This window comes from Brevundimonas diminuta (genome assembly GCF_050310045.1).
Classification (GTDB): Bacteria; Pseudomonadota; Alphaproteobacteria; order Caulobacterales; family Caulobacteraceae; genus Brevundimonas; species Brevundimonas diminuta_F.
Genome location: NZ_CP190005.1, coordinates 1817201 through 1924034, shown reverse-complemented (window position 1 = coordinate 1924034; position 106834 = coordinate 1817201). Strand labels below are relative to the sequence as shown.

Sequence of the window (106834 nt, the reverse complement as noted above, 5' to 3'; positions counted from 1 at the left end):
CATCGGCAAGAGCACGACCGTCATCGTCAATCTGTTCGGCTCGAAGGCCGGATTGATCGAGGCCGTCAGCGAGGTCGCGCTGGCGCAGGACGAGGCGTTTCATCGTGATTTCTTCGCTCGTCTGGATCATCTGCCGCCGGGACGCGACGCGCTGATCGGCGTGATCCTGTCCTATCTGAAGGTCAGAAGCTCGTCGCAGGCGCACGGCGCGCGCGTGATCGAGGCGCTGATCCTGACGCATGATCCGTCGGAGGCTCGCCGCGATTTCATCCTGCGCTGGGATCAGATCAGGTTGCGGGCCTGGCGGGAGTTTCTGGAACGCTTTGCGGGCCGTCACGGCGTATCGGGCGACTTCACCCCCTTTCTGGGCGGCTTCCTGCTGATGGAGCAGTATTACGCCGTCGCCCTGTCTGATCGGAGCGACTACGGCGCTATTCTGGTCGAGACTGTCGGAGCCATGGTCGATCGCGCGATGGACCATCCCGACGGGCCTGCCGTCGCGACGGACTGGTTCACCCACCGGTTGATCATCCCTCATGAGCCGGCTGAAGGGCTGGACCCTGACTCGATGAAGCTGCGGTTGTTGAACATCGCCGCGGACCAGATACTGGGGCAGGGGGTCAATGGGGTGACGAACAGGTCCGTCAGTCTGGAGGCGGGAACGTCCACCTCGACCATCGCCCATCACTGGGGCGATATGGGGCAGTTCCTGATGGACGCCGTGTGGCACAGCGTCTTTCGCGAAATGCCGCCCTATCTGGATCATCGTCGCCTGGGGCGGACGGGGCCTCCGACCGATGTGGCGGGGTGGGCGGAACTGATCGCCCCGACCCTGGCGCCCGCAGACGGCTTCTATGTCAAATACGCCCGGCTGATCGCCCAGATCTGCCTGAAGGCCAGGCTGGAGCCGGGCTTTCAGGACCTGGCCATGATCCTGCGCGGGCCAGAGGGCGGGGGCACCTATACGAACCGCGCCGATGTCTGGCCTGAGACGTTCGACCTGACCCGACTGGCGGCCTCGCGCTTCGCCATATGGATCAAGGGGCAGGCCCTGATCGTCAGCGCGACTCAGCAGCCCTATGGCGTCCAGCAGCTTCAGGACGCCGCACGCGCCCTGGTCCATACGCGATAAAAGACAAGAGAACACACGTTTTAGGCGACTTCGTCTGATTTGACGAAAACACTTAAAATAAGCGTCATCAAAGCATAACGCGCAGCCGTTACGTCAAAAATCCAGTCGAACAGACGTTTTTCGGCGCAGAGATTTCACTCGATTTCCAGTCTTGGGAATCCGCGCGATTTCGCCTGCCCGCCGGCCAGGCGCCTTTCGATGATGGGTTTCAACGCTTCGGCGCGCGTCGGGGGACGACTGCGCGGCTGTCCAGGGAATGGGTTCATGCCACGTCTATTCATCGGCGCATCGCTCGCCGTGCTTGCTTTCGCTGCGGCCCTGCCGGTCGCCGCGCAATCCACGTCGGAACAGACCGCTTCGGTCGACGACGTCATCGTCACGGCCCAGCGCCGCGAGGAGTCATCTCAGAAGGTCGGTCTGGCGCTGACCGTCATCTCGGGTCAGGATCTGGACAACCGCAACATCCAGAACGTCAACGATCTGGAGAACACGGTCCCCAGTCTGGAAGTCGACAGCCAGTTGGGCGGCGGCCAGCCCCAGTTCCGCATCCGCGGCGTCGGCCTGACCGACTATGCGGCCAACAACACCTCGACCGTCGGCATTTACGTCGACGAGGTGGCCTATCCTTACGGCGTCATGACGCAGGGCCTGCTGTACGACATCGCGCGCATCGAGGTGCTGCGCGGTCCGCAGGGCACCCTGTATGGGCGCAACACGACCGGCGGCGCAGTCAGCGTCATCACCAATGCGCCGACGGACACGGTGCAGGCGGGCTTCTCGGCCAGCTACGGCAGCTATAATGCGGCCAAACTGGAGGGCTATCTGTCCGGCCCGCTGGCGGAAAACCTGACGGCGCGCCTGTCGCTGGCCGCAGAGTCGGGCGGCGCCTGGCAGTATCACCGCGACACCGGCGAAAGTCTGGGCGACAAGGACACCAAGGCGGCGCGTCTGCGCGTCAACTGGCGCCCGAGCGAACGGACCGACCTGGATCTGAACCTGCACTACAGCCGTGATGAATCCGACGGCCGGGGCCTGCGCCTGATCGTGACGCCCTTCACCTCGGGCGGGGGCAAGGTCTATCCTGTCGATACGTCTCATCGGATTACGGGCTGGGGCATTTCGCCTTACTTCGCCCAACTGATCGGCGCCTCGCCGAACGCCAAGCCCTTCCGCGACAACGAAGGCAAGGGCGCCAGCCTGCGCCTGAACCATGATCTGGGCTGGGCCGATCTGACCGCCGTCGCCGCCTATGAAACGTTCGACCGGAACGAGTTCAACGACTGGGACGCCACGGCGTCGAACGAGGCGGGGACCTTCTTCTTCAACGACATCGAGACGACGTCGCAGGAAGTGCGGCTGGCGTCGCATCCGGTCGGCCGCGCCCAGTGGCTGGTCGGCCTGTATCACGCCAATGAAAGCATCGACGGCGGCTTCTACTCCGACTTTTCCGAAGCCAGGAACCTGGGCTTCTGGATGAGCACAACCTATGGCCAGAAGGTCGAGACCACGGGCGTCTTCGCCAATCTGGACTATCAGCTGACCGATCGCCTGACGCTGGTCGGGGGCGTGCGCTACGAAGACGAGATGCGCGAACTCAACAACTTCAAGACCGAAACCCTGGCCCCGACTGCGGCGGTTCGCGCCACGGCGGACAAGTCCCAGAGCATGGGCGAGTGGACCGGCAAGCTGGGCGTTGAATACACCTTCAGCGACGACATCCTGACCTACGCCAACGTCTCGCGCGGGGTGAAGTCGGGCGGTTTCACCACCTACAACAGCGGCCTGGCCGAACAACTGGACCCCTTCAAATTCGAAGAACTGATCGCCTATGAGGCCGGGGTGAAGTCCAGCTTCTTCGACCGCAAGCTGCAGTTGAACGCGGCCGCCTTCTATTACGATTATCGCGACCAGCAGCTTCAGGGCGTGCTCTACACCCAGACGGGCCGCGTCGGCCGGATGATCAACATCCCCAAGTCGCACATTCAGGGCGCGGAACTGGAGCTGCGCTGGCGTCCGACCCCTAACCTGACCATCACCCAGTCTTTGGCCTATAAATACGGCGAGTATGACGAGTTCTACTTCGTCGACGCGACCGCGACCGAGGCGGCCAAGGATCCGGTGACCGGTGAATACAACACCATCATCTACAGTGATCGCTCGGGCGAACGCCTGCCGTTTCCCAAGTGGGACTATAAGGGCTCCATCGCCTATGACTGGCAGATCGCCAACTGGGGCGTGCAGGCTGAAACCAACTATGCCTATCGCGACGAGAAGTTCAGCACCTCGTCCAACTCGGTCATCGACGACTACTGGCTGGTGAACGCCAACCTGACCTTCCGTCCGGCGGACGCCCGATACGCCTTCGGCGTCTATGTGAACAACCTGACGAATTCCTATTCGGAAGAATCGCGCAACGCCTTCATCTCGGCGCGCACCGGCTCGCCTAACCCGCCCCGCACCTGGGGCGTGCGTCTGAACTACGTCTACTGATCCTGCCCCAAGGCTCCGGTCGCATGACCGGAGCCTTTTCGCCTTTGTCCTGAGGTCGACATGTCGATGATCCGCAACATGACCGGCGCCCTGATCGCCGCCCTGACGCTTGCCGTCACGCCTGCGCTGGCGCAATCGCAAGACCGGCAGTTCACGATCGCGGTCATTCCCGATACCCAGAACTACGTCGACTTCACCCATCAGCGCGCCGAGGGCTTCGCTTTCGATGCGCGCGAGATGATGACCCAGCAGATGCGCTTCATCGCCGATAACGCCGCCTCGCGGGGCGGAAGCATCGTCTTCGCCACGGGCGTCGGGGATGTCTGGCAGCATCCGACCCTGGCCATTGATCCCGCGCACGCCGCGCGCGGTTTCAGCCCGCGTCCGGCCCCGCCGGGGGTAAGCCTCGATCGCTATGCGCAGGGCGTGCGCGAGGTCGAGATTCCGTCGGCTGTCGAAGCCTATCGTCTGCTGGACGGCGTGCTGCCTTTCTCGGTCGTTTCCGGCAATCATGACTATGATGCGCAGTGGTGGGAGGCGTCATGGCCTCAGGACCTGAGCGCGCCTCAGGGCGACCTGCGCCGTCTGGGCATGATCCACGTCGGCGGCCTGAAGGAATGGACGCGCGCCTTCGGCTCGGAATCCTTCTTCTTCAAGGACCGGCCCTGGTATGTCGGCGCCCATGAGCAAGGCGCCGACAGCGCTCAGATATTTGAAGCCGGGGGCTATCGTTTCCTGCACATCGGCCTGCAGTTCGCGCCTTCCGACAACAGTCTGAAATGGGCCGAGACGATCATCCACGCCCATCCCGGCCTGCCGACCATCATCACCACCCACGACTTTCTGGATAAACACGGCGAGCGCATGCCGCATCCCGTCGTCAATCAGGCGGTCGTCGACCCCTATGACAACAATCCGCAGGCCGTCTGGGACAAGCTGGTCTTCAGAAACCCGCAGATATTCATGGTCCTGAGCGGCCACCACAACGGCCAGTCCTATCGCGTGGACGCCAATCGTGAGGGCGGCGCCGTCTATCAGATTTTGTCCGACTATCAGGACCGCAATCAGGCGGCGATCGATGCCGGCGTCGACCCGGCCAAAGCCCCGGCGCTGGGCGACGGCTGGATGCGGCTGATGGCGTTCGACATGAGCGGTCAGACGCCCCGTATCCGCGTCCGGACCTATTCGACCTTCTACCACCGCTACGCCTCGGACGAACCGAACTACGCCCGCTGGTACAAGACCAATGAGCAGCCCGGTCTGAGCGACGAGGAATTCCTGAACCGCGACGAGTTCACCATATCACTGGACGATTTCCGCGACCGCTTCGGTGCAGGTGAGCAGAAGCGGTAATGGAGCAGGCAGTGTTGCTCTAGGCTGAGGACTCATAACCAGAAGAGGACGGTTGCGGCGAGGGCTATGGCAGAGGGGAAGACGGTCGGGCAGCGATCATAGCGCGTAGCGACCCCTCGCCAGTCTTTCAGGCGTCCAAATATGATTTCGATCCGGTTTCGCCGCTTGTCGTAGCGGATGGGCTCAGTGCGGGATTTGCGGCCAAGGATGCAGGGCGTGATGCCCTTGGCCTGCAAGGCGTCCTGAACCAGTCCGTATCATAGCCCCGCTCACCGAGCAGCCACTGCGTCCGGGCAAGGCTGTTCAGCAGTGCGGCGGCGCCGTTGTCGGCACTGACCTGACCCGCTGTCATGAACAGGCTGATCGGTCGTTCGTTGGCATCGGTCACGGCGTGGAGTTTGAGGTTCACCCCGCCTTTGGTGCGTCCGATCAGCCGCCCGTGGCCCCCTTTTTTACCCGCAGGCTCGACGCCGTGAGGTGCGCCTTGGGGTAGGTCGCGTCGATCATGACGGTGCGGCGCCCCGACCACATCCGCGGATCAGAGATCGGCGCCCCCGGTCAGAACATCAGCCAGGCCCAGGTCGAGGCCTCCCGCCGGATGCAGTGGGTCCGCGACCGCCTCCCGCCGCGCGACTTCCGCCTGCTGGAGCACCTGCTTGTCAACGGCTCGGCTCACAAGGGCTCAGTGGCGCAAGACGGTGGAGGTGATCACCGGGGAGCGCAGGGACGAGGCTCAGACGGCAGCGGTCAGGTTGACGGCGGACAACGTGCGTGATGTGCGCCAGGCGATGCCTCGGAGCGACATCAGACGTGCGGTTTGATGGCCGCCCGCCGTTGGCTTGCAGCGCCGGTCGAGCATTGATGACGGGCGGCAAACGCCTCCAACGTCATTGACCGCAGATCGTCTTCTCGCGCAGCCCACCATGCATCTCAGTTAAAGCGCAGATCCAGCTGAGCGCGCAGACGTTTGACGGTGATGCGGCCGACCGGCAGGTTAACGTCTCTGGAGCGCTCGGTGCGGATGAGATAGTCCGCAACACCAGCTGTCAAAATAGCGGTTAGACCGTGTGGGCCTGCCTGATCAGGCCAGCCTATCGCCAGGTCAAAGCCGTGCGGCGTGGGGCGATACTCTCTGACCAGCCAGTAGACCCCGTTGATATCGGTGAGGCGGTCGATCGCAAGATCAACGCGTGGTAGCCGCGGCCGATTCCGCTGTCTCATGTTCTTATCGCATCGATCCAGGCCCATGCGACAATACGCTCTAGATCACCCAGCAGTTTGGCGACACGGGGCGGAGCCTCGGCGAGGTCAGCTGTCAGTTTGGCGGCGATCCAGGGCGCAGGCGGCGCACTTAGGCCAGGCGGCGGATCAAGCAGGCGCCACAGGGAGGCGGACGCCTTGGACGTTAGGGCCACCCCATGACTGCGACGGGTAGGCCGTCATGCTCAAATATAGCCGTCATCGCGGACCTGTTATGGCGCGGGATGCACAAGGTTAGCGGCTCCGGGCCGGGTATGGCCCCGCGGTCGCCCTCCATCGCCGTCCGAACGACTGGCGACAGGATGTCGAGCACCTCATCAGCGACCTCGTCTCGATAGGATCGGCGCGTACACCCCAACTCGCCTTGCTTTCTCTGCCTCGGCGCGGGCCTCCGAGAGCTTGACGGTCAGCGCAGATCCAAGCCCCATCTCGCGCCGCTTGGCGCCCCGGTAGTAGATGTACACCCATCGCTTGGAGCCGGTCTGATCGATGCGCAAGTAGAAGCTGTTCCCGTCTGCAAACAGACCAGGGTCATTCATACCGCCTATCTGACAGGCGTTAAGCCTATTGATCGCTCTCGCCATGCTCGCTCCAGAACAGACAGAGAACATGCGGCAGTGGCAGGATCGGTCGCCACCCTAAGTTCCGCCCTGAAACCGGACACGCGCGCCAAACTCAAGCGGCGACGGGGCCGGGGCTGGAAACCTTGCGCTACCGGGCTTTCGGTGAGCAAGCTGGAATTTCATGAAACAGGTGTGTGGCGGAGAGGGGGGGATTCGAACCCCCGGTACGCTTCCACGTACGCCGCATTTCGAGTGCGGTACATTCAACCACTCTGCCACCTCTCCGCAGGCCGAAAGTCCCTAATGGGGCTGAGCGAGCGGCTTCTCTAATCAAAGGCTGCGATGGCTGCAAGCCATCAGGGCGAAGAAATTTGAACGGCTGATCAACGCTGTCCGGGAAGAGACAGGCCGAAGGCGGCGCCGTCGCCCGGTTCGGGCCGGATGTGGCGGAACAGTTCGGCCGGGCGGCCGCCGGTGTCGCTGGTGAAAACGCCCGTGGGCTGGACCAGGCCGGTGCGTTCGACGCCGCGGCGGAAGTTCTGTTTGTGCAGCGACAGGCCCGCGACGGCCTCGGCCGCCGCCTGCAGCGTCGACAGGGTGAAGGTGTCTGGCGTCAGGTCGAAAAGGACCGGCCGGTACTTCAGCTTGCTGCGCAGACGGGCGACGCCGGTGGCCAGGATGCGGCGGTGGTCGGAGGCCATGGGCAGATCGCCGAGCGCGGGCGGCGGGGCGCGGCCGTTGTCGCGGGCGGATTCTTCGACCAGGCCCGCTTCATAGAGCAGTTCATAGCGGTCCAGCACGCGTTCCTCGTTCCAGCGGGCGCCGGGCGTTAGGGCGAACAGGGCGTCGATGCGGCCCTTGCGTACGACGTCATCCGCGGCCCAGGCGCACAGGTCGGGGATCAGGCGCTCCATGACGGGGGGGCGGCCTCGGCGCCAGTCCTCCCAGGGGAAGATGTGGAATATGGGCGTCCAGGCGGCGTCGCGGCCAGAAGCGCCGAAACTGGGGTCGTCGGGCGCGTCCGCGGTCAGGGCGAGATAGCCGACCGAGATGTCGCGCGCGCGATCCGGCGCAGGCGTGGCGCGCGGCGCAGCGCGGCCCAGGTCGCCGAAGGTGTAGAGTTGCTCCACAAAGCCCAGCGGAAAGCCCGTCTGGTCGGCGACGAAGGCGCGCAGGGCCAACTCGAATGTGCGGTCGCGCGCCGGGTCGAACGGGCCGAAGGGCAGGGCCGGGGCGCCGTCTGGCGCATGGGTGGTCAGGACGACGGCCTGACGGTCCCGCAGGGCGATGATCACCGCCGACAGGCCGATCCTTATGCCGGTGTGGGAGGGTGAAGCCTCCGTCCGCCCCTGGTCCATGCGTCTCCCTTGCGTCCGCCGCTATACTCGGTGTGGCCGGTTACTCGGTATGCCAGGCGTCGGCGCCGGGCAGGATGCCGACAGCTTCGGCCAGAACGCGGTAACGGTCCAGATAGCGCTGCTGGGCCACGGCGGCGGGCTGGGGCTCGATCACCAGATCATAGCCGGGCGGCGGGGCGCCGAAGATCTGCAGGGACTCGCGGCGGGTGAAACCGGCCAGCTGGGTCGCTTCATAGAATGCGCAGGCCTTGTCGGCCTTCTTGATCAGGGTCTTGATCGTTTGCGGCGTCTTGGGCGGCAGCTGGAAACGCACATGGATGGCGGCTTCCAGCCGGGCCTCGAAGTCCTTGTAGCTGGAGCCGAGCGCCGATTTGAACGGCGAGATCATGTCGCCGATGACGTACTCGGAAGCGTCGTGCAGCAGGGCGGCCAGCCGCCATTTCGGCTCAAGCCCCGGGCGGATGTGGGCGGCGATCTCTTCCACCACGAGCGAGTGCTGGGCGACCGAGAAGGCGTGCTCGCCGATCGTCTGACCGTTCCAGCGGGCGACGCGGGCCAGGCCGTGGGCGATGTCCTCGATCTCGATGTCGAAAGGCGAGGGGTCCAGCAGGTCCAGGCGGCGGCCCGACAGCATCCGTTGCCAGGCGCGGGGCGGCTTGGGTTTGCGGACCCGGGGCGCGGGGCCGGCGTCTTCGAGTTCTTCGGCCAGGGTCTTGATGTTGCGCATGCTCAGGCTGGTGACTCAGACCGAACGCGCGATCAAGGGCGGCCGTTGCGATAGATGGGGGTTAATCGCCGACGTTCAGCGTCACCAGCGCCTTGGCCGCGTCGAACAGACGGTCGGGGTCGCGGTCCTTGCTGCGGACGGTGGCGACGACGATGGGGCCGCCGGAGGGACCGCGCGCTTCATAGCCGACGGTGCGCCAGCCGCTGGCCGAATCTTGCTTGCCGGTCATCAGGAAGGTGGCGCGCACCGCCTCGCCAGATGCGCTGGTGCGGATGCGGGCGGCGCCGTCGGTCGCGTCGATCTTCACCGTATCGTCGCCGGACGAGACGTTGACGCGGCTGGTCTTGTCGTCGGCGCGGATGGTCAGGCCGCCGATGCGGATGTTGGCGCGGTCGCCGTCGGCGTCGATCCTCATGCCGGGCAGGCGGACGCTGGCCTTGTCGCCCTCGGCGTCGACACGCAGACCGGGCATTCTGATATGGGCGGTGTCGCCGGCAGCCTCATCGGCGGCTCTGGAGGCCTCGGCTTCGGCGCGCGCTGCGTCGTCGGCGACACGGGCGGCATCGGCGTCAAGGCGGGCGGCTTCGGCGTGAGCGCGGGCGTTCTCCGCCTCGACCTGGGCCATGGCCTCGGGCAGATCGGAGGTCAGGGCCTGCTCAAAGACCTTCAGCGCCTCGTTCGAGGTGCGGCCGTCCAGGGCGACCAGTTGCAGGATGACCTCTGAACCGCGCGGGCCGCTGTAGACGCAGGAGCCATCGGCGCGGGCCGACCCCTTGCGCGTCAGCACGCCCTGCGTCTGGGGGCATTGCAGGGCGTCGACGACTTTCAGCACGCCGGATGAATCCGAGGTCGTGGACGTGGTGATGCGCACCGTTCCGCCGTTGTCGCAGGCGGCAGTCATCAGCGCCAGGGCGATAACGGGCCAGGTGATCTGTTGCATGGTCGGCTCCACTCCAGAGCCTGATTGTGCGCCATTGACGCTCAGGGACCAGTGAAAACGCGGTAATCGAAAAACGACGGAAAGGCGCCCTGAATCAACCGCCGGGGCGGGCCCCTTCGCGACGGCTCATGAAGGCCAGGCGCTCGAACAGATGCACGTCCTGTTCGTTCTTCAGCAGGGCGCCGTGCAGCGGCGGGATCAGTTTGCCCGGCGTCTTTTCGCGCAGGGTTTCCGGCGCCACGTCATCGACCAGCAGCAGCTTCAGCCAGTCCAGCAGTTCGGACGTGGAGGGCTTCTTCTTCAGGCCCGGCGTGTCGCGGATTTCATAGAAGGTTTTCAGCGCTTCCGAGACCAGACGGGGCTTGATGCCGGGGAAGTGGACCTCGACGATGTCCTGCATCGTCTCGGCGTCGGGAAAGCGGATGTAGTGGAAGAAGCAGCGGCGCAGGAAGGCGTCCGGCAGTTCCTTCTCATTGTTCGAGGTGATGACGACGACGGGGCGGACCTCGGCGCGGATCGTCTCGTCCGTTTCCTGGACGTAGAACTCCATGCGGTCGAGTTCCTGCAGCAGGTCGTTGGGGAACTCGATGTCCGCCTTGTCGATCTCGTCGATCAGCAGGACGGGGCGGGTCGGGGCGGTGAAGGCTTCCCACAACTTGCCCTTCTTCAGATAGTTGCGCACGTCGTGCACGCGCTCGTCGCCCAACTGGCTGTCGCGCAGACGCGATACGGCGTCGTATTCATATAGGCCGTTGTGCGCCTTGGTGGTCGACTTGACGTGCCAGGTGATCAGCGGCGCATTCAGCGCCCGCGCCAGTTCATAGGCCAGAACCGTCTTGCCGGTGCCCGGCTCGCCCTTGATCAGCAGCGGTCGCTCCAGCGCCACGGCGGCGTTGACCGCGACCTTCAGGTCGTCGGTGGCGATATAGTTGGACGTGCCTTCGAAGCGGCTCATGGCTGACCTGCTCTGCTTTCGGGGATACAGAGCAGGTAGCTTAAAGAGATGGGCATGAACAGATGACGGCCGTTATGTAATGCGTTTGGCCGAGACAGGGTCGCTGGCGGGGAAGGTTTCCTCGACCCCTTCGTCGATCAGGGCTTCCTGGCGGTTTTCAGCGTCCTTTTCCTTGTCCTTCAACTGATCCGGCTTGCCGGTCTCATGGCGGGCGCGCTTGGCGGGCGGAGTGTTCGGGTCTGCGTCCTGCTGGGCGTTGGTTTTAGGATGTTCGGTCATCAATATCCTCACTTTTCAGGGCCGTAGCCCAGTTCTTCGATGTCATCGTCAGAGAGGCGCCTGGCCTCCCAATGTGCGGCGCTGGCCTGTGCGCCGCGCTGGTTCCGCATCAGGCCGACGTAGACCAGTTCCACATCGCCCGGCTCTGCGGCAGGCGGGTCGTCGTCCTCTGAATCGAGATCGAAGCTTGCCTGTTCGGCATTGGGGCGCGGCGGCTCGATGTCACGTCCGGGGCGGGTGACGTCCAGCACGTCGTCGGTTTCCTCGAACGACAGATCGCCGTCGCCCTCATCATCCAGATGCGTCTCATCGTAGACTTCGGCCTGATCCTGACCGTCGATGTCGAATTGGGGCGTCGCCATCATGATCTCCCTTCCGCAAGGTCAACGGCCCGGCGATGCAGGGTGTTCCCGCGCATCGCGGATGCGCCCAATCGTGAAGCGAACGGGAAGGGATGGTTAACCCCCTCGCTTTACAGTTCATCAGCCGCTGGCCGTCAGGCTGAAGGCGGCGCTGCGGAGACCTTTCCTTGCCCCTGAAACTGTCGCTGAAACCCGGCGAAAAATTTGTGCTGAACGGGGCCGTCGTGCAGAACGGCGACCGTCGCGGCGTGCTGATCCTGCAGAACAAGGCCAGCGTCCTGCGCGAAAAGGACATCATGCAGCCCGAGGATGTGAACACGCCCGCGCGTCGCATCTATTTCCCCGTCATGATGATGTATCTGGACGAGGCGGACGCACCGAAATTCTATGATGAATTCGCCCTGCGCCTGACCGAGTTCATGGGGGCGATCCGCAACCCGGACGTGCTGTCCGAATGCGTGGCCTGCTCCAAGCACGTGCTGGCGCGCCAGTATTACAAGGCGCTGATGGGCGCCCGCAAAATCGTCGATTACGAAGACCAAAGGCTCGGCAATGTCGCTTCAGGCGTACAAGACGGCGGCGACGCGGGCTGAAGCCCCGCGTGAAATGGAATACCGGCTGTTCGGCCAGGTGACGCGCGCCCTGATGCACGCCTCGACCCTGGATAAGTCGGATATCGCCGGACGCATGGATGCGCTGGACTGGAACCGTCGCCTCTGGTCGACGCTGGCGACCGCCTGTTCGGACCCCGGAAACGCCCTGCCGCAGGCGATGCGGGCGCAGTTCATCTCGCTGAGCCTGTTCGTCAACCGCAATACCTCCGAGGTCATGCGGGGCGAGGACGACTTCTCGACCCTGATCGACATCAACCGCATGATCATGCAGGGACTCAGCGGCCAGACCGACGCGGGCTGAGGTCTGCTGACGCCTTAGAACAGGCTCGCAGCCCAGTGAGCGACGCCGCTGACGATAGCGACGACCGTCGCCCACACCAGGCTCAGATAGACGCCGCACGCGGCGGTCCCCAGCAGCCCGACCAGTATGAAGGCGCCGTCGCGCTGGATGATCCCCAGACCGAACAGGGCCAGCGTCAGGCCGGGCAGGGCGTCGCCGAACGGCACCGGTAGCGCCATCATCAGCGCCAGCATGATGCAGATCAGGCCGATGACCACATCGGCCGCCTCGCCGGTCAGCACCGGCCAGCGCGGCCGCGTCAGGCGCTCGACCCGGCGCAGACGCGGCAGAACCTTGGCCGCCGTCGTGCGATAGGATTCGCGGCTGACCGACAGCTTCAGCATCCAGCGCGGCAGCCAGACCTTTTCACGCTGCAAGGCCATCTCTGCGGCGATCAGGATGATGGGAACGGAAAACACGGCCTTGCCGCCCGGCGGCCACGGAAACAGCGCCATCAGGGCCAGCATCAGGATCACGGCGCCGAAGCCGCGCTCTCCGAACGCCTCGACCATTTCACGCAGGGACAGCTTTGGCTCATCGCCCTGACCTAGCCGCTCAAGCACGTCAGAGAAGGCGCGACTTTCATCAGGCGGCGGCGTGGAAACGAGCGTCATCAAGCGTGACTCAAAACAAGGGCTGAACACAAGGTAGAGACGCGCTTGAGGCTGCGCCATAGGCTGTTTGACAGCCCGGCTTCACAGACGTTGAGCGACGGGTGTATCAGTGTTTTGAGACGTGTTCAGGCTTGCCCTTGCGATCGGTCGCGGCAAGTTCTTCAAGCTGTTTTTCGCTCATCGACTCCATCATGGATTTCGATGCGCCCTTAAGCTTGGATTTGGGCGTGTCACCGCGTTTGGCCGACAAGGCGGCGCCGGCGGCTTTCTGTTGGGCGGCGGATTTGGCGGGCATGACGATCTCCTTTCGCATGAAAGGGAAGCCGTCCGCCCGCCATAGGGTTCCGTCAGCTTCCCAGCAGTTCGCGGCCGATCAGGAAGCGGCGGATTTCGTTAGTGCCGGCGCCGATGTCATAGAGTTTGGCGTCGCGGACCAGGCGCTCGACCGGCCATTCCTTGGTGTAGCCGGCGCCGCCCAGAGCCTGAACGGCCTCCATCGTCACCTTCACCGCGTTTTCCGAGGCCAGAAGGATGGCGCCCGCCGCGTCATAGCGGGTGGTCAGGCCCTGATCGCAGGCGCGCGCGACCGAATAGACATAGGCGCGGGCGCTGTTCAGGGCGACGTACATGTCGGCCACCTTGCCCTGCATCAGCTGGAAGGAGCCGATGGCCTTGCCGAACTGTTTGCGGTCGCGGACGTAGGGCAGGACCACGTCCAGCGCCGCCTGCATGATGCCCAGCGGACCAGCCGACAGCACGGCGCGCTCATAGTCCAGACCGCTCATCAGCACGGCCGCGCCGCGCCCTTCGCCGCCCATGATGTTCTCTTCGGGAACTTCGCAGTCCTCGAACACCAGTTCGGCCGTGTCCGAGCCGCGCATGCCCATCTTGTCCAGCTTCTTGGAGACCGAAAAGCCCTTCATGCCCTTTTCGATCAGGAAGGCGGTGACGCCGCCATTGCCGTCGCCGGTGCGGGCGTAGACGACCAGCGTCTCGGCGTGGGGGGCGTTGGTGATCCAGAACTTGGTGCCGTTCAGGACGTAGCGGTCGCCCTTCTTCTCGGCGCGGGTGCGCATGGACATGACGTCCGAACCCGAGCCGGCCTCGGACATGGCCAGTGAGCCGACGTGTTCGCCCGAGATCAGCTTGGGCAGGTATTTCGCCTTCTGCTCGGGCGTGCCCCAGCGGCGGATCTGATTGACGCACAGGTTGGAGTGGGCGCCGTAGCTCAGGCCGATCGAGGCCGAGGCGCGGCTGACTTCCTCCATCGCCACCACATGTTCGAGGTAGCCGAGGCCGAGGCCGCCGAACTCTTCCTCGACGGTGATGCCGTGCAGGCCCAGCTCGCCCATTTCGGGCCACAGGTCGCGGGCGAATTCGTTCTTTTCGTCGATTTCGGCGGCGCGCGGCGCCAGCCGTTCGGCGGCCCAGCGGGCGGTGGTGTCACGAATGGCGTCAGCCGTCTCGCCGAGGCCGAATTCCATGGATTGGGGCGCGAAGGGAATGCTCATGCTTGAATGCGTAGCACCGTGCGTGAGTTTCGCAAAGACTGCTGTTAGCGGGACTGTTTCTTCTTTTGAGAAGTCTTGTTCTCAGACGGCCCGCGCAGGAAAGTCCAGGCCGCGACGCCGATGAAAACCAGTCCTGCGATGGCCAGTCCGGCGCCGGTCAGGATGGTGGCGTCGCTGGCGTTCGGGGCGCTCCACGCGCGGTGGAAGGCGGCGATTCCCGCCAGAAACGCCAGTACGCCGATGCCGCCGATGAAGAGAATCGCGCCCTTGTCCGCCTGTGTGGGTTCTGACGCCGGGCGGGCTTGGTGACGCATGACGGCGGCGGTAGGCGGCGGCGTTTCGGTTGCTAGCGCGGATGGCGCGTCGAGCGCGCCGGGACCGCGAACCGGGGCGGTCAGCAGAGCCTCCAGCGGGGCGGGTTGGTCCGGGGCGGTGTCGAACAGGGCGCGTTCGGCCGAGCGGCGGCGATAAAGGGCGTCGACCGGCGGAGAGGCGCGCTCGGGCCATGCGGACAGGGCGACGGCGGCTTCGGACGGTGCGCTCGCGTCCAGACGGGCCTGCACGTCCGAACCCTCGAACCGCTCAAGCCCGATGGAAAAGATGAAGCTGGCCAGGGCGTCGAACTGATGCTGGTTCAGAGGCAGGCGCACCCGCTCGTTCAACAGGGCGACGATCGGCATCAGGTCATATTGCAGCAGCAGTTCGGCCTCAGCCTCGGTCACGACCGCGCCGGGGCGGGCGGAGCGTGAATGGCCGTAGCCGATCACCGGCGTGCCGTCGCGACGCAAAACGGTTCGCGGGCGGAAGCCCTCGAAGCTCTTGATCAGCAGAAGGCCTTCACGAGAGACCTTGCGGCGTTGCGGCGCGGCTGCGGACACGGATTGACCCAATTCGATACGGGCGTTCTCGCCCCGACGGGGGCGGAGCAAGCCTTGTTCCGAAAGAGATGGGACGCTGTCAGGTCTGGTTCAAAGCAGGACGATGGTCGCCAGGCCGAGGAAGATCAGGAAGCCGAAGAAGTCCGTCGTCGCTGTCACGAACACGGCTGAGGAGACGGCCGGGTCGAACTTCAGCCGGGCCAGCGTCAGGGGCGTCAGCACGCCCACGCTGGCGGCCACCAGCAGATTCAGGATCATGGCCGTGGCGATGACGCCGCCGATGCGCCAGTCCTGGAACCAGAAGCCCGCCGCCAGACCGACCAGAGGCGCCAGCACAAAGCCGTTGGCCAGACCCACGGCCATCTCGCGCCAGAAGGTGCGCAGGGCGTTGGAGGCGTTCAACTCACGTGTCGCCAGGGCGCGCACGGTGACGGTCAGGGCCTGCGTCCCCGCATTGCCGCCGATGGCCGAGACGATGGGCATCAGCACGGCAAGCGCGACGATCTGCTGGATGGTGCCTTCGAACAGGGCGATGACGCTGGCGCCCAGCATGGCGGTGAACAGGTTGACGCCCAGCCACGGCACGCGACCGCGCACGATCTCCATCACGCTGGACGAACGGTCTTCGTCGGCGACGCCGGCCAGACGCAGGATGTCCTCGCGGTTCTCTTCCTGAATGATGTTGACGACGTCATCGACGGTCAGCTGGCCGACCAACCGCCCGCCCGTATCGACCACAGGCGCCGAGATCAGGTGATATTTCTCGAAGATATAGGCGACTTCTTCCTGATCGACGTCCACCTCGATGGCGTTGACCGGCTCCATCAGTTCGGTCAGCGGCGTGGTGCGCGGGCTGCGCAGCATCCGGCTGATGGCGACGCCGCCGATCGGCCGGTTCATCGGATCGACGACATAGATGTCGAAGAACAGTTCTGGCAGGTCGTCGCCCTGTGAGCGCACGTGGTCGATGGTGTCGCCGACGTTCCAGAACTGCGGCGCGGCCATGAACTCGCGCTGCATCAGGCGACCGGCCGAATCCTCTCTATAGCCCAGCGAGGATTCGATGGCGGCGCGCTCGACCTCGGGCATGGCGGCCAGCACGCGCTCACGCTGATCGTCCTCAAGGTCTTCAACGACCGAGGCGGCGTCGTCCGAATCCAGTTCCTGCAGCGCTTCGGCCAGGGTGGCCGAGGGGACGCGCTCCAGCACCTTTTCGCGGATGCCGTCGTCCATCTCGGGCAGGGATTCGGCCAGCAGGTCCGGCGGCAGCCACTGGACCACGACCGAGCGATGCTCGGCGGTCAGAAAGCCCATCAGATCGGCGACGTCGGCGGGGTGCAGGTCTTCCAGCAGGCTGCGCAGTCGCATCCCGTCGCCGTCGTCTGCGGCGTCCACGACCTTTTCGACGAAGGCGGCCGTCAGGGCGTAGTCTTCACCGAGGGCGGCGTGATCTTCATCTTCGAGATGGGGGTCTTCGGGGCGCAGAGGGGCAAAGTCCGTGTGGGTCACGTATCTGCCTCCTCTGAGATGATATCAGCCGTGTTTAGCCGAACTTCGCCCTGTCAGATCAGATGGTGCGGTCGAGAAGACTCGAACTTCCACGGGTTGCCCCACAGCGACCTCAACGCTGCGCGTCTACCAATTCCGCCACGACCGCTCGCATCGGAGGGCGGGCAATAGCGGAGAGCCGACGGAAAGAAAAGAGCGTTTTGCGGAAATAGCGGAGAGAGGCGCAATTCCTTCTCCTGTCAGGCGAGGGATAGCTCAGGCGGCTCCGGCCATGAAGTCATAGACATCCGCCGGGCGCGTCACTGTGATGGCGATGCGGTCGTCGCGAATCTCGATCTCACCACGCGCGACCGGGTGGTTGTTGGCCAGGATCCAGACCTCGTCCTTTTCCGAGGCGTCCAGCGGGATCACCGCGCCGCGGCCCATGCGCAGCAGTTGCTGCATCGGCAGGACCGAACGGCCCAGCACGACCGAAATCTCGACATCGACGGCTTCGATCTGGCTCAAGACGATACTCGCAAATCAACGGGCGGCCCTTGCGCCGCCGCGTTCGGCCCCACATTGAGGGCATCATGCTTGCCGACCCGTTAAACTCTTCCCAACGCCGCCTGTTTCGCGAAGACGGCCGTCCTGTCGAATGGGCGCTGTCGTCCGGCTATGTCGACTACGCCGCCGCCGAGGCCGCCATGGAGGCGCGCGTCGCCGCGATCGCCGCCGGAGAGGCCGAAGAGCTGGTCTGGCTGCTGGAACACCCGCCGCTCTATACCGCAGGCGTCTCGGCCAAGGACGACGACCTGCTGGCGCCCGACCGCTTTCCGGTGCACCGGACGGGGCGGGGCGGGCAGTTCACCTATCACGGGCCGGGCCAGCGCGTGGCCTATGTGATGCTGGACCTGAACCGGCGCGGCAAGGACGTGCGCGGCTTCGTTCACGGACTGGAGGACTGGATCATCGGCGCCCTGGACCGTTTCGGCGTCGAGGCGGGAATGCGCGAAGGCCGCGTCGGCGTCTGGGTCGAACGCAAGGGTGCGGGCTGGAGCCGCGAGGACAAGATCGCCGCCATCGGCGTCAAGGTCCGCAAATGGGTCAGCTTCCACGGCATCAGCCTGAACGTAGAGCCTGACCTCGATCATTTCGGCGGCATCGTGCCGTGCGGCATCACCGAGCATGGCGTGACCAGCCTGGTCGATCTGGGCGTTCTGGCGACGATGGATGAGGCGGACGATGCGCTGAAATCGTCCTTCCAGCGGGTGTTCGGCCCGGTTCAGACGGGCGTGGCGCCGGTCTGACGGCGGGCGCCGGGAGCGGCGCCGTAGCGGTTGAACGTTTTCTGGCCCGGCAGGACTGCAAGGTCGAAGGCGACAAGGGCGAGCGCGGCTGCGGCGACCCACGCCAGCAATGTCTGCGGCTGGAGCCACGCCAGGCTGAAGGCCAGCAGGATCGGCCCGCTCCACCAGCCTGAGCGGCCGCGGTCATGCAGACGCTGGGACAGGACGCAGAAGCCGCCGTAGATCAGGCCCGCAGCGATCACCGGGTGCAGCCACAACGGCGTCGGCAGCCACAGGTCGACCGCCGCCCAGACGCCGATCAGACAGGCCGCGCCCGCCACAAAGCGGATACGGCCGATGCGCCCCGTCGAGTTCAGAAAGAGATCAGCCGCGGGGGCGTAGGGGGCGGTCATTCAGCATCAGCAGCGATCGGCGCATTTTGCGCCTGCGGTGTGCAGGGCCTAGTCGGGAAACGGCTGGACGTAAACCGCAGGCAGGGTTCGGTCGCGCAATCGTCAATGATCGCCGGTTTGGAGCAGAGCCTGCGCGCGACCGTTTGCGGCCATGCTGGAACGGGGGCGCAGGGCCGCCTATCTTCTGTGGATGACCCAGACTGAATCCGACGCTCCGATGCGCTCCGCCTCCGGCTACGACCTGACGCCGCCGACCGACAGCCAGCGCGTGGCGCTGGAGGCCGACCTGTCGCCGGAAGAAAAGCGCGTGCTTCTGGCTCACGGCACCGAGGCGCCCTTTTGCGGAACCCTGCTGGGTGAAAAGCGGGCAGGGGTCTTCTGCTGCCGTGAATGCGGCCTGCCGCTGTTCCGCTCAGGCACCAAGTTTGAGAGCGGCACCGGTTGGCCCAGTTTCAACGCGCCGGTTGATCCGGCCCACGTCCGCGCTGTGCGCGACGAAACCTATGGCATGGTGCGGGTCGAGACGCGCTGCGCCCGCTGCGACAGCCATCAGGGCCATGTTTTCCCGGACGGGCCGCCGCCGACGGGCCTGCGTTACTGCATCAACTCGGTCGCCCTCGCTTTTGTCGCTGAAGGAGAGGCCCTGCCTGATCCTCTGGGGCGCGGCGATGGGACGGCCTGACCTTGGCCGCATTTGCGCGTAGGGTGATTTCGAACGGGAGCATAAGCGAATGCTGATTGAACTCATGGCCGCCTCCCTCCTGCTGGCCGCCAGCGATCCGGAAGGCGTCGTTTCGACCGCGCCGCGCGGCGGTTCGGGCGCCGTGCCGACGGCGACGGCGGCTGCTCTGGCCGAGACGGTGACGGAGGCCTCGCCCGCCGTGACGCTGCAGACGGCGGCGCCGCATGGTCTGAATACGGAGCAGCAGATTTCCCGCTGGCTGGGCGAACGTCGTGGCGACGCCCGCCCCGTCGAGACCTGGGCCGACGCCTGGGAAGAGGCCGCACCGAGCAAGATGCACGGTCAGGTCAGCGCCGGAATCGGCACCGGCGGCTATCAGGATTTCGGCGCGGCCGTCTCCCTGCCTCTGGGTGAAAACGGCACGCTGAACCTCAGCTTCAGCCAGACGAAGAACGCGCCGTGGGGCTATGGTTACGGCTATGGTCCGTTCGGTTTCGATCCCTATGGGTTCGGCGCAGGGCGCTATGGCTTCGGCGGCTATGGCTGGCGTGACGCCTATGGCGCGGCGCCGGGGCCGTGGGGCGTGCGCAGCCTGCGCGATCATCAGGAACGGCGCATTCGTCCCTTCAGCCCGGACGATGAGCCGCGCGATATGACGGACGACGCCGGACGATAGGGCGTATCGGCCGAAAAAGTGCGTCCTGACGGTCACGGAATGCGCTTTTTACCCGATGGCGTCGCATCGCCGCATTTCCTTTCTATGTCCTGATCCCATATGCCCTCGGGCAAAGGATCAGTATGGACAGCTTACTCACCTCGGCCGCCGAATTCATCGCCCGCAACGCCATGTGGGCCGGGGTGATTCTGGGTATCGTGACCTTTTTTGAATCGCTGGTGGTCATCGGCGCCTTCGTTCCGGCGACCGGGCTTCTGGTCGCGGCGGGCGGTCTGGTGGCGGCCGGGGTTCTGGACCCCTTCACCGTCATCGCCGGATGCGTGATCGGCGCCGTTCTGGGCGACGCCATCTCTTATTGGATCGGACGACGGCTGGGGACGCGGGTGTTGCGGCATCATCTGCTGGTTCCGCACCGGCGCAAGTTGGCGTGGACGCGCCTCTACTGCCGTCGCTACGGCGTGGCCTCCATCTTCATCGGCCGCTTCTTCGGACCGCTGCGGGCCTTTGTGCCGGTGATGGTGGGCGTGCTGCAGATGCGTCAGCGCGTATTCCAGGTCGCCAATGTCACCTCGGCCTTCGTTTGGGTGGTGGCCATGCTTGCGCCCGGCTATCTGGCCGCCAGAGGCCTGGCGCGGCTGGAGATGATGACGGAGGCGCACAATCCGACCCTGTGGTTGCTGGCCTTTGGCGTGGTGGTGCTGGCGCTGGTTCTGGCCATGCGCTGGATGAAGGGCCGTGCAGCGCGCCGCAATGCCCTGCTGGAAGCGTCGGTGCGGGGCGTGGGGGAGTAGGCTCACCCGCTCATTGGGAGAGGTGTGGGGCGCAAGGCCAGAGGCCGCCCCTTGGCCACCTTCGGCTTGCTTTGAGCTGTGTCTCTTATCCCCGTGCATCCCGGCAGACGCCGGAATCCAGTGCTTTGGCTTCAAAGCGTTCAGCTCAGCGTTTTAGGACCAGGTTCGGCTCACTCTCTGGATCCCGCCGTCCGCCGGGATGAGCGGAGGGGGAAGGGACTGATTAACGCTCAAACTAAACGGCCACGAAAAAGGGCCCGGCGGATGCCAGGCCCTTTCGCGTTCCTGCCTTGCGGCGGGATCAGTCGTGGGTGTGGCTGTGCGATTCGGCGGCCGTGACCGTGCCCGAGGCGCTCCAGGCCTGACCGTCTTCGCTCTCGAACCAGAACGGCTTGCGCTCAGGGCCGCCGACCTCGTTCATGTGGTCGTCATAGAGGCGGCCGTTGATCATGGTGTAGCCGATCTTGGTCGAGTCCCGCAGGTTCTCGAGCGGATTGGCGTTCAGCACGACCAGGTCCGCCAGCTTGCCGACTTCCAGCGAGCCGATGTCCTTGTCCATCCCCAGCGCGCTGGCGCCGTTGATGGTGCCGACGCGCAGGGCCTCGTGCGGGCTCATGCCGCCCTGTTCGAACATCCACAGCTCCCAGTGGGCGCCGAGGCCTTCGCGCTGGCCGTGGGCGCCGATCTGGACCGAGACGCCCTGATCCATCAGCCGCTTCGATTCGCGGGCGATGGAGATGTGGTTCAGCTCTTCCGGCGGGGTCTTCACGGGACGGCGCGAGCGGTTGTCCAGAATGCGGCGCGGGACATACTGGCTCAGGATCGGGTCGTTCCAGACGTCCGTGACCTCATACCAGTGGTTCTCGCCCCAGGCGCCGCCGAAGCCGACGATCAGGGTCGGCGTATAGGCCGTGCCCGTCTGCGACCACAGTTGCACCGCATCGTCGTACATCCGCGCCACCGGCACCGAGTGCTCGATGGTGGTGTGGCCATCGACCAGCATGCTCATGTTGACGTTATAGAGCGAGCCGCCTTCCGGAACGACCATCATGCCCAGTTCGCGGGCGGCCTGCATGATCTGCTGGCGCTGGTCGCGACGGGGCTGGTTGTAGCTCTTGACGCTCCAGGCGCCGACGGCCTGCATCCGGCGAAGGTGCGAGCGCGCGTCGTCCAGGCTGTTGATCACCGCCGTGGTCGGCGTGGCCGCTCCATACAGGACCGTGCCGGTCGAGAAGATCCGCGGGGCCACGACGCGACCGGCCTTGGCCAGTTCGCTGTGGGCGAAGATTTCGCTGTTGTTGTTCGACGGGTCGTGCAGCGTCGTCACGCCGAAGGCCAGGGCGGCGTAGTTCACCCAGCTCTGCTGCGGGATGATCTGATCCGAGCCCATGGGGCCGTGCCAGTGGGCGTCCACCAGACCGGGGATGATGGTCTTGCCGGCCATATCCATGACGCGGGCGCCGGCCGGAACCGTGACCGAGCCGCGCGGGCCGATGGCCTCGATGCGGTTGCCGTTGATGACGACGACGCCGTCCTCGATGACTTCCTCGCCCTTCATGGTGATCAGGCGCGCGCCCGACAGGACGGTCACGCCGGTCGGACGGGCGTAGTCGGCGCTGAAGCCGATCTTGATGCCATGCTCGGCGGGCTTGGGCAGATCAGCCGGGGCGCCGTCGACGAAGGCGAAGCTTTCGCTCAGCGGACGCGAGAACAGCTCCGGTCCCATCGACCACTGCAGACGGCTGGAATCGCCCGACCAGTGCAGCCATTCGCCCGCATCGCGGGTGACGCGCGTCTGCGGCAGGGCCTTGGTGTCGGCGCCGACTGTGATGGCGCGGCCCGTGGAGGCGAAGGGGGCGATATAGGCGTTGAAACGTTCGGTCCAGGCGATCCACTGCTCGTCCGGCGAGACCGAGAACTCGGCCGCCCATTCGCTGCTCAGGTGGTTGCGCACCTCGCCGCCCGACAGGTTCATCGAGCGCAGGACGCGCTTGTCGCCATCACGCGCGCTGACGAAGATCCGGTCGTTGCTGGCGCCGAACTGCGGCGTGGTCCCTGAATCGGTGATCTTGACCGGCGCGCCGCCACGGACGGAAACGCGGTAGACGCCCGGCTCGCGGCTCCACAGGGCCGAACGCAGATAGCCGTCGCTGGAGGTGCGATAGACGACTGTCTGGCCGTCCGGCGAGAAGCGCGGCTCCAGATAGTGGCCGGGATTGGTCGTGATGGTCCGACCTTCGCCGCCCGTGGCGGGGATGACGCGGATGGAGCCCAGCTTGTCGTCGCTCCAGGTCGTGTAGACGATCGAGCGGCCGTCGCGCGACCAGGACGGGTACAGCTCGAAATGGTCGCTCTGGCGCGTCAGGCGGCGCGGCGTTCCGGCCACGCCGTTACGCAGGTCGCGGACCCACAGATTGCCCAGGGCCTCGAACACCACCTTGGAGCCGTCCGGCGAGGTCTGCGCCCAGCGGATCATCTTCACATCGAACTGGTCCGGCGCCACCTCGACGGGGAAGCGGGCCGTTTCCTGCACCTGACGGGTGTCGGCGACGCGGAAGGGGATGTCGCTGACGGCCTTGGAAGCCACGTCGATGCGGCGAATCTTGCCGCCCGCCCAGATGACGATGGAGCCGTTGTCCGGCGTCCAGTTAAAGCCCGGATAGACGCCGTGGATGGCCCAGGTTTCCTGCATGTCGCGGTCCAGGGCGTCGTAGATCGGCGTCTCGCGCCCGGACTCTAGGTCCATGACGTAGAGCACCGACTGGTAGCGATCGCGACGCACGAAGGCCAGCGACTTGCCGTCCGGCGACGGCGTCGGGCGCACCGAGCCGCCCGGCCCGGTGACGAAGGGTTTGATCTCGCCCGTCTCGCGATCCAGTCGGCGGATCACATAGAGCTGGGTGTTGGGGTCCTTGGAATAGTCGAAGACGCCGCCCGGCGTGGCGTCGTCGCTGAAGTACATATAGCGGCCGTCGGGCGAGAAGGCGGGCTCGCCCGTGTCCTTCTGCTGGGTGCGGCGTTCGGTCAGCTGCACGCCGCTGCCGCCGCCTGCGCGGTGGTACATCCACATCTCGCCCGCGCCCAGAGAGCGCGAGGAGGTGAAGTGCTTGCGGCCGACGATGAACTGGCTGTCCGGCGTCCAGGTCGGGGAGTTCAGCAGGCGGAAGCTCTCGTTCGACACCTGACGCGGGTTGGAGCCGTCGCGGTCCATGACCCATAGATTGTCGCCGCCGCCGCGATCCGAGGTGAAGGCGATGAAGCGGCCGTCCGGCGAATAGCGCGGCTGCATGTCCCACGATACGCCCGAGGCGATCGGACGAGCGTCGCCGCCGGTGATCGGCATCACATAGATGTCGCCCAGCAGGTCGAAGACGACCTCACGCCCGTCGGGGCTGACGTCGACGGCCATCCAGGTGCCTTCGTCGACGTTGATGTTCACATTGCGCTGGGCGCCGATGGGATGCTGGACATCCCATTTGGGCGCCGCGTCCCCACCGCCGGCGGCGGGCGCCTGGGCGAACGCCGGAAAGGCCACGGTCAAAGCCGCAGCGGTGGTCAACAGGATACGCTTCATGAAAAGCCCCACAGCCCTCAAATCGGATACAGATGGCTGAAGCTAACGAGGCGGGCAGGGCCTTGACCAGTCGGGATAAGGCACGCCGTTCCGAATAATCTTCGGCCAGCGCGTGAATCCGCCCTGCAAATCAGACGAAGCGCTTGCGACCCGTTGCCGCGCCTTCGTCAGGCGTCGGCCCGCAGGCGTTTTCAGGGCGCGCGGGCCATCTGTCGCAGACGCTCTGCGGCTCAGTTAAGAGCGCGGCACTTGGAGTTGGAATTGTTGATTTCCGGGTTGTCGATGAAGCACAGAATATACTTCGCGCCGTTCGACAGGATGAAGGTGTAGGAGTTGACGTTGTCGCTGAACATCTCTGTCTGATAGTTGCTGAACGAGACGATTTTCCAGCCTTCATCAAGCAGCACCGTCATGGATTTGTCGACAGGCGCCCATTCGGTCGCACGCGAATTCTGATCTGGCAGATTGGGGCGACGCTGCGCCTGCGCCATGGCGGGGAACATCGCCAGCAGGACAAGGGCCAGGCCAAGTTTCTTCATTGCATCATCCATCCGTTCTTGGGGGCTCCGCATCAAATACGCCTGACGTCTGCTGTCGAGTCGCAACGGGGCGCAACGCGCTGATGGGCGATGATGCGGGGGGATGGAGATGCGGGGGCCGGAAATGATCGAGGCCCAAACCGTTCAGGTTTGGGCCTCGGTGGTGCCGCCGGGCAGGATTGAACTGCCGACCTCAGCCTTACCAAGGATGCGCTCTACCACTGAGCTACGGCGGCGGGGTCGCTGAGGAAGCGGCCGTATAGCCAAAGGTTTTGGCGGGGCCAAGTCCAAAATGCATGCTTGATCAAAATCTTTGGGCGCGGTCTGCTGCGATCATGGACAAGCCGACCAAAGACGCCGATGCGGCGGCCCATACGGCCGCTTCGCCTCCTGAAGCCGGTTCAGCCGCCTCGGCCAAGGCCGAACGCGCGGCGCGCCTGGCTGCGGCCCTTCGCGCGAATCTGCGCCGTCGCAAGGCGCCGGGCGCGGGCGGGGCGCGGGCGCCGAAGGACAGCAACTGAAAGTCATCCGTCATACGACGTTACGGCCTTTCGCGGTTGCGTCAGGGCTTGCTAGATAACCGGTTCGCCGGGCCGTAGGGGTCCGGGCCTCCCAGGACTTCCCCGACACCCATGGACAGCATCGTCATCCACGGCGGCCACCGCCTCAACGGCTCCATTCCGGTCAGTGGCGCCAAGAATTCGGCGATCAAGCTGATGGCGGCGTCGATCCTGACGGACCAGCCCCTGCTGCTGACCAATATGCCGCGTCTGGCGGACACGCGCTTCCTGGGACAACTGCTGCGTCAGTTCGGCGTGCAGGTGACCGAGCGGGACGGCGCCGACGGGCAGGAGACGCTGTTCCATGCGCCTGAGCTGACCTCGACCTACGCCCCCTATGATCTGGTGCGGCAGATGCGGGCGTCGTTCAATGTGCTGGGGCCGCTGCTGGCGCGGACGGGCGAGGCCAAGGTCTCCCTGCCGGGCGGCTGCACCATCGGCGCGCGGCCGGTGGACCTGCACCTGATGGCGCTGGAAGCCATGGGCGCGCAGATCGAGCTGGAAGAGGGCTATGTCACGGCCGCCGCGCCCAAGGGCCTGCATGGCGCCGAGATCGAGTTTCCCTTCGTCTCCGTCGGCGCCACTGAACACGCCCTTCTGGCGGCCGTCCTGGCGAACGGGACGACGGTGCTGAAGCGCGCCGCGCGTGAGCCGGAAATCGGCGATCTGGCCCGCTGCCTGATCGCCATGGGCGCCAAGATCGAGGGGCTGGATACGGATGTGCTGACGATCACCGGCGTCTCGTCCCTGTCGGGCGCGACCTGGTCGGTGATTCCCGATCGGATCGAAATGGGCTCCTATGCCCTGGCGGCGGCGATGGCCGGGGGCGAGGTGCGCCTGACCAAGGGCCGCGCCGACCTGATCTCGGCCCTGACCGACAAGATGGTCGAGGCGGGCGTCGAGATCGAGCCGACGGATGACGGCCTGATCGTGCGCCGTGACCCGACGCAGCGGCTGAAGGCGGTCAATCTGACGACCGAGATCTATCCGGGCTTCGCCACCGATCTGCAGGCGCAGTTCATGGCCCTGATGACGACGGCTGAGGGTGAAAGCGTCATCCATGAGAACATCTTCGAGAACCGCTTCATGCACGCGCCGGAACTGGCGCGTCTGGGCGCCGACATCACGGTCCATGCCGGCGAGGCGCGTGTGCGCGGGGTCGAGACTCTGAAGGGGGCGCAGGTGATGGCGACCGACCTTCGGGCCTCAATGTCTCTGGTCATCGCCGGCCTTGTGGCCGAAGGTGAAACAACGGTCGGCCGCGTCTATCATCTGGACCGCGGCTTTGAGCGCATGGAACAGAAACTCAGCGCCTGCGGCGCGGATGTCCGAAGGATCAGGGGGGAGGGCGATGAACACTGACAGCGAACTGGCCCTGACCCCGGAGCAGGACGCGACGCATGAAGCCCTGTCGCCGATCGCCCCCCTGCGACTTCTGGCCGAAGATGCGGACGATCTGCAGATCATTTCGGCGGCGCTTCAGGACGCCATCATGCGTCCGATGGACATCCGCTGGGAAAAGGAAGCCCGGCGGCTGACGCTGATCCTGTCTCGTTTCTGTTGGGAATGCGGCGGCACGCGGGTGATGGCCGCCATGCAGTTCGGCGACGTCCAGGCCGTCAAGAGCCGACGCCTGCCGCGTCTGCCGGAAGCGGCGCTTGAGCTGCTGGCGCTCGACTTCCTGCCGGACGAGGCGCCGGGCGGTCAGGTGATGATGATGTTCGCAGGCGGCGGCGATCTTCGGATCGATGTGGAATGCCTGGACGCCGTGCTGACCGACCTGTCGGAGCGGTGGCCTGCACGCATCGCGCCGACCCATCTGGATGGAGCGCCGGAATGAGCGGGCCGCACAAGCTGACGTCGATCGAGATCGACAATGCGACCCTTCCGGCCGCCACGGCTGAAATCGAGCATGAGCGCCGCGTGGCGATCTTCGATCTGGTTGAACAGAACAGCTTTGCACCCGAAGGCGCCGACGGCGGTCCTTATGCGCTGAAGCTGTCGTCACAGGACAACCGGCTGGCCTTTGATGTGACCGGGCCTGATTTCAGCCGCACGCACGTCCTGTCGCTGACGCCGATGAAGACGGTGATCCGTGACTACGGCCTGATCTGCGAAAGCTATTATGAAGCCTTGCGCGGGTCTTCTCCCAGCCAGATCGAGGCGGTCGACATGGGGCGCAGGGGCCTGCACAATGAAGGCGCCGGGCTGCTGAAAACGCGGCTGGAAGGCAAGGTTGAGATCGATCAGGAGACGGCGCGCCGACTCTTCACGCTGATCTGCGCCCTCTACCGTCGGGGCTGAACTCGACTATCACAGCGTTTTGGTGCATTAGGCGCCCTCACTTTCACGGCTCGCGCTCACGCCCGGCGCGGGCCCGTAGCTGTTCACACGGGCGAGAGAGGCCGCATGGCTAAGGAAGAACTGCTGGAGTTTCCCGGCGTGGTCAGTGAATTGCTGCCCAACGCGACGTTTCGCGTGACGCTGGAAAACGATCACGAGATCATCGCCCACACGGCGGGCAAGATGCGCAAGAATCGCATCCGGGTGCTGGCCGGCGACAAGGTGCTGGTCGAAATGACGCCCTATGACCTGACCAAGGGTCGCATCACCTACCGCTTCAAGTAAGGACGCGCGTGTCGCGTCCTGACGCTTCGGCTCCGAGGCTGATCCTGGCCTCGTCGAGCCCGCGCCGCATAGAATTGCTGGCGCAGATCGGCATCGCGCCCGATCTGGTCGATCCTGCTGATATTGATGAAACGCCTGAAAAGGCCGAATCTCCTGCGCGTCTGGCGCAGCGGCTGGCCTGCTCCAAGGCGGGCGTGGTGGCTGAGCGGCATCCCGGCGATGTGGTCCTGGCCGCTGATACTGTGGTGGCCGTCGGGCGCCGCTTGCTGGAAAAGCCCGCAGATGAGGCCGAGGCGACTCGCTTCCTGAAACTGCTGTCAGGGCGTAATCATCGCGTCTTCACCGGAGTCGCGGTGATCTGCGCCGGGCGCACATCGTGGCGCGTGGTCGACACCCGTGTCAGCTTCAAGCCCTTGTCTCAGGAAGAGATCGCCGCCTACGTCGCCTCGGGTGAGTGGCGCGGCAAGGCCGGGGGCTATGGCATCCAGGGGCGCGCCGCCGCCTTCATCATCCGAATCGTCGGCAGCCATCCCGCCGTCATGGGTCTGCCCCTGTATGAGACGGCGAATCTGCTGCGCGGCGCAGGCTGGCGGGCCGAGGGGGCCTGATGGCCGATATCGAGGTCTTCCTGGACGAGGCTCCGGGCGAGACCCGGGGCGTGGTCTTTCGTGACGGCCGCGCCTGCCGCCTTATAATACAAAGAGACGACGACCGGCCGGAGCATCGTCTGGGCGCGCGCGTCGTCGGCCGCGTAGCACGACTTGCGCCGGGTCTGCACGGCGCCTTCATCGATCTGGGCGGCGGCGAGCCGTTCGGCTTCCTGCCTCTGGGCAAGGCGGATCGCCCGTCAGAGGGCGCCAAGCTTGAATTATTGATCACAGCCGAGCCGCGTGAGCGAAAAGGCCCGACCTTACGGCGTCTGAAGGATGCGGCGGGTGAACCGCGCCTGCTGGCTGCGGGGCCGACGGTCCGTGCGATTCTGCATGATCTCTATCCTGATGTGACGCCCGTGACCGGCGCCGAAGCCATCCGCGCCGCGCAGGAGGCTGAGGAGGATGTCCTCGCCGGCGGCGTGACAGCGCCTGAGGTCGGCCTTGATCTGGCGATCCAGCGCACGCGCGCTCTTATTGCGGTCGACATTGATTATGCCCCGGTCGCCGGACGTGATTCCCGAAAAGGCCGCGAGGCGGTGAATCGCGAAGGTCTGCGCCAGACGGCCCGCCTGCTGGAACTGGCCGGATGGGGCGGTCTGGTTGCGATTGATCTCGCCGGAGTCGGTCTGAACCCGGAGAACACCATGAATATGGTGCGGCAGGCTCTTGCCGGAACGCCAGGCGTCGCGATCGGGCCGCTGAGCCGGTTCGGTCTGTTGCAATTGTCTCTGCCGTGGGCGTGCACGCCCGTAGATGAGCGGCTGGCGGCGCCGGGCGCGGCCGAAAGGGCGGCGCTGCACCGTTTCAGGCTGGCCTTAGGGATGGATAAGGCGTCGCCGCGTCTGACGCTGCATTGCAGTTCGGCGTCAGAGACAATTCTTTCACCCTGGGTGGCTGTACTGGGACCGCGCGCCCACATTCGTTCCGGTGCCGCGCCGGGCGTATTCGAGATCAAGGAGGGCTGACGCATGGCCCAATGCCCCATTTGCCGTCGCGCCGAAGCCGTCGCCGCCTACAAACCCTTCTGCTCCAAGCGCTGCGCCGACGTGGATCTGCAGCGCTGGTTCAGCGGCAGCTACGCCATTCCAGCCGAAGAGGCGCACGATGATGAAAAAGATCGCGGAATTGAGTGAATTGGCGTCTGGACAGCCCGATCAGGCTCGCCTATAGAGCCGCCTCTCGCGACGCATTGCGACGCCTGGATAGCTCAGTTGGTAGAGCAGCGGATTGAAAATCCGCGTGTCGGTGGTTCGAATCCGCCTCCAGGCACCACTTTCCCCTTGCATGATGATTATTCGACGCGGCCGTAAAAAAGCCGCAAAATCGTCACGGCCGAAACATTTCTTAACATTCTGTAATCTTGCACAAATATTGCCGACTTATTGCGGTAATGTGAAATTTCCATGCGCCGGCCATCTGGAGGCGGCGATGGCGGGGTTAAAACCCATTTTACGCCCTTGACGCTCGGATAGGTGTTCGCCAAAGGGACTTAACCGCATTCTTGCTTGCAGGCTGTGGACGGGGGGGTATGGTTCCATCGCTCCAGTCTGCAAGGCGTCTCAGGATGTCTCGTAAGGGTGCGGCGCCGACCGGCGGGGGAGAAATTCCGGCGGGAGGAAAATTTCACGGTAAAGGCCCAGCCGACTGACGCGGCTTGGGTCTTGGGTTCCACGAGTCAGACCAAAGCAGGAACTGGCGAAACATGCTCGATAGCAAGAAGACGAATATCCTCCTCGCAATGGCCGGCGCTGCCGTCCTGATGGCGAGCTCGCCGGTTCTGGCGCAGGACGCGGCCGCTACGGCTGCTCCGGCCGCCGCTTCGGCGCCCGCTGCTGACGCCGCCGCTCCGGCTGCCGACGCGGCTGCTCCGGCGGCTGACGCCGCTACGGAAGAAGCTGCTCCCGCTGAAGAGGCCGCTGCCGGCCACGGCGGCGCAGGCCTTACCCCGATCGCCATGTTCATGATGGCGCACCCGGTCGTTAAGGTCGTGATGGCAGGCCTGGTCCTGGCCTCGATCTTCTCCTGGACGCTGCTGCTCATCAAACTGGTTGAGTTCAGCTCGCTGGGCAAGAAGACCAACCGCTTCCTGGAAGAGTATCGTGGTGCTCGCACCCTGGCCGACATCCGTCGCCTGGCCACCTCGGAAGAGTTCGAAGGCAACCCGCTGGCTGACATGGCCTCGGCTGCTACGGGAGAAGTTGAACTGTCGCGTCAAGCCGGTCTTGATGTCGTCGGCGCGCACCGCGACTCCACTGTCGCCCGCGCGGGCAACGCCATCGGCGCCGTTCAGGGCGGTCTGGGCATGCGCCTGTCGGGCGGCCAGCAGTTCCTGGCTTCGGTCGGTTCGTCGGGTCCGTTCATCGGTCTGTTCGGCACCGTTTACGGCATCATGAACTCCTTCATCGGCATCGCCGAGTCGAACACCACCAACCTGGCCGTCGTTGCTCCGGGTATCGCTGAAGCCCTGCTGGCTACCGGCATCGGTCTGTTCGCGGCTATCCCGGCGGTTATCTTCTACAACTACTTCAACACCCGCATCGCTTCGTACGGCGCTCGTGCTGACGGCTTCAACGCCGAACTGATGAACTCGATCTCGCGTCAACTCGACAAGGGGGCGTAAGACGGATGGCCGCCAAACTTTCCGGTTCCGGCGGCGGCAAGTACACCGTCGAGGCGAACAGCGAAATCAATGTCACACCGTTCGTGGACATTATGCTCGTTCTCCTCATCATCTTCATGGTGGCGGCTCCGCTCGCCACCGTGTCGGTGCCGGTGACGCTTCCACGCGCCGTCGCTCCGCCGGCTCCTAATCCGCCCAAGCCTGTCTTCATCTCCATCCAGAATGGCGGCGAAGTCTTTGTGGGGGATTTCAGGACGTCGGTGGGTTCCCTGGGGGATGATCTGAAGGTCCAGATCGGAACGCGCGACCCTGAGCAGGAGCGGATCTTCATCCGTGCTGACCAGCAAACGCGTTACGGGGACTTCATGCAGGTCATGAACGCCCTCCAGGATAATGGTTTTTACAGTGTCGCCCTGGTTGGCGAAGATCATTCGTAGGGGGCGTGACATAAAGCATGACTGCTGAACCTCACGAGCACCGCGACCCTCTGCTCGACGCACCGAAGAAAAAGAAACTTTCGACGGGCGCAATGGTCGGGATTGGCATCTCGGTGGTCGTCCACGCTCTGGCAGGTCTGTACCTGTACAAGAGCAAGTTTGAACTCAAGGAGTTCGACTATGTGGACGAGGCTGTGAATGTGGAGTTGATGGACCTTCCGGCTCCGCCGCCTCCGCCTCCGCCGCCGCCGCCGCCGCCGGACAGACCGCCGCCGCCAAAGCTTCAGGTGCGCGAGCCGGTCGTCAACACCTCGGCTCCGCCGCCTCCGGTGACGCTGCCGATCGAGCCGACGAAGAAGGAAGACCGTCAGGAGTATACGGGCCCGCCCGTCATCGTCCCTGGTCCTCCGCCTCCGCCCGCTCCTCCGCCTCCGCCGCGTCCTGCGGTGATCACCAACCCGCAGTGGGCTCGCCCGCCGCGTCCGACCGAACGGGACTTCCCGCAACGCGCGCTTGATCGTGGCGTGGGCGGTTCGGCTACGGTCGAATGTACGGTGACGCCGAGCGGCAAACCCGAAGACTGCCGTGTCGCCTCGGAAGAGCCGGCTGGCATGGGCTTCGGCGCTGCGGCTGTCCGCATCGTCCAGCGTGGGCAACTTTCGCCCCGCACGGTCGACGGCGCTGCAACGAACGCCAAGTTCGTGGTCCGGGTGCCGTTTAACCTGGACTAAGGCGAGCGATCGCACAGAACGAAAGAAGCGCTCCGAGGTTTCGCCTCGGGGCGCTTTTTCGTTGGCGGGGCATATCTGAACTCTGGCGGAGGCATTTGATCGGCGCCGCCCTGTGGTGCGCGCTTGCGAGTGACGATTCCCTTCACTCCGGAAGCCGAGGCTGACCGAGAACGGGTTTCAGGCGAACGGGCATGGAGCCTTGGCCGGAGACCGTGCATTATGTGGGGGCTGAATGCTGTCTGGAGGTCTTATGTCCCGCAAGCCTGTTCTCGCCGCCTTGGCCATCGCGGCCGGCATCATCAGCGCCGGTGCGGGCGGCTGCGCCTATAATGAAGCGCTGGGCCGCAACCAGTTGGTCTTTATCGATGACGGGATGCTGATCCAGCAGTCGCAGGCCGCCTGGGCCGAGACGCTGCGGACGCAGAAGGTGTCGAACAACGCCGCCCAGAATGCGCGGGTGCGTCGCGTCGGCGACCGCATCGTTCAGGCGGCCAATCTGACCAACCGTCACTGGGAATATGCGGTGTTCGACGATTCGACGCCGAACGCCTTTGTCCTGCCGTCGGGCCATATGGGGGTGACGACGGGGCTGCTGGCCATGGCGAAAAATGACGACCAGCTGGCGGCTGTCATCGGCCATGAAGTCGGCCACGTCGTCGCCCGACACGCGGCCGAGCGCGCCTCTACCACACAGACGACGGGTTTGATCCTGGGCGCGGTGCAGAGCCAGGCCGGAGACTATGGTCAGGCGGTACAGGCGTTTGGCGGAATGGGCGCACAGTTGGGCATCCTGCTGCCGTTCTCGCGCAGTCATGAACTGGAGGCCGATCGCCTGGGCGTCGATTACATGGTGGCGGCCGGTTACAAGGCCTCGGAATCGCTGAACCTGTGGCGTGCGATGGCCGAAGGGCGACAGTCCGGCACGCCGGAATTCGCCTCGACCCACCCGTCGGACCAGACGCGTCTGATGCAGCTTCAACAGTATATCGCCAGCCGCGGCTGGAACTGACGGAATAAAATGAAAAATCCTGCGTGAGGGTGAAAAGGCCGCTTGCCCCCGACGGCGAGGCCCGCTAGAGAACCGCCCTCGCGCAGAGATGTGCAGCCTTAGCTCAGCTGGTTAGAGCGCCGGTTTGTGGAGCCGGAGGTCCTCAGTTCAATCCTGAGAGGCTGTACCATTCTCCCTCGAATCGCTTCGGCGACATAACGAGGGAGAATATCGACGATGACGTCGCCGGCGTGGGACCCCCAGCAATACAATCGTTTCGAGCGTCAGCGCGATCGCGCGGCCATTGATTTGCTGTCACAGCTTCCGGGGGATCTGAACCCTCGTGAGGTCTGGGACATAGGCTGCGGCACCGGGCAGCATGCGGCCTTGCTGAAACGCCGCTGGCCCGTGGCGCGGGTGCATGGTCTGGATTCGAGCGGCGCCATGCTGGAGCAGGCGCGCAGCCTGCCGGATGACGTGGAATGGATGCAGGGGGATCTGGAGCGCTGGGCGCCGGATGCGCCGGTCGATCTGATTCTGGCCAACGCCTCGCTGCAGTGGGCGCCGGACCATGCGGCGCTGTTCAGGCGTCTGGTCGGTGCGCTGGCGCCGGGCGGCGTGCTGGCGGTGCAGATGCCCATGGCCTGGGAGACGCGCCATCACACCTTGATGCGGCAGACAGCGGGGGACGGTCCGTGGAGCGCCCTGCTGAAGGGCGTGGACACCATCCAGCCGCTGCTGGCGGCGGACGCCTATTATGATGCGGTGGCGGATCTGTGTGACGAGGTGGACGTCTGGTCGACCACCTATCTGCACGTTCTGGACGGGGAAGACGCCGTGCTGGAATGGATGAAGGGCACGGCTCTCAGGCCCTATCTGACCGCGCTTTGCGAAGACCAAACCAACCGCGACGCTTTTCTCGATCAACTGCGGCAGACGCTGGGCGAGGCGTTTCCACGGCGTCCTGAGGGAAGGACGCTTCTGCCATTTCCTCGACTGTTTCTTCTGGCGCGCCGGAGCGACGACGGCGGTGCAGGCTCTCGACCGGGCCGTTGAGGCTGTCGAGGGCGGCGCGCGCGGCTTCATATCCGGCGGCGACGCCGGGCTCATAGGCCTTCCAGTTGCGGATATCGATGCCGTCGGGCGTCGGCAGGATCAGCAGGTCCGTCTCGGCGCGGGCCTGCATCCGCTCGGCTTCGCTGGACAGGGTGGCCGAGCGCATCAGGATGGAGACGATCGGCGGGCCGTGCTTCCACGCGCCCGACAGGATCCAGCGCCACCATGAGGGCGGATTCTCCAGCGCCTCGGGATCGACGCCGCGCGTCATGGAGACGTCGACGCCGACGACAGGGCCGCTGTTCAGCCGCCGCATCACGTCGCTGGGAAAGTTGCGCAGCACGGCGCCGTCGACCAGCACCTGACCGTTCATCACCACGGGCGGCATGACGCCGGGAATCGAGATGGAGGCGCGCAGGGCGTGGCGCAGCATCCCCTCGCGATGCACCTCCAGCTTGCCCGAGGTCAGATTGGTCGAGACGGCGAAGAAGGGCAGCAGCATGTCCTCCATCTGCACGTCTCCGAAGGCCTCCTTCATCAGCGTCCTGACCTTGCGCGCGTGGGTCATGGCGATGATGGGCGGGGCGATGTCGGCCAACGGGTCCGACAGGACGAAGGCCTTGCGGATGTGATGCTCCAGCTCTTCGTCGGACCAGCCCAGCGCTGGACCGGCGCCGATGACCGCCCCCATTGAGGCGCCGCCGATGAAGTCTATGGGCGTGCCTGCCTCGCGCAGCGCCTTCAGGGCGCCGATGTGGGCATAGGCGCGGGCGCCGCCGCCTGACAGCACCACGCCGACCGCAGATCCGGTGATCAGGCGGGCGATCCGCTCGGTGTCGGTATAGAGCCCCTCGACCGCATGGAACCAGCGGCCGGGCTTCAGCACGTTCAGCCAGGCGCGGGTATTGCGCGGCCGCGACATGGCGGGATCGCGCAGCAGGATCAGGTCGGTGCGCTGGCCTGCGTCGTCCCAGTCGTCGGCGACGGGCGGGGCAGCGGGCGGCAGGGCGTCCGCTGCGCCGACGAGGAACAGCCGGTCGACCTGACGCGCGCACAGGGCGGCCCAGTTCGGCTCATTCGCCTCGGCGACATAGAGGACGTAGTCGTGGGCGTCCTCGACCCGCGAAAACCATTCGGCGGCCGAAGTGATGGAGGCGCTGTCGATGACGTGGCAACTGGCGCCGCTGCTTTCGATGGCGCGGGCCACCCGCTCGACGAAGCCTCGGATCGGCCGGTCGCGGGCTGAGACAAAGCCGAACACGTTCGGCTCGGCCCCGCCGCCGCGCTCACGCGCGCGCTTCAGCATGATCTGGCCCAGTTCGGTCATCAGCACCGGGTCGCTGCGGGCCGCGTCGAAAAAGGCCTCGCGCGGCAGGGCCAGAACGTCGCTGTCGCGCAGGGCGATCACATCCGACATGTGCGATGTGCCCGCCAGCATGGCCAGTTCGCCGACCGGTTCGCCGGGTTTGACCACGGCGGTCATATGCTGCGCCCGCGTATCGTCCCGGCGGAAGACGCCCAACCGCCCTGCGCGCAGCAGATAGAGGGTGTCGGCGGGATCTCCGGCGGAGAACAGGCGTTCCCCCCTTGTCAGCGCGAACCAGCTGGCGCGATTGTCGCTGGCGTCTTCAAAGGCGCGTGACAGGGCGACAGCGAGCGTGTCTGTTCGGGACGAGGCCATGAATACGGGAGATACAGCTGATTTCGCATCGGGTGAACTGAACGGGCTTCCCACGGACGCAGAAGCTGCCTACACCTAAGGGTATGCCCAAGCTGATTTCCGCCGTCGATCGCAATAGTCCTGCTTTCAAACAGCTGGATGCGCACAATCGCGCCCTTAAAGGCGCGCTTTACGAAAAGATATCCAAGGCAGCGCGAGGCGGCTCGGACGCCAGCCGCGAGCGTCATGTGGCGCGGGGCAAGCTGTTGCCGCGTGATCGGGTCGAGCGGTTGCTGGATCCGGGCTCGCCGTTTCTGGAGGTGGGCCAACTGGCCGCCGACGGCATGTATGGCGATGCGGCGCCGGGCGCAGGCATGATCTGCGGCGTCGGTCGCGTGTCGGGCCGCGAGGTCATGATCGTCGCCAACGACCCGACGGTGAAGGGCGGCGCCTACTTCCCGATGACGGTGAAAAAGCACCTGCGGGCGCAGGAGATCGCCGAGCAGAACAACCTGCCGTGCGTCTATCTGGTCGATTCCGGCGGGGCCAACCTGCCGCACCAGGCCGAGGTGTTTCCGGACCGCGACCACTTCGGCCGCATCTTCTTCAATCAGGCGCGGATGAGCGCGCGTTCGATCCCGCAGATCGCCTGTGTGATGGGCAGCTGCACGGCCGGCGGCGCCTATGTGCCCGCCATGTCGGACGAGACGGTGATCGTGCGCAATCAGGGCACCATCTTCCTGGCCGGTCCGCCGCTGGTGAAGGCGGCGACGGGCGAGGTCATCTCGGCCGAGGAGCTGGGCGGCGCCGAGACGCACGGCCGCAGGTCCGGCGTGGTCGACCATGTGGCCGAGAACGATGAACACGCGCTGGAGATCGTCCGCTCTATCGTCGCCAATCTGAATACCACCAAACCCCAGCCGCTGGATGTGCGCGAGCCGCGCGCCCCGGCCTATGATCCGGCAGAACTCTACGGCATCATCCCTGAGGACGTCCGCGCCCCCTATGACGTGCGCGAGGTCATCGCCCGCATCGTCGACGGCTCCGAACTGGACGAGTTCAAGGCGCTGTACGGCACGTCGTTGGTGTGCGGTTTCGCCCGTGTCTGGGGGATGCCGGTCGCTATTCTGGCCAACAACGGCGTGCTGTTCTCGGAAAGCGCCCAGAAGGGCGCGCACTTCATCGAACTGGCCTGCAAGCGCAAGATTCCGCTGCTGTTCCTGCAGAACATCTCGGGCTTCATGGTCGGCGGTAAATATGAGGCCGAGGGCATCGCCAAGCACGGCGCCAAGCTGGTCACGGCGGTCGCTTCGGCTGAGGTGCCCAAGTTCACCGTTCTGATCGGCGGCAGCTTCGGCGCTGGAAACTACGGCATGTGCGGCCGGGCCTACAGCCCGCGCTTCCTGTTCACCTGGCCCAACAGCCGCATCAGCGTGATGGGCGGCGAGCAGGCGGCCAGCGTTCTGGCCACCGTCCACCACGACGCAGACACCTGGACGCCCGATGAAGCCGAGGCCTTCAAGGCGCCGATCCGTCAGAAGTATGAGGACGAGGGCAACCCCTATTACGCTACGGCCCGCCTGTGGGACGATGGGGTGATCGACCCGGCCCAGACCCGCGACGTGCTGGGTCTGGCCATCAGCGCCAGCCTGAACGCACCGATCCCCGAGACGACCTTCGGCGTGTTCCGGATGTAGGGACCAAAATAAACAGTGCTCAAAAAATAACTTGAAGCCGGGCGACGCGGCTGAAAATGTGGCGTCGACGATCCCGGCGCGGGGTCGAAACGGACGGCAAGGACAGTGACATGAAGAAGACAGCAGCTTTCATCGCCCTGACCGCGTTGGTGGCGGCCTGCGGATCGCAGGCGGATCGTGCGGCGCCCGAGGCAGTCGCAGAAGCCCCGCAGGATCCGGCGGCCGCTGCGGCCCCGGCGGCTTCGGCGGCGCAGTCCGAACCGGTCTCAGCGGCCGAGGAAGCGGCCGCGCGGGCAGGCGAGCCGTCGCAGGCGGTCTTCCCTGTCGGCTATCGCGGAAACTGGGATTACAGCGAAAACGGCTGCGACAATGATGAAAGCGACACCCGCTTCGTCATCACGGCCAATGAGATCAAGGGCTATGAGGACACGTCGAAACTGGTGGCGCTGGAAACCCTGAAGGATCAGGGCGACGCCATCCGCGTGGTGCTGGAGAACCAGTCGTCTGAAGGCGATCACACCATCGTCCAGATCCTGCGCCTGTCGCCGGTGGCGGGGATTTCCCTGCGCGTCGAACAGGATGGCAAGACCGTCCGCGCCAACCGCTGCGACGCGGTCTAGACGGGTTTTCCGGGCGACGGAAAGGGAACGCGCGTGATGCGTTCTATCGGCTGAGAGGAGCCGCACCATGACTGACAAAACGCCGACAGAAGCCGAACTGAACGCTCTGGACATCACCGATGCCGAGGCGGCGGAGATGAACGCCATCGTTCACCCCTTCGTCGCCGATCCGGCGCCGGATGCGAACGACGATCTGGTGCAGATCGACGCCACCGCCGACGGCGTCGTCTTCGTCACCATCAACCGGCCGCAGAAGAAGAACGCCTTCGACGCGGCCACCATCGCTGCTCTTTATGAGGCGTTTGAGACGCTGCATGGCGCCGACAAGGTGCGCGTGGTCTTCATCCGCGGCGCGGGTGGAACGTTCAGCGCGGGCGCCGACCTGAACTGGATGCGCTCGGCGGCCGACTGGTCCGAGAGCGACAACCGCGATGACGCCATGGGTCTGGCGAAGATGCTGAAGGCCCTGCACGACGTGCCTGCGCTGACAGTCGCCCTGGTCGAGGGCGCGGCCATGGGCGGCGGGGCGGGCATCGTCGCCGCCTGCGACATGGCCGTGGCGGTCGAGGGCGCGCGCTTCGCTTTCTCTGAGGTCAAGCTGGGCCTGATCCCGGCGACCATCGCCCCCTATGTCATCGAAGCGGTCGGCGCGCGCCGCGCGCGCCAGCTGTTCCTGACGGCCAATATCTTCGACGCCGACTACGCCGCACATGCGGGACTGATCGACATGGTCCTGCCCGAAGGTTCGGTGGACGAGTTCATCTCCATGCTGACCGACAGCCTGTCGGCCAATGCGCCGGGCGCCATGGGCGACGCCAAGCGTCTGGTGAACGATGTCGCCGGCGAAGAGATCGACCATCGCCTGCTGGAAGAGACCGCCAAACGCATCGCCCGCGCCCGCATCTCGGCCGAGGGCCAGGAAGGCGTCCGCGCGTTTCTGGACAAACGCCCAGCCAGTTGGGCGCAGTAAGACTACTTTCCTCCCCACTTGTGGGGAGGGGGACCACGAAGTGGTGGAGGGGCGGCGTAAACGTCAGCCGTGGAGCCGTCCCCTCCATCACGTCGCCTTCGGCGCCGCGCCACCTCCCCATTCGCTTTGCGAACAGGGAGGAGCAAGGTGAAGCAAGGCGCCCATTGCAGAGGCAGAGTTCAAGACCGCCATGTTTAAATCCGTCCTGGTCGCCAATCGCGGCGAGATCGCCTGCCGCGTCTTCCGCACCGCCCGCCGCATGGGCCTGCGCACCGTCGCCGTCTATTCCGAGGCTGACGCCAACGCCCTGCACGTGCGCGAGGCTGACGAGGCGGTGCTGATCGGCCCGGCGGCGGCGCGCGAATCCTATCTGGATGCGGCCAGGGTGCTGGCGGCGGCCAAGGCGACGGGGGCGGAGGCCATCCACCCCGGCTATGGCTTCCTGTCCGAGAACGCCGACTTCGCCGAGGCGGTGGCGGCGGCGGGCATCGTCTGGATCGGCCCCAAGCCGTCCTCGATCCGCGCCATGGGGCTGAAGGACGCGGCCAAGAAGCTGATGATCGAGGCGGGCGTCCCCGTCACCCCCGGCTATCAGGGCGAGGACCAGTCGCTGGAGACGCTGACGGCCGAGGCGAACCGCATCGGCTTCCCGGTCCTGATCAAGGCGGTCGCGGGCGGCGGCGGCAAGGGGATGCGGAAGGTCGACCGCGCCGAGGACTTTGCTGAAAATCTGGCCTCGGCCCAGCGCGAGGGGCAGTCGTCCTTCGGCGACCCGCGCGTGCTGATCGAGAGCTACATCACCCGCCCGCGACACATCGAGGTGCAGGTCTTCGGCGACAGCCACGGCAACGTCGTCCACCTGCATGAACGCGATTGCTCGCTGCAACGTCGCCACCAGAAGGTGATCGAGGAAGCCCCGGCGCCGGGCATGGATCAGGCCACGCGCGACGCCGTCACCGCCGCCGCCGTCCGCGCCGCCAAGGCCGTGGACTATCAGGGCGCAGGCACCATCGAGTTCATCGCCGACGCCTCCGATGGGCTGAAGGCCGACCGCATCTGGTTCATGGAGATGAACACCCGGCTTCAGGTCGAGCACCCGGTGACCGAGAGCATCACCGGCGTCGATCTGGTCGAATGGCAGCTGCGCGTCGCGGCGGGCCAGCCGATCCCGCTGGCGCAGGCCGACATTCCGATGAAGGGCTGGGCGATGGAGGCCCGCCTCTATGCCGAAGACCCGGCTAACGGCTTCCTGCCGTCGATCGGGCGGCTGGATCATTTCGTCATGCCTGACGACATCCGCGTCGACACCGGCGTGATGCAGGGCGGCGAAGTCAGCCAGTTCTACGACCCGATGATCGCCAAGCTGATCGTCCACGAAGACACCCGCGAAGCCGCCGCCGCCCGTCTGGCCGACGCCTGCCGCGAGGTCGAGGTCTGGCCAGTTCGGACCAACGCAGGCTTCATGGCGCGCTGTCTGGAACATCCGCGCTTCGTCGAGGGCGACGTGGACACGGGCTTCATCGCGGCTGAAGAGGGGGCGCTGATCGCTCCGGCTCAGGTATCCGCCCGCGCGCTGGCCGCTGCGGCCGGGCAGATCGGGCTGGAGGCGGACGCCGCCGCCTTTGACGCGCCGGACAATGTGCTGGCGCCCGCCCGCGCGGGTTTGTTCGGTTTCCGCCTGAACGCGGCGCCGCAGGCGCATACGGCGGTCCATCATGATGGTGTAGCTCATGCCCTGACGCTGACCGGCGAGCCGGGCTGGTATGGCCGGTCGTCCAGCTTTTCCGTGAGCGGCGAGTTCGGCTCGGCCCAGATCTATGGCGAGCCGGGCGTGGTTGTCGTGGACGGCGAAGTGGTCAGCACCCTGTCGCCCGACGCCGAGCGGGTTCTGGTGTTCGACGGCGGCGATGTGGTCGAATTCCATCGTCGCAAATCCAGCGCTTCGGCAGGCTCCGCCTCTGACGGCGGTCTGCGTGCGCCGATGCCGGGCAAGATTGTCGCCGCGCCCGCCAAGGCCGGGGACAAGGTGGCCAAGGGCCAGCCTGTCGTCGTGCTGGAAGCCATGAAGATGGAGCACGCCCTTACCGCGCCCTTTGACGGCGTGGTGGCCGAGTTCAACGTCGCCGTTGGTGATCAGGTCACAGACGGCGCGGTTCTGGCCGTGGTGAAGGCCGAGGGCGAATGATCGTTGCGGCCCTTATAACTACGGCGCTTCTGGGCGCCGACCTGAGCGATATGCCTGCGGCCTCGGCGGCGGATCTTCAGTGCATGGGCCTGCTGGCGGTGGCGATCGACGATCCCGCCGCCTCGGATGCGCTGAAGCAGCAGTATACGGGCGGGATGATGTATTATCTGGGTCGTCTGGAAGGCCGAGACGCTCGCCGCGACTGGATCGGGCGGATGCTGGACTATACGGACACCACCCCGGTGCAGCAGGTCCGCTCGCACACCCAGCGGTGCGGGCAGGAACTGATCGCCAAGGGGCAGGAAATCTTCACCAAGCTGGATCGCGAACCCTGAGCCGGTCTGGCCTTTGCGGCGTCGGATGACTAGTTGGGCCTCATGCCCCTGCACATGATCAAGCTCTGCGTCGGCGTGGCCGAGGTCGAGACGCTGGAAGCGAACGCAGCCCGGTCCGACTGGCGCATCGTCCACACCCGCATGACGCCCAAGCGCGCCGCCGAGATCGAGGACGGCGGCTCCCTCTATTGGGTGATGAAGGGCGTCGTGACGTGCCGTCAGCGGATTCTGGACATCACGACCGTGGGCGAGGGCAAGGCCAGCCGCTGCGAAATCAAGCTGGACAGCCAGGTCATCCGTACCGCGCCGCTGGCCCGGCGACCGTTTCAGGGCTGGCGTTATTTCGACAAGGACGTGCCGCCAGACCTGTCGGTGGCCGAGCCGACGGATCTGCCGCCCGAACTGGCGCGCGAGTTGCGTGAACTGGGCGCCTGGTAGGCGCCTGAAACGCCCTGAAAATCATTTGACCCGCGCGCGTGAGCGTGGCTGTTGCGGCGTCCGATGATCCAGTCCCTGTTCAGCTTCCATAACCGCGCCACCCTGTCCGAGCTGTTGAAGCTGGCGTGGCCTGTGGTGCTGGCGCGTCTGGGCATCATGACCATGGGGCTGACCGACGCGATCGTCGTCGGCCACTACGCCAGCCGCGAGCTGGCCTTCCACTCGCTGGCCTGGGCGCCGTCGTCGGTCGTGCTGACCACGGCGGTCGGCCTGATGATGGGCGTTCAGATCATGACCGCCCGCCTGCTGGGCGAGGGCAGGGGCGACGAGGTCGGCGCCGTCCTGCGCCGGGGCATGAGCTATGCCCTGCAGATCGGGCTGATCTCCATGGTCGGCCTGTTGCTGCTGGGGCCGTTCGGTTTGGTGCATATGGGGCTGGAGGAAGGTCTGGGCGAGGGCGCGACGCCCGCCCTGATGGTCTTCGCCCTGTCGATGCCGGCCTATCTGATTTCAGTCTGCGCCCAGTTCTTTCTTGAGGGCCTGCGGCGCCCGAAAGCGGGCATGGTCGCCATGTGGGTGGCCAATGCGGTTAACCTTGCACTGAACCTGCTGCTGGTGCCGGATATGCTGGGCATCGGCCTGGACGGCGCCGTGGCCTCGGCTTGGGCGACGTTCGGCGCGCGCACGGCGCTGGCGATCTTTCTGGTCGTCTTTATCCTGCGCCTGCCCGAGGCGCGGGCCTGGGGCGTGTTCAAGAAACCCAGGCGCGACAAGGCGGTCGAGAGCCAGCAGGTCAAGGTCGGTCTGGGCGCGGGCGCATCCAACTTCATCGAGGTCGGCGCCTTTGCGGCCATGACCCTGTTCGCCGGTCAGCTGGGCGCCGCCGAGACCGCCAGCTGGGCCGTCGTCATCAACATCTCGGCCATCGTCTTCATGGTGCCGATGGGGCTGGGCTCGGCGACAGCCGTTCTGGTGGGGCGCAGCTATGGGGCCGCCGACAAGGCGGGCGTCATGCGCGGCGGTCTGGCGGGCATCGGCGTCGTGACGGTGCTGGCCTTCATCATCGCCCTCATCATCTGGCCGACAGCGCGACTGATCGTCGGCGCCTATACGACCGACCCGGCCATTCTGGCCATCGCCGCCCCGGCGCTGGTTCTGGCGACCCTGTTCTTCGTCGCTGACGCCATGCAGGTGGTCGCCGCACAGGCCAACCGCGCAGCGGGCGACGTGGTGTGGCCGACGCTGATGCACCTGTTGTCCTATGGCGTCATCATGATCCCGCTGGGCTGGTTCCTGGCGCACCGCATGGGCGTGGATGGACTGGTGACCTCCGTCATCGTCGCCAGCCTGATCTCGGGCGCCCTGCTGACCGGGCGCTTCGTGAGGATCGCGCGGCGGCTGGCGTAGCGTCCTCATCCTTCCAAGGGATGGGCAGGGTGAAGGCGAAAGGTGACGGCGGGCGTTTCGCCCTCTATATCCCGACGCCTCCCTGTCAGACGTTGGAAGATCATGTCCCGCATCCTCATCACCTCGGCGCTGCCCTACATCAACGGCATCAAGCACCTTGGGAATCTGGCCGGGTCGATGCTGCCCGCCGATGTGTGGGCGCGTTTCATGCGAAGCCGGGGGCATGAGGTTCTCTATGTCTGCGCCACCGACGAGCACGGCACCCCGGCCGAGCTGGCCGCCGCCGCCGCCGGGCAGGACGTCCGCACCTATTGCGACGAGCAGCATCAGGTTCAGAAGGCGCTGGCCGACAAGTTCAGCTTGTCGTTCGACATCTTCGGCCGCAGTTCCAACGCCCCGAACACCCGCCTGACCCAGCACTTCGCCAAGGTGCTGGAAGAGCGCGGCCTGATCGAGGAGCGCGTCGACCGGATGATCTATTCGATCGACGACGCCCGCTTCCTGCCCGACCGCTATGTCGAGGGGACGTGTCCGCACTGCGCCTATGAGAAGGCGCGCGGCGACCAGTGCGACAACTGCGGCCGCCTGCTGGACCCGACCGACCTGATCAATCCCTATTCGGCGGTGTCGGGCAGCCGGAACCTTGAGGTCCGCGACACGCGTCACCTCTATCTGCTGCAAACCAGGATCGCCGACGACGTGCGCGGCTGGGTCGACGCCCGCTCGCCCCAGTGGCAGCCGCTGGCCCGTTCCATCGCTTACAAGCATCTGGACGAGGGCCTGATCGACCGCGGCATCACCCGCGACCTGAAGTGGGGCGTGCCGGTCGTCGGCCCTGACGGCGGCCCGCGCCCGGGCATGGAAGGCAAGGTCTTCTACGTCTGGTTCGACGCCCCCATCGAATACATCGGCGCGACCGAGGAATGGGCGCAGAAGACCGGCGGAAACTGGCGCTCGTGGTGGCGCCTGGACGAGGGCGCCGGGGACGTGCGCTACGTCCAGTTCATGGGCAAGGACAATGTGGCCTTCCACACCGTCAGCTTCCCCGCCACCATCATCGGCTCGGGCGAGCCGTGGAAGACGGTCGATCAGTTGAAAGCCTTCAACTGGTTGAACTGGTACGGCGGCAAGTTCTCGACCAGCATGGGCCGGGGCGTCTTCATGGATCAGGCGCTGGAGCTGCTGCCCGCTGACTACTGGCGCTGGCACCTGACGGCCTATGGGCCGGAACATTCCGACGCGGCCTTCACCTGGGAGCAGTTCCAGTCGACGACGAACAAGGACCTGGCCGATGTTCTGGGCAACTTCGTCAACCGCATCGTCAAGTTCACGGAATCCAAGTTCGACGGCGTCGCGCCTGAGGGCGGCGAGGCCGGTCCGCTGGAGGCCAAGCTGGCGGCCGACATCAAGGCCGGTCTGGAAACCCTGACCGCCGAGTTCGAAGCCATGGAGTTCCGCAAGGCGGCACAGGCCGCGCGCGCCCTGTGGGTGCTGGGCAATGAGTATCTGCAGGAAGCCGCCCCCTGGACGGCGCTGAAGACCGACCGCGAGCGCGCCGCCGTGGTGGTTCGCACCGGTCTATCGCTGGTCGCCCTGTTCGCCCGCATCACAGCGCCCTTCATGCCTGAAGCCGTAGGCCGCATCGCCGCCACGGTCGGTGCGACGGACCTCTCGTGGCCGGATGTAGAAAGCGATCTGCTGAACACCCTGCCCAACGGTCAGGCGGTATCCTCGGCTCAGGTGCTGTTCGCCAAGATCGAGGACGCCCAGGTCGCCGAATGGACTGAACGCTTCGGCGGCGCGGAGGGGTGAATCAAGTCGATTGATAATTGAAAAAGGCCCGGAGCGATCCGGGCCTTTCGTGTTTCAGGAGGATGGTTGAGATCGCTCGACCGTCTGGGGCTGCGGGTCGCGTCTCTCGCGGCCGCCGGGCAGGGCATGGGGCGTGTGGGAATTGGCGCCCTTGCCGCCCTGACGCAGGTGCTTGGCCTGTTCCTCGGCGCTGATACGCAGGAAGCCGGGCGCCGAGGCGTTGAACTGATCCGTATGGCCGGTGCGCACGATCACCGAACGCCCGCCGTCCCAGATCATGTGCAGGGCGACGTACAGAACGATGGCCAGCCCCACATAGGCGATCCAGCGATAGCGGTTCAGCAGCTTGGCGATGAAGGTGGCGGCCAGACCCATCAGGGCGATCGACAGGATCAGGCCGAACACCATGATCCACGGGTGATCATGGCTGGCGCCCGCCACGGCCAGCACATTGTCCAGCGACATGGTCAGATCGGCGATCATGATCTGAATCAGGGCGGCGCCGAAGGTCTTGCGCTTCAGGCCCATTTCCTCGGGCGAGGGACCGCCGCCGTGTTCGATGGCCATGGCGCGCTGGATTTCAGCCTCGGCTTCGGCCTGATCGTGGGTGCCCTGCTCGCGCAGTTCGCGCCACATCTTCCAGCACACCCACAGCAGCAGGAAGCCGCCCGCCAGCAGCAGGCCGACGATCGCCAGCAACTGCACGGTGATCAGCGCCAGACCGATGCGCAGCACGACGGCGACGGCCAGACCGACAAGGATGGCCTTGCGGCGCTGTTCCTGCGGCAGGGCGGCGGCGGCGAGGCCGACGGCGACAGCGTTGTCGCCGGCCAGCACCAGGTCGATCATCAGCACCTTGCCGAGAGCGGAGGCCTGACTGATCAGTTCGGGATTGGAGAGGAAGTCCATATCCCCTCCATAAAGCCCGGCAGGACCCGCGCCAAGACGCCGCAGGGCGAGTTGACGCGGGTGTTTCTGCTTCCTAGCTCGAGCGGCCCTGGGCGCGTGCGGCTTCATACAGGGCGATGGCCGCCGCGTTGGAGACGTTCAGGCTCTCGAAGCCGCCGGGCATGGGGATGCGGGCCATGGCTTCGCAGTGTTCGGCCACCAAACGACGCACGCCGTCGCCTTCGGATCCCATGACGATGACGGTCGGGCGCGCGTCCAGCGCCTGTTCCAGCGTCAGCTCGGAATCGCCGTCCATGCCGATGGCCCGCCAGCCGTGGTCGGCCAGCTTCTCCAGCGCACGGCTGAGATTCGTCACGCGGGCGCAGGGCAGCCGCTCGGTCGCACCGGCCGAGGCCTTGGCCAGAGCGCCGGCGAGGGCGGGGGAATGGCGGTCCTGCACGACGATGCCGCGCGCGCCAAAGGCCAGAGCCGAACGGAAGATGGCGCCGACATTCTGGGGATCGGTCAGCTGGTCCAGCATGACGATGACGCCTTCAGCCGGTTCAGCCAGGTCTTCCAGAGCGACGCCTTCCAGCGGCTGGACCTTGAAGGCCATGCCCTGGTGCACGGCTCCGGCAGGCAGCATCCGGCCAAGCGCGACCGAATCAACCACTTCGATTCGGTGGCCATTCGCCAGATTCTCGCGCTGAATCTCTTCGGCGCGATCTTCGGTGACCATCAGACGGCCGCTTCCGCGACGCGCAGGATTCGCCAAAGCGGCCAAAACCGGATGGCGCCCCCAAAGAAAATTATCGGCGTCAGGGCGCGCCCGCGTGGGTCTGCGGTCTGTATCACTTGCGGCGCGCCCTTGCGGGGCGGGCGTTTGGGCCCGATTTGGGCGTCCTTCGTCCCTCTTGTGGAAAGATTGTTTTTTACCGGTTTTCCGGTCGTTGCGTTCTCGAAATGACGACACTATAAGACGGCCTCCGATTTGGGCCCCAAGGCTTTCGGTTCAGGCGCTTCCTCTACTGCAGGCGTCGCCCGACAGCGAAGGCTTTCGTCGCGGAATGGTCGAAAGATTGTTTCCGGCGTTTCCAGACCGGCATTGACATAAGGCGCGCTGGGGGAATGTCCCGAGTGGCAAAGGGGGCGGACTGTAAATCCGCTGCGTAAGCTTCGCAGGTTCGAGTCCTGCTTCCCCCACCACGCGCCTTCAATGCCCGACGGCCGGGAGTCCAGATAGGAATCGGGTGCGGAAACGTCGCTCTTCATATGAAGGGCGGTGCAACCGCATTCTTCGTGCGGGTATAGCACAATGGTAGTGCAGCAGCCTTCCAAGCTGAATACGCGGGTTCGATTCCCGCTACCCGCTCCAGGTTTTATGAACTGAGCACAGCGCCCCTCCTTTCCGGACCCGGGCCACAGGAGTTTGGCCATGGCCAAGGAAAAGTTCGAACGCACTAAGCCGCACTGCAACATCGGCACGATCGGCCACGTTGACCACGGCAAGACGACGCTGACGGCGGCGATCTCGATGACGCTGGCGAAGGCCGGCGGCAGCAAGGCGATGAACTACGCCGACATCGACAACGCGCCGGAAGAAAAAGCGCGCGGCATCACCATCAACACGTCGCACGTCGAGTATGAGACGGCCAACCGTCACTACGCGCACGTCGATTGCCCGGGCCACGCCGACTACGTGAAGAACATGATCACGGGCGCTGCTCAGATGGACGGCGCGATTCTGGTGTGCTCGGCCGCTGACGGCCCGATGCCGCAGACCCGCGAGCACATCCTGCTGTCGCGTCAGGTCGGCGTTCCGGCGCTGGTGGTTTTCCTGAACAAGGTCGACATGGTCGACGACGAAGAGCTGCTGGAGCTGGTCGAAATGGAAGTGCGCGAGCTGCTCAGCTCGTACCAGTTCCCGGGCGACGACATCCCGGTGGTCAAGGGCTCGGCCCTGGCCGCTGTCGAAGACCGCGACGCCCACATCGGCGAAGAGCGCATCCTGGAGCTGATGGCGGCGGTCGACGCCTACATCCCGCAACCGGAACGCCCGATCGACATGCCGTTCCTGATGCCGGTCGAAGACGTGTTCTCGATCTCGGGCCGCGGCACCGTGGTGACGGGTCGCGTCGAGCGCGGCATCGTGAAGGTCGGTGAAGAAGTCGAAATCGTCGGCATCCGTCCGGTTCAGAAGACGACCTGCACGGGCGTCGAAATGTTCCGCAAGCTGCTGGACCAAGGTCAAGCCGGCGACAACGTGGGCGTGCTGCTGCGCGGCACCAAGCGTGAAGACGTCGAGCGCGGCCAGGTGCTGTGCAAGCCGGGTTCGATCACGCCGCACACCAAGTTCGTGGCTGAGGCCTACATCCTGAACAAGGAAGAAGGCGGCCGTCACACGCCGTTCTTCACGAACTACCGTCCGCAGTTCTACTTCCGCACGACCGACGTGACCGGCATCGTGAAGCTGAAGGAAGGCGTGGAAATGATCATGCCGGGCGACAACGCCGAGCTGGACGTGGAGCTGATCACGCCGATCGCGATGGAAGAGAAGCTGCGCTTCGCCATCCGTGAAGGCGGCCGCACCGTCGGCGCCGGCGTCGTGGCCAAGATCGTCGAGTAATCGACGATCCTCGCCACGCGAGACTAAAGACCTTGGCGGGAGCTTCCGCTCCCGCCGGGGCCAAGATCGTCGAGTAATCGACGGGCGGCTTTCGGGTCGCACAGTAAGAGTAAGCGTAAGCGTACCGGCCTCAAGCAGCGCGAAAGCGCGTTAGGCCGGAGTAATGGCCTCAAGCAGCGCGAAAGCGCGTTAGGCCGGAGTAATGGCCTCAAGCAGCGCGAAAGCGCGTTAGGCCAGAGTAATGGCCTCAAGCAGCGCGAAAGCGCGTTAGGCCGCCAGAGTAAAGCGTAACAGAGCGGCCCCCGGAGCGATCCGGGGGCTGTTTTGCTTTCAACCGTTCGGGGCGCCGGTCGCGGGATCGGTTTTCGTGTGGCTGGAATTACTGCTGCCATCGGCGCCTCTGGGCTCTGTAGCCGGGCGCGGCGGCTGGCCTTTCTTTCCAGAGCGCTGGTTCTCGTTTTCGGTTTCGCGGTTCTCAGGGCGTTGTGTCGTCATGGAAACCTCCTGAAAGAAATCAACGCGCCAGAGGCCTGTGTAGCTTCGATCTTTTTCTGCAAGGCGCCGAACGCTAACCCGACTTCAAGGGCTTGGTCATATGAGATGGGGTTGGAACGGGACTTGCTGTGGCCGTTCCGAAGGGAGCACCATGTCAGGTCGATTATCCGTTGAAATCCGCAGTCTGGCCGACCTGTCGGCCGGGGAGGGCGCGCAGTGGAACGACTGGGCGCGCGCGGATCCTGACCTGAGCAGCCCCTATTTCCGCTGGGAGTTCGCGCGGACGGCGGGCCCATTGTGTCCCGGTTCGGCTGTGGCCGTCTTTAAACGGGACGGTCTGGTGGTCGGCTATTATCCGCATCAGCGTCGGGGCGGGACGGTTCAGCCGCTGGCCGCGCCGATGAACGATTATCACGGCGTCATCGGCCCGCGTGACGCAAAGCCGTCAATGCAGGAGGCGGCGGACCTGATCGGGGCGCCGCGCTTTGCGGCCGCCGCGTGGATCGGCGAGGCGCCGGACAGGATGGTGCGAAACCACAGCGTGGTGTCCCTGGTGCCGGACGAAGGGGGCTTTGACGCCTGGTATGCGCGGCGCCGGAAGACGTTTCCGAAATACTTCAAGGATAAGGAACGTTCGCGCCGGGGGCTGGACGCGGCTTTCGCCACGATCGGAATCGAGATCGGCCTGAAGGATCATGTCCTGCTGGACCGGCTGATCCGCGAAAAGAGCGAGCAGTACCGCCGCACCGGTCTTCATGACATCTTCGCCTGCGGCTGGACCTCGCGGGTGCTGCATGCCCTGATGGACGTCGAGGGAGAAGACGGCTTTGGGGCCTCTCTGGCTGTGCTTCGCGCCGATGGACGGGTGGTCGCCATGGAATTTTCCATGCATGCAGGCCGTCACTTCCACCTGTGGTTCCCGGTCTATGATCAGGAAGTCGCGCGCTGGTCGCCCGGCATCGTCCTGACGCAGGAAACGATCCGATTGGGGGCGGAGAGCGGCTATCGCCTGTTCGACTATGGCGTCGGCGTGGGCGGCGCCTACAAGAAATACTATGACGACGGCGGGCTGGAGACGGTCGAGGGCGTTGTGACGCGTGCGTCGCCGGGCAATCTTCTGGGCGCCGCAGCCAGCGCGGCCCTCGGCCTGCTGGGCGAACAGAAGGCGGCGCGTCTGCGCACCAGCGCCTGCCGCCGCTGGTCGGTTGTGGAGGCATGTGAAACTACACTGGCCGGTCGAGCCTCAGGCGTTGTGCGCGCCCTGTCCGACCTGGCGCGTAAACAGAAAGCCGCCGGCGCGGCCGATTGACAAGGAGAACGCAGATGACGGCTTCAATGACGCGTTACGCGGGTTCGATCACTCAACCCGAGGTCCATCCTCACGCCCTGGTCGCTGACGGATTCGCCGAGGATCAGGCGCTGGCCGAAGTGCTGGATCGCTATCCGGCCGACCTGTTCGATATCAACCTGTATGACTACGACGACGAGGGGCAGGTCAGCCTGCGCACCGGCGCGCGTGGAAAGCTGAACGGCGCAGAACTGCTGGAAGCGATCCAGCAGGGCCGTCTGTGGGTCAATATGCGCAAGGTCGAGCAGGGCTGGCCCGAGCTGTGGCGCGCGGCCATGGTCGATTTCGAGCGTATCCTTGGCGGCTATGGGTTGAAGGCGGCCAGCGCCAGCGGCCAACTGATCCTGTCCTCGCCCAAGGCGCGGGTGCCCTATCATTTCGACGCGGGCGGGGTGGTGTTGTTCCACATGCGCGGGCGCAAGCGCCTGTTCGTCTATCCTGGCGACGAGGCCCATCTGCCCGAGCGCAGCATGGAGCAGGTCGTCACCCGCCAGACGACCGAAGAGATTCCCTATCGCATGGCGTTCGAGGACGACGCCCGCGTCGTCGATCTGGAGCCGGGACAGGCGCTGACCTGGCCCTTCTATGCGCCGCACCGGGTCGAGAATCTGGACCGGTTCTGCGTCTCACTGTCGGTGGAATTCCAGAGCTGGCCGTCGCGCATCCGCAACGGCGCCCTCTACACCAACGCCTTCCTGCGCAGCCGGGGAGGGCAGCCGCGCACCACGGACCGGATGAGCAAGCCGGAACTGGCGGCGCGCTGGGCGGCGTCTGTAGCGTTGAAGCGCACGGGGCTGGTTAAGTCCCGGATCGCCGCATTCGAGCGGGACTTTGAGCCTGCCGTGGGGGCGAAGGATGGTGCGGCGGCCCTGGCGACGGATCGCGCGAATGGCGCGGAAGCCTGAGCGAGGCTTGGGTTACAAGGGGTTCATGACCTCGATTTAAACTGACTTTGCGGCGCGGGGCGCTCAGTTTCGCCTGGACACAGAGACAGGGAGACCCCGCTGATGAAACCCGCCGTAATCGCCGTCGCCATTGGTTCCGCGTTCGCCGCTTCCGCCGTTCTGGCGGCGCCGGCGCCGGCGCTGGCTGCTGATGTGACCATCCGCAATGCGGTGGCCCGCGTCATCGTGATTCCCGAAGACCGCGCGGATATCGGGGTGGAGATCACTCAGGGCTCAGCCGGATTGCCGGACCTGCGTGTGGAGCGGCGCGGGTCGGACGTAAGCATTGAAGGCGGTCTGGGCCGCGGCCGGGGCATGAGTTTCAACGGCGGTCAGATCGGCTCATGCAACAGCGGCCGGACCGATGCGCGTCAGCCTGGCGAAGGCGCCTCGGTCGAGGTTCGCGGCAAGGGACGCATCCGTATGGAGGACGCGCCCATGATCGTTCTACGCACCCCGCGTGATGTGGAGGTCAGCGGGGGCGGGGCGCTGTTCGGCTCGATAGGGCGCGGCGCCCGCTCGGTGGAACTGGGTCACGGCGGGTGCGGTTCGTGGACGGTCGCCAATGTCGACGGCGACATGGAGTTGTCGGTCGGCGGTTCGGGCAGCATCCGCGCCGGAACCTCGCGCAAGCTGGAAGCCGCTGTCGGCGGGTCCGGTTCGATCTTCGCTGGAGCCACGGGCGCGCTGGACGCCAGCGTTGGCGGCTCGGGCAGCATTGATGTAGCGCGGGTGGACGGCGAAACCGATATCGCCATCGGCGGATCCGGCGACGTGCGGGTGCGGGGCGGGCGAGCTCCGTCGCTCAAGGTGTCCATCGGCGGCTCGGGCGACGTCGTGTTCGACGGCGCGGCGGGCGACGTATCGGCCGCCATCGCCGGATCGGGCGATGTGCGCGTGGCCGAGGCGAGCGGCAGGGTGTCGCGCTCCATCGTCGGCTCTGGGAATCTTCGCATCGGCCGTTGAGTTTGATCCCATAAGTAAAAAAGGCCCGCAAGCGTGGATGCGTGCGGGCCTTTTCATGTCTGTGCGCCTGTCGTCCGCCGTTAGGCGCAGGTAAGCAAAAACCCCGGCAGATCGCTCCGCCGGGGTTCTCTTGATCTGTGCGGTCTTGAGGCCGCGAAGACCGATTAGTTGCCGAACAGGGCGGCGACGCCGCTGGTCGTGCGGCCCAGGTTGGCCCCGGCTTGGTCGCGGGCTTGCAGACCGCCGCCGAAGCTGTAGCGCATGCCGATCTTGAAGACATTGGCGTCGACGTCCAGGTCCGAAGACTTGGCGTAGTCGTAGCCGCCGAAGACCGAGTACGGCGAGTCGGCGAACTGGTACTCGGCGCCGACGCCGACCGACCAGCCGTCGACCGAGCTGTTGAAGAAGCTCTTGTCCAGGTTGGTGTAGGCGGCGCCCGCGTTCAGGCGCAGTTGCGGCGTGGCGTAGAAGGCGGCGTCAGCGGCCACGTTCCAGATGTCCGCGTTCTGGACGGTGCCGTACGAAGCCACGCCCGTCAGGGTGGCGCGTTCCAGATACTTCTGACCTTCGACGCCGAAGGTCGTCATGGTGCCGCCGAGGAATTCCGAAGCGCCGACGAAGCCGCCGAAGCGCATGTCGTCGATCTTCTTCGACAGGTGAACGGCGCCGGCGATGGTGCTTTCGTGGCCGCCGTGCTTGACGTCCGTATAGGCGGCTTCACCGTTGAAGGTGACGGTCCAGTCGCCGAACACCGGCGAGGCGACCGTGCCGTCGATAACGCCGCGGTTCACGTCGATGTCTTCGATGTCTGCATAGTTATAGGCGACGCCGACCGAACCGATGGCGTTCTGGGCGAAGGCGGGAGCGGCGATCAGGGTCGCGGCGGCGACCGAAGCGAGAAAGACGGTTTTCATTTTTTGTCCTTATGTATTGCCGCCGAACAAGCTTGGCCTGTCCGGGGATGGGCGAGACATAGGTCGCTGTTTTCCGTTTTGCCGTAACAAACATGTCATGCAGGCGTCACATGAGGGGCGATGTTGCCCAAAAGAGACGCATTGCGGCATAACTGCGTCACCGACATGCGGGGAATGCGGCGCGGCCTTTCTGTTGCGCGTATCCGGCCGTTTTTAAGCCTCAGTTCCTAAGGGACGGACCCTGTTATGTGGCGATGGTGCGGCGCGGCAGGGTTACAGCATCGGTGAGTCGCAAACCCTGACGGGGCGGGGCTTTCCGCGCTTGACGAAAACGGAATCGGTAGGCATAAGCACCCCTCTTGTTGGACCGGCTGTGCACTTTCGGGTGCAGACGCGGTCCGCAGGGACGACCTAAGTTACTGTTCTTTGCAGCTTCTTGGGAACTTACGGCCTTCGCGGGGGACTGCGTGGGCCGCTCGTTTTTGCGGATTTGCGTTTCCTGGGAGCGAGTAATCGCTCTGAGGCTTCGGTCTTTGAAATGGTTCACAGGGACGCGGCTCCGGCCGCATGGGAATAACAACCGATATGGATCAAAGCATCCGCATCAGGCTCAAGGCCTTCGATCACCGCGTCCTCGACTTTTCGACGCGCGAAATCGTCAACACCGCCAAGCGCACGGGCGCGACCGTTCGTGGTCCGATCCCGCTGCCGACCCTGATCGAAAAGTTCACCGTGAACCGCTCGCCGCACGTCGACAAGAAGTCGCGCGAGCAGTTTGAAATCCGCACGCACAAACGCGTGCTCGACATCGTCGACCCCACCCCGCAGACCGTGGACGCGCTCATGAAGCTCGACCTGTCCGCCGGCGTGGACGTCGAGATCAAGATCTAAGAAAGAAAGAGGCGGGATCCGACATGCGCACGGGCGTGATCGCCAAGAAGCTGGGGATGACCCGCGTGTTCGCCGATGACGGCGCACACGTTCCGGTCACTGTACTCCAGCTCGACGGCTGCCAAGTCGTCGGTCAGCGGACCAAGGAGCGCGACGGCTACGTCGCCCTTCAGTTGGGCGCTGGCGTTAAGAAGGCCAAGAACACGGCCAAGGCTCAACGCGAAGTTTTCGCGAAGGCCGAGGTTGAACCTAAGGCCTATGTAACCGAGTTCCGCGTGGGTGAAGACGCCCTGCTGGACGTGGGCGCCGAACTGTCGGCTGACCACTTCCTCGCGGGCCAGAAGGTCGACATCCAGGGCCATACCATTGGTAAGGGCTTTGCCGGCGCCATGAAGCGCTGGAACTTCGGTGGTTTGCGCGCCTCGCACGGTGTGTCGATTTCGCACCGTTCGCACGGTTCGACCGGCCAGCGTCAGGACCCGGGCAAGGTCTTCAAGGGCAAGAAGATGGCTGGCCATCTCGGCCAGGAAGTCGTCACGACCCAGAACCTGACCGTCGTCCGCGTCGACGCCGAGCGTGGCCTGATCCTGATCAAGGGCGCTGTCCCGGGTCACGACGGCGCCTACGTCAAGATCAGCGACGCCATCAAGAAGGCCCGCCCTGCGGACGCTCCGTTCCCGGGCGCTGTAAAGTCGGCTGCTGCTCAACCCGCTTCGACGCCGGCTGAGGTCCCGGCCGTGGAAGCGACCGAAGGCGGTGAAGCGTAATGAAACTCTCGGTCATCAAACTCGACGGCAAGGCTGCTGGCGACGTTGAGCTGTCGGACGCCGTTTTCGGCATCTCCGATATCCGCGGCGACCTGCTGGCCCGTTACGTCAACTGGCAGCTGGCCAAGCGCCGCGCCGGTACGCACAAGGTTCAAACCCGTAACGAGAACTCTCGTACGGGCAAGAAGATGTACAAGCAGAAGGGCACGGGCGGCGCTCGTCACGGCTCGCGTCGTGCGCCCCAGTTCGTCGGCGGTTCGCCGGCGTTCGGCCCGGTCGTTCGCGATCACGGCTTCTCGCTGCCGAAGAAGGTCCGCGCTCTGGCCCTGCGTCACGCCCTGTCCTCCAAGGTCAAGGCTGGCGATCTGGTCGTCGTCGACAGCGTTTCGGTCAAGGAAGCCAAGACGGCCGCCTTGCGCGAAACCTTCGGCAAGCTGGGCTGGACCAAGGCTCTGATCATCGCGGGTCCGGAAGTCGACGTGAACTTCGGCCTGGCGGCTCGCAACATCCCGCACATCGACGTGCTGCCGAACGCCGGCCTGAACGTCTATGACATCCTGCGGGCGGACAAACTGGTGCTGACCAAGGCCGCCGTTGAGGCGATCGAGGCCCGCTTCGCTGAGAAGGAAGCCGCATAATGGCCGCCGCTCAACCCACCGCCAAGCACTACGACACCATCCTGGCTCCGGTGATCACCGAGAAGGCCACGATCCTGTCGGAGCAGAACAAGGTCGTCTTCCGCGTCGCCGGCACGGCGACCAAGGACGAGATCGCTGCTGCGGTCGAAAGCCTGTTCAAAGTCAACGTCCTCAAGGTCAACACCCTGGTTCAAAAGGGCAAGACCAAGCGCTTCCGGGGCATCCTGGGCCGTCGCGTGGACATCAAGAAAGCGATCGTGACGCTGGCCGATGGTCAGTCGATCGACGTCACGACGGGGCTCTAAGAAGATGGCTCTGAAGCATTATAATCCGACATCGCCGGGCCGCCGCGCCCTGGTGCTGGTCGACCGTTCCGAGCTGCACAAAGGCCGTCCGGAAAAGTCGCTGACCGAGGGCCTGACCAAGTCGGGCGGCCGTGGTCAGGGTGGTCGCATCGCTGTCCGCTTCCGCGGCGGCGGCGCCAAGAAGCTGTACCGCAAGATCGACTTCAAGCGTCGCAAGTTCGACGTGGTCGGCACGGTCGAGCGTCTGGAATACGACCCCAACCGCACCGCCTTCATCGCCCTGGTGACCTACGCCGACGGCGAGAAGACCTACATCATCGCGCCTCAGCGTCTGCACGCCGGCGACACCATCGTCGCGGGTGAAAAGGTCGACGTGAAGCCGGGCAACGCCATGCCGCTGCGCTCCATGCCGGTCGGCACCATCATCCACAACGTGGAGATGAAGCCGGGCAAGGGCGCTCAGCTGGCCCGTTCGGCCGGCGCCTACGCTCAACTGGTCGGTCGCGACCAGGGCTATGCTCAGATCCGTCTGGGCTCGGGCGAACTTCGCATGGTTCTGGACGGCTGCATGGCCGTTGTCGGCGCCGTGTCGAACCCCGAGCACATGAACCAGAACCTGGGCAAGGCGGGCCGCAAGCGTCACATGGGCTGGCGTCCGCACGTCCGCGGCGTCGCCATGAACCCGATCGACCACCCGCATGGTGGTGGTGAAGGCCGGACCTCTGGTGGTCGTACCCCGGTTACGCCGTGGGGCAAGGACACCAAGGGCACCCGTACCCGCAAGAACAAGGCCACGGATAAGTTCATCATCCGTAGCCGTCACGTGAAGAAGGCTCGCTAAGAATGGCCCGCTCCTCCTGGAAAGGCCCGTTTGTCGACGGGTATCTGCTCAAGAAGGCCGACGCCGCTCAATCGTCGGGCCGCAAGGACGTGATCAAGACGTGGTCGCGCCGCTCCACCATCCTGCCGCAGTTCGTCGGTCTGACGTTCGGCGTCCACAACGGCCAGAAGCATGTGCCGGTGTCGGTCTCCGAAGAAATGGTCGGCATGAAGTTCGGCGAGTTCGCCCCGACCCGGAACTTCCCGGGCCACGCGGCGGACAAGAAGGCCAAGAGGAAGTAATCCATGGCCCAGACCAAGAACCCCCGCCGCGTTGAAGCGACCGAGGCCCGCGCCAAGCTGGTCAACGTCCGCATCAGCCCGCAGAAGCTGAACCTGGTGGCCGCGTCGATCCGCGGTCTGCCGGTCCAGAAGGCGCTGAACGAGCTGGAATTCAGCCGCAAGCGCATCGCTGGCGATGTCCGCAAGGTCCTGTACTCGGCGATCTCGAACGCCGAGAACAACCACAACCTCGACATCGACAACCTGGTCGTCGCCGAGGCCTTCGTGGGCAAGAACCTGGTGATGAAGCGTTTCGCGAGCCGCGCTCGTGGTCGCTCGTCGCGCATCCTGAAACCGTTCAGCGAAATCACCATCGTGGTTCGCGAAGCAGGTGAGGCCGCCTGATGGGTCAGAAAATCAATCCGATCGGTCTGCGCCTCGGCGTGAACCGCACGTGGGACAGCCGCTGGTTCGCCGGCGGCGCTGACTACGCCAAACTGCTCCACCAGGACCTGAAGCTGCGCACGTGGCTGAAGGAACGCCTGTCGGCTGCCGGCGTGTCGCGCATCATCATCGAGCGCCCCCACAAGAAGTGCCGCGTGACGATCTACGCCGCCCGTCCGGGTGTCGTGATCGGCAAGAAGGGCGCTGACATCGAGAAGCTCCGCAAGGACATCTCGGCCCGCACCGAAGGCGAAGTTCACCTGAACATCGTCGAAGTCCGCAAGCCGGAGACCGACGCTCAGCTGATCGCCGAGAACATCGCTCAGCAGCTGGAACGCCGTATCGCGTTCCGCCGCGCCATGAAGCGTTCGATGCAGTCGGCCATGCGCCTGGGCGCCAAGGGCGTCCGCATCAACGTCTCGGGCCGTCTGGGCGGCGCCGAAATCGCTCGTATGGAATGGTACCGCGAAGGTCGCGTGCCGCTTCACACGCTGCGCGCCGACATCGACTACGGCTTCTATGAAGCCAAGACGACCTACGGCATCATTGGCGTGAAGGTCTGGGTGTTTAAGGGTGAAGTGCTCGAGCACGACCCGATGGCCCAGGACAAGCGCTGGGCCCAGGAAGCTTCGGGTCCGTCGTCCAACGAAGGCCGTGAGCGCGGCCCCCGCGGTGATCGCGGTCCGCGCCGTGGTCGTGAGGGCTGATAGGCCATGTTGCAACCGAAAAAGACCAAGTACCGCAAGGCCTTCAAGGGCCGCATCCACGGCTCGTCCAAGGGTGGTTTCTCGCTGAACTTCGGCTCCTACGGTCTGAAGGCCGTCGAGCCGGAGCGCATCACGGCGCGTCAGATCGAAGCGGCTCGCCGCGCGATCACCCGTCAGATGAAGCGTCAGGGCCGCGTCTGGATCCGTATCTTCCCCGACGTGCCGGTCTCCGGCAAGCCGGCCGAAGTGCGGATGGGTAAGGGCAAGGGCGCGGTGGACCATTGGGCCGCTCGCGTGGCCCCGGGCCGCATCATGTTCGAAATCGACGGCGTGCCGGACGACGTGGCTCGTGAAGCGCTGCGCCTCGGCGCCGCCAAGCTGCCGATCCGCACCAAGGTGGTCACCCGCCTGGATGCCGGCATCGTTACGGAGCAAGCCGCCTAATGACCAAGATCGCCGATCTCCGGTCGCAAACCGTCGACCAGCTGTCCGACGAGCTGCTGAAGCTCAAGAAGGAACAGTTCAACCTGCGCTTCCAGGCCGCCACCGGCCAGATGGAAAAGACCCACCGGGTCTCGGAAGTGCGCAAGGACATCGCTCGCATCTCGACGCTTCTGCGCGAGAAGCGTGCGGCCTCGTAAGGAAACACCGATGCCCAAACGCATTCTTGAAGGCGTGGTCGTCTCCGACAAGGGCGACAAGACCGTCGTCGTGAAGGTCGAGCGCACCCTGCTGCACCCGCTGCTCCGCAAGACGGTCCGCAAGTCCAAAAACTACCACGCCCACGATGAAGCTAACGCTCTCAAAGTCGGCGATATCGCGCGCATCATCGAATGCGCCCCCAAGTCCAAGTTGAAGCGCTGGGAAATTATTTCCCCGTCTTCGGCTTCGTAAGAAGAAGGATCGGATCCCATGATCCAGATGCAAACTAACCTGGAGGTCGCCGATAACTCGGGCGCCCGCCGGGTCATGTGCATCAAGGTGTTGGGCGGCTCCAAGCGCCGCTACGCCTCGATCGGCGACACCATTGTCGCCTCGGTGAAGGAAGCGATTCCTCGCGGCCGCGTGAAGAAGGGCGACGTCGTTCGCGCCATCGTCGTGCGCACCGCCAAGGACATCCAGCGCAAGGACGGCTCTGTCATCCGTTTCGACAAGTCGGCCGCCGTCATCGTCAACAAGCAGAACGAGCCCGTTGGCACCCGTATCTTCGGCCCGGTTCCGCGCGAGCTGCGCGCCAAGAACCACATGAAGATCATCTCGCTGGCTCCGGAGGTCCTGTAACATGGCCGCCAAGATCAAAAAGGGCGACAAGGTCGTCGTCCTGACCGGTAAGGACAAGGGCCGCACCGGCCAGGTGCTGCAGGTCCTGCCGACCGAGAACCGCGTCGTCGTGCAAGGCGTCAACATGGTCCAGCGCCACACGCGCCCGACCCAGGCTGACCCGCAAGGCGGCATCAAGCACAAGGAAGCCTCGCTTCACCTGTCGAACGTCGCGATCGCCGACGCGAACGGCAAGGCGACCCGCGTGGGCTTCAAGGTCGAGGGGGACAAGAAGGTCCGCTTCGCCAAGTCGACGGGAGACGTCATCTGATGGCCGACACCAAGTACACGCCGCGTCTCAAGACCGAGTATCAGGACCGCATCCGCAGCGTCCTGAAGGAAAAGTTCGGCTACACCAACGAGATGCAGATCCCCAAGCTGGACAAGATCGTCCTGAACATGGGTATCGGTGAAGCTGTCGCTGACTCCAAGAAGGCCACTGCGGCCCTCAAGGATCTGACGGCCATCGCTGGTCAGAAGGCCGTGCCGACCAAGGCTCGTAACTCCATTGCCGGCTTCAAGCTGCGCGAGGGCATGATCATCGGCGGTAAGGTCACCCTGCGTGGCGCCCAGATGTACGAGTTCCTGGATCGTTTCATCACGATCGCTCTGCCGCGCGTGAAGGACTTCCGGGGCCTGAAGGGCACTTCGTTCGACGGTCGCGGCAACTACGCCACGGGTCTGAAGGAGCACATCGTGTTCCCGGAGATCAACTACGACCAGATCGACCAGATGTGGGGCATGGACATCATTGTCTGCACCACGGCCAAGACCGATGAGGAAGCCAAGGCTCTCCTCACCGAGTTCAAGTTCCCGTTCGTGAACTGATCGGGAAGGGAAGAGAACAATGGCTAAGAAAAGCGCCGTAAACCGCAACGAAGCCGTCAAGGCCCTGGTTGCGAAGTATGCCGCGAAGCGGGACGCCCTGAAGGCTATCGCCAACGACGAGAGCCTGCCGCTTGAGGAGCGTTTCGATGCGCGCCTGAAGCTGGCGGCCCTGCCGCGCAACTCGGCTCCGAGCCGCATTCGCAACCGTTGCGAAGTGACGGGTCGTCCGCGGGCTTACTACCGCAAGCTCAAGATGAGCCGTGTCGCCCTGCGTGAGCTGGGCAACATGGGTCAGATCCCCGGCCTGACGAAGTCGAGCTGGTAAGGGGAGCGAACAGATATGATGATCAACGATCCCCTGAGCGACATGATCGCTCGCATCAAGAACGCGGCCACCCGCAAGCGTTCGTCGGTGCTCACCCCGGCTTCCCGCCTGCGCCAGCGCGTCCTGGACGTGCTGCAGGACGAAGGCTACATCCGCGGCTATTCGCTGGTTCAAAACCCCGGTGAGTTCCCGCAGTTCGAGATCGAGCTGAAGTATTTCGACGGCCAGCCGGTGATCGCCGAGATCGCCCGCGTGTCGAAGCCCGGCCGCCGCGTTTACTCGGCCATCAGCGATCTGAAGCCGATCAAGAACGGCCTCGGCATCTCGATCCTTTCGACTTCGAAGGGCGTCATGTCCGACGCCGCCGCCCGCGACGCCAACGTCGGCGGCGAAGTCCTCTGCAGGGTCTACTGATATGTCTCGTATCGGCAAGAAAACCATCGCTGTGCCGAAGGGCGTGACTGTCACGCTCAACGGCCAGAACGTCACCGTGAAGGGTCCCAAGGGCGAACGCTCCTGGACCGTCGCCGAAGAGATCGAAGTCACGCAGGAAGGCGACGAACTGTCGCTGACCCCGCGTTCGGACACGCAGCGCGCCAAGGCCATGTGGGGTCTGTCGCGCACCCTCGTCGCCAACATGGTGACGGGCGTGACCGAAGGCTTCGAGAAGACCCTGGAACTGGTCGGCGTGGGTTACCGCGCTGCGCTGAAGGGCAAGGATCTCTCGCTGCAGCTCGGCTTCTCGCACGACGTCGACATCGCTCCGCCGGAAGGCGTCACCTTTGCTGTTCCGAAGCAGACCGAGATCAAGATCTCGGGCGCCGACAAGCAGGTCGTGGGTGAAATCGCCGCGGTCATCCGCAAGATGCGTCCGCCGGAGCCCTACAAGGGCAAGGGCGTGCGCTACCAGGGCGAATTCGTCCGGCGCAAGGAAGGCAAGAAGAAGTAAGTCATGGCTCTCTCTCTTCAACAACAAGCCAAGCGCCGCGCCGAGCGCACTCGTCGTCGCCTGAAGGCTGTCGCCAACGGTCGCCTGCGTCTGTCGGTTCACCGTTCGGACAAGAACATCTCGGCTCAGATCATCGACGATGCCCAGGGCATCACGGTGGCTGCCGCCTCGTCGCTGGAAGGCGGCAAGGGTTCGAAGGGTTCGGACGTCGCAGCCGCCGCCAAGATCGGCAAGCTGATCGCCGAGCGCGCCATCGAGAAGGGCGTCACCGACGTCGTCTTCGACCGTGGCGGCTACATCTATCACGGCCGGGTCAAGGCGCTGGCGGAAGCCGCGCGCGAAGCCGGCCTGAACTTCTAAGGGAACGGCAAGCATGGCTCGTGAACCCCAACGCGGCGGCGGCGATCGCAACCGTCGCGACAACCGCAACGCTCCCGCTGAAGGTCCGGATTCGGACATCATCGAGAAGCTGGTGCACATCAACCGCGTCGCCGCCACCGTCAAAGGCGGCCGCCGGTTCTCGTTCGCGGCCCTGATGGTCGTCGGCGACGGCAAAGGCCGCGTCGGCTTCGGTCACGGCAAGGCGCGCGAAGTGCCGGAAGCCATCCGTAAGGCGACCGAAGAAGCCAAGAAGACCATGATCAAGGTTCCGCTGCGCGAGAACCGCACCCTGCACCACGACGGCGCCGGCCGTTGGGGCGCCGGCAAGATCATGATGCGTGCGGCGCCTCCGGGCACCGGCGTCATCGCGGGCGGTCCGATGCGTGCAGTCCTCGAAACCCTCGGCGTCCAGGACGTCGTGGGCAAGTCGACCGGCTCGTCGAACCCCTACAACATGATCCGCGCCACCTTCGAAGCTCTGAAGGTTCAGTCGTCGCCGCGCCAGATCGCCTCCAAGCGGGGCAAGAAGGTGTCCGACCTGATGGGCCGCCGCAATGACGGCGCTTCGGCGCCGGAAGCCGTGGAGGGCTGATAGATGGCCAAGACCGAAAACAAGACTGTGACCGTCCGTCAGACGGCGAGCCCGATCCGCCGCAAGGGCGATCAGCGCGCCACCCTGGTGGGCCTGGGTCTCAACCAGATCGGCCGTGAGTCGACCCTGGAAGACACCCCCTCCGTCCGTGGGATGATCGCCAAGGTCGCCCACATGGTGGAAGTGGTCGAGAAATAAGACGCTTCGCCCTCTCCCGTTCGCGGGGGAGGGCGTTTCCGCTTTATGAAGAAGCATCTTGCGATGCAGACGCGGGTCGCCTAATCAGCGACCCTTCAATTTTTCCAACGCCGAGTCAGGACCGCCTGGCGGACCTGGCGCTAGAACCCGAAAGGATCAGGCAATGAAACTGAACGAAATCCGCGACAACGAAGGCGCAACCAAGAAGCGCATGCGCGTCGGCCGTGGCCCCGGTTCGGGCAAGGGCAAGACCGCCGGTCGCGGCGTCAAGGGTCAGAACTCGCGTTCGGGCGGCGGCAAGGTCGGCTTCGAAGGCGGCCAGATGCCGCTGTACATGCGTATGCCGAAGCGCGGCTTCAACGTGCCGAACGCGCCGAAGCTGGCTGAAGTCAACCTGTGGCGCCTGCAAGAGGCTGTCGACGCCGGCAAGCTGGACGCCAAGGCCGAGATCAACGGCGCGGCCCTGGTCGCCGCCGGCGTCATCCGTCGCGTCAAGGACGGCGTGCGCATCCTGGGCGAAGGCGAACTGAAGGCCAAACTGAACCTGGTCGTGTGGTCGGCTTCGTCGGGCGCCATCAAGGCGATCGAAGCTGCTGGCGGCGCTGTGACGCAACAGCGCATCGAAGCTGAAGCCAAGGCGGCTGCCCGTCTCGAGAAGCGCAACGCTGCTCGCGGCAAGGCTCCTGCGCCGAAGGCTCCGCTGGGCGACGCCAACAAGATCTCGGCACGCGCCAAGCGCGCCGCGGCCAAGGCCTAAAATCCGATATCGTCATCCCGTCGGGGACGCGGCTTTCGCGTCTTCGCCGGGAACGTCCGGAACGGGATGACGATTTTCCGAAAGCGGCCCTCGCAAGAGCGCCGCTTTCCGCCTATCTGACCACGGGCATGATTTATGGTGACCGTGTGGGGAGCGCCTGATGGCTTCGGCCGCTGAACAACTTGCTGCCAATATGAACATGGGCTCGTTCGCCAAGGCGACCGAGCTGCACAAGCGCCTGCTGTTCACGCTGGGCGCGCTGCTGGTCTATCGGATCGGCACCTATGTTCCGATCCCAGGGATCAACGGCGAGGCCTTCCTGGCCTTCTTCCAGAATCCGGATGGCCAACGGGGCATCCTGGACATGTTCAACATGTTCTCGGGCGGCGCTGTCGAGCGCATGGCCGTGTTCGCGCTGAACGTCATGCCCTACATCTCGGCGTCGATCATCGTCCAGCTGATGGGCGCGGTGTATCCGCCTTGGGAGAAGCTGAAGAAGGAAGGCGGCGAGTCGGGCCGCAAGCAGCTGAACCAGTACACCCGCTATCTGACGGTGTTCCTGGCGCTGGCGCAGTCGTTCGGCATCGCGGTGGGCCTGAACGCCCAGCCGGGCCTGATCGACCAGCCGGGTCTGTTCTTCATCATTTCGACGGTCACCGTCCTGACCGGCGGCACCATGTTCCTGATGTGGCTGGGCGAGCAGGTGACGGCGCGCGGCGTCGGCAACGGCATCTCCCTGATCATCTTCGCGGGCATCGTGGCGGTTCTGCCGTCGACGGTGGCGCGGATGCTGGGTCTGGCCCAGCAGGGTCAGATGTCGGCCTTTACCCTGTTCTTCATCGCTATCATGGCGGTGGCGGTCATCGTCTTCATCGTCTTCATGGAACGCGCCCAGCGCCGCCTTCTGATCCAGTATCCGAAGCGCCAGGAAGGCAACCGCATGACGGGCGGCGAACGCAGCTTCCTGCCGCTGAAGGTCAACACCGCGGGCGTGATCCCGGCCATCTTCGCCTCGTCGCTGCTGATGCTGCCGACGACGGTGGCCCAGTTCACCGCCAATGCGAACCTGCCGGACTGGATGAGCTGGCTGCCTCTGGTGACGGCCCAGCTGACCCACGGCCAGCCGGTGTTCATGATCCTGTACGCCGCCCTGATCGTGTTCTTCTGCTTCTTCTACACCTCGATCACCTTCAACCCGGAGGACACGGCCGAGAACCTGCGCAAATACGGCGGCTTCCTGCCGGGCATCCGTCCGGGCAAGCGCACGGCCGAGTATCTGGACTATGTGCTGACGCGCCTGACGGTGATCGGCGCCGCCTATATCACCGCCGTCTGCCTGCTGCCGGAGTTCCTGGTCAGCAGCCTGGGCAACAGTCTGTACTTTGGCGGAACGTCTATCTTGATCGTGGTGTCGGTGACGATGGACACTGTCGCCCAGATTCAATCGCACCTGCTGGCGCACCAGTATGAGGGCCTGATCAAGAAGGCCAAGTTGCGCGGTCGTGGCCGGGGCGGTTCCGCTCCTGCCCGTCGCTGATCGGGTAGGGGGCCCGAAAATATAATGAACCTGATCCTGTTCGGGCCGCCTGCGGCCGGCAAGGGCACCCAGGCCAAGCGGCTGGTCGAGGGGCGTGGCATGGTCCAGCTCTCGACCGGCGACATGCTGCGCGCGGCGATTGCTTCCGGCTCTGAGCTGGGGCTGAAGGTCAAGGACGTGCTGGCGCGCGGCGACCTCGTCACCGACGACATCGTCATCGCCCTGATCGAAGCCCGCCTGCCGGAGGCCGAGGCCGCCGGCGGCGCCATCTTCGACGGCTTCCCCCGCACGGTGGCTCAGGCTGAAGCCCTGGACGCCATGCTGGCCAAGCGCGGCGCCCAGATCGACAGCGTCATCCGCCTGAAGGTGGACGACGCCGCCCTGATCGACCGGATCGGCAAGCGCTTCGCCGAGCAGGGCCGCGCCGATGACAACCCCGAGACGTTCAAGGACCGTCTGGCCGTCTACAACCGCCAGACTGCGCCTCTGCTTCCCTACTATGAAGGCCAGGGCAAGCTGACCGAGGTGGACGGCATGGGCGATATCGCCTCTGTGGCCGCCGCCATCGACGCGGCGCTGGACGCCTGAGCCGACACAGGGTCTGATCCTTCTCGACATCTGATGCGTTCGCATTCGGAAGCCTGAGCGGGAGACGCTGTTGCGGCCGCAACATATGAAACAATGGCGCTGGGGCGCGGCGGGGCTGGTGGCTCTTCTGCACCTCGGCGCCTTTGTGCTTTTGGGCGTTGGTCGCGATGAAGTGCGTCTGCCGGATGCGCCGCCGTCGATTCTGGTGGACCTGATTCCGTTCGAGCGGCCGGAACCGCCGCCCCCGCCTCCACCGCCTGTCGAGCCTGGGGCGACGAAGGGCGGCGGCGCCCCTGCTGCGCCTTCCGTCGTTCGCCCGCCACGCCCGTCTCCAACGCCGCCCAAACCAGAGGTCGCCGCACCGCCGCATCCGGCGCCAGAGCAGCCGCTGGTCATGGGCGTCGCGACCGAAGCCGACAGCCCTTCACCCGGTGCAGGTCAGGGCGGGCAGGGGACCGGCAGCGGTTCAGGCCAAGGATCCGGCGGTGGCCCGGGCGCGGGCGACGGCCCGCCGCGCATCATTCGTGGTCCCTCTGTGGGCGAACTGCGCGCGCTGCATCCGCGTGAGGCTTTCCGGCGTCGGCGAGGAGGGCAGGCGACGCTGGTCTGCCGTGTTCGCCTCGACACCACGCTCAGCGATTGCCGCCTTGTCGATGAAACGCCGCCGGGAATGGGATTCGGTCAGGCAGGTCTTGCGGCCTCGCGTTATTTCCGCTTTCGTCCTGCGACGCAGAACGGAGCGCCAATTGATGGTCGAGAGGTCCGGGTGGGGGTCGAATGGCCCTGAGCCAGCCTGCTCACGGCGCATGCCCGTTGACGCATCGGGAATCCCCTGTATAAGGGCGGCCTTCCGCGAAGGGCGTGCACGTTCCAGGTCTGTTGACCGGAGCGGTTTCTGCGTCTGAATTAACGCGTACTTGGAGAATTTCGTGGCCCGTATCGCAGGCGTCAACATTCCGACGAACAAGCGCGTTGAAATCGCGCTTCAGTACATTCACGGCATTGGCGCGCACAACGCCAAGGAGATCACGGCCAAGATCGGCATCGAGCCGGCCCGCCGCGTGAACCAGCTGACCGACGCGGAGATCCTGCAGATCCGCGAAACCATCGACCGCGATTTCACCGTCGAAGGCGACCTGCGCCGTGAGACGTCGATGAACATCAAGCGCCTGATGGACCTGGCCTGCTACCGCGGCCTGCGTCACCGTAAAGGCCTGCCGGTCCGCGGCCAGCGCACCCACACCAACGCTCGCACCCGCAAGGGTCCGGCCAAGCCGATCGCCGGCAAGAAGAAGTAAGAGAGAGGCCTGACCGATGGCTAAGGAACCGGGTCGCGTTAAGCGCCGCGAACGCAAGAACATCACCTCGGGCGTCGCCCACGTGAATGCTTCGTTCAACAACACCATGGTGACGATCACCGACGCTCAAGGGAACGCGATTTCCTGGTCGTCGGCCGGTCACATGGGCTTCAAGGGCTCGCGCAAGTCGACGCCGTACGCCGCTCAGATGGCTGCGGAAGACGCTGGCAAGAAGGCTGCTGAACACGGCGTCAAGACGCTGGAAGTGAACGTCTCGGGTCCGGGTTCGGGCCGTGAGTCGGCCCTGCGCGCCCTGCAGGCCGTGGGCATGACGATCACGACCATCCGCGACGTGACGCCGATGCCGCACAACGGCTGCCGTCCGCCGAAGCGCCGCCGCGTCTAAGGTTCACGCCGCCTACCCCTTCTCCCGGCGGCTCCTGTTGTTCTGAACGTGAGAACACGGAGCCGTCGAAACCCGTTCGAGGGACTTTATGATCGAAAGAAACTGGCAAGAGCTGATCCGTCCCGAGAAACCGCAAGTCGAGGGCGGGTCTGACCCGCAGCACAAGGCGCGTCTGATCGCCGAGCCTCTCGAGCGCGGTTTCGGTGTGACGCTCGGCAACGCGCTTCGTCGCGTTCTGCTGTCTTCGCTTCAAGGCGCGGCGGTCACGGCCATTCAGATCGACGGTGTCGTGCACGAGTTCTCGTCGCTGGAAGGCGTTCGCGAGGACGTCGTCGACATCGTTCTGAACATCAAGCAACTGGCCCTGCGCATGCACGCAGAAGGTCCGAAGCGGATGACGCTGCGCGCCACGGGCCCCGGCCCGGTGACGGCGGCCCAGATCGAGCTGCCGGCCGATATCGAGGTGCTGAACCCGGATCACGTGATCTGCACCCTGGATGACGGCGCGTCGGTTCGCATGGAACTGACGGTGCAGAACGGCAAGGGCTACGTCGCCGCCGAACTGAACCGCCCGGAAGACGCTCCGATCGGCCTGATCGCCGTCGACGCCCTGTATTCGCCGGTGAAGCGCGTCGCCTATCGCGTCGAGCCGACCCGTCAGGGCCAGTCGCTGGACTACGACAAGCTGATCCTGGAAGTCGAAACCAACGGCGCGGTCTCGCCGGTTGACGCGGTGGCTTACGCCGCCCGCATCCTGCAAGACCAGCTGCAGATCTTCATCACCTTCGATGAGCCGACCAAGGCTGTCGAGCAGTCGGACGGCAAGCCCGAACTGCCCTTCAACCCGGCCCTGCTGAAGAAGGTGGACGAGCTGGAGCTGTCGGTCCGTTCGGCCAACTGCCTGAAGAACGACAACATCGTCTACATCGGCGACCTGATTCAGAAGACCGAGGGCGAGATGCTTCGCACCCCGAACTTCGGCCGCAAGTCGCTGAACGAAATCAAGGAAGTTCTGGCGTCCATGGGACTGAGCCTCGGCATGGATGTGCCGAACTGGCCGCCGGAAAACATCGAAGATCTGGCCAAGAAGTTCGACGACCAGATCTGATCATCAACCCTCCGCCCAGGTCCGTTGGATCGGTTGGGGCGGTTAGAATGAGAGGCCCCAGGTCTCGTCCGGCAAGTAGGGACGGGAAACCAGGGTTGAGTAGGAGAGACCCCGATGCGCCACGGCGCCGCCTATCGCAAGCTCGGCCGCACGGCCAGCCACCGCCAGGCCATGTTCGCCAACATGGCTGCCTCGCTGATCAAGCACGAGCAGATCACGACGACTCTGCCCAAGGCGAAGGAACTGCGTCCCTTCGTTGAAAAGCTGGTCACCCTGGCCAAGAAGGGCGATCTGCACGCTCGTCGTCAGGCCATCAGCGCCGTTCGCGACGTGTCGCAGGTCGGCAAGCTGTTCGAGACCCTGGCTCCTCGTTACGCCGAGCGTAACGGCGGCTATATCCGCATCATGAAGGCGGGCTTCCGTCACGGCGACAATGCCGCGATGGCCGTCATCGAGTTCGTGGACCGCGACACGGCCGCCAAGGGCCTGGACTCCGGTCCGGTCTTCGCCATCGAAGGCGACGACGAGGCCTGATGAGACCTTTCAGGTTTGAGCAAGATTGAAGGGCGGCTGGAGCAATCCAGCCGCCCTTTGTCTTGCGCCGTGATGGAAAGCGGCGCCATACAGCCCGTCATGAGTGAGCAAGCGTTTCGTATTGTAGAGTTTTCGCCGGACCTGGCTGGGGACTGGCGTACGCTGAATGAGGCCTGGCTGGCTGAAGGCGGATTCGCCATCGAGGCCAAGGACCGCAAGGTGTTGGACGATCCGCAGGGGCAGATCCTGGCGCCGGGCGGCCGCATCTTCTTTGTTGAGCGCGAAGGCGAGATCGTCGGCTGTTGCGCCCTGATGGCCATGGCTGACGGCGGCTTCGAGGTCGCCAAGATGACGATCGCTCCGTCGGCGCGCGGGCAGGGCCTGTCGCGGCGCCTGCTGGAGGTCTGCGAGACCGCAGCGCGTCAGGCGGATGCGCCGCGCCTTTATCTGGAAACCAGTTCGACGCTCGGCCCGGCGCTGGGGCTGTATGACAGCTTCGGTTTTGTCCGTCTGCCGCCGCGCGAAACACCCTATGTCCGGGCCGATGTCTTCATGGAGAAGACGCTGGCCTGATCTGCCGCTATTCCTTCGACAGATCCTGACGCTGGAACCAGCCAAGGGCGAGCAGGAAGGGGGCGAAGCACCATAGCGCCAGCCCTGCGGCGGCCCGCCACGCGGCGCCTTCCGGCAGGATGGCGGCCATCATGCCGCCCTGGATCAGGGACTTCAGCACCTGATAGGCCTCGCCGGGGAACAGCAGCATGGTGGGCCAGTCGCCCGTCCGCCAACCGGCGAACATGACGCCCTTGGCCATGAAGGCCTGCGCCACGCCGATTGCCAGGGGAACCAGCAGGGCCGCGACCAGCGAGCGCGTGACCGTCGCGGCCAGCAGGGCCAGCAGCATGAATTGAACCACACGCACAAAGGCCAGCAGGAACAGCAGGCCGAAGCTCTGGATCGCCGCTGGACTGAGGCTGAAAACGAAGCGGTTATCGAAGATCAGTCCTTTGGCGACAGCGCCGATCAGGGCGGCGGCCAGAAACAGCAGCAGCGCGGTGAGCGTCATCAGCTTTACGGCGCCGACCTTGCCCATGATCAGATTGGGGCGGCTGTTGCGGGCCGTGATCAGGCGCCAGGTCTCCCAGCGATAGTCGGCCGCAAAGACGCTGGCGGCGCCGATCAGCAGAAAAGCCAGAAGGGCGGGATGAGCCAGATTGCCTGCCGCATCCATCAGGGCGTGCCCCAGATCCAGCGTGCCGCGCCCCAGACGCAACTGTGACGGCAGGCGGTCGCTGACCGAGGTCACCTTGTCGCTGATGAACAGATTGCCGGCGATGCTGGCGCTCAGCCAGACCAGCGGCACGAACAGCAGGCTCCAGAACAGGGCGGTGCGGTTCTGCAGCAGGCGCCAGGTTTCGGCACGGACGGCGTCGAACAGCATCATGGGCGGCCCCCTGCGCCAGAGGCGGTTTCGGTCATGAAGACGCTTTCCAGATCGGCGCCGACCCAGCGGGCCTCGTCGATGTCCACGCCCTGTTCGATCAGGGCGCGCAGCAGGGCCGGGGCCTCGGCGCGAGGGATGGCGGCCATGACTGCGTCGTCCTGAACGCTGCCGCGCTCGCCCAGCACGTTCATGACCTTGGCCAAGGGCGTGGCCGACAGGCGCAGGCGCTCGCCCGAGGCGGTCAGGTCGCTGACCTTGCCCTCGGACGCCAGCCTGCCGCGGTTCAGGATGGCGACGCGGTCGCAGACGCGCTGGACCTCAAGCAACTGGTGGCTGGCCAGGATGATGGTGACGCCGTCGTCGTCAGCCAGGCTGCGGATCAGGGCGCGCATTTCCTGAATGCCGGGCGGGTCCATGCCGCTGGTCGGCTCGTCCAGAATGACCAGATCGGGCCGGGTCATCAGGGCGGCGGCGACGCACAGCCGCTGCATCATGCCGACGGAGAACCCGCGCACCTTGCGGTCCGCCGCCTCGGTCAGGCCGACGCGGGCCAGCCAGCGGTCGGTCTCGACCTCCGCTCCCATGCCATGCGCCAGCGCCAGCCAGCGCAGGGCCTGACGCGCGCTGAGGTAGGGCGGATAGCGCGGCGTCTCGATCATCGAACCCATGCGCCGGGTGATGGCCGGGTCGCCGGTCGGCTGGCCCATCACCCGCACCTCGCCCGCCGTGGGACGAATCAGGCCCAGCAGAATGCGGAACAGGGTCGACTTGCCCGCACCGTTCGGCCCCAGCACGCCATAGACGCCGCCGCGCGGTATGCTGAGACTGAGGCCGTCCAGGGCGCGCACGGCGCCATAGGTCTTGGTCAGTCCGCTGGTTTCGATGACGTGGGTCATTCCGGCACCGTGGCGCGAGGATGGAAAACCCGCAAGCGGTCTTCTGTCTGTCGCAGAATGGGCCTAGGCAATGCTCCCGAAAGCCGATTTCGGGAGCCCTTCATGTTTGATCGTCTGTTCGGTCTGGCGCGCGTCGCCGCCCTGACGCTGACCGCTGCGGCGTGCGCGACCACGCCGCCCGTTGCGCCGGTTGAGACGGCGCAGACGCCGAACGTCATTCTGATCTCCATCGACGGGTTCCGCGCCGACTATCTGGAGCGCGGCGTGACGCCGGTGCTGTCGCGACTGGCGGCCGAGGGCGCATCGGGGCCGATGAAGCCGTCCTTCCCCAGCGTGACCTTCCCCAACCATTACACCCTCGTCACGGGCCTGCATCCCGATCACCACGGCATCGTCGGCAATAATATGGTCGACGCCGAACTGGGCCGCTTCTCGCTCGGGAACAAACAGGCCGTCACTGACCGCCGCTGGTGGGATCAGGGCGAGCCGATCTGGGTCTCGGCCGAGCGCCAGGGCGTGAAGACCGCCACCATGTTCTGGCCGGGGTCCGAGGCGGACATCCGTGGCGTGCGGCCCAGCTATTGGAAGCCCTTCGACCAGTCGATGCCTGGCGATGCGCGGGTGGATCAGGTGCTGCAGTGGCTGGACCTGCCGGTCGCCGAGCGGCCGGGGCTGACCACCCTCTATTTCGATATCGTCGACACCATGGGCCACCACCACGGCCCGGATGCGCCCCAGACGACCGAGGCGATGCGTTCGGTCGACGCCTCCATCGGGCGGCTGATCGACGGGCTGAAGGCGCGGGGCCTGTATGAGAATACGATGTTGGTCGTGGTGTCGGATCACGGCATGGCGGCGACGTCGCCCGAGCGGGTGACGGTGCTGGACGACATCATCGACTCTGCGGCGGTTGAGATCATTTATGGCGGGCCGGTCACCTTCCTGAACCCTGTCGCGGGGCGCGAGGCCGAGGTGGAGCAGGCCCTGCTGGGCTCGCGTCCGCATCTGGACTGCTGGCGCAAGAGCGAGATTCCGGCGCGTCTGGTTCTGGGCTCGAACCCGCGCGTCTCGGCCATCGTCTGCGCCTCTGAGCCGGGCTGGGTGTTGGCGACGCGCGACCGTATGCCGAACAAGCCGGGCGGCGCCCACGGTTATGACAACGCTGCGCCCGAGATGCAGGCCGTCTTCATCGCCCACGGCCCTGGCGTCATCGCCGGACGGCGGTTGCAGAATTTGGACAGCGTCGACGTCCAGCCCTTCCTGGCCCGCCTGCTGGGCGTGACGGCGCCGCGCGGCGACGGTGACCCGAACGACACGCTGCCGGTGACGCAGCGCTGAGCGCAGGCGTCAGGAATCCCGGACGTCTGGCCCACTCACGGAACACAGCAAGGTCACGGCCGTTTGATCGCCGCTGCGCCTCTGTCGCCTGTCTGAGCAACCACCGGCCTTGATCCTGTCGAAAAGGCGAGGCGGAATAGGCAGCAACGCCCAAGCTTGTGGAACCGGGACGAGATGAAGACTTCCAGACTGGCCATCGCCGCCGCCCTGATCCTGTCCGCCTGCGGGCAGCCGCAACCCACCAAGGCGCAGGAAGGCGTCTTCGCCGAGCAGCCGCGCGTGGCCCCGCGCGACGCCGGAACCCTGAAGACCAGCTTCGCGCCCGTGGTGCAGAAGGCGGCGCCTGCCGTGGTCAACATCTCGGCGCGGGGCGTTCAGCGCGTGCGCGATCCCTTCTTCGAGTTGTTCGGCGGCGGACCGCAGTCGCGCGTGACCGGCTCGATCGGTTCGGGTGTCATCGTGCGCCCGGACGGCATCGTGGTGACCAACAATCACGTCATCCAGAACATGCAGGAGATCCGCGTCACCCTGAACGACCGGCGCGAATACCCGGCCAAGGTGCTGTTGGCCGACGAGCGGTCCGACATCGCCGTGCTGCAGCTTGAAAATCTGGACGGCGACCTGCCGGTGCTGCGCATCGACGATCAGGAACAGCAGCAGATCGGCGATCTGGTTCTGGCCATCGGTAATCCGTTCGGTGTCGGCCAGACTGTGACCAACGGCATCATTTCGGCCCTGAACCGGACCGAGACGGGCATCAGCGATTCCGGCTCCTTCATCCAGACGGACGCCCCGATCAATCCGGGCAATTCGGGCGGCGCCCTGGTCGACATGGACGGCGAACTGATCGGCATCAACACGGCCATCTTCTCGCGCACCGGCTCGTCCAGCGGCGTGGGCTTCGCCGTTCCGGCCAGCATGGTGCGTCGGGTGGTGGATTCCGCCGTCGGCGGCGCCAAGTCGGTGGAGCGCGCCTGGCTGGGCGTCAAGGGCGACACGGTCAGCGCCGACATCGCCCGCAGTCTGGGATTGGAGCGGCCGCAGGGCCTGATGGTCACAGATGTCTACGCCGGCGGTCCCGGCGCGCGCGCCGGCATCCAGCAGGGCGACGTCATCACCGCCATCGACGGCGCAGAGGTCAATGATCAGGGTGGTCTGAACTTCCGCGTCGGCACCAAGTCGCCGAACGCCACTGTCGCGGTGAGGGTGCTGCGCGACGGCCGAACTCAGACGCTGAACGCACGCGTCTCTACCCTGCCGGGCGATGCCGATCCGGGGCAGGGGACGGTCGTGGGGCAGGGCGCGCTGGCCGGGCTTCAGGGCGTGGCGCTGAACCCGGCGCTGGCCGACCGGCTGGGCGGCGACCCCTTCACCAGCGGCGTGGTGGTGACGGGGCTGCAACGCAACAGCGTCCCGGCCCGCATCGGTCTGCGTCCCAATGATCTGGTGGTGCAGCTGGACGGCCGCGCCGTCACGACGGTCGCCGCCCTGGGCAATGCGCAGCGGGGGTCTGAACTGACCATCATCCGTAATGGACGTCGTCTGACGGGGCGTTTGCCGTAGGAAAAACAGGCGCCGCGTTTCTCCCTCCCCGTCCCGGGGAGGGTGGCTGAGGCGAAGCCGAAGCCGGGTGGGGGCGACGAGGCTATTCAGACGCCGAGGCTAGGATCGCCTGGCCCTCCCCACCCGGTCGCTGCGCGACCACCCTCCCCATGAAGGGGAGGGAGAGGGTTGCGCTTTTCCTATGATTTACGGCGGCGGTTACCCCTTCTTCGGCCCGCCGATGCTCCACAGGTGTCCGAACGGGTCGCGGAGCTGGCCATAGCGATCGCCCCAGAACTGATCTTCCAGCGGCATGACCGGCGTCGCTCCGTTGACGAGCGCACGGCCCCACCATTCATCGGCGTCGTCGACCTGAAGGTGCAGGCTGACGCCGACCGGCTTGATATCCGTCTCGCCCGTCCATTCGGGGAACTCATCGGCCAGCATCAGGCTGCCGCCGTTGATGCGCAGGTGGACGTGCAACAGGCGCTCGCCGTCTTCGGCGGGCGTGCGCATGACTTCCTCGGCCCCGAAGGCGCGGGCGTAGAATTCGACCGCTGCGGCGGCCCCGCGTGAGGGAATGGTCAGGTGCGGCGTCACCCCGCCGTGCGGTCCCTGTTCAGCCTTGGCGTCTGTCATGCGATTCCTCCTTGGAGGCATTCTATCGGGTGCAGTCGCCCGAACGAACGCCTATCTAGAGTGTTCCATGACTGATTTGTTCGAAGCCTCCGGCATCCATCCTCCTGACGCCCCTCTGGCCGACCGTCTGCGCCCGCAGGCGCTGGATCAGGTGGTGGGCCAGGACCATCTGCTGGGCGAAGGCGGGCCGATCCGCCGCATGATCGAGGCCGGGCGTCTGGGCTCCATGATTCTGTGGGGGCCGCCGGGCACAGGCAAGACGACGATCGCCCGACTGTTGGCCAAGGCGGCGGGCTATGAATACCAGTCGATCAGCGCCGTCTTCTCAGGCGTCGCCGATCTGAAGAAGGCGTTCGAGGCCGCGCGGATGCGCCGGGCGGCGGGTCAGCAGACCCTGCTGTTCGTCGACGAAATTCACCGCTTCAACCGCGCCCAGCAGGACGGCTTCCTGCCCTTCGTCGAGGAGGGAATCGTCACCCTGGTCGGCGCCACCACCGAAAACCCCAGCTTCGAGCTGAACGGCGCCCTGTTGTCGCGGTCGCAGGTCTATGTGCTGAAGCGGCTGGACGACGCCTCTCTGGACCTGTTGCTGGATCGGGCCGAGGCGCTGATGGACAAGCCCCTGCCGCTGACGCCCGAAGCGCGTCAGGCCATGCTGGCGCTGGCCGATGGCGACGGCCGCTATCTGCTGACCATGTCCGAGGTGCTGTTCGATCTGACGGACGTCGAGCCGCTGGACGTGCAGGCGCTGGCGGGCGTGCTTCAGAAACGCGCCCCCGCCTACGACAAGTCGCGCGAAGAGCACTACAACCTCATCTCCGCCCTGCATAAGTCGGTGCGCGGATCCGACCCGGACGCGGCGCTTTACTGGCTGGCGCGGATGCTGAACGGGGGCGAAGACCCGCTGTATCTGGCCCGCCGCATCGTGCGTATGGCGGTCGAGGACATCGGTCAGGCCGACCCCCTTTCCATTCTGGTCGCCAACGCGGCCAAGGACACCTACGATTTCCTCGGCTCGCCCGAGGGGGAACTGGCGCTGGCTCAGGCCGTCGTCCATCTGGCCACGGCGCCCAAGTCGGTCGGCGTCTACGAAGCCTTCAAGGCGGCGAAGAAGGCGGCGCACGAGACCGGCTCCCTGATGCCGCCCGCCCATATCCGCAACGCTCCGACCAAGCTGATGAAGCAACTCGGCTACGGCAAGGGCTACCAATACGACCCGGATACGCCTGAAGGCTTCTCCGGCGCCGACTTCTTCCCCGACGAGATGGAGCGCCGCACCTTCTACAAGCCCAAGGGCGAGGGGCATGAGGAGAAGGTCAAGGCGCGTCTGGAACGCTGGGCCGCCCTGCGGATGAGAATGCAGGGCGGCTAATCTATTTTATTCTACCTTTTGATTACCAATCTCCAGGTCCTGGGCATTGGCCAATGGCCCTTTTTAGATAGAACTCTGAAATATTTCCTATAGCGGGCGGTGTTACAATGTACAGATTGTTGAGGCAGCGCTCCGTTTGATAGCCAATGACTGTGGTCATTGTGGCGTCGCTATAATAATCTATGTGATAGTAGTAGGTGTCCGTGCCTGGTAGGGGCGGGATTGTCTGCGCCGAAGCCTGTTCGGATCCAATTGGAATGAACGCTGCGCCTACAATCAAAGAAGCGAAAAAAGCCAAATTTTTCATAATTAACTCCTTTTGCGAATTTCATAGAATACGGACGTTATTTTTTCTTTCTAAACAATTACGTGTGATGTAAATACTTATGGGTATGTATATATTATACTTGTCCGACGAGCAATTTTGCTTGTGCTAAGATATGGTCTTACATGTTGTTTTTATTAGATTTTTTGTATTTGAAATGCCGAGTATTGTGTATGGAGCGGGCTCGTAATGGCTTAGGGCGAGTGGCCGGGCGGATGCTCTTGTTGCATCGGCCTGTTCCGGCGTAGGTGTCGGCTCTGGACGCCCTGGGGGACAAAGCGATGGTCGATATTTCAAAGCGCCCGGCGGCGCCGTGGCATCTGTGGGCCATCGGGGCGGCGTCGGTGGTCTGGAACGGCGTCGGCGTCTGGCAGTGGTATCAGAAGGTGACCGGCGCGGCGGCCTATTGGAGCGCCCTGACGATGGAGCAGGTCTTTTATCTGCGCTCGGCGCCGATGTGGACGGATGTCGCCTATGGCGTAGCGGTGTGGTGCGGCCTGCTGGGCGCGCTGATGCTGTTGCTGCGGCGCAAGCTGGCGTTCAACGCCCTCGTCGCCGGGCTGATCGCCATGCTGGCGTATGCCGTCCATGTGCTGGCGCTCAGCAATGGGCGTGAGGTGCTGGGCGCGGCGGGACTGGCTTCTGTCGTGGCGGTCGCCGCCGTCTTCGTCATCCAGGTCGTTTACGCTCACTGGGCGCGCCGCAAGGGCCTGATCCGCTGAGGGCCATGGCGAAGCGCGGCGGGCTCGGCTAAAGGCTCGGCGGGTGAAGACACGCCAGCCTGTTTCCCTGACCGAAGATGAAATCGCCGCCGTCCGTTCGTGGGTGGTGCATGAAGACGCGCATCTGATCGCCTTTAACAAGCCGTCGGGCCTGTCCAGTCAGGGCGGGCGCATTCAGGCGAATACGCTGGACGACCTGCTGTGGGCCTTCGCCCGATCGAACGGCAAGCGGCCGGAACTGGTGCACCGTCTGGACCGCGACACATCGGGCGTCATTCTGGCTGCCAAGACCAAGCCTGCCGCTGGTTTTTTCGGCAAGGCGATGCAGATGCGCAAATTCCAGAAGACCTATCTGGCCTTGGTCGCGGCCGCGCCCGAGCCGAAATCAGGCCGCATCACCTCGGCCCTGCGTCGCGAAGAGATCGGGCGTGAAAGCTATATGCGGGTCGTGGATTTCGATGCGCCGGGCGCGCAGGGTGCGGCCAGCAGCTATCGCACCCTGGCCTCTGGCGAGGACGGAGCGGTGGTCGAACTGTCGCCGGAGACGGGACGGATGCACCAGCTAAGGGTGCATATGGCCTCGATCGGACGCCCACTGGTCGGTGATGTCCGCTATGGCGGCGCCCTGACCTTCGCCGCTCGTGCGGCGCCGCGTCTGATGCTGCATGCGGCGAAACTCAGCTTTCCCCACCCCGACGGCGGCCGTGTGACGGTCGAGGCGCCGGAGCCGGACGACTTTGCCGCCCTGCGCGTGGCGGCGGGCCTGTAGGGGCTTCATCCCCCGTTCAGCTTCGTCGCAGAACAATGGATTATGCCCGTGCGCTGTTCGGGCGTGGGAGCCATGCGCATGAAACGCCTCGCCTATATCGCCATCGCCGCCTCAGCTCTGGCCCTGACGGCCTGCGCCAGTCTTGCGCCCTATGGCCAGCAGATGGGGCCGAACGGTCAGGGTTATTCCGACCAGAGGATCGAGCGCGACCGCTTCCGCGTCACCTATAAGGGCGTCGGCGCGCCGGGGCCTGTGGCCGACATGGCCCTGTTCCGCGCCGCCCAGCTGACGACCGAACAGGGCTATGACTGGTTCGAGATCACCCAACGCTGGATCGATGGTCGCCCCGACAGCGCAGGCGGCGTCCGCCCCAGCGTCTCGGTCGGCGCCAGTTCCGGCCGTTACGGCGGCTGGTCGACGTCGGGTGTCGGCGTCGGGCTGGGCTTTGATCTTAGCGGACCGCAGCCGACCTCGACCACGCTGGAGGTCGTCATGGGCCGCGGACAGCGTCCCGATCGCCCGGGCGCATATGACGCGCGTGGGGTTCAGGATTCGATCCGCCCACGCCTTTAAGGTCTAGAAAGGCCAGCGCGTCATCGCCGCCGCGAAGGCCAACAGCGGAACCAGTAGAACAACCTCGAGCCCGACTGCGCGTCGGGCCACGCTCAGTTCGGCCTGCGGCGGGATATAGCCGGGCGCGGCCTTCGCCGCCCTGCGCCATTTCAGGATCATCAGCGTCGGCCGGATCGAGATCAGGCCGATCAGGGCGAAGGTCCCGATCTTGGCCCAGAAAAAGGGGTTGGCTTCGTAAAAAGCCCAGCCTTTGCCCCCCATCACCCGTCCGATGCCGACCACGACGATCAACAGCGCTGTCACCCCATAGCCCGCATCCATTCCGGCCAGCCGCTTCAGAGGCGGCGTCTCAATCCGCAGCAGCGCCAATTCAGACGCCAGCATGACTATCAGGCCTAGAAACAGCAGGTGATGCAGGATGGCGAGAGAAAGGTCGTGCATGGCGGCCTTCGCAAATGATGGCAGAACAGTATAAGCCGCCAGCATGACACATTTCTTGCTGGTTGCGATCGGCGGCGGATTGGGGGCCATGGGGCGGTATGCCCTCGGGCTGACTGTGGGCCGTCTTGCGCCCGGTGCGGCCTGGCCGTGGGCGACGCTGACAGCCAATGTCGCGGGGGGCTTTCTGATGGGGCTGCTGGCCGGCTGGCTGGCGCTGAAGGCGGGCGCGGGGCAGGAAAACATCCGCCTGTTCGCCGCCGTCGGCGTGTTGGGCGGCTTCACGACCTTTTCCGCTTTTTCACTTGAAGCGACCCTGATGATCGAACGCCGTGAAATGGTCTCGGCTTTCGTTTATGCGGCGGGTTCGGTGGTTCTCGCCATCGCCGCTCTGTTCGTCGGCCTGATGATCGCGCGCAAACTGTTTATCGGAGTGGGCGCATGAGCCGCGAAGTCCAGACCCTCTATGTCGCCGAGGATGAAGACGACATCCGTCTTGATCGCTGGTTCAAGCGGCGCTGGCCGCACCTGACCCACATACAGGTCGAGAAGATGGCCCGCAGCGGCCAGATCCGCGTCGACGGCTCGCGCGTCAAGCCGCAGGACCGTCTGACCGCAGGCGCCGCCGTGCGCGTGCCGCCGCTGCCGGACGCCAATCCGCGCAAGCCCGGCGACCTGCATGAATTGACCGAGCGCGACATCGCCTACGCCAAGTCGCTGGTGCTGTACGAAGACCACATGGTCATCGCCCTGAACAAGCCGCACGGTCTGGCCGTGCAGGGCGGCACCAAGACCACCAAGCACGTCGACCGCCTGCTGTCGGCTTGGGGCGAGGGGATGGAGCGCCCGCGTCTGGTTCACCGTCTGGACCGCGACACCTCGGGCGTGCTGCTGCTGGGCAAGGGACCGGAGGCGGCCAAACGTCTGGCCGGGGCCTTCGCCCGCCGTCAGGCCAAGAAGACCTATTGGGCCATCGTCATCGGCAACCCCAAGCCTTCCGCCGGTCAGATCGACATGGCGCTGAAGAAGACCGGCATCAACGACTTCGAGATGATGCGCCCGGCCGAACCCAAGGATCCCAAGGGCGAACCGGCCGAGACCGCCTTCGCCACCATCAGCCGCGCCGCCCACCGCGCGGCGTGGATGGCGCTGCGCCCCTTCACGGGCCGGACGCACCAGCTGCGCGCCCACATGGCCGCCATCGGTCACCCCATTCTGGGCGATCCCAAATACGGCGACGACAAGTCGCGTGAACTGTCCGGCCCTCTGAAGCTGCAGCTTCACGCCCGCCGCATCGAACTGGATCACCCCGGCGGCGGCAAGCTGATCGTCGAGGCCCCGCTCAGTCCTGAGATGAAGGCAGGCTTCAACCACTTCGGTTTCTCTGAGGACGAGGCTGACGAAGACCTCTTCGAAGGCGTGCGGCGGATGCGATGAAGACCGGGCCGGGGGTTCAGATGAGGCTGCAGCGCGCTCAGGCTCTGGCGGGGCAGGGAGATCTGGCCGGGGCGCTGGCATTGCTGGAGCAGACGCCGCCGAACGAGCGGGCAGCCGTTCAATCGCTTCAGGTCGAGCTTCTGAAGGCGCTGGAACGGTTTGATGAGGCGCTGGCGATCCGGCGCGCACAGGTCGAGGCGGCGCCGAAGAGCGTGGCCGCCCGGCATAACCTGGCCGCCCTGCTGGGCGATATGGGCCGCAATACTGAGGCGATTGAAGCGGCGAATCAGGCCTTCGCCAACGGCGGCGATGCGCCGGAAACATGGCTGGTGCTGGCGCGCGCCCTGTCTGGTTGCGCCCGTCTGGATGAGGCGGAAGACGCGTATCGCAAGGCGGTTGAACGTCGCCCGGCCTATGGCGAGGCGGTGCGCGAACTGGCCCAGTTGATCTGGATGCGCGGTGGTGATGTGGAGGCCGCCAAGGCGCCGGTGCTGAAGGCGCTGGCGACGGCGCCGGGCGACGGCGACCTGCTGACCTGTCTGGCGCTGGTGCTGATGTATGGCGGCGGCGATCCGCGCGAGGCGTGGACCGAGCTGACGCGGCGGGCGCAGGCCGGGGGCGCGCGTTCGGCCACGGTCGAACTGGCGGCGGGACAACTGGCCCTGACCTTTGATCCAGCGCTGGCGGTCGGCCATGCGCGCAGGGCGACCGAACTGGCGCCGCAGACGATCGAGCCGTGGATGAGTGTGGCTGAGGCGCTTGTGACGCTGGGCGACGCCGACGGCGCTTTCGAAATACTGGACCAGCTTGCGGGCGCGCCGGTGGTGCATCAGAAGGTGCTGGCCCTGCACGCCACGGCCAGCCGGGTGAAGGGGCAGGCGGATGCGCTGGGTCTTGATGATCTGGACGGGCTGGTCAGCGCTCAAACCATCGACACGCCGCCGGGCTGGAGCGATCTGGGCGCCTATCTGGCGGACCTGCAAACGGCCCTGCTGGCGCAGCACGCCTATCAGAACCATCCGCTGGGTCAGAGCCTGCGTCACGGGACGCAGACGCCGGTGGACCTGACCCTGGTCGACGACCCGGCCATCCGCGTCTTCTTCACAGCCATCGACGGGCCGATCCGTCGTCATCTGGCGCGGTTGGGGCAGGGCGGCGACCCTGTCCGGCGTCGCAACAGCGGCGACTACAGGCTGAGCGGCTGCTGGTCGGTGCGGCTGGCGCCGGGCGGGTTCCACGAACACCATATCCACCCCAAGGGCTGGTATTCTTCGGCCTGTTACATCGACGTGCCGCCGGTGGTCGAGGCGGGCGGTCATGAGGGCTGGCTGGCGTTGGCCCAGCCGCCGTTCCCGACGCCGCAGCCGCTGGCGCCTCTGCGCTATGAAAAGCCCCAGCCGGGGAAACTGGTGCTGTTCCCGTCCTGCCTGTGGCACGGCACCGTGCCGTTCAGCGGCGACCAACCGCGCCTGTCCGTCGCCTTTGATATCGTGCCTGTCTGATATGATCGCTTCCGATGCTCCGCTTGCCGTATTCGATATCGACGGCACACTGGTCGACAGCCGGGCCTCCATCCATCGCGCAGCCTGCGAAGCGGCTCAGGCGCTGGGCCTGCCAGAGCCGGAATATGACCGGGTGCGTCAGATTGTCGGCCTCAGCCTGCATCACGCCCTGCACGTACTTGAGCCGTCGCTGACAGACGCCGAACTGGCCGACTTCGTCGCGGCCTTTCAGGCCAGCTTCCGCGCCATGTATGAGGCGGGCCATGAAGAACCGCTCTATCCCGGCGTGATGCAGACGCTGCGGCGGTTGAAGCGGGACGGCTGGCGGCTGTCGCTGGCGACCGGCCAGAACCGGCGCGGCGTGGCCCGCAATCTGGCGCGGCCCGAATGGAGCGACCTGTTCCTGTCCAGCCACTGCGCCGAGGACGGGCCGGGCAAGCCTGACCCGGCCATGCTGCGCGCCGCCATGACAGCCTGTGGGGCCGATCTCGCCTCGACCGTCATGATCGGCGACACCAGCCACGACATCGCCATGGCGGTGGCGGCGGGCGTGCATCCGCTGGGCGTCGGCTGGGGCTTCCACACGGTGGAGGAACAGGCGGCGGCGGGTGCGCTGCACATCGCCGACGACTTTCCTGATCTTGAGGCGGCGCTGGACCGTTTCGCCTCGACCAAGCTTTTCGCCTAGAAGTCCGCCATGTCCCATATTCCTTCGCTTGATCCCAATGTCGCCGCCCAGAAGGGCTTTCGCGAATCCGAAGAGCGCATCCAGCGTTTCTGGAAGGTCGCCGAGGTCGAGGCGCGCGACGGCGGCTGGATCGTCGTGCTGGACGGCCGGGCGCCCAAGACGCCGGCCGGAAACGCCATCGTCCTGCCGACCGAGGCGGCGGCCCGGCTCGTGGCTGACGAATGGAATGCTCAAGGCGAGCACCTGATGCCGGGGACCATGCCCGCCACCCGTCTGGCCTCAACCGCCATAGACCGGGTCAGCCAGACGCGCGGACCCGTGGCGGAAGAGATCGCCCGCTACGCCGGGTCGGACGTGCTCTGCTATCTGGCCGAGACGCCGTCGGGCTTGATTGAACGCCAGCAGGCGGAATGGGGCCCGTGGCGCGACTGGGCCGCGCGCGAACTGGGTGTCGAACTGCACACGGTCGAGGGCATCATCCACCGCCCGCAGGCGCCGGAGGCTCTGGCGCGGGTCGAAGCGCTGGCGCTGGAGATGGACGACTTCGCCCTGACGGGGCTGGCGACGGCGGTGCCGCTGTTCGGCTCGGCGGTGCTGGGGCTGGCGGTGCAGCGCGGGGCGCTGTCGGGCGAGGCGGCGCTGACCCTGTCGCGTCTGGATGAGGCCTTCACCGAAGAGCGCTGGGGCGTGGACGAGGAAGCGGCGGCCCGCACCGATGCCCACCGCGCCGAGGCGACCCTGCTGCAGCGGTGGTTTGAAGCGTTGCGCTGACCTCTTTCTACCGCTGATCCCCGCCTCCGCGGGGATGAGTGGAATGTGGGGCGCTCAGCCCTTTAGCAGCGCCGCGCGCTCATCTGACGTCAGCATTCGCCAGCGGCCTTCCGGCAGGTCGCCCAGCTTCACCGGGCCGATGCGGATGCGGTAGAGGTCGACGACCTCCAGCCCGACCAGTTCGCACATCCGGCGGATCTGGCGGTTGCGGCCTTCGCGCAGGATGAAGCGCAGGCGCTGCGGCTCCATCTGGGTGACGCGGGCGGGCTTCAACTGGCGGCCGTCCAGTTTCAGCCCGTGGCGTAGCTTCGTCAGCCGCGCCTCGGTCACGGCGCCGGACACGCGGACCAGATACTCCTTGTCGAGGTCGGACTGCGGGCCGATCACCGCCTTGGCCACCACCCCGTCCGACGACAGCAACAGCATGCCGCGCGAATCCTCGTCCAATCGCCCAACCGGGGGCAGGGAGGCGTCGCGAGCGGGGGTCTCGCCCTCGCCGATCCTGTTGGCGGAGGTCAGCAGGCGCACGGCCGGAACCTTGCCTGGCTCGGGTTGGCCCGAGACATAGCCGACCGGCTTGTGCAGCAGGATGGCGACGCCCGCCGCCAGCGCGGCCTCGCCCGTGTCGTTCAGGGTCAGGGTCTGGCCCGGCTCGATCTTGCGGCCCGCGTCGCGCACGACCTCCCCGTCGATGCTGACCAGGCCTTCGGCGATCAGGCCTTCGGCCTCGCGGCGCGAACAGACGCCGCTCTGACCCAGCCACTTGTTGATGCGGACGGGCTCGGCGCCGTCATAGGTGCGGGTGAAGGCCATGGCCTGACTTGAGACTCTCCAGCGGTGCGATCGGCTGTGTAGAGCTCGCCTGCGCGTCGAGGCAAGGGCGGCGCCGCATCCGTCAGGTTCAGATTTTCCTGCACGCGGTTGAGTTCATGTTTGCACCGCCAAGTTGACCTTGAGCATCATAAGCCTATATCAGCAGTCACCCTGATGATTTTGCCGCGTTCGCTTCCGATTGATTCGGATTGCGACGTTTGCCGTGTTTGATCCGGTTGCGGCGTACAGGGCGGGACGATTTCTTGTAATCGTCTGCGAATATTGATCGATAACCTTTGAAGGAGACGTTTTGTACGCTCAAAACAAGTCCGCTGCCGCTCCCCGTTCTCGCCAATACGGCAACCGCCCTGCGCCCGCCCGCCTGCGCTTTGGTCTGATCATGCGCAAGGGCATGGATTTCGGCGAACTGGGCGACATGGAGACCGCCCTGCGCTTTGAAGGCGTGTCGCTGGCGCCGATCTCGACCGGCGACGGGAGTCTGGTTTCCGGCGGTCTGACGGTTCTGGCCACGGCGACGGCTGATGACATCAGCGGCGGTCGGGTTCAGGGCGTCGTTGTTCCGGGCGGCGTGGCCGATGAAGCCGGTCTGGTGCAGGTCAAGGCGCTGCTGAGCCTGGCCAAGGCGCAGGGCCTGCCGGTTCTGGCGTTCGCCGACGGCGTGGCTCTGGCGGCTGAAATCTTCGGTCAGTCGGCTGATGCGCCGGGCGCGGCCTTCCGCGATGGGAAGATCGCCCTGTTGAATGATCGCGCCGAACTCACGGCGGTGGTCGCCGCCATCTAAACGCGGCGGAAGATCAGGCTCAGATTGTTGGCGGGCATGGCTCGCCGCAGCGTCAGGGCCAGGCCGTGCGACCGGGCGAGCGTTTCGACCTCGCCCCGGTCGCGTAGCCCCCAGGCCGGATCGCGCCCCTTCAGGCTGTCGTCGAAGGCGGCGTTGGATGAGGCCAACGGAATCCCGGCTTCGCGATAGGGGCCGTATAGATACAACAGGCCGCCGGGGCGCGTCAGCGACCGCTCCGCCAGTTGCATCAGGCCCTCGGCCGCCGACCACGGGCTGATGTGGATCATGTTGATGCAGACGATGGCGTCCAGCGGGCCCGTGGGCCAACTGGCTTCGTCAAGCATGTCGACAGCCTGTGCGGGTTGCAGGTTCGCGGCGCCTGTCTGCGCTCGCCACGCCTCGATGCTGGCGCGGGCCTCTGGGCTCGGGTCGCTGGGCGTCCAGTTCAGGCCGGGCAGGGCTGTTGCCAAGGCCGCGGCGTGCTGGCCGGATCCGGCGGCGATTTCCAGCACCCGTCCGCGCGCAGGCAGATGGGCGCGCAGAATGTCCAGTATGGCCGCGCCATTACGCTCGGCCGCCGGCGAGAACAGACCGCCCTTCGGAAAACCGTCCGGCGTCGACTTTACAGAATCCATGCTCTTCACGCCGAAGGAGATAGCCCGCGCAGGGCCGTATGACGATTTAAATGTGCGTCCGGCGCGCGACGGCCGGATAACGGGGGAATGAAACGTGCAGCGGTTGACCTTACGTTCGCGCGGGTTCATTGGCCCGGTTACACAGCGTGATCAGCTTATGGCGTGACGGTGACGACAGATCGCCGCGCGCCCGTTCAGGAGAGAGCAAGACGTGACGCAATCGATTCCCGGACTCCATCCGGCGCCCACCGAACACAAGGGCCTTGTCGCCTGGGTCGAGCAGATCGCCGCCCTGACCAAGCCGGACCGTGTTCACTGGTGCGACGGCTCGGCCGCCGAGAAATCCGCCATCATCGCCGATCTGATCGGCAAGGGCACGCTGAAGGAACTGGATCAGGCCAAGCGCCCCGGCTGCTACTACGCCGCCTCGGATCCCAAGGACGTGGCCCGCGTCGAGAGCCGCACCTTCATCTGCTCGCAGGACGCCGACGACGCCGGTCCGACCAACAACTGGTCCGATCCGGTCGAGATGCGCGCCCGTCTGGACGGCCTGTTCGACGGCTGCATGAAGGGCCGCACCATGTATGTGGTGCCGTTCTGCATGGGCCCGCTGGGCTCCAGGATCTCCGCCCTGGGCGTCGAGATCACCGACAGCGGCTATGTCGCCGTGTCGATGGGCGTCATGACCCGCATGGGCAAGGCGGCGCTGGACCTGATGGGCGCTGACGGCGAGTTCGTCCCGGCGGTTCACACTTTGGGCGCCCCGCTGGCCGAGGGCCAAGCCGATGTGCCGTGGCCCTGCAACGACGACAAGTGGATCGTCCAGTTCCCGGAAACGCGCGAAATCTGGTCCTATGGCTCGGGCTATGGCGGCAACGCCCTGCTGGGCAAGAAGTGCTACGCCCTGCGCATCGCCTCGGTCATGGCCCGCGACGAAGGATGGCTGGCCGAGCACATGCTGATCCTCAAGCTGACCAGCCCTGAAGGCGTGGTGAAGTATGTCGCCGCCGCCTTCCCGAGCGCCTGCGGCAAGACCAACCTGGCCATGCTGCAACCGGCGCTGGACGGCTGGAAGGCCGAGACGGTCGGCGACGACATCGCCTGGATGCGCTTCGGCGACGATGGCCGCCTGTACGCCGTGAACCCGGAAGCGGGCTTCTTCGGCGTGGCGCCGGGCACCAGCCGCAACACCAACAAGAACGCGCTCGAGACGCTGACGCGCGACACCATCTTCACCAACGTGGCTCTGACCGCTGACGGCGACGTCTGGTGGGAAGGCCTGTCGAAGGAAGCGCCGGAAGGTCTGACCAACTGGAAGGGGCAGCCGCACGATCCTGCCTCGGGCGAGCTTGCCGCGCACCCGAACTCGCGCTTCGCCGTCTGGGCCGGTCAGTGCCCGTCCATCGCGCCTGAGTGGGAAGACCCCGCGGGCGTGCCGATCGACGCCATCCTATTCGGCGGTCGCCGCGCCTCGGCCGTGCCGTTGGTGACGGAAGCCTATGACTGGGAGCACGGCGTCTTCATGGGCTCGACCGTGGCGTCGGAAGGCACCGCCGCTGCCGAGAACAAGGTCGGCGAACTGCGCCGCGATCCCTTCGCCATGCTGCCGTTCTGCGGCTACAACATGGGCGACTATTTCGGCCATTGGCTGTCGATGGGCGAGAAGGCCGATGCGTCCAAGCTGCCGCGCCTGTTCTTCGTCAACTGGTTCCGCAAGAACGACGAAGGCAAGTTCGTCTGGCCGGGCTTCGGCGACAACGCCCGCGTGCTGAAATGGATCGTCCAGCGTCTGGAAGGTCAGGCTGAGGCCGTGGACACCCCGGTCGGCCGCGTGCCGTCCAAGGCGGCGCTGGACCTGTCGGGTCTGACGCTGACGGACGCCGACTTGCAGATCCTGCTGGACGTCGACGCCGACGTCTGGACCGAGGAAGCCGCCCTGATCCCCGCCTTCTACGAGAAGTTCGGCGATCGCCTGCCCAAGGCCCTGTGGAACCAGCACGCCGCCCTGACCAAGCGTCTGGAAGAGGCGCGCGCGGCCAAGCTGGCGGCTGAATAAAAGACCGTCCTCAACGGTTGAAATCGGGGCGCGGGAGGTCGAAGGACATCCCGTGCCCCTTTCTAATTCTCCTGAACCTTTCTTCGACGCCATTGTCATCGGCGCGGGCGCGCTGGGCCTGTGCGCGGCGGCGGAGCTGAGACGACGCGGACGCCGCGTGGCGGTGGTCGATCCGGGCGGCGTCAACGCCTCGGCCGTGGCGGCGGGCATGATCGCGCCCGCCATGGAATGCGCCATCGACGATCTGTCGCCCGAGGCGGCGCAGGTGCTGCGTCGCGCGCGCGACCTGTGGCCCGCCTTCGCAGAGGCGACGGGCGTGCGCCTGTATGGCGATCTGGCTGAATGGCGCGGCGGAAACGTCGCCGAACTGGCGGCGCGGATGGCGGCTCTGGGCTTTCAGCATCAGTATGACGCCGCCTCCGCGCGCCTGACGACGCCTGAGGACGCCAAGGTCGATCCGCCTCAGGCGCTGGCGGCGCTGGCGCAGGGACTGACGGTGATCGAAGCGCGGGCGCAGAGCGTGTCACGCGATGGGCAGGGCTGGCGGGTCGAGACGACGGCGGGCGCCGTGCGCGCGGAGCATCTGATTCTGGCTACCGGCGCTGATCCGGCGCTGGAGGGCCTGCCGCCTGAGGCGTGCGCGGCGGTCGCCCGCATCACGCCCATTCGCGGCCAGATCGGTCTGGTGAAGGAGAGGCTGGTCGATCACGTCGTGCGCGGGCCGGGCGCCTATGTCGCGCCGATGGGCGAGGGCAGCGTGATCGGGGCGACGATGGAGCCGGGCGAGCGGTCGACAACGCCCGACGCCGCGCGCTGCGAAGCCATGCTGGCCGCTGCATGGAAGGTGATGGATCAGGCGCCGCGCCCGCTGACGATCGACTGGCGCGCAGGGGTGCGGGGGACGACGCCGGACGGCCTGCCGATGGCGGGGCAAGTCGCGCCGGGCTTTCATGTCGCGCTGGGGCCGCGCCGAAACGGCTGGCTGCTGGGGCCGCTGATCGGCGCTGTCGTCGCCGATGCGATAGAGGGCCGGCCCGTCGCCGAGCCGACCCTCCATCCCTCGCGGTTCCTTTAATCCTTGGGCAGGTCGAAGCGGATGGCCATGGTGACGCGGGCGCCGTCGACCGCCTGACCGTCCACCGTGCGCGGGCTGAGCCGGAAGTAACGGCTCAAACTCACCGCCGCTCGGCCGAAGCCCTGATTGCCAGGCGTCTCGGACGTGACCGAGCAACCGGTCAGGCTGCCGTCCACCCGCACCAGACAGGACAGTTCGGCCACGCCGCCGATCCCACGCGCCTCGGCAGCGGACGGATAGGCCCGCATCATTTGATCCGCCGTCGGCTTCCGCACCCAGTCGGGCTGGGTGATGACGGGGGCGGGCTTGGGCGGCTCCTGTGCGACCGTGGTTCCCGTCGAAGGCTCGGCCGCCGGTTCGGTGAGGGTGATGAACGGCCCGGCGTCATGGCTGACCACGGGGGCGACTGGAACCTCGAGAGGGGCGACGTCGCTTGGCATGACCTGCGTCGGCCGATGGATCGGCGGCGTCGGCGCAGGTGAAGCCTTTGGCGGCGTTTCTGGCTTGGGCGGCAGCGGCGGTCGGATCAGCTCGATGACTGTGGGCGGCGGCTCGCTGGCTGCTGGCGGGATATCGGCCAGTTCGAACCGCTGGTGATAGAGCCATAGACCAGCGCCGACGTGGACCAGGGCCGAGGCGCCGATCATCGCCCACACCCATACAGGCAAGGGCTTCCTGTGCTGTTGGAAGTTGAGGGGGGTGACCACGCCGTGGCCCCCGGCGATACGCATCATCATGACTACGCGCCTCCTGTCGCAGGCCCTCCCCAGCGCCCACATGACGATGTTCGCGCTTGGGTTGCGGCCTTATTGTGGCGCTTCGAATTGTTAACGGCGAAGCTGGTCTGTTAATGTTTCGTTTACCGAGGTTAGCGACCGTTCACATATGACCGTGAAAGCGATTCCATCATCCGGCGGCGTGGAGGCGGCGATCCGGCGCGCCTCGACCTCGACCGGCGTGGATTTCGACTTTCTGATGAAGACCGCGCGCCGCGAAAGCGCGATGAACCCCAATGCGCGGGCGCCGACGTCTTCGGCCTCTGGCCTGTTTCAGTTCATCGAGCAGACCTGGCTGGGTACGGTGAAGCAGCACGGCGCCAAGCACGGCTACGGCCAGTATGCGGACCTGATCTATCAGGGCGGCGACGGGCGCTGGCAGGTGCGCGGATCGGCCCGCAATGTCGTGCTGGACCTGCGCTTCGATCCTCATGCCGCCTCGACCATGGCGGGCGAGCTGACGGCGTCGAACGCCGCCTATCTGCGCGGCCGCACGGGGCGTGAACCGGCGGCGGGCGATCTTTACGCCGCGCATTTCCTTGGCCCGGCGGGGGCGGCCAAGCTGCTGGAGGCGGTGCAGTCGCGACCACAGGCGAACGCCGCGGCTCTGTTCCCTGAAGCGGCGGCGGCGAACCGCTCGATCTTCTACCGTAACGGCCGTGCGGCGACGGCGGCCGAGGTTCACGCCAACCTGCAACGCACGGCGGGCGAGGCCATGCCTGCGCTGGGCGCGGGTTCAGGCAAGGCGGCGCCGGACCTCAGCGAAAAGGACCGGATGCTGGCCGCGCGCATGGATCGGTTGAAGCAGGATCAGAGCCTGCTGGCGCTGTTGCTGGGTCAGGACGGACAGGGATCGGGCGGGGGATTCGGCGGCGCTTTCGCTCCGCCTGCGGACAAGCTTACGTGACCAAGCTTTCGCCTCATTCCTAAGAGGCTGTTAACTATGTAACGCTACAGGTGACGATTGATTCCTCGCCAGCCGTGAGCCTTCGAGCCATGACCGCCTACCGCGCCAGACTGACGGAAAGCGACATCCGGCGCCTGATCAAGTCTGATCTGGAAGACGAGCGCGCGGCCGCCGCCCATAAGCTGTGCCGCAACATGGAACGCATGGCGCTGGACGATGTCGAGCGCGAGGCGGCGCAGAAGATCCTGCTGGTGCTGGCGCTGGATGCGGCGGAACTGGTGCGCCGGGCCGTGGCGGTGACGCTGAAGGCGTCCGACCTCATGCCGCGCGAAGCGGCGCGCCGACTGGCCGGGGATGTGGACAGCGTGGCCCTGCCCATCATCAACAGTTGCCCGGCCTTCACCGACGACGACCTGATCGAGATCGTGCGCGCCGGAACGGCACTACGGCAGGTGGCGGTGGCCTCGCGCCCGCGCGTGCCGCGCGACGTCGCGACCGTGCTGGCGTCCGAAGGCAGGCAGGAGGCGGTGGCCGCACTGGCCGCCAACGACAACGCCGACATGTCCGAGGCGGCGCTGGGCGTCGCCCTGGATCGCTTCAGCGACGCGCCCGAGGTGATTTCGGCCCTGGCCTATCGTCAGGTGTTGCCGCTGTCGGTGACGGAACGTCTGGTCGCCTTGGCCAGCGAAACGGTTCGCGATCATCTGGTCACGCATCACGCCCTGTCGCCGGAAACCGCCATTCAGCTGTCGGACTATGCGCGTGAGCGGGCGACGGTCGATCTGATCGATCAGGCATGCGGCGCGGATGATCTGTCCGGCTTTGTGGTCGGCCTGAACAACCGTCGGGCGCTGACGCCGTCGCTGCTGTTGCGGGCGCTGGCGAGGGGACAGATCGGCCTGTTCGAGCACGCGCTGGCCGAACTGGCGGGCACGCCGCATCACCGCGCCTGGTTGATGGTGCATGATGCGGGACCGCTGGGCCTCAAGGCGATCTATGACCGCGCGGGGATGCCGCCGCGCCTGTTCCAGGCCTTCCGCGCGGGGGTCGACACATGGCGCGCGCTTCACGCCGAGGGCGGCCATATGCGTGGGGATCTGTTCCGCCAGCGTATGCTTGAACGCTTTCTGAGTCAGAGGCCCGACGCGCCGCGCGAAGATCTGGCTTATCTGCTGGAGCGGCTGGATGCGCCGTCGGGCGCCGCGCGCCGTGACGTGATGGACGCCGCCAACGCAGCCTGACGGCGGCGCCCTTTACCTGTCAGCCCAGATGTTCGGCCACGCGGGCTTCCAGCGTCTCGACCAGATCGCGGCCGACGGGATGGTCTTCGGTCTGAATCCTGTCGCGCACCACGGCCTTGATGGCGTCGATGTGGGCGTCGACCACGGGTAGAGGCGCCTGCATGCGCTTTTCGGCGTCGTCCAGCATACGGCACAGCGATGCGGCGATCCGCGTGACCAGCGGATATTCATAGGTGGAGCCAAGACCCTTCAGGTCATGGGCGCGGAAATACAGGGCCTCGGCCGTTTCGGGGGTGTAGCCCTGAGCGCGGATGTCGGACTGGGCCTTGTCCAGCTTGGTCACTTCGTCGTTCAGCCACTGGCCGAACTGGGCCGACATGGCCTTCAGCGCTTCTTCGGCGCGGGCGATGGCGCTGGCGTCGATGCCGCCGAAGCCGCCGCCGACTTTTGCGCGCAGGGGATTGGGCGGGCGGATGAAGTGAGGTGGGTTGGCCACAAAGCGACTCCTGAACTGTAAAATCCAGTCTGGCCGGAGAGGCTTAAAAACCTGTGACGCTTGTCGAGGTCTTTCCGCTCAGGCGGCGAACTGCTCGGCCATGACCCGTTCTTCATAGGAGCGGCCCGCATCGAACAGCATGGTCAGGGTGATGTCGCGACGTTCGCGCACCTCGACGCGCGACACGCGGCGCACCTCGAAATTATCGGCGGTGGCGCTGACCGGGCGCTTGTCCGGCTCCAGCACGTCGAAGCGCACGCGCGCCGTGTGCGACAGCAGGGCGCCGCGCCAGCGTCGGGGGCGGAAGGCGCTGATCGGCGTCAGCGCCAGACTGGGCGCGTCCAGCGGAATGATGGGTCCGTGCGCCGAAAGATTATAGGCCGTCGACCCCGCCGGGGTCGCCACCAGACAGCCGTCGCAGGTCAGTTCTTCCAGCCGCACCTTTTCGTTGATGCTGATGCGCAGCTTGGCGCTCTGGCGGGTCTGGCGCAGCAGCGAGACTTCATTGATGGCCAGGCCGCTGTGGACCTGACCGCTGTCGACCCAGGCGTCCATCTGAAGGGGGTGCAGCACGGTGCGGTCGGCCTGCGCCAGCCGGTCCAGCAGGTCGTCTTCCTCATAGTCGTTCATCAGAAAGCCGACTGAGCCGCGGTTCATCCCATAGACCGGGGTGCGCAGCTGAAGATTGTTGTGCAGTGTTTCCAGCATGAAGCCGTCGCCGCCCAGGGCGACGATGACCTCAGCTTCCGCGGCAGGCACCGACCCATAACGCGCGCTCAGCCGTTTGCGGGCGTCTTCGGCCTCGGGCCGGTCGCTGGCGACAAAGGTGATGGCGGTGGGCAGGAAGGTCTGGGTCACGGCGCCACGCAAGCCGAGCCGGAGGGTCCTGTCAAACCTTCACATCAGCATCCGGCCCGATCAGGCGTCGGAATTCATAGGCCGCCTGCGCCGCAGGCCGCTGGGCCGGGCGGGCGTCAGCGCCGTCACGGTCGAGCGGACGCCCCTCATTCAGGCGCCGGACATCGCCCAGCAGCGCAGGCAGGGCGGCGCGGTCCAGTCCTGCCGCCATACAGGCCAGAAACAGCGGGCGGGCGCTGTCCGCCTGCAGGGCGCGGCGCAGCATTTCGACATCCAGACGGCTGAGCAGGCTGAGGGCGTGCAGGAACAGCGGCAGCCTGTCCTCTCTCAAGGCGCGGATCAGGGCGGCGGGGCGCAACTGGTCCGCCGCGTGCAGCTTGGCCGCCAGCCGGGCGGCGGCCTGTTCCTGATTATCCTCCATGGCGCTGTCGGAGGCGTGGGCGACGGCTTCGGCCAACCGGGCTTCGTCCAGGCTGAAGCGCTGGCAGATCGCCTGCTTCAGCGCCTCGCCGACCCATTGATAGAGGCGCAGGGCCAGGGTCTCGCTCAACCCCGGATGGCGCGTCAGCGGTGCGCGCAAGGCGGCCACCGTGCGCGCCTTGTCGACCAGGCGGGTGATGTCGCCCTGATCCAGACGCGCAGTACGGTTAGCGGCCAGCGCCGTCATGACGGCCGGATCGGCGGCGTCCAGTATGGCCCGGCCGACGGGGGCGGGCAGGCCGGGTCTGAGGGCGATCTGAATCTGATGATCCCGCGACGCGTGACACAGCAGGTGCAGCAGATCGGCATCGTTCAGCAGAGGACTGGCGGCGATCACCGGTCGGGCGATCTCGACAGCGTCGGCGGCCAGTTCTCGGATCAGGCTGACGGGCGCCCATGCGGCGTCAGCCAGCCGTTCGGACAAGGCGCGGCGGATGTCCTGTTCAGCCTCGCGCACCATGATGGTGAAGATTTCGGTCAGGCCGACCGGGGCGCGGGCCTCGCCTCCGACCGTCTGGTAGATGTCGGCCAGCCCCAGCAACAGGGTCTGGCGTTCGGGCGGCGAACGCCGCGCCGCAAGGGGAATCAATTGGTGCAGGTCCGCCAGCGGCAGGGCTTCATGCGACGTAGGGGCGGCGAGCGTCCTGACCGGGTCCAAGTTCACGCCTTCTCCAACAGAAGCGACGGGCGGCGAAGCACGGTCCGCTGACATCCAGCTTGGCTGTTGACGATGAAAACGAGGTTAATGAAATCTTGGTTTTGGGCGGTATTGACGGCTGACCTGCACGGGGGGAGGCTCAAGGTGAACATTGATAGGGAACGGTCTTCATGACGGATGCAGCGCAGTCGTTGAAATCCCAGGTGTCCGAGGCGGAGTGGAAGGCGCGGGTCGAGCTGGCGGCGCTTTATCGTCTGGTGGCGCTGCATGGGTGGGACGACATGATCTTCACCCACATCTCGGCCCGTGTACCGGGACCTGAGCATCACTTTCTCATCAATCCCTACGGCTGGTATTTCGATGAGATTACAGCGTCTTCGCTGGTGAAGGTCGATCTGGACGGCAATGTGGTTCAGGACACGACCAGCTTCATCAATCCGGCTGGTTTCACCATCCACTCCGCCGTCCATGCCGCCCGTGAAGAGGCGCATTTCGTCATCCATCTGCATACGGTGAATGGCGTCGGCGTCGCCGCCCAGAAGGATGGTCTGCTGCCCATCAGCCAGAACGCCTGCCTGTTGCAGCATCAGGTCGCCTATCATGGTTATGAAGGTCTGGCGCTGAACCATGACGAGCGCGAACGTCTGGTGGCCGATCTGGGCGACAAGCCGCTGATGCTGCTGCGTAATCACGGCACCCTGGCGGTCGGGAATACGGCGGCCGAGGCGTGGGTCGGGATCTTCTTCCTTGAGCGCGCCTGCGCCCAGCAGGTGGCGGCCCTGTCGGCCGGACGCGACAATGTGCTGATCGCGCCTGACGCGGCCCAGGCCGAGACGAAGGAGCAGGGCAGGGGCATCGTCTTTGTGTCATCCCTGGCCTGGCCGGGGGCGCTGCGTCAGCTTGAGCGGAAATCGCCCGGCTACGACATTTAGAAAAGGCGGGGCCGTGGGGGGGAAGCGCGGCGTCGGTCTTGTGGCGGGGGTGATGGCGTTGTCCTCGGCCGGGGCCGCCTGCGCCGGAGCATGGAGCCCGGCTAAGGGCCATGGCGAGGTCATCGTCAAATATGAGGATATGCGCACGGACAGGGCTCTGGACGCCGGCGGCGGCCGGGTTGATCTGCCGGGCGGACGCCGGGATGTTTCGGCCAGCGTCCTGATCGAATACGGGCTGACCAATCGTCTGACCCTTCAGGTCAAGGGCGAGTGGCAGGACGGTCAGGACGCATGGATCAACTATCAGGGGCGCGGGCCGGTGGAGGCGGGCGTGCGGTGGCAGGCCTATCGCGACGATCGCAATGTCGCGGCTGTCTATGTGGGCCATGCGCGGGGCGGCGTGGGGCGCAATGCGGGTTATGCGCCGCCCGGTGAGGGAGACAGCGATGTCGAGGCGCGCCTTCTGGTCGGACGGTCCTTCGGCCCGGGGCCGTGGCTGGCTCGTGACGGCTTCGTGGAGGTTCAGGCGGCGCGTCGCTGGCGTGCGGGATTGCCGGACGAGACCAGGGTGGACGCCACGGCGGGCCTTCACCTCAATTCCGATTGGATGGTGATGGCGCAGGCCTTTGCAGGCGCGGCGGATGGCGATGGTTCGGCGCGCTGGTTGTCGGTCGAAACGTCTGTGGTTCGCCGGTTCGGCGACTGGCGTCTTCAGGCGGGATGGCGCCAAACGGCAGGCGGGCGTGAAATTCCTGCGGGAAGGGGCCCGGTCATCGGAATCTGGAAACGATTTTAGTCGGGTTTTCCGCGACGGAATCTGAGGTTCTCCACGTTACAGATACGTTATTTGCGTAACGGCGGTGACCCGTTAAGCGGGGGGCTTGTTGTCGGGGAGACTGCGTCGCGTGTTCAAACGCCATTTTTTCATTATCGCCGCGGCCTGTTTGTTGGGGCTGATGGTTCTGGCGGCGATCCTCAAGATCGCTTTCAGCGGCGGCGACGCAGCCGGTCAGCATGGTCCGGGGGGACCGGGCGCCGGACGTGGCCAGGTGGTCGCCGAGGTCGTCGCCGGCCGTCGTGAGTTCGCCGACCAGATTCGGGTGCTGGGCGTCGCGCGCGGGCGTCGTTCGGTCAACATCACGTCGAACACCACGCAATTGGTGACCCAGGTCATGTTCACCGACGGCCAGAGGGTCGAGGCGGGGCAGGCGCTGGTGGAGTTGTTGGCGCGTGAGGAAGACGCCGATCTGATCCGCGCCCGCGCCCAGCTGGAAAACGCCCAGCGCGAATATGACCGTTATCGCATTCTGGCCGAGCGCGGCGTCGCGCCGCGCGTCATGGCTGAAACCGCCGAGACATCGCTGAAGACCGCTCAGGCGGCGGTCGCGGCATCGGAAGCCCGTCGCGGCGACCGCGTTCTGCGTGCGCCGTTCGCCGGTATTCTGGGCCTGACCTCGGTGACGCCCGGCACGCTGATCTCGCCGGGCTCGGTCATCACCACGCTGGACGACATCAGCGGCGTTCGCGTCGATTTCCCGCTGCCGGAGCGCTATCTGGGGGTTCTGCCGGTCGGGGCGCCGATAACGGCGACCTCGGACGCCTTCCCCGGTGAAGAGTTCAACGGCCGCATCGCCCTGTTGGACACGCGCGTCAACGAACAGACGCGCGCTGTCATCGCCCGCGCCGAGTTCCCCAACCCCGGCAATCGCATCCGTCCCGGCATGATGATGCGGGTTTCGGTGCATCAGGGCCGTCGTCAGAGCCTGGCTGTGCCGGAAGCCTCTGTTCAATATGAAGGCCAGGGCGCATTCGTTTACCGTATCGCGCGCGGCGAATCCGGCGCGACCGCCCAGCGTGTTGAAGTCCAGACCGGCGCGGTCGAGGGCGGCTATGTCGAGATCGTCTCTGGCCTTGGCAATAACGACCGTATCGTCGCCTCGGGCCTGAACCGCATCCAGCCGGGCGCCCCTGTGCGCGTCGAAGGCGAGGGGGGCCGGATTCAGGGCAATCCGACGAAGGGCGACGCGCCTGCGCCGCAGGCGGCCCGCAAATGATGCTGTCTGATGTTTCGGTTCGCCGTCCCGTCTTTGCGGCGGTGGCGGCCATCGTGCTGTGCGTTATCGGTCTGGCGGCTTTCTTTTTCCTGCCGGTGCGGGAACTGCCGGATGTCGATCCGCCGATCGTATCGGTCAGCACCAGCTATGCCGGCGCCTCGGCCGAGGTGATCGAAAGCCGGATCACCGAGCCGATCGAGCAGCAGATCGCTGGCATTCAGGGCGTCAAGCGCATCAACTCGACCAGTCGCGACGGTCGCTCCAATGTGAACATCGAGTTCTCGCTGGACCGTAATATCGACGACGCCGCCAACGATGTGCGCGACCGTATCTCGCGCGTGCTGGGCCGTCTGCCGGATCAGGCCGACCCGCCGGAAGTGGCCAAGGCTGACTCTGACAGCCAGCCGATCCTCATCATGTTCCTGCGCTCGACCACGATGGACCGGCTGGAGCTGACCGATTACGCCCGCCGTTATCTGGTGGACCGTTTCGCCACCGTGCCGGGCGTCGCTCAGGTCAACATCTTTGGCGAGCAGCGCTACGCCATGCGTATCTGGCTGGATGCCGGGGCCATGGCGGCGCGCGGTCTGACCGTCACCGACGTCGAAACCGCCCTGAATAACCAGAACGTCGAACTGCCTGCCGGTTCGCTGGAGTCGGCGCAGAAGGACTACACCGTCCGCGTGGCGCGCAACTACGCCGACCCGGCCGACTTCGCGCAACTGCCGATCGGCACGCGCGGTTCGGCCTCGACCGCAACGGGGGCGCAGGCGTCAGGCACCCTGGGCGCGGCCACGGCGGCCATGACCAACGGCGTCACCGGCGCCCTTATCGGCAACGCCGCCTATGTCACCCGACTGGGCGACATCGCCCGCATCGAAGAGGCTCCCGCCGAAGCGCGGCGCCTGTTCCGCGGCAACGGCATGGACCAGATCGGCCTGGCCGTCACCCGTCAGGCCCAGTCCAACGATCTTGAAATCTCCAAGGGCGCCCGCGCCTTGATGGAGGAAATGAGCCACAGCCTGCCGCCCGGCACGACGCTGGAAGTCGGCTCGGACAACTCGGTCTTCACCTCCCACGCCATCGACGAAGTGTGGGTGACGATCGGTATCTCCATGGCTCTGGTGGCCCTGGTCAACTTCATCTTTCTGGGCAGCCTGCGGGCGGCGATCATCCCGTCGGTGGTGGCGCCGATCTGCCTGCTGGCGACCTTCATCGTCCTGGCCCCGCTGGGCTTTTCGCTGAACCTGCTGACGCTGCTGGCGCTGGTGCTGGCCATCGGCCTGGTCGTCGACGACGCCATCGTCGTGGTCGAGAACATCCAGCGCCGTCTGGACAACGGCGAGCCGCCGCTGGTGGCGGCCGAGCGGGGGGCGCGTCAGGTCTTCTTCGCCGTTGTGGCGACGACCATCGTGCTTCTGTCGGTGTTCGCGCCCCTGCTGTTCCTGCCGGGATATGTCGGGCGTCTGTTCGTCGAACTGGCGGCGGCCATTGCGGCTGCCGTGGCCTTCTCGGCCTTCCTGGCGCTGAGCCTGTCGCCGATGCTGGCGTCCAAGATACTGAAGCCGGCGCACACCGGCGGATGGGTCGCGCGTCACGTGGATGCGGGCATGGATGCGCTGAAGCGGTCCTATGCTGCGTCTCTGGACGCCCTGCTGGGTCGCCGGGTCGCCGTAGGCGGCGTGGCCGCCGTCATCGTGCTGGTGGCCGCCGGCGCCACGGGCATCTTCCTGCACCTGCCCAATGAACTGGTGCCGAATGAGGATCGCGGCCGCGTCACCCTGCGTATCGCCGGACCGGAAGGCACGGGCTTTGACTATACCCGCGAGATCATGCTGGGTCTGGAACCGATGCTGGCCGAGTATCGTGCGAACGGCGAAGCGGCCAACTTCATGATCTCGTCGCCGGGCTTCGGCGGTTCGGGCTTCAGTTCAGGCAGCGCGGTCATGAACCTGTCTGACTGGTCAGAGCGCAGCCGCTCGGCCGACCAGATCGCCCAGGAACTGAACGGCAAGCTGCGCAATCAGACGGGCGCACAGGTCAACGCCTCCACGCCGGGCGCCTTCCAGCGCGGCGGCGGCAATTCCAATTCGGTAGAAATGATCGTCACGGGGGCTGAGTACTCGGCGATCTACAACTGGCTGCAGCCCATTCTGGCGGCGGCGCAGGAAAACCCTGGCTTCTCGCGTCCGCGCCTGAACTATGAGCCGAACGCGCCGCGCCTGCTGGTCGATGTCGATCCGCAGAAGGCCGCTGCGCTGGGCGTTTCGTCGCAACAGATCGGCCGCACCCTTGAGACGATGTTCGGTTCGCGCCGGGCCACGACCTACATCAAGGGCGGTCAGGAATACGACGTCATCCTGCAGACCGACCGCGATCACCGCCGAGAAGTGACGGATCTCGAGGCGCTCTATGTCTCGACCGGCACGGCGCAGCTGATCCCGTTGTCTGCCGTGGTCACGACCAAGACCTCGGGCGATACGCCGGATCGTCGCCGTCTGGACCGTCAGCGGGCGATCACCCTGCAGGCCGATCTCAACCCCGGAACGACCATCGACGATGCGGTGCAGTTTCTGAACGCTGAGGTGGCCAAACAGCCGCAGGGCGTGGCCAACATCCGCTGGGGCGGCGCCGCCCGCGACCAGCAGGAGGCGGGCAGCGCCGTGGGCTGGGCCTTCGCCCTGGCCCTGCTGCTGGTCTTCCTGGTGCTGGCGGCCCAGTTCGAGAGCTGGATCACGCCTGCGGTCATCATGCTGACGGTGCCGCTGGCGGCGGCTGGCGGGCTGTTCGGCCTGTTGATGGCGGGCTCCAGCCTGAACATCTACAGTCAGATCGGCCTGATTATCCTGATCGGCGTGGCGGCCAAGAACGGCATCCTGATCGTGGAGTTCGCCAACCAGCTGCGCGATCAGGGCCGCAGCATCCGCGAGGCCATCATCGAGTCGGCGTCTCTGCGCCTGCGCCCGATCATCATGACTTCGATCGCCACGGCCTTCGGCGCCCTGCCGCTGGTGCTGTGGCAGGGGGCGGGCGCTGGCAGCCGTCAGACCATCGGCGTGGTGATCTTCACCGGCGCCATGTTCGCCACGGTGTTGACCCTGTTCGTGGTGCCGGTGATCTATGGCGTGCTGGCGCGCTTCACCAAGTCGCCGGAATACACCGCCCGCAAGATCGAGGAATGGGAGGCGCAGGAGAAGCGTCAGGGCCTCGAGCCGGACATGAGCCCGGCGGAATAAGCCGCGACTTCTGTCGTTGCAATGCGAAGGGCGGCGGACCTTGGTCCGCCGCCCTTTTGCTTGTCTGATTTCGGCGTGACCTTATCCGCCCTGCGGCTTGAAGCCCGTCTCGACCTTCAGGAAGGCGATGATGTCGCGGCGGTCCGTGGCGTCGGGCAGACCGGCGAAGCTCATTTTGTTGCCGGGCAGGAAGGAGCGAGGGTTCTGCAGCCAGTGGTCCAGCGTCTCTGCATCCCAGGTGAAGCCCGCCGTGCGCATGGCGTGGGAATAGCTGTATTTTTCGCGCGCGCCCGCCGCGCTGCCGAAGACGCCATACAGGTTCGGGCCCGTCATGTTCGGCCCGCTCGGCGTGATGGTGTGGCACGAGCGGCAGCGGGCGAAGGCGCGGCGGCCGTTCTCCAGATCGCCCTCATTATAAGGCGCGGGCAGGGACGCCAGCATGGCGACCTTCTCAGCCTCGGTCGGCAGTTGAGGCTTGGGCGTTTCCGGCCTGGCGCTGTCGGATGCTGCGTCGCCTGTCGTCTCGGCGCCCTGACCGCAGGCGGCAAGGCCCAGCGCGGCGGCCAGCGCGATGGCCGGGCCTGCGGCGCGGCGGATCGAGGGGACGGTCGAAAGACGGGACATGACGCACTCCTTGGCCAACGGCCATGCTTTAGCCCATGAGGGCGCCGTCGCAATGGACAGCTTGTCCACCCTTTGCGGGGCAGGGACGTTTCAGCGCCCGGTGGTCAGCTTCACGACGATGTGGGCGGTGGTGTCGATGATGGCCTCGGGCGTGTCGGCGCGGCGCATCAGTTCAAACCCGGCGGCCACGGACTCCACCAGATTGGCCGTTTCATAGGACGTCAGGCGTGGGTTCAGGCCTTTGGGGTGCAGGCCGCCCGCATGGGCCTGGGCGATGCGTCGCTCCAGCGCCAGGTGAAGACGGCGCAGGCGTCGGATGCGGCTTTCGGCGAAGGCGGGCTCGCCCATGTCGGCCAGCATATGTTCGACCCGCAGCACCGGGCCGTGGTCGCTCCATAGGGCCAGCACCTCCAGCACATAGGCGCGGGCCGCCTCAAAGGCTTGATCGCCGGACCAGTCTGCGTGGATGTGGGCGGACAGTCTCTGGAAGTCCTCGCCCGCCTCTTCACATAGCAGCAGCAGACCTTCCTCGACCGAGGCGAAGTATGTGTAAAAGGTCGGCGCCGACACTCCTGCCGCCGCCGCCACATCGGCCGGACGGATTTCGCCCAGGTGCCGCGTGTTCAGCAGGGCGCGCAGGGCGTCGAGCAGGGCGCGCCGTGTGCGGGCGCCCCGCGTGCGGATTTTGTGACCCAGTTTATTGGTCGTCTCAGACATGGGGAGGGGCGACACGAGAGGCGGCAGGACAAGACGCGACGACACATCGGGCGCGCTTTCCGAAGGATATTCAGGCCTAGCGGCTTCTGCTGGGGCCTACAAGCGCGGCAGGCGCTCGGGGCTGGGACTTCGACCTTGGTCCAATCCCTCGGCCAGCTGGTCCAGACGGTCGCTCAACTGGCTCATCTGTTCGTAGAGGAAAGCCATCTCTACGCAGACATCGCGCAGTTCGCCCGATGCCGCCGTGAATGAGCGGCTCAACCACAGGATTGCGCGGTCCTGACAATACTCCGACATGAAGCCTGTCTCCTTATGGGAAACCCTGAATGGACACACGCAATAGTTGTGCAAATTGCAGGTCAGGCCCGTTTGTGTTGCTGGGACGGTTTAAGCCGCCATCAAGCTTTGCCTTTCAGTATCCCGGAATTACGAGGTGCTCAGGATGGTGCAGGGGGCTGCGGGAATGCGGGGATCCAAGGGGGATAAAGGCCGTCGCCAACCGATGGGCTGGCGCCTTGGCGTCCCATGTCTGGCGGCTCTGGCCGTGGCGACTGCGGGCGGTTCAGCGCAGGCTCAGGCGTCTCAAGCGCACGGCCCGTCTGTGGCGGTCACAGCGGCGGTCAGCACGGACTTCGTCTCTCGCGGCATCAGCATGAGCGATGGCGATCCGGCTGTTTCTCTGGGCGTGGATGTCTCGCAAGGGTTGTTTTACGTCGGCGCATGGGCAGGCAACGCCTCATTCGCCGGAGACCCGGACACCAAGGCTGAGATCGACCTCTATGTCGGCGCGAGGCCGACCTTTGCCGGCTTCGACTGGGATCTCAGCCTGGCGCACTACGTCTTTGCCGGGCAGCCCTCGGGCGCGGAGTATGACTTTTCAGAAGTGCGGGCCAAGGCCACGCGCCAGGTGGGGTCGGTGGCGCTGGGCGCTCTTGTCTATTGGTCGCCGGACTTCTTCGGCGCCGAGGAGAAGCAGGGGACCTATATGGAGCTGAACGGCGCCATCCAGCCGGTCGAGCGTTGGACGGTCTCGGGGGCGATTGCGCGGCAGCAGGTCTCGTCTGACGCGGACTACAACACCTGGAACCTGGGTGCGACCTGGGGGATGACGCCGAAACTGTCGCTGGATGTGCGCTATTACGACACGGACGCCCATCGGTTGGACGATATCTACGCCAGCCGTGTCGTGGCCAGTCTGGCGGCGGCTTTCTGAGCCGGAGTGATGGTGCCGGTTGCAGGAATCGAACCCGCGACCTTCGGTTTACAAAACCGCTGCTCTACCAGCTGAGCTAAACCGGCGTGGCCCGCCTTATGCTGGTGGAATCTGTTTGACGCAAGCATAGTAATCGAATGCCGACGCTGCCTTACCTCGCGCCCATCGTCATGCTGGCGCTATCCAACGTTTTCATGACCTTCGCCTGGTATGGCCATCTGAAATTCGGGGCCAAGCCGCTGTGGATCGTGGTCCTGATCAGCTGGGGCATCGCCTTTTTCGAATATTGGCTCGCCGTGCCCGCCAACCGCATCGGCCATCAGGTCTATTCAGCGGCCGAGCTGAAGACCATGCAGGAGGTGATCACCCTGCTGGTCTTCGCCGTGTTCTCGGTCGCCTGGCTGGGCGAAAAGCTGACGGTGAATCACCTGGTCGGCTTTGTGCTGATCGCGGGCGGCGCCTTCTTCATCTTCAAGGGACCGCTCTGACGGGTGGTCAGGCCAGTTCGGCCGCGATCTTTGCGGCAAGGGCTTTCAGCTGTTCGGCGTCGGCCATGGGGGCGTGGCCGTGGCCCTTCATCGGGCGGTCGGCCCAGCGCGGCACGATGTGGAAATGCAGGTGGAAGACCGTCTGGCCGCCCGCGTCGCCGTTGAACTGCATCAGGCTGAGGCCCTCGGGCTTCAGCGCTTTTTCGACCGCGCGGGCGGTGCGCTGAACGGCGGCAGTCAGCTTGGCCAGCGCCTCCGGCTCGATCTCAAGGATGTTGCGGGCGGTCGAGGTCTTGGAGATGACCAGGACATGGCCCTCGGACTGCGGAAACACGTCCATGAAGGCCAGAACGTCGTCGTCCTCCCACACCTTCACGCTGGGCATGTCGCCGCGCAGGATCTTGGCGAAGATGTTGTCCGGGTCGTAGGCGCCGTGAAGGCTCATGGGGGTCTCCTTCGGGGTAGGGCGATCAGCCTAGCAGGCGATCTCGCCTGACGCACGGAGCGGAACGCCGCCCCATGCGCTTATATGGTCAAGGTAACTGTTGGAGGCGTTATGCTGGGTTTCATTCTTCAGGCTGTGATCACGGCCATCGGCCTCTGGGCTTCGTCAAAGGTCGTGCCGGGGGTGGATTTCGCCTCGAACGGCTCCCTGATCGCGGCGGCGGTCATTCTGGGCGTGGTCAACGCCTTCGTGCGGCCGTTGATGGTGCTGCTGACCCTGCCGTTGACCATCGTCACCTTCGGCCTGTTCCTGCTGGTGGTGAACGCCGCCATGATCGGCCTGACATCGCTGTTTCTGGATGGATTCACCGTCAACGGACTGTGGGCGGGCATCGGCGCCGCCATCGTCACCGGCGTCGTCAGCTGGATCGCAGGCAGTCTGTTCGGCGAGATGGACAGACGTCGTTAAATTTATCCGGGTAATATTGACGAGATCGGATCGCGCGGATAAGGGCGTCGGCATCATACGGGACTGGATGCGATGACGACGCTCTATACGGCCTTTGACGGTCACAGCATGGTTGCGGCCGGGCCGCTGGCGCAGGTGGCGGCCGCGGTGAAGGCCGCCCATGACGCAGGCCGCACGGTGCTGGTCTTTGATGATGCGGATGCGCGTCCGGTCGAGCTGGATTTGCGCGGCGATCTGCGGGCGGTGCTGCAACGCCTGCCGACGGCGCCGCCCGCAGCGGACGACGGGGCGCCGGAAAGGCGTGGGCGCGGCCGCCCGAAGCTGGGCGTCACGGCGCGCGAAGTCACCCTGTTGCCACGTCACTGGGACTGGCTGGCGTCACAACCGGGCGGGGCGTCTGTGACGCTGCGCAAACTGGTCGAGGCGGCTCTGCGCGAGGCGGAAGGTCCGGATCGCGCCCGTCTCAGTCGTGAGGCCGCCTATCGGTTCATGACGGCCGTGGCGGGCGATCTGCCCGGCTATGAAGAGGCGGTGCGGATGCTGTTCGCGGGCGACTGGACGCGTTTTGACGAACAGACGCAGGCCTGGCCCGCCGATGTGCGCGACTATGCCCGGCGTCTGGCCGAGCCGGGATGGCGAAACGGCCAGGGGCGTTAGTTCGAGGGCGGTAGGCCCCCGTCCATCAACCGGGGCGGATCACCATACAGGTGACGCGGCGCTCCGACAGGGCGGCGCAGGCGGACTCGGCCGCTTGCTGCGTCATGCCGGTGAAGCGCGAGCGATACCAGCCGTTGGCCGTCTGCACGTCGCGCTGAGCGTTGGTGAACTGGCCGTTGAAGCGGCGGCTGACGTCGTTCAGCCAGTCGCGGGCCACGCTTTCCTCACGGAAGGCGCCGACCTGAACGGTCCAGCGGCCGGCCGGGGCGGGGGGCGTCTTGGTTGCAGCGTTGCGGGCGGGCGCAGCGCGGGCAGGGGCAGGCGCCGCTGCGCCGCCGTTCAGCGCGGCGGTCAGGTTTTCCGGCGGCCGGTTTTCGGCGCGGCGGGCCGACGGCGGCGGCGTCACCTCGGTCGGCAGGCTGCGCGGCGGCGGCCCGGAGACATAAGCCACTTCGGTGGGCGAACTGCCGCCTTCGCCGTCTTCGTTCGAGATCGATGCATAGGCGACCGGGGCGGCGGGTTCGCTGCTGACGCCATAACCGCGCTGTTCAAAATAGGCCTGCGCGACCTGAATATGTTCGCCCTGAGCGCGCTTGCGCTGGACCTCGAAGCCGGTGTCCATCAGTTCGGCGACATGGGCGTTGCGGCTGGCGGTCGAGCGGCCCCCCATGACGATGGTGATCAGCCGCTTGCCGTCGCGCACCGAGGACGCCGCCAGATTATAGCCCGATGCATTGGTGAAGCCGGTCTTGATGCCGTCATAGCCGCGCCCGGTGGCCAGCAGGCCGTTGGTGTTGCGGTAGTCCCGGCCCTTGTAGAACCAGTCGTGCAGGCCGAGGTAGCGATAGTATTGCGGATAGTCGCGCATGACCGCGCGGCTCAGCACCGACAGGTCGCGCGCCGTGGTCGCCTGACGCGTGTCGGGCAGGCCGTTGGCGGTGGTGAATCGGGTCTGCTCCATCCCCAGTTCGCGCGCCTTTTCCGTCATCATCTGGGTGAAGCGGCCTTCGGAACCGCCGATGTGTTCGGCGATGACCACGGCCATGTCGTTGGCGCTGCGCACGGCGGTGGCGCGCATGGCGTCGTCAAGGCTGATGGTCTGACCGGCCGCCAGGCCCAGCTTGGACGGCGGCTGCGACGCCGCGCGCGGCGATACCGTCAGGGTGTCGTTCAGGCTGACCTTGCCGGACTCCAGCGCCTCGAACGTCAGATACAGGGTCATGACCTTGGTGATGGAGGCCGGAAAGCGTCGGGCGTCGGCGAAGCG

The 106834-nt window shown here is 65.6% G+C and carries 123 protein-coding genes, 8 tRNA genes and 2 pseudogenes (2 of these 133 cut by a window edge); 92 read left to right on the top strand and 41 right to left on the bottom strand.

What is annotated here, in order from left to right:
• From ACORJG_RS09380 to ACORJG_RS09370, 3 genes are all read left to right on the top strand, one after another.
• On the top strand, positions 1-1132 hold the 3' portion of the coding sequence (locus ACORJG_RS09380; RefSeq protein WP_427788778.1) for a TetR/AcrR family transcriptional regulator. 119 nt of this gene lie to the left of the window's left edge; only the last 1132 of its 1251 coding nucleotides appear in the window; the start codon falls outside the window, past its left edge; it ends in the stop codon at positions 1130-1132.
• Between the two features lie 264 nt (positions 1133-1396).
• Positions 1397-3622, top strand: coding sequence for a TonB-dependent receptor (locus tag ACORJG_RS09375; protein WP_427788777.1), 2226 nt, complete (start codon positions 1397-1399; stop codon positions 3620-3622).
• A 60-nt stretch (positions 3623-3682) separates the two neighbouring features.
• Positions 3683-4975: a serine/threonine protein phosphatase gene (locus ACORJG_RS09370; RefSeq protein WP_427788776.1), complete on the top strand. Its 1293-nt coding sequence runs from the start codon at positions 3683-3685 to the stop codon at positions 4973-4975.
• Positions 4976-5007: 32 nt separating this feature from the next.
• Here ACORJG_RS09370 and ACORJG_RS09365 read toward each other — a convergent pair.
• A pseudogene (locus ACORJG_RS09365) lies at positions 5008-5491 on the bottom strand (IS5 family transposase); the annotation flags it as partial.
• Between ACORJG_RS09365 and ACORJG_RS09360 the strand changes: the two are divergent.
• Positions 5481-5750: a hypothetical protein gene (locus ACORJG_RS09360; RefSeq protein ID WP_427793089.1), complete on the top strand. Its 270-nt coding sequence runs from the start codon at positions 5481-5483 to the stop codon at positions 5748-5750. The pseudogene ACORJG_RS09365 and the gene ACORJG_RS09360 sit on opposite strands and share 11 nt — an antisense overlap.
• Before the next feature lie 155 nt (positions 5751-5905).
• On the opposite strand, the gene ACORJG_RS09355 is transcribed toward ACORJG_RS09360, so the two are convergent.
• The 9 genes from ACORJG_RS09355 to ACORJG_RS09315 form a co-directional block, all read right to left on the bottom strand.
• Positions 5906-6223 (bottom strand): hypothetical protein, encoded by a 318-nt coding sequence (locus tag ACORJG_RS09355; RefSeq protein ID WP_427788775.1) that lies wholly within the window; start codon positions 6221-6223, stop codon positions 5906-5908.
• 329 nt (positions 6224-6552) lie between these two features.
• Positions 6553-6774 carry an Arm DNA-binding domain-containing protein gene (locus ACORJG_RS09350; protein WP_427788773.1) on the bottom strand — a complete coding sequence of 74 codons (222 nt, stop codon included), beginning with the start codon at positions 6772-6774 and terminating at the stop codon, positions 6553-6555.
• Positions 6775-6993: 219 nt separating this feature from the next.
• A tRNA-Ser gene (locus ACORJG_RS09345) sits at positions 6994-7083 on the bottom strand.
• A gap of 98 nt (positions 7084-7181) precedes the next feature.
• A complete protein-coding gene (locus ACORJG_RS09340) occupies positions 7182-8156 on the bottom strand; it encodes an NUDIX hydrolase (protein WP_427788772.1) in 975 nt (324 codons plus the stop codon).
• A 40-nt stretch (positions 8157-8196) separates the two neighbouring features.
• The gene (locus ACORJG_RS09335; protein ID WP_024353214.1) at positions 8197-8790 is read right to left on the bottom strand and encodes a YfbR-like 5'-deoxynucleotidase; all 594 of its coding nucleotides are present in this window, start codon (positions 8788-8790) and stop codon (positions 8197-8199) included.
• Between the two features lie 154 nt (positions 8791-8944).
• Positions 8945-9823 carry a methyltransferase type 11 gene (locus ACORJG_RS09330; RefSeq protein WP_427788770.1) on the bottom strand — a complete coding sequence of 293 codons (879 nt, stop codon included), beginning with the start codon at positions 9821-9823 and terminating at the stop codon, positions 8945-8947.
• 94 nt (positions 9824-9917) lie between these two features.
• Positions 9918-10778 carry an AAA family ATPase gene (locus tag ACORJG_RS09325; RefSeq protein ID WP_024353212.1) on the bottom strand — a complete coding sequence of 287 codons (861 nt, stop codon included), beginning with the start codon at positions 10776-10778 and terminating at the stop codon, positions 9918-9920.
• A 72-nt stretch (positions 10779-10850) separates the two neighbouring features.
• Positions 10851-11057, bottom strand: a complete 207-nt coding sequence (locus ACORJG_RS09320) for a hypothetical protein (protein WP_427788768.1) — start codon at positions 11055-11057, stop codon at positions 10851-10853.
• An 8-nt stretch (positions 11058-11065) separates the two neighbouring features.
• A complete protein-coding gene (locus ACORJG_RS09315; protein ID WP_427788766.1) occupies positions 11066-11419 on the bottom strand; it encodes a hypothetical protein in 354 nt (117 codons plus the stop codon).
• Positions 11420-11586: 167 nt separating this feature from the next.
• Between ACORJG_RS09315 and flbT the strand changes: the two genes are divergently transcribed.
• Entirely contained in the window at positions 11587-12012 is a 426-nt protein-coding gene (flbT, locus tag ACORJG_RS09310) for a flagellar biosynthesis repressor FlbT (RefSeq protein ID WP_427788764.1), read from the top strand.
• Positions 11972-12334, top strand: coding sequence for a flagellar biosynthesis regulator FlaF (gene flaF, locus ACORJG_RS09305; protein WP_427788762.1), 363 nt, complete (start codon positions 11972-11974; stop codon positions 12332-12334). Before flbT ends, flaF begins: the two co-directional genes overlap by 41 nt.
• A gap of 14 nt (positions 12335-12348) precedes the next feature.
• Here flaF and ACORJG_RS09300 read toward each other — a convergent pair whose 3' ends face one another.
• From ACORJG_RS09300 to ACORJG_RS09270, 7 genes are all read right to left on the bottom strand, one after another.
• A complete protein-coding gene (locus ACORJG_RS09300; RefSeq protein ID WP_427788761.1) occupies positions 12349-12987 on the bottom strand; it encodes an exopolysaccharide biosynthesis protein in 639 nt (212 codons plus the stop codon).
• 106 nt (positions 12988-13093) lie between these two features.
• Complete coding sequence (locus ACORJG_RS09295) at positions 13094-13282, bottom strand: DUF3008 family protein (RefSeq protein ID WP_427788759.1); 189 nt, start codon at positions 13280-13282, stop codon at positions 13094-13096.
• A 52-nt stretch (positions 13283-13334) separates the two neighbouring features.
• Positions 13335-14498: an isovaleryl-CoA dehydrogenase gene (locus ACORJG_RS09290; protein ID WP_427788757.1), complete on the bottom strand. Its 1164-nt coding sequence runs from the start codon at positions 14496-14498 to the stop codon at positions 13335-13337.
• 44 nt (positions 14499-14542) lie between these two features.
• On the bottom strand, positions 14543-15427 hold the full coding sequence (locus tag ACORJG_RS09285) for a glycoside hydrolase family protein (RefSeq protein ID WP_427788755.1): 885 nt from the start codon (positions 15425-15427) through the stop codon (positions 14543-14545).
• A 39-nt stretch (positions 15428-15466) separates the two neighbouring features.
• The gene (mgtE, locus tag ACORJG_RS09280; protein ID WP_427788753.1) at positions 15467-16885 is read right to left on the bottom strand and encodes a magnesium transporter; all 1419 of its coding nucleotides are present in this window, start codon (positions 16883-16885) and stop codon (positions 15467-15469) included.
• A gap of 63 nt (positions 16886-16948) precedes the next feature.
• A tRNA-Leu gene (locus tag ACORJG_RS09275) sits at positions 16949-17033 on the bottom strand.
• Between the two features lie 107 nt (positions 17034-17140).
• On the bottom strand, positions 17141-17392 hold the full coding sequence (locus ACORJG_RS09270; RefSeq protein WP_003164329.1) for a FliM/FliN family flagellar motor switch protein: 252 nt from the start codon (positions 17390-17392) through the stop codon (positions 17141-17143).
• 65 nt (positions 17393-17457) lie between these two features.
• Here ACORJG_RS09270 and lipB point away from each other — a divergent pair, with 65 nt between their 5' ends.
• On the top strand, positions 17458-18174 hold the full coding sequence (lipB, locus tag ACORJG_RS09265; protein WP_427788751.1) for a lipoyl(octanoyl) transferase LipB: 717 nt from the start codon (positions 17458-17460) through the stop codon (positions 18172-18174).
• Here lipB and ACORJG_RS09260 read toward each other — a convergent pair.
• Positions 18150-18566 carry a DUF805 domain-containing protein gene (locus tag ACORJG_RS09260; protein WP_427788750.1) on the bottom strand — a complete coding sequence of 139 codons (417 nt, stop codon included), beginning with the start codon at positions 18564-18566 and terminating at the stop codon, positions 18150-18152. The two genes, lipB and ACORJG_RS09260, sit on opposite strands and share 25 nt — an antisense overlap.
• A 190-nt stretch (positions 18567-18756) precedes the next feature.
• Between ACORJG_RS09260 and msrB the strand changes: the two genes are divergently transcribed.
• From msrB to ACORJG_RS09245, 3 genes are all read left to right on the top strand, one after another.
• Entirely contained in the window at positions 18757-19248 is a 492-nt protein-coding gene (gene msrB / locus ACORJG_RS09255; RefSeq protein ID WP_427793005.1) for a peptide-methionine (R)-S-oxide reductase MsrB, read from the top strand.
• A gap of 49 nt (positions 19249-19297) precedes the next feature.
• On the top strand, positions 19298-19924 hold the full coding sequence (locus ACORJG_RS09250) for a hypothetical protein (RefSeq protein ID WP_427788748.1): 627 nt from the start codon (positions 19298-19300) through the stop codon (positions 19922-19924).
• Between the two features lie 122 nt (positions 19925-20046).
• Complete coding sequence (locus ACORJG_RS09245; protein ID WP_427788746.1) at positions 20047-20715, top strand: DedA family protein; 669 nt, start codon at positions 20047-20049, stop codon at positions 20713-20715.
• 301 nt (positions 20716-21016) lie between these two features.
• Here ACORJG_RS09245 and ACORJG_RS09240 read toward each other — a convergent pair whose 3' ends face one another.
• From ACORJG_RS09240 to ACORJG_RS09230, 3 genes are all read right to left on the bottom strand, one after another.
• Positions 21017-24289, bottom strand: a complete 3273-nt coding sequence (locus tag ACORJG_RS09240) for an amidohydrolase family protein (RefSeq protein WP_427788744.1) — start codon at positions 24287-24289, stop codon at positions 21017-21019.
• 230 nt (positions 24290-24519) lie between these two features.
• The gene (locus ACORJG_RS09235) at positions 24520-24828 is read right to left on the bottom strand and encodes a hypothetical protein (protein ID WP_427788742.1); all 309 of its coding nucleotides are present in this window, start codon (positions 24826-24828) and stop codon (positions 24520-24522) included.
• Between the two features lie 161 nt (positions 24829-24989).
• Positions 24990-25064: transfer RNA gene (locus ACORJG_RS09230), tRNA-Thr, on the bottom strand.
• A gap of 99 nt (positions 25065-25163) precedes the next feature.
• Here ACORJG_RS09230 and ACORJG_RS09225 point away from each other — a divergent pair.
• The 15 genes and pseudogenes from ACORJG_RS09225 to ACORJG_RS09155 form a co-directional block, all read left to right on the top strand.
• A complete protein-coding gene (locus ACORJG_RS09225) occupies positions 25164-25349 on the top strand; it encodes a hypothetical protein (protein WP_427788741.1) in 186 nt (61 codons plus the stop codon).
• Between the two features lie 111 nt (positions 25350-25460).
• Positions 25461-26750, top strand: a complete 1290-nt coding sequence (gene murA, locus ACORJG_RS09220) for a UDP-N-acetylglucosamine 1-carboxyvinyltransferase (protein ID WP_427788739.1) — start codon at positions 25461-25463, stop codon at positions 26748-26750.
• Positions 26740-27228, top strand: coding sequence for a DUF2948 family protein (locus ACORJG_RS09215; protein WP_427788737.1), 489 nt, complete (start codon positions 26740-26742; stop codon positions 27226-27228). Before murA ends, ACORJG_RS09215 begins: the two co-directional genes overlap by 11 nt.
• Entirely contained in the window at positions 27225-27692 is a 468-nt protein-coding gene (locus ACORJG_RS09210) for a UPF0262 family protein (RefSeq protein WP_427788736.1), read from the top strand. Before ACORJG_RS09215 ends, ACORJG_RS09210 begins: the two co-directional genes overlap by 4 nt.
• A gap of 105 nt (positions 27693-27797) precedes the next feature.
• Positions 27798-28016 carry a translation initiation factor IF-1 gene (gene infA, locus ACORJG_RS09205; protein WP_003164348.1) on the top strand — a complete coding sequence of 73 codons (219 nt, stop codon included), beginning with the start codon at positions 27798-27800 and terminating at the stop codon, positions 28014-28016.
• A gap of 8 nt (positions 28017-28024) precedes the next feature.
• A complete protein-coding gene (locus tag ACORJG_RS09200) occupies positions 28025-28624 on the top strand; it encodes a Maf family protein (RefSeq protein ID WP_427788734.1) in 600 nt (199 codons plus the stop codon).
• Positions 28624-29634, top strand: coding sequence for an RNA-binding protein (locus ACORJG_RS09195; RefSeq protein WP_427788732.1), 1011 nt, complete (start codon positions 28624-28626; stop codon positions 29632-29634). Before ACORJG_RS09200 ends, ACORJG_RS09195 begins: the two co-directional genes overlap by 1 nt.
• Before the next feature lie 3 nt (positions 29635-29637).
• Positions 29638-29802: a DNA gyrase inhibitor YacG gene (locus ACORJG_RS09190; RefSeq protein WP_346531970.1), complete on the top strand. Its 165-nt coding sequence runs from the start codon at positions 29638-29640 to the stop codon at positions 29800-29802.
• 63 nt (positions 29803-29865) lie between these two features.
• A tRNA-Phe gene (locus ACORJG_RS09185) sits at positions 29866-29941 on the top strand.
• A gap of 430 nt (positions 29942-30371) precedes the next feature.
• Positions 30372-31289, top strand: coding sequence for a MotA/TolQ/ExbB proton channel family protein (locus ACORJG_RS09180; RefSeq protein WP_427788730.1), 918 nt, complete (start codon positions 30372-30374; stop codon positions 31287-31289).
• Between the two features lie 5 nt (positions 31290-31294).
• The gene (locus ACORJG_RS09175) at positions 31295-31726 is read left to right on the top strand and encodes an ExbD/TolR family protein (RefSeq protein ID WP_427788729.1); all 432 of its coding nucleotides are present in this window, start codon (positions 31295-31297) and stop codon (positions 31724-31726) included.
• 92 nt (positions 31727-31818) lie between these two features.
• Complete coding sequence (locus ACORJG_RS09170) at positions 31819-32457, top strand: energy transducer TonB (RefSeq protein ID WP_427788727.1); 639 nt, start codon at positions 31819-31821, stop codon at positions 32455-32457.
• Positions 32458-32707: 250 nt separating this feature from the next.
• Positions 32708-33466 carry a M48 family metallopeptidase gene (locus ACORJG_RS09165; RefSeq protein ID WP_427788725.1) on the top strand — a complete coding sequence of 253 codons (759 nt, stop codon included), beginning with the start codon at positions 32708-32710 and terminating at the stop codon, positions 33464-33466.
• Positions 33467-33558: 92 nt separating this feature from the next.
• A tRNA-His gene (locus tag ACORJG_RS09160) sits at positions 33559-33635 on the top strand.
• Positions 33636-33682: 47 nt separating this feature from the next.
• Positions 33683-34081 (top strand): annotated as a pseudogene (locus tag ACORJG_RS09155) (methyltransferase domain-containing protein); the annotation flags it as partial.
• Between the two features lie 229 nt (positions 34082-34310).
• Here the strand turns inward: ACORJG_RS09155 and ACORJG_RS09150 are convergent.
• Positions 34311-36182 carry a patatin-like phospholipase family protein gene (locus ACORJG_RS09150; protein WP_427788723.1) on the bottom strand — a complete coding sequence of 624 codons (1872 nt, stop codon included), beginning with the start codon at positions 36180-36182 and terminating at the stop codon, positions 34311-34313.
• Positions 36183-36265: 83 nt separating this feature from the next.
• Between ACORJG_RS09150 and ACORJG_RS09145 the strand changes: the two genes are divergently transcribed.
• The 8 genes from ACORJG_RS09145 (at position 36266) to metG (ending at position 45625) form a co-directional block, all read left to right on the top strand.
• Complete coding sequence (locus ACORJG_RS09145) at positions 36266-37858, top strand: carboxyl transferase domain-containing protein (protein ID WP_427788721.1); 1593 nt, start codon at positions 36266-36268, stop codon at positions 37856-37858.
• A gap of 110 nt (positions 37859-37968) precedes the next feature.
• Complete coding sequence (locus ACORJG_RS09140) at positions 37969-38478, top strand: hypothetical protein (RefSeq protein ID WP_427788719.1); 510 nt, start codon at positions 37969-37971, stop codon at positions 38476-38478.
• Positions 38479-38545: 67 nt separating this feature from the next.
• A complete protein-coding gene (locus tag ACORJG_RS09135; protein WP_427788717.1) occupies positions 38546-39448 on the top strand; it encodes an enoyl-CoA hydratase-related protein in 903 nt (300 codons plus the stop codon).
• A gap of 190 nt (positions 39449-39638) precedes the next feature.
• Complete coding sequence (locus tag ACORJG_RS09130; protein ID WP_427788715.1) at positions 39639-41633, top strand: acetyl/propionyl/methylcrotonyl-CoA carboxylase subunit alpha; 1995 nt, start codon at positions 39639-39641, stop codon at positions 41631-41633.
• Positions 41630-41968: a hypothetical protein gene (locus tag ACORJG_RS09125; RefSeq protein ID WP_427788713.1), complete on the top strand. Its 339-nt coding sequence runs from the start codon at positions 41630-41632 to the stop codon at positions 41966-41968. Before ACORJG_RS09130 ends, ACORJG_RS09125 begins: the two co-directional genes overlap by 4 nt.
• 42 nt (positions 41969-42010) lie before the next feature.
• Positions 42011-42406 carry a DUF1489 family protein gene (locus ACORJG_RS09120; RefSeq protein ID WP_427793003.1) on the top strand — a complete coding sequence of 132 codons (396 nt, stop codon included), beginning with the start codon at positions 42011-42013 and terminating at the stop codon, positions 42404-42406.
• A 63-nt stretch (positions 42407-42469) separates the two neighbouring features.
• The gene (locus ACORJG_RS09115) at positions 42470-43813 is read left to right on the top strand and encodes an MATE family efflux transporter (protein ID WP_427788712.1); all 1344 of its coding nucleotides are present in this window, start codon (positions 42470-42472) and stop codon (positions 43811-43813) included.
• 102 nt (positions 43814-43915) lie between these two features.
• Positions 43916-45625, top strand: a complete 1710-nt coding sequence (gene metG / locus ACORJG_RS09110) for a methionine--tRNA ligase (RefSeq protein WP_427788711.1) — start codon at positions 43916-43918, stop codon at positions 45623-45625.
• A gap of 54 nt (positions 45626-45679) precedes the next feature.
• Here metG and ACORJG_RS09105 read toward each other — a convergent pair whose 3' ends face one another.
• The gene (locus ACORJG_RS09105) at positions 45680-46534 is read right to left on the bottom strand and encodes a TerC family protein (RefSeq protein ID WP_427788710.1); all 855 of its coding nucleotides are present in this window, start codon (positions 46532-46534) and stop codon (positions 45680-45682) included.
• 73 nt (positions 46535-46607) lie between these two features.
• A complete protein-coding gene (gene rlmB / locus ACORJG_RS09100; protein WP_427788709.1) occupies positions 46608-47486 on the bottom strand; it encodes a 23S rRNA (guanosine(2251)-2'-O)-methyltransferase RlmB in 879 nt (292 codons plus the stop codon).
• A gap of 149 nt (positions 47487-47635) precedes the next feature.
• Here rlmB and ACORJG_RS09095 point away from each other — a divergent pair.
• The 6 genes from ACORJG_RS09095 (at position 47636) to ACORJG_RS09070 (ending at position 52892) form a co-directional block, all read left to right on the top strand.
• Positions 47636-47719: transfer RNA gene (locus tag ACORJG_RS09095), tRNA-Tyr, on the top strand.
• 95 nt (positions 47720-47814) lie between these two features.
• Positions 47815-47888 (top strand) — tRNA-Gly (locus tag ACORJG_RS09090).
• Positions 47889-47948: 60 nt separating this feature from the next.
• Positions 47949-49139, top strand: coding sequence for an elongation factor Tu (gene tuf, locus ACORJG_RS09085; RefSeq protein ID WP_427788707.1), 1191 nt, complete (start codon positions 47949-47951; stop codon positions 49137-49139).
• Positions 49140-49785: 646 nt separating this feature from the next.
• Positions 49786-50943, top strand: a complete 1158-nt coding sequence (locus ACORJG_RS09080) for a GNAT family N-acetyltransferase (protein WP_427788705.1) — start codon at positions 49786-49788, stop codon at positions 50941-50943.
• Between the two features lie 14 nt (positions 50944-50957).
• Positions 50958-51887, top strand: a complete 930-nt coding sequence (locus tag ACORJG_RS09075) for a transcriptional regulator (protein ID WP_427788703.1) — start codon at positions 50958-50960, stop codon at positions 51885-51887.
• A gap of 102 nt (positions 51888-51989) precedes the next feature.
• On the top strand, positions 51990-52892 hold the full coding sequence (locus tag ACORJG_RS09070; protein WP_427788701.1) for a GIN domain-containing protein: 903 nt from the start codon (positions 51990-51992) through the stop codon (positions 52890-52892).
• A gap of 164 nt (positions 52893-53056) precedes the next feature.
• On the opposite strand, the gene ACORJG_RS09065 is transcribed toward ACORJG_RS09070, so the two are convergent.
• Positions 53057-53806 (bottom strand): hypothetical protein, encoded by a 750-nt coding sequence (locus tag ACORJG_RS09065; RefSeq protein WP_427788700.1) that lies wholly within the window; start codon positions 53804-53806, stop codon positions 53057-53059.
• A 585-nt stretch (positions 53807-54391) separates the two neighbouring features.
• Between ACORJG_RS09065 and rpsJ the strand changes: the two genes are divergently transcribed.
• The 29 genes from rpsJ to ACORJG_RS08920 all read left to right on the top strand — a co-directional run bounded on the left by rpsJ (position 54392) and on the right by ACORJG_RS08920 (position 70053).
• A complete protein-coding gene (gene rpsJ / locus ACORJG_RS09060) occupies positions 54392-54697 on the top strand; it encodes a 30S ribosomal protein S10 (protein ID WP_003164367.1) in 306 nt (101 codons plus the stop codon).
• Between the two features lie 23 nt (positions 54698-54720).
• Complete coding sequence (gene rplC, locus ACORJG_RS09055; protein ID WP_427788698.1) at positions 54721-55464, top strand: 50S ribosomal protein L3; 744 nt, start codon at positions 54721-54723, stop codon at positions 55462-55464.
• Entirely contained in the window at positions 55464-56102 is a 639-nt protein-coding gene (gene rplD, locus ACORJG_RS09050; protein ID WP_427788697.1) for a 50S ribosomal protein L4, read from the top strand. Before rplC ends, rplD begins: the two co-directional genes overlap by 1 nt.
• The gene (locus ACORJG_RS09045; protein WP_003170030.1) at positions 56102-56407 is read left to right on the top strand and encodes a 50S ribosomal protein L23; all 306 of its coding nucleotides are present in this window, start codon (positions 56102-56104) and stop codon (positions 56405-56407) included. The genes rplD and ACORJG_RS09045 overlap by 1 nt, the downstream gene beginning before the upstream one ends.
• Before the next feature lie 4 nt (positions 56408-56411).
• Complete coding sequence (gene rplB / locus ACORJG_RS09040) at positions 56412-57248, top strand: 50S ribosomal protein L2 (RefSeq protein WP_312219355.1); 837 nt, start codon at positions 56412-56414, stop codon at positions 57246-57248.
• A 2-nt stretch (positions 57249-57250) separates the two neighbouring features.
• A complete protein-coding gene (gene rpsS / locus ACORJG_RS09035; protein ID WP_003164372.1) occupies positions 57251-57529 on the top strand; it encodes a 30S ribosomal protein S19 in 279 nt (92 codons plus the stop codon).
• A gap of 3 nt (positions 57530-57532) precedes the next feature.
• The gene (gene rplV / locus ACORJG_RS09030; RefSeq protein WP_346531593.1) at positions 57533-57913 is read left to right on the top strand and encodes a 50S ribosomal protein L22; all 381 of its coding nucleotides are present in this window, start codon (positions 57533-57535) and stop codon (positions 57911-57913) included.
• Positions 57913-58659: a 30S ribosomal protein S3 gene (gene rpsC / locus ACORJG_RS09025; protein ID WP_003164374.1), complete on the top strand. Its 747-nt coding sequence runs from the start codon at positions 57913-57915 to the stop codon at positions 58657-58659. Before rplV ends, rpsC begins: the two co-directional genes overlap by 1 nt.
• Positions 58660-58665: 6 nt before the next feature.
• Positions 58666-59103, top strand: coding sequence for a 50S ribosomal protein L16 (rplP, locus tag ACORJG_RS09020; RefSeq protein ID WP_003164375.1), 438 nt, complete (start codon positions 58666-58668; stop codon positions 59101-59103).
• Entirely contained in the window at positions 59103-59300 is a 198-nt protein-coding gene (rpmC, locus tag ACORJG_RS09015) for a 50S ribosomal protein L29 (protein ID WP_003164376.1), read from the top strand. The genes rplP and rpmC overlap by 1 nt, the downstream gene beginning before the upstream one ends.
• Before the next feature lie 10 nt (positions 59301-59310).
• On the top strand, positions 59311-59553 hold the full coding sequence (gene rpsQ / locus ACORJG_RS09010; RefSeq protein ID WP_003164377.1) for a 30S ribosomal protein S17: 243 nt from the start codon (positions 59311-59313) through the stop codon (positions 59551-59553).
• Between the two features lie 18 nt (positions 59554-59571).
• A complete protein-coding gene (gene rplN, locus ACORJG_RS09005; protein ID WP_003164378.1) occupies positions 59572-59940 on the top strand; it encodes a 50S ribosomal protein L14 in 369 nt (122 codons plus the stop codon).
• A 1-nt stretch (position 59941) separates the two neighbouring features.
• Entirely contained in the window at positions 59942-60250 is a 309-nt protein-coding gene (gene rplX / locus ACORJG_RS09000; RefSeq protein ID WP_003170025.1) for a 50S ribosomal protein L24, read from the top strand.
• On the top strand, positions 60250-60807 hold the full coding sequence (gene rplE / locus ACORJG_RS08995) for a 50S ribosomal protein L5 (protein WP_427788692.1): 558 nt from the start codon (positions 60250-60252) through the stop codon (positions 60805-60807). Before rplX ends, rplE begins: the two co-directional genes overlap by 1 nt.
• 19 nt (positions 60808-60826) lie before the next feature.
• Entirely contained in the window at positions 60827-61132 is a 306-nt protein-coding gene (rpsN, locus tag ACORJG_RS08990) for a 30S ribosomal protein S14 (protein ID WP_003170022.1), read from the top strand.
• A 15-nt stretch (positions 61133-61147) separates the two neighbouring features.
• On the top strand, positions 61148-61546 hold the full coding sequence (gene rpsH / locus ACORJG_RS08985) for a 30S ribosomal protein S8 (RefSeq protein ID WP_087139526.1): 399 nt from the start codon (positions 61148-61150) through the stop codon (positions 61544-61546).
• 1 nt (position 61547) lies between these two features.
• Positions 61548-62081: a 50S ribosomal protein L6 gene (rplF, locus tag ACORJG_RS08980; protein ID WP_427788689.1), complete on the top strand. Its 534-nt coding sequence runs from the start codon at positions 61548-61550 to the stop codon at positions 62079-62081.
• 3 nt (positions 62082-62084) lie between these two features.
• Positions 62085-62441: a 50S ribosomal protein L18 gene (gene rplR, locus ACORJG_RS08975; RefSeq protein WP_121482630.1), complete on the top strand. Its 357-nt coding sequence runs from the start codon at positions 62085-62087 to the stop codon at positions 62439-62441.
• A 13-nt stretch (positions 62442-62454) separates the two neighbouring features.
• Positions 62455-63054 carry a 30S ribosomal protein S5 gene (gene rpsE / locus ACORJG_RS08970; protein WP_427788687.1) on the top strand — a complete coding sequence of 200 codons (600 nt, stop codon included), beginning with the start codon at positions 62455-62457 and terminating at the stop codon, positions 63052-63054.
• 3 nt (positions 63055-63057) lie between these two features.
• Positions 63058-63252: a 50S ribosomal protein L30 gene (gene rpmD, locus ACORJG_RS08965; RefSeq protein ID WP_003170017.1), complete on the top strand. Its 195-nt coding sequence runs from the start codon at positions 63058-63060 to the stop codon at positions 63250-63252.
• A gap of 163 nt (positions 63253-63415) precedes the next feature.
• Positions 63416-64009 (top strand): 50S ribosomal protein L15, encoded by a 594-nt coding sequence (gene rplO / locus ACORJG_RS08960; RefSeq protein WP_427788684.1) that lies wholly within the window; start codon positions 63416-63418, stop codon positions 64007-64009.
• A gap of 160 nt (positions 64010-64169) precedes the next feature.
• On the top strand, positions 64170-65546 hold the full coding sequence (gene secY, locus ACORJG_RS08955; protein ID WP_427788682.1) for a preprotein translocase subunit SecY: 1377 nt from the start codon (positions 64170-64172) through the stop codon (positions 65544-65546).
• A gap of 24 nt (positions 65547-65570) precedes the next feature.
• Positions 65571-66134 (top strand): adenylate kinase, encoded by a 564-nt coding sequence (locus ACORJG_RS08950; protein ID WP_427788680.1) that lies wholly within the window; start codon positions 65571-65573, stop codon positions 66132-66134.
• Positions 66135-66204: 70 nt separating this feature from the next.
• Positions 66205-66921 carry an energy transducer TonB gene (locus ACORJG_RS08945; protein WP_427788679.1) on the top strand — a complete coding sequence of 239 codons (717 nt, stop codon included), beginning with the start codon at positions 66205-66207 and terminating at the stop codon, positions 66919-66921.
• 142 nt (positions 66922-67063) lie between these two features.
• Entirely contained in the window at positions 67064-67432 is a 369-nt protein-coding gene (rpsM, locus tag ACORJG_RS08940) for a 30S ribosomal protein S13 (RefSeq protein WP_025978145.1), read from the top strand.
• Between the two features lie 16 nt (positions 67433-67448).
• On the top strand, positions 67449-67838 hold the full coding sequence (rpsK, locus tag ACORJG_RS08935) for a 30S ribosomal protein S11 (protein ID WP_003164390.1): 390 nt from the start codon (positions 67449-67451) through the stop codon (positions 67836-67838).
• A gap of 88 nt (positions 67839-67926) precedes the next feature.
• The gene (locus tag ACORJG_RS08930; protein ID WP_427788676.1) at positions 67927-68946 is read left to right on the top strand and encodes a DNA-directed RNA polymerase subunit alpha; all 1020 of its coding nucleotides are present in this window, start codon (positions 67927-67929) and stop codon (positions 68944-68946) included.
• Positions 68947-69060: 114 nt separating this feature from the next.
• Complete coding sequence (gene rplQ, locus ACORJG_RS08925) at positions 69061-69480, top strand: 50S ribosomal protein L17 (protein WP_427788674.1); 420 nt, start codon at positions 69061-69063, stop codon at positions 69478-69480.
• A 99-nt stretch (positions 69481-69579) separates the two neighbouring features.
• Entirely contained in the window at positions 69580-70053 is a 474-nt protein-coding gene (locus ACORJG_RS08920) for a GNAT family N-acetyltransferase (RefSeq protein WP_427788673.1), read from the top strand.
• 7 nt (positions 70054-70060) lie between these two features.
• Here the strand turns inward: ACORJG_RS08920 and ACORJG_RS08915 are convergent, their stop codons facing one another.
• Entirely contained in the window at positions 70061-70924 is an 864-nt protein-coding gene (locus ACORJG_RS08915) for a hypothetical protein (RefSeq protein ID WP_427788671.1), read from the bottom strand.
• On the bottom strand, positions 70921-71820 hold the full coding sequence (locus tag ACORJG_RS08910) for an ABC transporter ATP-binding protein (protein ID WP_427788669.1): 900 nt from the start codon (positions 71818-71820) through the stop codon (positions 70921-70923). The genes ACORJG_RS08915 and ACORJG_RS08910 overlap by 4 nt, the downstream gene beginning before the upstream one ends.
• A 102-nt stretch (positions 71821-71922) precedes the next feature.
• Here ACORJG_RS08910 and ACORJG_RS08905 point away from each other — a divergent pair, with 102 nt between their 5' ends.
• Complete coding sequence (locus ACORJG_RS08905) at positions 71923-73158, top strand: ectonucleotide pyrophosphatase/phosphodiesterase (protein WP_427788667.1); 1236 nt, start codon at positions 71923-71925, stop codon at positions 73156-73158.
• 174 nt (positions 73159-73332) lie between these two features.
• A complete protein-coding gene (locus ACORJG_RS08900) occupies positions 73333-74721 on the top strand; it encodes a trypsin-like peptidase domain-containing protein (protein WP_427788665.1) in 1389 nt (462 codons plus the stop codon).
• 198 nt (positions 74722-74919) lie between these two features.
• Here ACORJG_RS08900 and ACORJG_RS08895 read toward each other — a convergent pair whose 3' ends face one another.
• The gene (locus tag ACORJG_RS08895; RefSeq protein ID WP_427788663.1) at positions 74920-75339 is read right to left on the bottom strand and encodes a VOC family protein; all 420 of its coding nucleotides are present in this window, start codon (positions 75337-75339) and stop codon (positions 74920-74922) included.
• 67 nt (positions 75340-75406) lie between these two features.
• Here ACORJG_RS08895 and ACORJG_RS08890 point away from each other — a divergent pair, with 67 nt between their 5' ends.
• The 4 genes from ACORJG_RS08890 to ACORJG_RS08875 all read left to right on the top strand — a co-directional run bounded on the left by ACORJG_RS08890 (position 75407) and on the right by ACORJG_RS08875 (position 79100).
• Positions 75407-76711, top strand: a complete 1305-nt coding sequence (locus tag ACORJG_RS08890) for a replication-associated recombination protein A (RefSeq protein ID WP_427788662.1) — start codon at positions 75407-75409, stop codon at positions 76709-76711.
• Between the two features lie 606 nt (positions 76712-77317).
• Entirely contained in the window at positions 77318-77758 is a 441-nt protein-coding gene (locus tag ACORJG_RS08885; protein WP_427788660.1) for a hypothetical protein, read from the top strand.
• A gap of 43 nt (positions 77759-77801) precedes the next feature.
• Positions 77802-78527 carry an RluA family pseudouridine synthase gene (locus ACORJG_RS08880; protein ID WP_427788659.1) on the top strand — a complete coding sequence of 242 codons (726 nt, stop codon included), beginning with the start codon at positions 77802-77804 and terminating at the stop codon, positions 78525-78527.
• A 78-nt stretch (positions 78528-78605) separates the two neighbouring features.
• Positions 78606-79100, top strand: a complete 495-nt coding sequence (locus ACORJG_RS08875; RefSeq protein ID WP_427788657.1) for a CC0125/CC1285 family lipoprotein — start codon at positions 78606-78608, stop codon at positions 79098-79100.
• A 3-nt stretch (positions 79101-79103) separates the two neighbouring features.
• On the opposite strand, the gene ACORJG_RS08870 is transcribed toward ACORJG_RS08875, so the two are convergent.
• Positions 79104-79541, bottom strand: coding sequence for a DUF2214 family protein (locus ACORJG_RS08870; protein ID WP_427788655.1), 438 nt, complete (start codon positions 79539-79541; stop codon positions 79104-79106).
• A gap of 43 nt (positions 79542-79584) precedes the next feature.
• On the opposite strand from ACORJG_RS08870, the gene crcB reads away from it, so the two are divergent.
• The 5 genes from crcB to ACORJG_RS08845 are packed head-to-tail and all read left to right on the top strand — an operon-like array spanning position 79585 to position 83936.
• Positions 79585-79983, top strand: coding sequence for a fluoride efflux transporter CrcB (crcB, locus tag ACORJG_RS08865; protein ID WP_427788653.1), 399 nt, complete (start codon positions 79585-79587; stop codon positions 79981-79983).
• Entirely contained in the window at positions 79980-80975 is a 996-nt protein-coding gene (locus ACORJG_RS08860; RefSeq protein ID WP_427788652.1) for an RluA family pseudouridine synthase, read from the top strand. Before crcB ends, ACORJG_RS08860 begins: the two co-directional genes overlap by 4 nt.
• Positions 80976-80995: 20 nt before the next feature.
• Complete coding sequence (locus tag ACORJG_RS08855) at positions 80996-82477, top strand: putative 2OG-Fe(II) oxygenase (RefSeq protein WP_427788650.1); 1482 nt, start codon at positions 80996-80998, stop codon at positions 82475-82477.
• Position 82478: 1 nt separating this feature from the next.
• Positions 82479-83165, top strand: a complete 687-nt coding sequence (locus ACORJG_RS08850) for an HAD-IA family hydrolase (RefSeq protein ID WP_427788648.1) — start codon at positions 82479-82481, stop codon at positions 83163-83165.
• 9 nt (positions 83166-83174) lie between these two features.
• Entirely contained in the window at positions 83175-83936 is a 762-nt protein-coding gene (locus ACORJG_RS08845; protein WP_427788646.1) for an ATP12 family chaperone protein, read from the top strand.
• A gap of 54 nt (positions 83937-83990) precedes the next feature.
• Here ACORJG_RS08845 and ACORJG_RS08840 read toward each other — a convergent pair whose 3' ends face one another.
• Positions 83991-84749: a pseudouridine synthase gene (locus ACORJG_RS08840; RefSeq protein ID WP_427788645.1), complete on the bottom strand. Its 759-nt coding sequence runs from the start codon at positions 84747-84749 to the stop codon at positions 83991-83993.
• 310 nt (positions 84750-85059) lie between these two features.
• Here ACORJG_RS08840 and ACORJG_RS08835 point away from each other — a divergent pair, with 310 nt between their 5' ends.
• Positions 85060-85551, top strand: coding sequence for a hypothetical protein (locus tag ACORJG_RS08835; RefSeq protein ID WP_427788643.1), 492 nt, complete (start codon positions 85060-85062; stop codon positions 85549-85551).
• On the opposite strand, the gene ACORJG_RS08830 is transcribed toward ACORJG_RS08835, so the two are convergent.
• A complete protein-coding gene (locus ACORJG_RS08830; RefSeq protein WP_427788642.1) occupies positions 85548-86186 on the bottom strand; it encodes a DUF938 domain-containing protein in 639 nt (212 codons plus the stop codon). The genes ACORJG_RS08835 and ACORJG_RS08830 overlap by 4 nt on opposite strands.
• A 211-nt stretch (positions 86187-86397) precedes the next feature.
• Between ACORJG_RS08830 and ACORJG_RS08825 the strand changes: the two genes are divergently transcribed.
• Positions 86398-88242 carry a phosphoenolpyruvate carboxykinase (GTP) gene (locus ACORJG_RS08825; protein WP_427788640.1) on the top strand — a complete coding sequence of 615 codons (1845 nt, stop codon included), beginning with the start codon at positions 86398-86400 and terminating at the stop codon, positions 88240-88242.
• A 52-nt stretch (positions 88243-88294) separates the two neighbouring features.
• A complete protein-coding gene (locus tag ACORJG_RS08820) occupies positions 88295-89317 on the top strand; it encodes an NAD(P)/FAD-dependent oxidoreductase (protein ID WP_427788638.1) in 1023 nt (340 codons plus the stop codon).
• Here ACORJG_RS08820 and ACORJG_RS08815 read toward each other — a convergent pair.
• A complete protein-coding gene (locus tag ACORJG_RS08815; RefSeq protein ID WP_427788636.1) occupies positions 89314-90054 on the bottom strand; it encodes a TonB family protein in 741 nt (246 codons plus the stop codon). The two genes, ACORJG_RS08820 and ACORJG_RS08815, sit on opposite strands and share 4 nt — an antisense overlap.
• 148 nt (positions 90055-90202) lie before the next feature.
• On the opposite strand from ACORJG_RS08815, the gene ACORJG_RS08810 reads away from it, so the two are divergent.
• Together ACORJG_RS08810 and ACORJG_RS08805 are read left to right on the top strand one after the other, a co-directional pair.
• Positions 90203-91000 (top strand): transglycosylase SLT domain-containing protein, encoded by a 798-nt coding sequence (locus ACORJG_RS08810; protein ID WP_427788634.1) that lies wholly within the window; start codon positions 90203-90205, stop codon positions 90998-91000.
• 89 nt (positions 91001-91089) lie between these two features.
• Positions 91090-92241 carry a DUF2336 domain-containing protein gene (locus ACORJG_RS08805; protein WP_427788633.1) on the top strand — a complete coding sequence of 384 codons (1152 nt, stop codon included), beginning with the start codon at positions 91090-91092 and terminating at the stop codon, positions 92239-92241.
• A 19-nt stretch (positions 92242-92260) separates the two neighbouring features.
• On the opposite strand, the gene ACORJG_RS08800 is transcribed toward ACORJG_RS08805, so the two are convergent.
• The 3 genes from ACORJG_RS08800 to ACORJG_RS08790 all read right to left on the bottom strand — a co-directional run bounded on the left by ACORJG_RS08800 (position 92261) and on the right by ACORJG_RS08790 (position 94739).
• The gene (locus tag ACORJG_RS08800) at positions 92261-92737 is read right to left on the bottom strand and encodes an Hpt domain-containing protein (protein ID WP_427788631.1); all 477 of its coding nucleotides are present in this window, start codon (positions 92735-92737) and stop codon (positions 92261-92263) included.
• 78 nt (positions 92738-92815) lie between these two features.
• Positions 92816-93595, bottom strand: a complete 780-nt coding sequence (locus ACORJG_RS08795) for an NAD kinase (protein WP_427788629.1) — start codon at positions 93593-93595, stop codon at positions 92816-92818.
• Positions 93596-93626: 31 nt separating this feature from the next.
• The gene (locus tag ACORJG_RS08790; protein ID WP_427788628.1) at positions 93627-94739 is read right to left on the bottom strand and encodes a DUF2336 domain-containing protein; all 1113 of its coding nucleotides are present in this window, start codon (positions 94737-94739) and stop codon (positions 93627-93629) included.
• 164 nt (positions 94740-94903) lie between these two features.
• On the opposite strand from ACORJG_RS08790, the gene ACORJG_RS08785 reads away from it, so the two are divergent.
• The 4 genes from ACORJG_RS08785 (at position 94904) to ACORJG_RS08770 (ending at position 100955) form a co-directional block, all read left to right on the top strand.
• Entirely contained in the window at positions 94904-95665 is a 762-nt protein-coding gene (locus ACORJG_RS08785) for a class II aldolase/adducin family protein (RefSeq protein WP_427788626.1), read from the top strand.
• Positions 95666-95678: 13 nt separating this feature from the next.
• Positions 95679-96461: a hypothetical protein gene (locus ACORJG_RS08780; protein ID WP_427788624.1), complete on the top strand. Its 783-nt coding sequence runs from the start codon at positions 95679-95681 to the stop codon at positions 96459-96461.
• Between the two features lie 109 nt (positions 96462-96570).
• A complete protein-coding gene (locus ACORJG_RS08775) occupies positions 96571-97719 on the top strand; it encodes an efflux RND transporter periplasmic adaptor subunit (protein WP_427788623.1) in 1149 nt (382 codons plus the stop codon).
• Positions 97719-100955 carry an efflux RND transporter permease subunit gene (locus ACORJG_RS08770; protein ID WP_427793001.1) on the top strand — a complete coding sequence of 1079 codons (3237 nt, stop codon included), beginning with the start codon at positions 97719-97721 and terminating at the stop codon, positions 100953-100955. Before ACORJG_RS08775 ends, ACORJG_RS08770 begins: the two co-directional genes overlap by 1 nt.
• 81 nt (positions 100956-101036) lie before the next feature.
• Here ACORJG_RS08770 and ACORJG_RS08765 read toward each other — a convergent pair whose 3' ends face one another.
• From ACORJG_RS08765 to ACORJG_RS08755, 3 genes are all read right to left on the bottom strand, one after another.
• Positions 101037-101579 carry a c-type cytochrome gene (locus ACORJG_RS08765; RefSeq protein ID WP_427788621.1) on the bottom strand — a complete coding sequence of 181 codons (543 nt, stop codon included), beginning with the start codon at positions 101577-101579 and terminating at the stop codon, positions 101037-101039.
• 90 nt (positions 101580-101669) lie between these two features.
• On the bottom strand, positions 101670-102296 hold the full coding sequence (locus tag ACORJG_RS08760; RefSeq protein ID WP_427788620.1) for a TetR family transcriptional regulator: 627 nt from the start codon (positions 102294-102296) through the stop codon (positions 101670-101672).
• 96 nt (positions 102297-102392) lie between these two features.
• On the bottom strand, positions 102393-102593 hold the full coding sequence (locus tag ACORJG_RS08755) for a hypothetical protein (RefSeq protein WP_427788618.1): 201 nt from the start codon (positions 102591-102593) through the stop codon (positions 102393-102395).
• 166 nt (positions 102594-102759) lie between these two features.
• On the opposite strand from ACORJG_RS08755, the gene ACORJG_RS08750 reads away from it, so the two are divergent.
• Positions 102760-103509 (top strand): TorF family putative porin, encoded by a 750-nt coding sequence (locus ACORJG_RS08750; protein ID WP_427788616.1) that lies wholly within the window; start codon positions 102760-102762, stop codon positions 103507-103509.
• A gap of 10 nt (positions 103510-103519) precedes the next feature.
• Here ACORJG_RS08750 and ACORJG_RS08745 read toward each other — a convergent pair.
• Positions 103520-103595 (bottom strand) — tRNA-Thr (locus ACORJG_RS08745).
• A gap of 51 nt (positions 103596-103646) precedes the next feature.
• On the opposite strand from ACORJG_RS08745, the gene ACORJG_RS08740 reads away from it, so the two are divergent.
• On the top strand, positions 103647-103997 hold the full coding sequence (locus ACORJG_RS08740; RefSeq protein WP_427788614.1) for a DMT family protein: 351 nt from the start codon (positions 103647-103649) through the stop codon (positions 103995-103997).
• Between the two features lie 7 nt (positions 103998-104004).
• Here the strand turns inward: ACORJG_RS08740 and ACORJG_RS08735 are convergent, their stop codons facing one another.
• Entirely contained in the window at positions 104005-104442 is a 438-nt protein-coding gene (locus ACORJG_RS08735) for an HIT family protein (RefSeq protein WP_427788612.1), read from the bottom strand.
• Between the two features lie 111 nt (positions 104443-104553).
• On the opposite strand from ACORJG_RS08735, the gene ACORJG_RS08730 reads away from it, so the two are divergent.
• Together ACORJG_RS08730 and ACORJG_RS08725 are read left to right on the top strand one after the other, a co-directional pair.
• A complete protein-coding gene (locus ACORJG_RS08730) occupies positions 104554-104910 on the top strand; it encodes a phage holin family protein (RefSeq protein WP_427788610.1) in 357 nt (118 codons plus the stop codon).
• 72 nt (positions 104911-104982) lie between these two features.
• Complete coding sequence (locus ACORJG_RS08725; protein WP_427788608.1) at positions 104983-105567, top strand: DUF2239 family protein; 585 nt, start codon at positions 104983-104985, stop codon at positions 105565-105567.
• 25 nt (positions 105568-105592) lie between these two features.
• On the opposite strand, the gene ACORJG_RS08720 is transcribed toward ACORJG_RS08725, so the two are convergent.
• On the bottom strand, positions 105593-106834 hold the 3' portion of the coding sequence (locus ACORJG_RS08720) for a D-alanyl-D-alanine carboxypeptidase (RefSeq protein ID WP_427788606.1). It continues 159 nt past the right edge of the window; only the last 1242 of its 1401 coding nucleotides appear in the window; its start codon lies off the right edge, out of view; the stop codon is at positions 105593-105595.

What these genes read in the sequence shown, in the direction of transcription:
- ACORJG_RS09375 (WP_427788777.1), top strand. Translation starts at nt 1,397, where the DNA reads ATGCCACGTCTATTCATCGGCGCATCGCTCGCCGTGCTTGCTTTCGCT.
- ACORJG_RS09370 (WP_427788776.1), top strand. Translation starts at nt 3,683, where the DNA reads ATGTCGATGATCCGCAACATGACCGGCGCCCTGATCGCCGCCCTGACG.
- ACORJG_RS09360 (WP_427793089.1), top strand. Translation starts at nt 5,481, where the DNA reads ATGACGGTGCGGCGCCCCGACCACATCCGCGGATCAGAGATCGGCGCC.
- ACORJG_RS09355 (WP_427788775.1), bottom strand. Translation starts at nt 6,223, where the DNA reads ATGGGCCTGGATCGATGCGATAAGAACATGAGACAGCGGAATCGGCCG.
- ACORJG_RS09350 (WP_427788773.1), bottom strand. Translation starts at nt 6,774, where the DNA reads ATGAATGACCCTGGTCTGTTTGCAGACGGGAACAGCTTCTACTTGCGC.
- ACORJG_RS09340 (WP_427788772.1), bottom strand. Translation starts at nt 8,156, where the DNA reads ATGGACCAGGGGCGGACGGAGGCTTCACCCTCCCACACCGGCATAAGG.
- ACORJG_RS09335 (WP_024353214.1), bottom strand. Translation starts at nt 8,790, where the DNA reads ATGCTGTCGGGCCGCCGCCTGGACCTGCTGGACCCCTCGCCTTTCGAC.
- ACORJG_RS09330 (WP_427788770.1), bottom strand. Translation starts at nt 9,823, where the DNA reads ATGCAACAGATCACCTGGCCCGTTATCGCCCTGGCGCTGATGACTGCC.
- ACORJG_RS09325 (WP_024353212.1), bottom strand. Translation starts at nt 10,778, where the DNA reads ATGAGCCGCTTCGAAGGCACGTCCAACTATATCGCCACCGACGACCTG.
- ACORJG_RS09320 (WP_427788768.1), bottom strand. Translation starts at nt 11,057, where the DNA reads ATGACCGAACATCCTAAAACCAACGCCCAGCAGGACGCAGACCCGAAC.
- ACORJG_RS09315 (WP_427788766.1), bottom strand. Translation starts at nt 11,419, where the DNA reads ATGGCGACGCCCCAATTCGACATCGACGGTCAGGATCAGGCCGAAGTC.
- flaF (WP_427788762.1), top strand. Translation starts at nt 11,972, where the DNA reads ATGTCGCTTCAGGCGTACAAGACGGCGGCGACGCGGGCTGAAGCCCCG.
- ACORJG_RS09300 (WP_427788761.1), bottom strand. Translation starts at nt 12,987, where the DNA reads ATGACGCTCGTTTCCACGCCGCCGCCTGATGAAAGTCGCGCCTTCTCT.
- ACORJG_RS09295 (WP_427788759.1), bottom strand. Translation starts at nt 13,282, where the DNA reads ATGCCCGCCAAATCCGCCGCCCAACAGAAAGCCGCCGGCGCCGCCTTG.
- ACORJG_RS09290 (WP_427788757.1), bottom strand. Translation starts at nt 14,498, where the DNA reads ATGAGCATTCCCTTCGCGCCCCAATCCATGGAATTCGGCCTCGGCGAG.
- lipB (WP_427788751.1), top strand. Translation starts at nt 17,458, where the DNA reads ATGCTTGCCGACCCGTTAAACTCTTCCCAACGCCGCCTGTTTCGCGAA.
- ACORJG_RS09260 (WP_427788750.1), bottom strand. Translation starts at nt 18,566, where the DNA reads ATGACCGCCCCCTACGCCCCCGCGGCTGATCTCTTTCTGAACTCGACG.
- msrB (WP_427793005.1), top strand. Translation starts at nt 18,757, where the DNA reads ATGACCCAGACTGAATCCGACGCTCCGATGCGCTCCGCCTCCGGCTAC.
- ACORJG_RS09250 (WP_427788748.1), top strand. Translation starts at nt 19,298, where the DNA reads ATGCTGATTGAACTCATGGCCGCCTCCCTCCTGCTGGCCGCCAGCGAT.
- ACORJG_RS09245 (WP_427788746.1), top strand. Translation starts at nt 20,047, where the DNA reads ATGGACAGCTTACTCACCTCGGCCGCCGAATTCATCGCCCGCAACGCC.
- ACORJG_RS09240 (WP_427788744.1), bottom strand. Translation starts at nt 24,289, where the DNA reads ATGAAGCGTATCCTGTTGACCACCGCTGCGGCTTTGACCGTGGCCTTT.
- ACORJG_RS09235 (WP_427788742.1), bottom strand. Translation starts at nt 24,828, where the DNA reads ATGAAGAAACTTGGCCTGGCCCTTGTCCTGCTGGCGATGTTCCCCGCC.
- ACORJG_RS09225 (WP_427788741.1), top strand. Translation starts at nt 25,164, where the DNA reads ATGGACAAGCCGACCAAAGACGCCGATGCGGCGGCCCATACGGCCGCT.
- murA (WP_427788739.1), top strand. Translation starts at nt 25,461, where the DNA reads ATGGACAGCATCGTCATCCACGGCGGCCACCGCCTCAACGGCTCCATT.
- ACORJG_RS09215 (WP_427788737.1), top strand. Translation starts at nt 26,740, where the DNA reads ATGAACACTGACAGCGAACTGGCCCTGACCCCGGAGCAGGACGCGACG.
- ACORJG_RS09210 (WP_427788736.1), top strand. Translation starts at nt 27,225, where the DNA reads ATGAGCGGGCCGCACAAGCTGACGTCGATCGAGATCGACAATGCGACC.
- infA (WP_003164348.1), top strand. Translation starts at nt 27,798, where the DNA reads ATGGCTAAGGAAGAACTGCTGGAGTTTCCCGGCGTGGTCAGTGAATTG.
- ACORJG_RS09195 (WP_427788732.1), top strand. Translation starts at nt 28,624, where the DNA reads ATGGCCGATATCGAGGTCTTCCTGGACGAGGCTCCGGGCGAGACCCGG.
- ACORJG_RS09190 (WP_346531970.1), top strand. Translation starts at nt 29,638, where the DNA reads ATGGCCCAATGCCCCATTTGCCGTCGCGCCGAAGCCGTCGCCGCCTAC.
- ACORJG_RS09180 (WP_427788730.1), top strand. Translation starts at nt 30,372, where the DNA reads ATGCTCGATAGCAAGAAGACGAATATCCTCCTCGCAATGGCCGGCGCT.
- ACORJG_RS09175 (WP_427788729.1), top strand. Translation starts at nt 31,295, where the DNA reads ATGGCCGCCAAACTTTCCGGTTCCGGCGGCGGCAAGTACACCGTCGAG.
- ACORJG_RS09170 (WP_427788727.1), top strand. Translation starts at nt 31,819, where the DNA reads ATGGTCGGGATTGGCATCTCGGTGGTCGTCCACGCTCTGGCAGGTCTG.
- ACORJG_RS09165 (WP_427788725.1), top strand. Translation starts at nt 32,708, where the DNA reads ATGTCCCGCAAGCCTGTTCTCGCCGCCTTGGCCATCGCGGCCGGCATC.
- ACORJG_RS09150 (WP_427788723.1), bottom strand. Translation starts at nt 36,182, where the DNA reads ATGGCCTCGTCCCGAACAGACACGCTCGCTGTCGCCCTGTCACGCGCC.
- ACORJG_RS09145 (WP_427788721.1), top strand. Translation starts at nt 36,266, where the DNA reads ATGCCCAAGCTGATTTCCGCCGTCGATCGCAATAGTCCTGCTTTCAAA.
- ACORJG_RS09140 (WP_427788719.1), top strand. Translation starts at nt 37,969, where the DNA reads ATGAAGAAGACAGCAGCTTTCATCGCCCTGACCGCGTTGGTGGCGGCC.
- ACORJG_RS09135 (WP_427788717.1), top strand. Translation starts at nt 38,546, where the DNA reads ATGACTGACAAAACGCCGACAGAAGCCGAACTGAACGCTCTGGACATC.
- ACORJG_RS09130 (WP_427788715.1), top strand. Translation starts at nt 39,639, where the DNA reads ATGTTTAAATCCGTCCTGGTCGCCAATCGCGGCGAGATCGCCTGCCGC.
- ACORJG_RS09125 (WP_427788713.1), top strand. Translation starts at nt 41,630, where the DNA reads ATGATCGTTGCGGCCCTTATAACTACGGCGCTTCTGGGCGCCGACCTG.
- ACORJG_RS09120 (WP_427793003.1), top strand. Translation starts at nt 42,011, where the DNA reads ATGCCCCTGCACATGATCAAGCTCTGCGTCGGCGTGGCCGAGGTCGAG.
- ACORJG_RS09115 (WP_427788712.1), top strand. Translation starts at nt 42,470, where the DNA reads ATGATCCAGTCCCTGTTCAGCTTCCATAACCGCGCCACCCTGTCCGAG.
- metG (WP_427788711.1), top strand. Translation starts at nt 43,916, where the DNA reads ATGTCCCGCATCCTCATCACCTCGGCGCTGCCCTACATCAACGGCATC.
- ACORJG_RS09105 (WP_427788710.1), bottom strand. Translation starts at nt 46,534, where the DNA reads ATGGACTTCCTCTCCAATCCCGAACTGATCAGTCAGGCCTCCGCTCTC.
- tuf (WP_427788707.1), top strand. Translation starts at nt 47,949, where the DNA reads ATGGCCAAGGAAAAGTTCGAACGCACTAAGCCGCACTGCAACATCGGC.
- ACORJG_RS09080 (WP_427788705.1), top strand. Translation starts at nt 49,786, where the DNA reads ATGTCAGGTCGATTATCCGTTGAAATCCGCAGTCTGGCCGACCTGTCG.
- ACORJG_RS09075 (WP_427788703.1), top strand. Translation starts at nt 50,958, where the DNA reads ATGACGGCTTCAATGACGCGTTACGCGGGTTCGATCACTCAACCCGAG.
- ACORJG_RS09070 (WP_427788701.1), top strand. Translation starts at nt 51,990, where the DNA reads ATGAAACCCGCCGTAATCGCCGTCGCCATTGGTTCCGCGTTCGCCGCT.
- ACORJG_RS09065 (WP_427788700.1), bottom strand. Translation starts at nt 53,806, where the DNA reads ATGAAAACCGTCTTTCTCGCTTCGGTCGCCGCCGCGACCCTGATCGCC.
- rpsJ (WP_003164367.1), top strand. Translation starts at nt 54,392, where the DNA reads ATGGATCAAAGCATCCGCATCAGGCTCAAGGCCTTCGATCACCGCGTC.
- rplC (WP_427788698.1), top strand. Translation starts at nt 54,721, where the DNA reads ATGCGCACGGGCGTGATCGCCAAGAAGCTGGGGATGACCCGCGTGTTC.
- rplD (WP_427788697.1), top strand. Translation starts at nt 55,464, where the DNA reads ATGAAACTCTCGGTCATCAAACTCGACGGCAAGGCTGCTGGCGACGTT.
- ACORJG_RS09045 (WP_003170030.1), top strand. Translation starts at nt 56,102, where the DNA reads ATGGCCGCCGCTCAACCCACCGCCAAGCACTACGACACCATCCTGGCT.
- rplB (WP_312219355.1), top strand. Translation starts at nt 56,412, where the DNA reads ATGGCTCTGAAGCATTATAATCCGACATCGCCGGGCCGCCGCGCCCTG.
- rpsS (WP_003164372.1), top strand. Translation starts at nt 57,251, where the DNA reads ATGGCCCGCTCCTCCTGGAAAGGCCCGTTTGTCGACGGGTATCTGCTC.
- rplV (WP_346531593.1), top strand. Translation starts at nt 57,533, where the DNA reads ATGGCCCAGACCAAGAACCCCCGCCGCGTTGAAGCGACCGAGGCCCGC.
- rpsC (WP_003164374.1), top strand. Translation starts at nt 57,913, where the DNA reads ATGGGTCAGAAAATCAATCCGATCGGTCTGCGCCTCGGCGTGAACCGC.
- rplP (WP_003164375.1), top strand. Translation starts at nt 58,666, where the DNA reads ATGTTGCAACCGAAAAAGACCAAGTACCGCAAGGCCTTCAAGGGCCGC.
- rpmC (WP_003164376.1), top strand. Translation starts at nt 59,103, where the DNA reads ATGACCAAGATCGCCGATCTCCGGTCGCAAACCGTCGACCAGCTGTCC.
- rpsQ (WP_003164377.1), top strand. Translation starts at nt 59,311, where the DNA reads ATGCCCAAACGCATTCTTGAAGGCGTGGTCGTCTCCGACAAGGGCGAC.
- rplN (WP_003164378.1), top strand. Translation starts at nt 59,572, where the DNA reads ATGATCCAGATGCAAACTAACCTGGAGGTCGCCGATAACTCGGGCGCC.
- rplX (WP_003170025.1), top strand. Translation starts at nt 59,942, where the DNA reads ATGGCCGCCAAGATCAAAAAGGGCGACAAGGTCGTCGTCCTGACCGGT.
- rplE (WP_427788692.1), top strand. Translation starts at nt 60,250, where the DNA reads ATGGCCGACACCAAGTACACGCCGCGTCTCAAGACCGAGTATCAGGAC.
- rpsN (WP_003170022.1), top strand. Translation starts at nt 60,827, where the DNA reads ATGGCTAAGAAAAGCGCCGTAAACCGCAACGAAGCCGTCAAGGCCCTG.
- rpsH (WP_087139526.1), top strand. Translation starts at nt 61,148, where the DNA reads ATGATGATCAACGATCCCCTGAGCGACATGATCGCTCGCATCAAGAAC.
- rplF (WP_427788689.1), top strand. Translation starts at nt 61,548, where the DNA reads ATGTCTCGTATCGGCAAGAAAACCATCGCTGTGCCGAAGGGCGTGACT.
- rplR (WP_121482630.1), top strand. Translation starts at nt 62,085, where the DNA reads ATGGCTCTCTCTCTTCAACAACAAGCCAAGCGCCGCGCCGAGCGCACT.
- rpsE (WP_427788687.1), top strand. Translation starts at nt 62,455, where the DNA reads ATGGCTCGTGAACCCCAACGCGGCGGCGGCGATCGCAACCGTCGCGAC.
- rpmD (WP_003170017.1), top strand. Translation starts at nt 63,058, where the DNA reads ATGGCCAAGACCGAAAACAAGACTGTGACCGTCCGTCAGACGGCGAGC.
- rplO (WP_427788684.1), top strand. Translation starts at nt 63,416, where the DNA reads ATGAAACTGAACGAAATCCGCGACAACGAAGGCGCAACCAAGAAGCGC.
- secY (WP_427788682.1), top strand. Translation starts at nt 64,170, where the DNA reads ATGGCTTCGGCCGCTGAACAACTTGCTGCCAATATGAACATGGGCTCG.
- ACORJG_RS08950 (WP_427788680.1), top strand. Translation starts at nt 65,571, where the DNA reads ATGAACCTGATCCTGTTCGGGCCGCCTGCGGCCGGCAAGGGCACCCAG.
- rpsK (WP_003164390.1), top strand. Translation starts at nt 67,449, where the DNA reads ATGGCTAAGGAACCGGGTCGCGTTAAGCGCCGCGAACGCAAGAACATC.
- ACORJG_RS08930 (WP_427788676.1), top strand. Translation starts at nt 67,927, where the DNA reads ATGATCGAAAGAAACTGGCAAGAGCTGATCCGTCCCGAGAAACCGCAA.
- rplQ (WP_427788674.1), top strand. Translation starts at nt 69,061, where the DNA reads ATGCGCCACGGCGCCGCCTATCGCAAGCTCGGCCGCACGGCCAGCCAC.
- ACORJG_RS08920 (WP_427788673.1), top strand. Translation starts at nt 69,580, where the DNA reads ATGAGTGAGCAAGCGTTTCGTATTGTAGAGTTTTCGCCGGACCTGGCT.
- ACORJG_RS08915 (WP_427788671.1), bottom strand. Translation starts at nt 70,924, where the DNA reads ATGATGCTGTTCGACGCCGTCCGTGCCGAAACCTGGCGCCTGCTGCAG.
- ACORJG_RS08910 (WP_427788669.1), bottom strand. Translation starts at nt 71,820, where the DNA reads ATGACCCACGTCATCGAAACCAGCGGACTGACCAAGACCTATGGCGCC.
- ACORJG_RS08905 (WP_427788667.1), top strand. Translation starts at nt 71,923, where the DNA reads ATGTTTGATCGTCTGTTCGGTCTGGCGCGCGTCGCCGCCCTGACGCTG.
- ACORJG_RS08900 (WP_427788665.1), top strand. Translation starts at nt 73,333, where the DNA reads ATGAAGACTTCCAGACTGGCCATCGCCGCCGCCCTGATCCTGTCCGCC.
- ACORJG_RS08895 (WP_427788663.1), bottom strand. Translation starts at nt 75,339, where the DNA reads ATGACAGACGCCAAGGCTGAACAGGGACCGCACGGCGGGGTGACGCCG.
- ACORJG_RS08890 (WP_427788662.1), top strand. Translation starts at nt 75,407, where the DNA reads ATGACTGATTTGTTCGAAGCCTCCGGCATCCATCCTCCTGACGCCCCT.
- ACORJG_RS08885 (WP_427788660.1), top strand. Translation starts at nt 77,318, where the DNA reads ATGGTCGATATTTCAAAGCGCCCGGCGGCGCCGTGGCATCTGTGGGCC.
- ACORJG_RS08875 (WP_427788657.1), top strand. Translation starts at nt 78,606, where the DNA reads ATGAAACGCCTCGCCTATATCGCCATCGCCGCCTCAGCTCTGGCCCTG.
- ACORJG_RS08870 (WP_427788655.1), bottom strand. Translation starts at nt 79,541, where the DNA reads ATGCACGACCTTTCTCTCGCCATCCTGCATCACCTGCTGTTTCTAGGC.
- crcB (WP_427788653.1), top strand. Translation starts at nt 79,585, where the DNA reads ATGACACATTTCTTGCTGGTTGCGATCGGCGGCGGATTGGGGGCCATG.
- ACORJG_RS08860 (WP_427788652.1), top strand. Translation starts at nt 79,980, where the DNA reads ATGAGCCGCGAAGTCCAGACCCTCTATGTCGCCGAGGATGAAGACGAC.
- ACORJG_RS08855 (WP_427788650.1), top strand. Translation starts at nt 80,996, where the DNA reads ATGAGGCTGCAGCGCGCTCAGGCTCTGGCGGGGCAGGGAGATCTGGCC.
- ACORJG_RS08850 (WP_427788648.1), top strand. Translation starts at nt 82,479, where the DNA reads ATGATCGCTTCCGATGCTCCGCTTGCCGTATTCGATATCGACGGCACA.
- ACORJG_RS08845 (WP_427788646.1), top strand. Translation starts at nt 83,175, where the DNA reads ATGTCCCATATTCCTTCGCTTGATCCCAATGTCGCCGCCCAGAAGGGC.
- ACORJG_RS08840 (WP_427788645.1), bottom strand. Translation starts at nt 84,749, where the DNA reads ATGGCCTTCACCCGCACCTATGACGGCGCCGAGCCCGTCCGCATCAAC.
- ACORJG_RS08830 (WP_427788642.1), bottom strand. Translation starts at nt 86,186, where the DNA reads ATGGATTCTGTAAAGTCGACGCCGGACGGTTTTCCGAAGGGCGGTCTG.
- ACORJG_RS08815 (WP_427788636.1), bottom strand. Translation starts at nt 90,054, where the DNA reads ATGATGATGCGTATCGCCGGGGGCCACGGCGTGGTCACCCCCCTCAAC.
- ACORJG_RS08810 (WP_427788634.1), top strand. Translation starts at nt 90,203, where the DNA reads ATGACCGTGAAAGCGATTCCATCATCCGGCGGCGTGGAGGCGGCGATC.
- ACORJG_RS08805 (WP_427788633.1), top strand. Translation starts at nt 91,090, where the DNA reads ATGACCGCCTACCGCGCCAGACTGACGGAAAGCGACATCCGGCGCCTG.
- ACORJG_RS08785 (WP_427788626.1), top strand. Translation starts at nt 94,904, where the DNA reads ATGACGGATGCAGCGCAGTCGTTGAAATCCCAGGTGTCCGAGGCGGAG.
- ACORJG_RS08770 (WP_427793001.1), top strand. Translation starts at nt 97,719, where the DNA reads ATGCTGTCTGATGTTTCGGTTCGCCGTCCCGTCTTTGCGGCGGTGGCG.
- ACORJG_RS08765 (WP_427788621.1), bottom strand. Translation starts at nt 101,579, where the DNA reads ATGTCCCGTCTTTCGACCGTCCCCTCGATCCGCCGCGCCGCAGGCCCG.
- ACORJG_RS08760 (WP_427788620.1), bottom strand. Translation starts at nt 102,296, where the DNA reads ATGTCTGAGACGACCAATAAACTGGGTCACAAAATCCGCACGCGGGGC.
- ACORJG_RS08755 (WP_427788618.1), bottom strand. Translation starts at nt 102,593, where the DNA reads ATGTCGGAGTATTGTCAGGACCGCGCAATCCTGTGGTTGAGCCGCTCA.
- ACORJG_RS08750 (WP_427788616.1), top strand. Translation starts at nt 102,760, where the DNA reads ATGCGGGGATCCAAGGGGGATAAAGGCCGTCGCCAACCGATGGGCTGG.
- ACORJG_RS08740 (WP_427788614.1), top strand. Translation starts at nt 103,647, where the DNA reads ATGCCGACGCTGCCTTACCTCGCGCCCATCGTCATGCTGGCGCTATCC.
- ACORJG_RS08735 (WP_427788612.1), bottom strand. Translation starts at nt 104,442, where the DNA reads ATGAGCCTTCACGGCGCCTACGACCCGGACAACATCTTCGCCAAGATC.
- ACORJG_RS08730 (WP_427788610.1), top strand. Translation starts at nt 104,554, where the DNA reads ATGCTGGGTTTCATTCTTCAGGCTGTGATCACGGCCATCGGCCTCTGG.
- ACORJG_RS08725 (WP_427788608.1), top strand. Translation starts at nt 104,983, where the DNA reads ATGACGACGCTCTATACGGCCTTTGACGGTCACAGCATGGTTGCGGCC.